The 114,014-nt window shown below is 66.8% G+C and carries 104 protein-coding genes (2 of these 104 cut by a window edge); 38 read left to right on the top strand and 66 right to left on the bottom strand.

Translation table 11 applies throughout. From position 1 onward, the window contains the following. On the bottom strand, positions 1–160 hold the 5' portion of the coding sequence (locus ACI1US_RS00985; RefSeq protein ID WP_461637410.1) for a UPF0182 family membrane protein. It extends 2,924 nt beyond the left edge of the window; 160 of the gene's 3,084 nt are visible here — the first part of the coding sequence; it begins with the start codon at positions 158–160; its stop codon lies beyond the left edge, outside the window. A 157-nt stretch (positions 161–317) separates the two neighbouring features. Between ACI1US_RS00985 and ACI1US_RS00980 the strand changes: the two genes are divergently transcribed. Next, entirely contained in the window at positions 318–1,703 is a 1,386-nt protein-coding gene (locus ACI1US_RS00980; protein ID WP_461637408.1) for a zinc-dependent metalloprotease, read from the top strand. Between the two features lie 293 nt (positions 1,704–1,996). Further along, positions 1,997–3,004, top strand: coding sequence for a hypothetical protein (locus tag ACI1US_RS00975; protein ID WP_461637406.1), 1,008 nt, complete (start codon positions 1,997–1,999; stop codon positions 3,002–3,004). On the opposite strand, the gene ACI1US_RS00970 is transcribed toward ACI1US_RS00975, so the two are convergent. After that, complete coding sequence (locus ACI1US_RS00970) at positions 2,901–4,580, bottom strand: ATP-dependent helicase (RefSeq protein WP_461637404.1); 1,680 nt, start codon at positions 4,578–4,580, stop codon at positions 2,901–2,903. The two genes, ACI1US_RS00975 and ACI1US_RS00970, sit on opposite strands and share 104 nt — an antisense overlap. Continuing rightward, positions 4,577–5,464 (bottom strand): NAD(+) diphosphatase, encoded by an 888-nt coding sequence (gene nudC / locus ACI1US_RS00965; RefSeq protein ID WP_461637402.1) that lies wholly within the window; start codon positions 5,462–5,464, stop codon positions 4,577–4,579. Before nudC ends, ACI1US_RS00970 begins: the two co-directional genes overlap by 4 nt. A 112-nt stretch (positions 5,465–5,576) precedes the next feature. Between nudC and ACI1US_RS00960 the strand changes: the two genes are divergently transcribed. Beyond that, positions 5,577–6,803, top strand: coding sequence for a phosphotransferase (locus ACI1US_RS00960; RefSeq protein WP_461637400.1), 1,227 nt, complete (start codon positions 5,577–5,579; stop codon positions 6,801–6,803). Here ACI1US_RS00960 and ACI1US_RS00955 read toward each other — a convergent pair. Both ACI1US_RS00955 and ACI1US_RS00950 read right to left on the bottom strand, forming a co-directional pair. Continuing rightward, on the bottom strand, positions 6,800–10,429 hold the full coding sequence (locus tag ACI1US_RS00955; RefSeq protein ID WP_461637398.1) for a UvrD-helicase domain-containing protein: 3,630 nt from the start codon (positions 10,427–10,429) through the stop codon (positions 6,800–6,802). The genes ACI1US_RS00960 and ACI1US_RS00955 overlap by 4 nt on opposite strands. Next, positions 10,426–13,725 carry a PD-(D/E)XK nuclease family protein gene (locus ACI1US_RS00950; RefSeq protein WP_461637397.1) on the bottom strand — a complete coding sequence of 1,100 codons (3,300 nt, stop codon included), beginning with the start codon at positions 13,723–13,725 and terminating at the stop codon, positions 10,426–10,428. The genes ACI1US_RS00955 and ACI1US_RS00950 overlap by 4 nt, the downstream gene beginning before the upstream one ends. A gap of 100 nt (positions 13,726–13,825) precedes the next feature. Here ACI1US_RS00950 and ACI1US_RS00945 point away from each other — a divergent pair, with 100 nt between their 5' ends. Next, positions 13,826–16,465: a penicillin acylase family protein gene (locus ACI1US_RS00945; RefSeq protein ID WP_461637395.1), complete on the top strand. Its 2,640-nt coding sequence runs from the start codon at positions 13,826–13,828 to the stop codon at positions 16,463–16,465. Between the two features lie 175 nt (positions 16,466–16,640). Continuing rightward, the gene (locus ACI1US_RS00940; protein ID WP_461637393.1) at positions 16,641–16,856 is read left to right on the top strand and encodes a DUF3107 domain-containing protein; all 216 of its coding nucleotides are present in this window, start codon (positions 16,641–16,643) and stop codon (positions 16,854–16,856) included. Between the two features lie 178 nt (positions 16,857–17,034). On the opposite strand, the gene ACI1US_RS00935 is transcribed toward ACI1US_RS00940, so the two are convergent. Beyond that, positions 17,035–18,474 (bottom strand): bifunctional phosphopantothenoylcysteine decarboxylase/phosphopantothenate synthase, encoded by a 1,440-nt coding sequence (locus ACI1US_RS00935; protein WP_461637391.1) that lies wholly within the window; start codon positions 18,472–18,474, stop codon positions 17,035–17,037. An 86-nt stretch (positions 18,475–18,560) separates the two neighbouring features. Here ACI1US_RS00935 and ACI1US_RS00930 point away from each other — a divergent pair, with 86 nt between their 5' ends. Then, on the top strand, positions 18,561–19,283 hold the full coding sequence (locus ACI1US_RS00930) for an NRDE family protein (protein WP_461637389.1): 723 nt from the start codon (positions 18,561–18,563) through the stop codon (positions 19,281–19,283). 378 nt (positions 19,284–19,661) lie between these two features. Here ACI1US_RS00930 and ACI1US_RS00925 read toward each other — a convergent pair whose 3' ends face one another. After that, positions 19,662–20,861, bottom strand: coding sequence for a methyltransferase domain-containing protein (locus ACI1US_RS00925; RefSeq protein ID WP_416549726.1), 1,200 nt, complete (start codon positions 20,859–20,861; stop codon positions 19,662–19,664). A gap of 2 nt (positions 20,862–20,863) precedes the next feature. Continuing rightward, a complete protein-coding gene (locus tag ACI1US_RS00920) occupies positions 20,864–21,583 on the bottom strand; it encodes a ferritin-like fold-containing protein (RefSeq protein ID WP_416549727.1) in 720 nt (239 codons plus the stop codon). Positions 21,584–21,819: 236 nt separating this feature from the next. Here ACI1US_RS00920 and ACI1US_RS00915 point away from each other — a divergent pair, with 236 nt between their 5' ends. Then, positions 21,820–23,406, top strand: a complete 1,587-nt coding sequence (locus tag ACI1US_RS00915) for a DEAD/DEAH box helicase (RefSeq protein ID WP_416549729.1) — start codon at positions 21,820–21,822, stop codon at positions 23,404–23,406. 139 nt (positions 23,407–23,545) lie between these two features. Here ACI1US_RS00915 and ACI1US_RS00910 read toward each other — a convergent pair whose 3' ends face one another. Next, positions 23,546–24,388 (bottom strand): PHP domain-containing protein, encoded by an 843-nt coding sequence (locus ACI1US_RS00910; RefSeq protein WP_461637386.1) that lies wholly within the window; start codon positions 24,386–24,388, stop codon positions 23,546–23,548. Positions 24,389–24,407: 19 nt separating this feature from the next. Further along, on the bottom strand, positions 24,408–25,160 hold the full coding sequence (locus ACI1US_RS00905; RefSeq protein ID WP_461637384.1) for an SDR family NAD(P)-dependent oxidoreductase: 753 nt from the start codon (positions 25,158–25,160) through the stop codon (positions 24,408–24,410). A 114-nt stretch (positions 25,161–25,274) separates the two neighbouring features. Between ACI1US_RS00905 and ACI1US_RS00900 the strand changes: the two genes are divergently transcribed. From ACI1US_RS00900 to ACI1US_RS00890, 3 genes are all read left to right on the top strand, one after another. Continuing rightward, positions 25,275–26,648 (top strand): aminopeptidase P family protein, encoded by a 1,374-nt coding sequence (locus ACI1US_RS00900; protein ID WP_416549730.1) that lies wholly within the window; start codon positions 25,275–25,277, stop codon positions 26,646–26,648. 456 nt (positions 26,649–27,104) lie between these two features. Beyond that, a complete protein-coding gene (locus ACI1US_RS00895; protein WP_461637382.1) occupies positions 27,105–27,272 on the top strand; it encodes a hypothetical protein in 168 nt (55 codons plus the stop codon). Positions 27,273–27,341: 69 nt separating this feature from the next. Continuing rightward, entirely contained in the window at positions 27,342–27,863 is a 522-nt protein-coding gene (locus ACI1US_RS00890; protein ID WP_461637380.1) for a TspO/MBR family protein, read from the top strand. A 35-nt stretch (positions 27,864–27,898) separates the two neighbouring features. Here ACI1US_RS00890 and ACI1US_RS00885 read toward each other — a convergent pair whose 3' ends face one another. Further along, the gene (locus ACI1US_RS00885; RefSeq protein WP_461637378.1) at positions 27,899–28,399 is read right to left on the bottom strand and encodes a YflT domain-containing protein; all 501 of its coding nucleotides are present in this window, start codon (positions 28,397–28,399) and stop codon (positions 27,899–27,901) included. Positions 28,400–28,573: 174 nt separating this feature from the next. Between ACI1US_RS00885 and ACI1US_RS00880 the strand changes: the two genes are divergently transcribed. From ACI1US_RS00880 to ACI1US_RS00870, 3 genes are read left to right on the top strand one after another with little or no spacing between them, the layout of a single operon-like run. Further along, positions 28,574–29,893 carry a magnesium transporter MgtE N-terminal domain-containing protein gene (locus tag ACI1US_RS00880; protein WP_461637376.1) on the top strand — a complete coding sequence of 440 codons (1,320 nt, stop codon included), beginning with the start codon at positions 28,574–28,576 and terminating at the stop codon, positions 29,891–29,893. Further along, positions 29,890–30,510, top strand: a complete 621-nt coding sequence (locus ACI1US_RS00875; protein WP_461637374.1) for a DUF1003 domain-containing protein — start codon at positions 29,890–29,892, stop codon at positions 30,508–30,510. The genes ACI1US_RS00880 and ACI1US_RS00875 overlap by 4 nt, the downstream gene beginning before the upstream one ends. Then, positions 30,503–31,675 carry an Mrp/NBP35 family ATP-binding protein gene (locus ACI1US_RS00870; protein WP_461637372.1) on the top strand — a complete coding sequence of 391 codons (1,173 nt, stop codon included), beginning with the start codon at positions 30,503–30,505 and terminating at the stop codon, positions 31,673–31,675. The genes ACI1US_RS00875 and ACI1US_RS00870 overlap by 8 nt, the downstream gene beginning before the upstream one ends. Before the next feature lie 322 nt (positions 31,676–31,997). Here ACI1US_RS00870 and ACI1US_RS00865 read toward each other — a convergent pair whose 3' ends face one another. Further along, positions 31,998–32,375 carry a twin-arginine translocase TatA/TatE family subunit gene (locus ACI1US_RS00865; protein WP_461637370.1) on the bottom strand — a complete coding sequence of 126 codons (378 nt, stop codon included), beginning with the start codon at positions 32,373–32,375 and terminating at the stop codon, positions 31,998–32,000. A gap of 170 nt (positions 32,376–32,545) precedes the next feature. On the opposite strand from ACI1US_RS00865, the gene ACI1US_RS00860 reads away from it, so the two are divergent. Then, positions 32,546–33,178 (top strand): O-methyltransferase, encoded by a 633-nt coding sequence (locus ACI1US_RS00860; RefSeq protein WP_461637368.1) that lies wholly within the window; start codon positions 32,546–32,548, stop codon positions 33,176–33,178. Positions 33,179–33,323: 145 nt separating this feature from the next. Here ACI1US_RS00860 and ACI1US_RS00855 read toward each other — a convergent pair whose 3' ends face one another. Further along, a complete protein-coding gene (locus ACI1US_RS00855) occupies positions 33,324–33,494 on the bottom strand; it encodes a DUF3117 domain-containing protein (RefSeq protein WP_084766644.1) in 171 nt (56 codons plus the stop codon). Between the two features lie 179 nt (positions 33,495–33,673). On the opposite strand from ACI1US_RS00855, the gene ACI1US_RS00850 reads away from it, so the two are divergent. Beyond that, positions 33,674–33,880: a hypothetical protein gene (locus ACI1US_RS00850; protein ID WP_461637366.1), complete on the top strand. Its 207-nt coding sequence runs from the start codon at positions 33,674–33,676 to the stop codon at positions 33,878–33,880. A 464-nt stretch (positions 33,881–34,344) separates the two neighbouring features. On the opposite strand, the gene ACI1US_RS00845 is transcribed toward ACI1US_RS00850, so the two are convergent. From ACI1US_RS00845 to pheS, 11 genes are all read right to left on the bottom strand, one after another. Beyond that, positions 34,345–35,637: a citrate synthase gene (locus ACI1US_RS00845; RefSeq protein WP_461637364.1), complete on the bottom strand. Its 1,293-nt coding sequence runs from the start codon at positions 35,635–35,637 to the stop codon at positions 34,345–34,347. A 214-nt stretch (positions 35,638–35,851) separates the two neighbouring features. Then, the gene (fdxA, locus tag ACI1US_RS00840; protein WP_461637362.1) at positions 35,852–36,172 is read right to left on the bottom strand and encodes a ferredoxin; all 321 of its coding nucleotides are present in this window, start codon (positions 36,170–36,172) and stop codon (positions 35,852–35,854) included. 92 nt (positions 36,173–36,264) lie between these two features. Further along, positions 36,265–37,017, bottom strand: coding sequence for an A24 family peptidase (locus tag ACI1US_RS00835; protein WP_461637361.1), 753 nt, complete (start codon positions 37,015–37,017; stop codon positions 36,265–36,267). Then, a complete protein-coding gene (argB, locus tag ACI1US_RS00830; protein ID WP_416549731.1) occupies positions 36,992–37,897 on the bottom strand; it encodes an acetylglutamate kinase in 906 nt (301 codons plus the stop codon). The genes ACI1US_RS00835 and argB overlap by 26 nt, the downstream gene beginning before the upstream one ends. 7 nt (positions 37,898–37,904) lie before the next feature. Beyond that, positions 37,905–39,104 carry a bifunctional glutamate N-acetyltransferase/amino-acid acetyltransferase ArgJ gene (argJ, locus tag ACI1US_RS00825; protein ID WP_416549732.1) on the bottom strand — a complete coding sequence of 400 codons (1,200 nt, stop codon included), beginning with the start codon at positions 39,102–39,104 and terminating at the stop codon, positions 37,905–37,907. Then, positions 39,101–40,165: an N-acetyl-gamma-glutamyl-phosphate reductase gene (argC, locus tag ACI1US_RS00820; protein ID WP_416549733.1), complete on the bottom strand. Its 1,065-nt coding sequence runs from the start codon at positions 40,163–40,165 to the stop codon at positions 39,101–39,103. The genes argJ and argC overlap by 4 nt, the downstream gene beginning before the upstream one ends. A gap of 149 nt (positions 40,166–40,314) precedes the next feature. Next, a complete protein-coding gene (locus tag ACI1US_RS00815) occupies positions 40,315–41,100 on the bottom strand; it encodes an enoyl-CoA hydratase-related protein (RefSeq protein ID WP_416549734.1) in 786 nt (261 codons plus the stop codon). A gap of 153 nt (positions 41,101–41,253) precedes the next feature. Beyond that, a complete protein-coding gene (locus tag ACI1US_RS00810; protein WP_416549736.1) occupies positions 41,254–42,183 on the bottom strand; it encodes a VOC family protein in 930 nt (309 codons plus the stop codon). A 206-nt stretch (positions 42,184–42,389) separates the two neighbouring features. Beyond that, on the bottom strand, positions 42,390–43,238 hold the full coding sequence (locus ACI1US_RS00805) for an SDR family oxidoreductase (RefSeq protein ID WP_461637357.1): 849 nt from the start codon (positions 43,236–43,238) through the stop codon (positions 42,390–42,392). A gap of 138 nt (positions 43,239–43,376) precedes the next feature. Next, positions 43,377–45,917, bottom strand: coding sequence for a phenylalanine--tRNA ligase subunit beta (gene pheT / locus ACI1US_RS00800; protein WP_416549737.1), 2,541 nt, complete (start codon positions 45,915–45,917; stop codon positions 43,377–43,379). Next, positions 45,917–46,969, bottom strand: a complete 1,053-nt coding sequence (gene pheS, locus ACI1US_RS00795) for a phenylalanine--tRNA ligase subunit alpha (protein ID WP_416549739.1) — start codon at positions 46,967–46,969, stop codon at positions 45,917–45,919. Before pheS ends, pheT begins: the two co-directional genes overlap by 1 nt. Before the next feature lie 91 nt (positions 46,970–47,060). Between pheS and ACI1US_RS00790 the strand changes: the two genes are divergently transcribed. The 4 genes from ACI1US_RS00790 to ACI1US_RS00775 are packed head-to-tail and all read left to right on the top strand — an operon-like array spanning position 47,061 to position 50,263. Then, positions 47,061–47,687, top strand: a complete 627-nt coding sequence (locus ACI1US_RS00790; protein ID WP_461637355.1) for a hypothetical protein — start codon at positions 47,061–47,063, stop codon at positions 47,685–47,687. A gap of 49 nt (positions 47,688–47,736) precedes the next feature. Then, on the top strand, positions 47,737–48,375 hold the full coding sequence (locus tag ACI1US_RS00785; protein WP_461637353.1) for a copper resistance CopC family protein: 639 nt from the start codon (positions 47,737–47,739) through the stop codon (positions 48,373–48,375). A 3-nt stretch (positions 48,376–48,378) separates the two neighbouring features. Next, complete coding sequence (locus ACI1US_RS00780; RefSeq protein WP_461637351.1) at positions 48,379–49,002, top strand: copper chaperone PCu(A)C; 624 nt, start codon at positions 48,379–48,381, stop codon at positions 49,000–49,002. Continuing rightward, positions 48,995–50,263, top strand: a complete 1,269-nt coding sequence (locus ACI1US_RS00775; RefSeq protein WP_461637349.1) for a Dyp-type peroxidase — start codon at positions 48,995–48,997, stop codon at positions 50,261–50,263. Before ACI1US_RS00780 ends, ACI1US_RS00775 begins: the two co-directional genes overlap by 8 nt. A 201-nt stretch (positions 50,264–50,464) precedes the next feature. On the opposite strand, the gene ACI1US_RS00770 is transcribed toward ACI1US_RS00775, so the two are convergent. Continuing rightward, positions 50,465–50,923, bottom strand: a complete 459-nt coding sequence (locus ACI1US_RS00770) for a winged helix-turn-helix transcriptional regulator (protein ID WP_461637347.1) — start codon at positions 50,921–50,923, stop codon at positions 50,465–50,467. 125 nt (positions 50,924–51,048) lie between these two features. On the opposite strand from ACI1US_RS00770, the gene ACI1US_RS00765 reads away from it, so the two are divergent. Together ACI1US_RS00765 and ACI1US_RS00760 are read left to right on the top strand one after the other, a co-directional pair. After that, on the top strand, positions 51,049–51,411 hold the full coding sequence (locus ACI1US_RS00765) for a DoxX family protein (protein WP_461637345.1): 363 nt from the start codon (positions 51,049–51,051) through the stop codon (positions 51,409–51,411). Between the two features lie 380 nt (positions 51,412–51,791). Further along, the gene (locus ACI1US_RS00760) at positions 51,792–53,129 is read left to right on the top strand and encodes an NAD(P)-binding domain-containing protein (RefSeq protein WP_461637432.1); all 1,338 of its coding nucleotides are present in this window, start codon (positions 51,792–51,794) and stop codon (positions 53,127–53,129) included. 229 nt (positions 53,130–53,358) lie between these two features. On the opposite strand, the gene ACI1US_RS00755 is transcribed toward ACI1US_RS00760, so the two are convergent. Continuing rightward, entirely contained in the window at positions 53,359–54,093 is a 735-nt protein-coding gene (locus tag ACI1US_RS00755; protein ID WP_461637343.1) for an NADPH-dependent F420 reductase, read from the bottom strand. After that, positions 54,090–55,259, bottom strand: a complete 1,170-nt coding sequence (locus tag ACI1US_RS00750) for an LLM class flavin-dependent oxidoreductase (protein ID WP_461637341.1) — start codon at positions 55,257–55,259, stop codon at positions 54,090–54,092. The genes ACI1US_RS00755 and ACI1US_RS00750 overlap by 4 nt, the downstream gene beginning before the upstream one ends. Before the next feature lie 95 nt (positions 55,260–55,354). Here ACI1US_RS00750 and ACI1US_RS00745 point away from each other — a divergent pair, with 95 nt between their 5' ends. Together ACI1US_RS00745 and ACI1US_RS00740 are read left to right on the top strand one after the other, a co-directional pair. Next, positions 55,355–55,756 (top strand): winged helix-turn-helix transcriptional regulator, encoded by a 402-nt coding sequence (locus ACI1US_RS00745; protein ID WP_461637339.1) that lies wholly within the window; start codon positions 55,355–55,357, stop codon positions 55,754–55,756. Positions 55,757–55,855: 99 nt separating this feature from the next. After that, the gene (locus ACI1US_RS00740; RefSeq protein ID WP_461637337.1) at positions 55,856–58,543 is read left to right on the top strand and encodes a M1 family aminopeptidase; all 2,688 of its coding nucleotides are present in this window, start codon (positions 55,856–55,858) and stop codon (positions 58,541–58,543) included. Between the two features lie 81 nt (positions 58,544–58,624). Here the strand turns inward: ACI1US_RS00740 and ACI1US_RS00735 are convergent, their stop codons facing one another. The 4 genes from ACI1US_RS00735 to infC all read right to left on the bottom strand — a co-directional run bounded on the left by ACI1US_RS00735 (position 58,625) and on the right by infC (position 60,826). Further along, the gene (locus ACI1US_RS00735) at positions 58,625–59,425 is read right to left on the bottom strand and encodes a TrmH family RNA methyltransferase (protein WP_461637335.1); all 801 of its coding nucleotides are present in this window, start codon (positions 59,423–59,425) and stop codon (positions 58,625–58,627) included. 89 nt (positions 59,426–59,514) lie between these two features. Continuing rightward, on the bottom strand, positions 59,515–59,901 hold the full coding sequence (rplT, locus tag ACI1US_RS00730; RefSeq protein WP_042542475.1) for a 50S ribosomal protein L20: 387 nt from the start codon (positions 59,899–59,901) through the stop codon (positions 59,515–59,517). A 39-nt stretch (positions 59,902–59,940) separates the two neighbouring features. Continuing rightward, entirely contained in the window at positions 59,941–60,135 is a 195-nt protein-coding gene (rpmI, locus tag ACI1US_RS00725) for a 50S ribosomal protein L35 (RefSeq protein ID WP_059058853.1), read from the bottom strand. 88 nt (positions 60,136–60,223) lie between these two features. Then, entirely contained in the window at positions 60,224–60,826 is a 603-nt protein-coding gene (infC, locus tag ACI1US_RS00720; protein ID WP_416549745.1) for a translation initiation factor IF-3, read from the bottom strand. Positions 60,827–61,074: 248 nt separating this feature from the next. On the opposite strand from infC, the gene ACI1US_RS00715 reads away from it, so the two are divergent. The 3 genes from ACI1US_RS00715 (at position 61,075) to ACI1US_RS00705 (ending at position 62,699) form a co-directional block, all read left to right on the top strand. After that, positions 61,075–61,470, top strand: coding sequence for a DUF1844 domain-containing protein (locus ACI1US_RS00715; protein WP_416549744.1), 396 nt, complete (start codon positions 61,075–61,077; stop codon positions 61,468–61,470). A gap of 132 nt (positions 61,471–61,602) precedes the next feature. Beyond that, positions 61,603–62,382 (top strand): AzlC family ABC transporter permease, encoded by a 780-nt coding sequence (locus tag ACI1US_RS00710; protein WP_461637332.1) that lies wholly within the window; start codon positions 61,603–61,605, stop codon positions 62,380–62,382. Beyond that, entirely contained in the window at positions 62,379–62,699 is a 321-nt protein-coding gene (locus ACI1US_RS00705; RefSeq protein ID WP_461637330.1) for a branched-chain amino acid transporter permease, read from the top strand. The genes ACI1US_RS00710 and ACI1US_RS00705 overlap by 4 nt, the downstream gene beginning before the upstream one ends. Positions 62,700–62,962: 263 nt before the next feature. Here ACI1US_RS00705 and ACI1US_RS00700 read toward each other — a convergent pair whose 3' ends face one another. Beyond that, entirely contained in the window at positions 62,963–63,598 is a 636-nt protein-coding gene (locus ACI1US_RS00700) for a QsdR family transcriptional regulator (RefSeq protein ID WP_461637328.1), read from the bottom strand. A gap of 191 nt (positions 63,599–63,789) precedes the next feature. Here ACI1US_RS00700 and ACI1US_RS00695 point away from each other — a divergent pair, with 191 nt between their 5' ends. From ACI1US_RS00695 to ACI1US_RS00685, 3 genes are read left to right on the top strand one after another with little or no spacing between them, the layout of a single operon-like run. Further along, positions 63,790–65,013, top strand: a complete 1,224-nt coding sequence (locus ACI1US_RS00695; RefSeq protein ID WP_461637326.1) for an acetyl-CoA C-acetyltransferase — start codon at positions 63,790–63,792, stop codon at positions 65,011–65,013. A 53-nt stretch (positions 65,014–65,066) separates the two neighbouring features. Continuing rightward, the gene (locus ACI1US_RS00690; RefSeq protein ID WP_461637324.1) at positions 65,067–65,816 is read left to right on the top strand and encodes an SDR family oxidoreductase; all 750 of its coding nucleotides are present in this window, start codon (positions 65,067–65,069) and stop codon (positions 65,814–65,816) included. Then, positions 65,813–66,268 (top strand): MaoC family dehydratase, encoded by a 456-nt coding sequence (locus ACI1US_RS00685; RefSeq protein WP_461637321.1) that lies wholly within the window; start codon positions 65,813–65,815, stop codon positions 66,266–66,268. Before ACI1US_RS00690 ends, ACI1US_RS00685 begins: the two co-directional genes overlap by 4 nt. A gap of 51 nt (positions 66,269–66,319) precedes the next feature. On the opposite strand, the gene ACI1US_RS00680 is transcribed toward ACI1US_RS00685, so the two are convergent. The 7 genes from ACI1US_RS00680 to ACI1US_RS00650 form a co-directional block, all read right to left on the bottom strand. Further along, the gene (locus ACI1US_RS00680) at positions 66,320–67,207 is read right to left on the bottom strand and encodes an SseB family protein (RefSeq protein WP_461637319.1); all 888 of its coding nucleotides are present in this window, start codon (positions 67,205–67,207) and stop codon (positions 66,320–66,322) included. A 14-nt stretch (positions 67,208–67,221) separates the two neighbouring features. Continuing rightward, a complete protein-coding gene (priA, locus tag ACI1US_RS00675; protein ID WP_461637317.1) occupies positions 67,222–67,971 on the bottom strand; it encodes a bifunctional 1-(5-phosphoribosyl)-5-((5-phosphoribosylamino)methylideneamino)imidazole-4-carboxamide isomerase/phosphoribosylanthranilate isomerase PriA in 750 nt (249 codons plus the stop codon). Beyond that, positions 67,968–68,639, bottom strand: a complete 672-nt coding sequence (gene hisH / locus ACI1US_RS00670) for an imidazole glycerol phosphate synthase subunit HisH (protein ID WP_461637315.1) — start codon at positions 68,637–68,639, stop codon at positions 67,968–67,970. The genes priA and hisH overlap by 4 nt, the downstream gene beginning before the upstream one ends. After that, positions 68,636–69,244 carry an imidazoleglycerol-phosphate dehydratase HisB gene (gene hisB, locus ACI1US_RS00665; protein ID WP_416549748.1) on the bottom strand — a complete coding sequence of 203 codons (609 nt, stop codon included), beginning with the start codon at positions 69,242–69,244 and terminating at the stop codon, positions 68,636–68,638. The genes hisH and hisB overlap by 4 nt, the downstream gene beginning before the upstream one ends. Positions 69,245–69,254: 10 nt before the next feature. Beyond that, positions 69,255–70,079 (bottom strand): cytochrome c biogenesis CcdA family protein, encoded by an 825-nt coding sequence (locus ACI1US_RS00660; protein WP_416549750.1) that lies wholly within the window; start codon positions 70,077–70,079, stop codon positions 69,255–69,257. Between the two features lie 9 nt (positions 70,080–70,088). Beyond that, positions 70,089–70,898 carry a DsbA family protein gene (locus ACI1US_RS00655; protein WP_461637313.1) on the bottom strand — a complete coding sequence of 270 codons (810 nt, stop codon included), beginning with the start codon at positions 70,896–70,898 and terminating at the stop codon, positions 70,089–70,091. A 301-nt stretch (positions 70,899–71,199) separates the two neighbouring features. Beyond that, a complete protein-coding gene (locus tag ACI1US_RS00650) occupies positions 71,200–71,658 on the bottom strand; it encodes a LysM peptidoglycan-binding domain-containing protein (RefSeq protein WP_461637311.1) in 459 nt (152 codons plus the stop codon). Positions 71,659–71,947: 289 nt separating this feature from the next. Between ACI1US_RS00650 and lexA the strand changes: the two genes are divergently transcribed. From lexA to lipA, 3 genes are all read left to right on the top strand, one after another. Then, positions 71,948–72,610: a transcriptional repressor LexA gene (gene lexA, locus ACI1US_RS00645; protein WP_461637309.1), complete on the top strand. Its 663-nt coding sequence runs from the start codon at positions 71,948–71,950 to the stop codon at positions 72,608–72,610. Between the two features lie 485 nt (positions 72,611–73,095). Continuing rightward, positions 73,096–73,809, top strand: coding sequence for a lipoyl(octanoyl) transferase LipB (lipB, locus tag ACI1US_RS00640; protein WP_461637307.1), 714 nt, complete (start codon positions 73,096–73,098; stop codon positions 73,807–73,809). Beyond that, positions 73,806–74,849, top strand: a complete 1,044-nt coding sequence (lipA, locus tag ACI1US_RS00635; RefSeq protein WP_416549956.1) for a lipoyl synthase — start codon at positions 73,806–73,808, stop codon at positions 74,847–74,849. Before lipB ends, lipA begins: the two co-directional genes overlap by 4 nt. A 215-nt stretch (positions 74,850–75,064) precedes the next feature. Here lipA and ACI1US_RS00630 read toward each other — a convergent pair whose 3' ends face one another. The 4 genes from ACI1US_RS00630 to hflX all read right to left on the bottom strand — a co-directional run bounded on the left by ACI1US_RS00630 (position 75,065) and on the right by hflX (position 81,287). Continuing rightward, positions 75,065–75,955, bottom strand: coding sequence for a methylenetetrahydrofolate reductase (locus tag ACI1US_RS00630; protein WP_416549752.1), 891 nt, complete (start codon positions 75,953–75,955; stop codon positions 75,065–75,067). After that, complete coding sequence (locus ACI1US_RS00625) at positions 75,952–77,184, bottom strand: uroporphyrinogen decarboxylase/cobalamine-independent methonine synthase family protein (protein WP_416549753.1); 1,233 nt, start codon at positions 77,182–77,184, stop codon at positions 75,952–75,954. The genes ACI1US_RS00630 and ACI1US_RS00625 overlap by 4 nt, the downstream gene beginning before the upstream one ends. Next, positions 77,184–79,508, bottom strand: a complete 2,325-nt coding sequence (metE, locus tag ACI1US_RS00620) for a 5-methyltetrahydropteroyltriglutamate--homocysteine S-methyltransferase (RefSeq protein ID WP_416549755.1) — start codon at positions 79,506–79,508, stop codon at positions 77,184–77,186. Before metE ends, ACI1US_RS00625 begins: the two co-directional genes overlap by 1 nt. Before the next feature lie 168 nt (positions 79,509–79,676). Further along, complete coding sequence (hflX, locus tag ACI1US_RS00615; protein ID WP_461637303.1) at positions 79,677–81,287, bottom strand: GTPase HflX; 1,611 nt, start codon at positions 81,285–81,287, stop codon at positions 79,677–79,679. A gap of 92 nt (positions 81,288–81,379) precedes the next feature. Between hflX and ACI1US_RS00610 the strand changes: the two genes are divergently transcribed. Further along, a complete protein-coding gene (locus ACI1US_RS00610) occupies positions 81,380–82,003 on the top strand; it encodes a class I SAM-dependent methyltransferase (RefSeq protein ID WP_461637301.1) in 624 nt (207 codons plus the stop codon). 81 nt (positions 82,004–82,084) lie between these two features. On the opposite strand, the gene dapF is transcribed toward ACI1US_RS00610, so the two are convergent. Continuing rightward, positions 82,085–82,960: a diaminopimelate epimerase gene (gene dapF / locus ACI1US_RS00605; RefSeq protein WP_461637299.1), complete on the bottom strand. Its 876-nt coding sequence runs from the start codon at positions 82,958–82,960 to the stop codon at positions 82,085–82,087. A gap of 156 nt (positions 82,961–83,116) precedes the next feature. Here dapF and ACI1US_RS00600 point away from each other — a divergent pair, with 156 nt between their 5' ends. Both ACI1US_RS00600 and ACI1US_RS00595 read left to right on the top strand, forming a co-directional pair. Further along, positions 83,117–83,449, top strand: a complete 333-nt coding sequence (locus ACI1US_RS00600; protein WP_461637297.1) for a PadR family transcriptional regulator — start codon at positions 83,117–83,119, stop codon at positions 83,447–83,449. Next, the gene (locus ACI1US_RS00595) at positions 83,446–84,573 is read left to right on the top strand and encodes a permease prefix domain 1-containing protein (RefSeq protein ID WP_461637295.1); all 1,128 of its coding nucleotides are present in this window, start codon (positions 83,446–83,448) and stop codon (positions 84,571–84,573) included. The genes ACI1US_RS00600 and ACI1US_RS00595 overlap by 4 nt, the downstream gene beginning before the upstream one ends. Before the next feature lie 60 nt (positions 84,574–84,633). Here the strand turns inward: ACI1US_RS00595 and miaA are convergent, their stop codons facing one another. From miaA to pgsA, 8 genes are all read right to left on the bottom strand, one after another. Further along, on the bottom strand, positions 84,634–85,581 hold the full coding sequence (miaA, locus tag ACI1US_RS00590) for a tRNA (adenosine(37)-N6)-dimethylallyltransferase MiaA (protein WP_461637430.1): 948 nt from the start codon (positions 85,579–85,581) through the stop codon (positions 84,634–84,636). Next, the gene (miaB, locus tag ACI1US_RS00585; RefSeq protein ID WP_461637294.1) at positions 85,578–87,122 is read right to left on the bottom strand and encodes a tRNA (N6-isopentenyl adenosine(37)-C2)-methylthiotransferase MiaB; all 1,545 of its coding nucleotides are present in this window, start codon (positions 87,120–87,122) and stop codon (positions 85,578–85,580) included. Before miaB ends, miaA begins: the two co-directional genes overlap by 4 nt. 47 nt (positions 87,123–87,169) lie before the next feature. Beyond that, positions 87,170–88,249: a regulatory protein RecX gene (locus ACI1US_RS00580; RefSeq protein ID WP_461637292.1), complete on the bottom strand. Its 1,080-nt coding sequence runs from the start codon at positions 88,247–88,249 to the stop codon at positions 87,170–87,172. A gap of 2 nt (positions 88,250–88,251) precedes the next feature. Then, positions 88,252–89,382, bottom strand: coding sequence for a recombinase RecA (gene recA / locus ACI1US_RS00575; protein ID WP_461637290.1), 1,131 nt, complete (start codon positions 89,380–89,382; stop codon positions 88,252–88,254). Between the two features lie 246 nt (positions 89,383–89,628). Continuing rightward, on the bottom strand, positions 89,629–89,853 hold the full coding sequence (locus ACI1US_RS00570) for a DUF3046 domain-containing protein (RefSeq protein WP_461637289.1): 225 nt from the start codon (positions 89,851–89,853) through the stop codon (positions 89,629–89,631). Positions 89,854–89,859: 6 nt separating this feature from the next. Next, positions 89,860–90,183 carry a helix-turn-helix domain-containing protein gene (locus ACI1US_RS00565; protein WP_461637287.1) on the bottom strand — a complete coding sequence of 108 codons (324 nt, stop codon included), beginning with the start codon at positions 90,181–90,183 and terminating at the stop codon, positions 89,860–89,862. A gap of 179 nt (positions 90,184–90,362) precedes the next feature. Next, complete coding sequence (locus ACI1US_RS00560; protein WP_461637285.1) at positions 90,363–90,941, bottom strand: CinA family protein; 579 nt, start codon at positions 90,939–90,941, stop codon at positions 90,363–90,365. After that, positions 90,934–91,539, bottom strand: a complete 606-nt coding sequence (pgsA, locus tag ACI1US_RS00555; RefSeq protein WP_461637283.1) for a CDP-diacylglycerol--glycerol-3-phosphate 3-phosphatidyltransferase — start codon at positions 91,537–91,539, stop codon at positions 90,934–90,936. The genes ACI1US_RS00560 and pgsA overlap by 8 nt, the downstream gene beginning before the upstream one ends. 417 nt (positions 91,540–91,956) lie before the next feature. Between pgsA and ACI1US_RS00550 the strand changes: the two genes are divergently transcribed. Together ACI1US_RS00550 and ACI1US_RS00545 are read left to right on the top strand one after the other, a co-directional pair. Beyond that, on the top strand, positions 91,957–92,775 hold the full coding sequence (locus tag ACI1US_RS00550; protein ID WP_461637281.1) for a glycosyltransferase: 819 nt from the start codon (positions 91,957–91,959) through the stop codon (positions 92,773–92,775). 22 nt (positions 92,776–92,797) lie between these two features. Then, a complete protein-coding gene (locus tag ACI1US_RS00545; protein WP_461637279.1) occupies positions 92,798–93,934 on the top strand; it encodes a hypothetical protein in 1,137 nt (378 codons plus the stop codon). Between the two features lie 223 nt (positions 93,935–94,157). Here the strand turns inward: ACI1US_RS00545 and ACI1US_RS00540 are convergent, their stop codons facing one another. From ACI1US_RS00540 to ACI1US_RS00480, 13 genes are all read right to left on the bottom strand, one after another. Next, entirely contained in the window at positions 94,158–97,181 is a 3,024-nt protein-coding gene (locus ACI1US_RS00540; protein ID WP_461637277.1) for an FtsK/SpoIIIE family DNA translocase, read from the bottom strand. Positions 97,182–97,282: 101 nt separating this feature from the next. Beyond that, on the bottom strand, positions 97,283–98,677 hold the full coding sequence (locus tag ACI1US_RS00535; RefSeq protein ID WP_461637275.1) for a peptidoglycan DD-metalloendopeptidase family protein: 1,395 nt from the start codon (positions 98,675–98,677) through the stop codon (positions 97,283–97,285). Between the two features lie 127 nt (positions 98,678–98,804). Next, positions 98,805–100,397, bottom strand: coding sequence for a murein biosynthesis integral membrane protein MurJ (gene murJ, locus ACI1US_RS00530; RefSeq protein WP_461637273.1), 1,593 nt, complete (start codon positions 100,395–100,397; stop codon positions 98,805–98,807). Beyond that, on the bottom strand, positions 100,397–101,467 hold the full coding sequence (locus ACI1US_RS00525; protein ID WP_461637271.1) for a lipid II:glycine glycyltransferase FemX: 1,071 nt from the start codon (positions 101,465–101,467) through the stop codon (positions 100,397–100,399). Before ACI1US_RS00525 ends, murJ begins: the two co-directional genes overlap by 1 nt. Positions 101,468–101,469: 2 nt before the next feature. Further along, on the bottom strand, positions 101,470–103,146 hold the full coding sequence (locus tag ACI1US_RS00520) for a ribonuclease J (RefSeq protein WP_416549757.1): 1,677 nt from the start codon (positions 103,144–103,146) through the stop codon (positions 101,470–101,472). 14 nt (positions 103,147–103,160) lie between these two features. Beyond that, entirely contained in the window at positions 103,161–104,138 is a 978-nt protein-coding gene (gene dapA / locus ACI1US_RS00515) for a 4-hydroxy-tetrahydrodipicolinate synthase (protein ID WP_059058737.1), read from the bottom strand. 77 nt (positions 104,139–104,215) lie between these two features. Then, entirely contained in the window at positions 104,216–104,707 is a 492-nt protein-coding gene (locus ACI1US_RS00510; RefSeq protein WP_461637428.1) for a dihydrofolate reductase, read from the bottom strand. A gap of 2 nt (positions 104,708–104,709) precedes the next feature. After that, a complete protein-coding gene (locus tag ACI1US_RS00505) occupies positions 104,710–105,519 on the bottom strand; it encodes a thymidylate synthase (protein WP_461637268.1) in 810 nt (269 codons plus the stop codon). Positions 105,520–106,076: 557 nt separating this feature from the next. Continuing rightward, positions 106,077–107,675 (bottom strand): APC family permease, encoded by a 1,599-nt coding sequence (locus tag ACI1US_RS00500; RefSeq protein WP_416549759.1) that lies wholly within the window; start codon positions 107,673–107,675, stop codon positions 106,077–106,079. A gap of 126 nt (positions 107,676–107,801) precedes the next feature. Continuing rightward, positions 107,802–108,254, bottom strand: a complete 453-nt coding sequence (locus ACI1US_RS00495) for a hypothetical protein (RefSeq protein ID WP_461637266.1) — start codon at positions 108,252–108,254, stop codon at positions 107,802–107,804. Then, the gene (dapB, locus tag ACI1US_RS00490) at positions 108,251–109,006 is read right to left on the bottom strand and encodes a 4-hydroxy-tetrahydrodipicolinate reductase (protein ID WP_461637264.1); all 756 of its coding nucleotides are present in this window, start codon (positions 109,004–109,006) and stop codon (positions 108,251–108,253) included. The genes ACI1US_RS00495 and dapB overlap by 4 nt, the downstream gene beginning before the upstream one ends. Before the next feature lie 1,538 nt (positions 109,007–110,544). After that, positions 110,545–111,900 (bottom strand): M16 family metallopeptidase, encoded by a 1,356-nt coding sequence (locus ACI1US_RS00485; RefSeq protein WP_416549760.1) that lies wholly within the window; start codon positions 111,898–111,900, stop codon positions 110,545–110,547. 80 nt (positions 111,901–111,980) lie between these two features. Continuing rightward, positions 111,981–112,487 carry a MarR family winged helix-turn-helix transcriptional regulator gene (locus ACI1US_RS00480; RefSeq protein ID WP_461637262.1) on the bottom strand — a complete coding sequence of 169 codons (507 nt, stop codon included), beginning with the start codon at positions 112,485–112,487 and terminating at the stop codon, positions 111,981–111,983. Positions 112,488–112,532: 45 nt separating this feature from the next. Between ACI1US_RS00480 and ACI1US_RS00475 the strand changes: the two genes are divergently transcribed. After that, entirely contained in the window at positions 112,533–112,787 is a 255-nt protein-coding gene (locus tag ACI1US_RS00475; protein WP_416549762.1) for a hypothetical protein, read from the top strand. 71 nt (positions 112,788–112,858) lie between these two features. Here the strand turns inward: ACI1US_RS00475 and ACI1US_RS00470 are convergent, their stop codons facing one another. Next, positions 112,859–114,014, bottom strand: partial view of a polyribonucleotide nucleotidyltransferase gene (locus ACI1US_RS00470; RefSeq protein ID WP_416549763.1) — the 3' portion only. The gene runs 1,106 nt beyond the window's last position; 1,156 of the gene's 2,262 nt are visible here — the last part of the coding sequence; its start codon lies beyond the right edge, outside the window; its stop codon occupies positions 112,859–112,861.

Genomic DNA, 114,014 nt, shown 5'->3' with positions numbered 1-114,014 from the left:
CAAACACGGGAAGATACCCGAGCTGTTTGAACCACAGGACCTCAGTCATCACTGACGAGACCGCGAGGAACGCGATGATCAGCACGACCACGAGAATGATCGTGATTGCGAGTGGGGAAAGCCGGCGCGATCGGGGGGCAGAAGTAGTCTGTTCGGTCACCCCTCGATCGTAGCGTTTACCCGCTGATATTCTTGTGAGAGCTGGAAACGAGCGCGACTGTTCGCAGTGGGCGCAATGCAATCGCGCTGCTCCAAGCAAGGTCTCACCGATGGTGCCGTAGTTTTATTGAAGAGTACTGACGCATGAGGAGAACGCCGTGAGCAGCGACGAAACACAGCCAGACGGTTCAAACGATTCGTCAGGCCCTGACTTTGAAGAGCTGCAGCGCCTGCTGCAGAACATGCTCTCCGGGCAGCCAGGTGCCGAGCTCGATCCGAGCATGCTCGCAAAGGCCGCGGGCATTTCGGGCGACCCGGCCGTGCTGGGCGCGCTGTTCTCCACGCTCCGCGGAGCAATGAGCAACCCGAGCGACAAGATCGACTGGTCGGTTGCACGCCGCACCGCCCTCGACGCCGCCGGCGGCGACAGCACGGCAGACTCGGCCCCCGCCGAGCGCGCGTTCCCCGTGGCGTCGCTGTGGCTCGATGAGGCGACAGAGCTCGGCCCAGTACCCGATGCGCCGCGCACGGTGAATCGGATCGAGTGGGTGCAGCGCTCAATCGACACCTGGATCACACTCGCAGAACCCGTCGCAGAGTCGGTGTCGCAGGCGCTCATGAACTCGATGAACACCCAGATGCCCGACGAAATGGCGGCCGCGCTGCAGCAGGCCACCCCGATGCTTCGCAGCGTCGGCGGTGCGCTCTTCGCCGTGCAGCTCGGCTCGATCGTCGGCCAGCTCTCCGGCGAGGTCGTCTCCGCCGGCGATATCGGCATCCCACTGTTCTCGGGCCCCGGATACGAGGGCGGCGCGCTGCTGCCGAGCGGCATAGCAAAGTTCGCGGAGGGACTCGACCAAGACCTTGAGGCGGTGACGCTGTACCTCGCGGTGCGCGAACTCGCTCACGCCCGCCTGTTCCGGCACACGAAGTGGCTGCGTTCACACCTGCTGACCGCGATCACCGACTACGCCCGCGGGATCCACATCGACACCGAACGCATCGAAGAGCTCACGCGCGAGCTCGACCCCACCCAGCCCGAGCAAATTCAAGAGATCCTCGCGAGCGGCGCACTCTTCCCTGAGAAGACTCCCGCGCAGGAGGCCGCGCACGAGCGACTCGAGACGATGCTCGCGCTCATCGAGGGCTGGGTCGACATCGTCACCGAGGACGCGACGCAACGCCTGCCAGGAACCGGCGGTATCGCCGAGATGGTTCGCCGCCGACGCGCCACCGGCGGGCCCGGGGAGCGCGCCTTCGCCGCGCTCGCTGGCCTTGAACTGCGCCCCCGGAGGCTGCGTGAGGCCGCCGCGATGTGGCGTGCAGTGGCAGACCGCGGCGGCCAGGCCACCCGCGACGGGCTCTGGTCGCACCCCGACATCATGCCCACCGCCGAAGAGCTTGACGCCCCGGACCTGTTGCTCACGCGCATCGGTCTGCTCGGCGACGGCGAGGCCCCTGCCGATCCCTTCGACGACGAGCTCAAGCGGCTGCTGAGTGACGAGCTCCCGCCGCACGGCTCGGAGTCGCCAGACAAGGAATAGCGGGCGGGCGGGCTGCCTGCCCGCCTTCCTTCCGGCCTGCCTCCGGCCTTCACGCGCTCCACGGCCCGGTCTCCCCGCTCCCCACCCCACCTCACTCGGCCTTTCACGCGCCCCGAGGCCGTCTCCTGGTCAGTGTGCGCCAGAATTTGCGAGAATCGCCGTTCTGGGTGGAACACACTGACCAGGAGTTCGCAGGGTGACACGTTGCCCACAGGCGGAGTCTTCGGTGCCCTGCACCTCCGCATATGTGGAAAACCCGCAATCGAGTCTCCGCCCATCGCACACTGGTGGCTATGCGCGAATCTCACACCGTCACCCAAATCGATCCCACGCTCCCAGTCATGTGGGAGTCCGAGACGACCCTGCGGGTGGGGTTTGACCGCGCCGTCGCGCGGGTGGTCGCAGCCTCACCCGCCGCGCAGCGCGTCACTGCCCGGCTCATGCGCGGAGCCACGGACGAAGAACTCTCAAGCCGTGACCCGCGGGTCTCGCGCCAGGTGCTCGCAGCCCTCGCACCGGCACTCGTCACGCGCAACGTCTCAGTGCAGGCCTCCCCGGAGCAGCCCCGCAGTCCTCCCCCGCCGCAACGCTTGCGGCGAGCGCCAGCTCCAACACAGATGACACAGCCACCGCCGCAGCCACCGCAGCCACCGCGACCGCCACCAGCACCCCTGTTCCGGCAAGCGATCCGGACGCGGATCTCAGATGACGGCCGCGAGGTGAACCGACTCCGGGCGTCGTTGTCGGCACGCCACCTGTGTTCGTTCGTCAGGGGCGCAGCGCCCGAGCTCGCGGTTGAGGTGTTGCGGTTTCTCGAGCCCCTCGGGCGGACCAGCCGCTGGCTCACCTCTCGCACGCCGCACCTGCTCATCAGGTTCACCGACGAGGCCGCGCGGGTTGGACCGCTCGTTGCGCCGAGGGGTTCGCCCTGCCACGGGTGCGAGACCCTGAACCTCATCGACAGTGATCCTGCACTGCCCGCGATCGCTGCGCAGCTCTACGGCGGTGTTCCGGGCAGCGAAAACCCTGAGGTTTCAGCGCTCGTCTCGGCCGTTGCAACGTATGTGGTGCAGGCTTGGCGTCGCCGCGAGGCGTGGGTGCACACCCACCAGCTCACCCTCCCGGTACGGCGCGGCACTCTCGCGGGGCTCCCCACGCTCACCGAGATCGCCGTGCACCCAGAGTGCAGCTGTGCAATCAGTAATGAATCCCGGCCTCCGCCACAAACCGTGACGGGCGACGAGCGACACGGGCAGCGCTCGCAAAGCCAGAAAGGAGCAACACATCGCGCGCACGGGTGAAGGCGACATAGGCGAGCCGCCGCTCTTCCTCGATGTCATGTTCGGACTGAGCATGCGAGATGGGGAAGATCCCCTCGCTCAGCCCGACCACGTGCACGACCGGCCATTCGAGGCCCTTCGCCGCGTGGACCGCGCTGAGCGTGACGGCCTCCATCTTGGGCTCGTGCTGGGAGCGTTGCCGCGCAAGCAGTTCCTCGCTGAATTGCACGATCGTAGTACCCGCAGGCATCTCGTCGGCGAGCGACAGAATGGAGTTCAGCGCTTCCCAGCGCTCACGCTCGGCGGGCCCCTCGGGCGGCTTCGCAGACCACCCCACCTCGCGGAGCATGTCGCTCACGACCTGGAACAGGGGCCTATCGTCACCAGCCTTCGCCTGACCACGGATGAGCAGAATCGCTCTGCGCACATCGGCGCGGTCGTAGAAGCGCTGCGCTGCGTTCACCCGCACCGGAATGCCCTGCGAGGCGAGCGCCTCCTCGATCCTCGCCGACTGCGCGTTCGTACGGTACAGCACAGCGATGTCAGACGCGGGCACCCCGCGCGAGCGGGCCTGCGCGATTGCCTGCGCGACAGCCCGTGCCTCGTCCTGCTCGGTTGAGAACCATTCGAACCGGGGCACGCTCTCGGCGCTGTCCCGCATGGGCGCGAGTTGCAGCGCTCCAGGCTTATCGCGCATGAGCTTGTTCGCGCTCACTACGATCTCGGGAGTGGATCGGTAGTTTCGTTCGAGCCTGAACTCGCGGGCGTTCTGGTAGTCCGCCCCGAAGCGCAGCAGGAAGGAGCTCGACGCCCCAGCGAACGAGTAAATGGTCTGGCTCGCGTCGCCGACGACGCAGACATCGTCGCGCGCCCCGAGCCAGAGCTTGAGCAGGTGCCGCTGCAGCGGCGACACGTCTTGAAACTCGTCAACAGTGAAGAAGCGATACTGCTCACGAACCTGCAGTGACGCGCGAGGTTCGACCTCGAGCATGCCCGACAGCAGCACAAGCACATCTTCGAAGTCGATCTGCCTGCGCTCTTCGAGCAGCTTCGTATAGCCCTCGTGAATGGTGATGAGCTTGTCGGGGTCAAGCCCCGCGAGGGCGGGCCTGCGATCGAGCTGCTGCGCATAGCTGTCGATGCTCAGCATCGAGACCTTTCGCCACTCGATTTCCGCCGCAATATCTCGCAGCGTCTCACCGCTGAGCCGCAGCCCAAGCGACTCAACCGTCTGCGAGATCGCCGCGACCTTTCCTGGCAATAGTTGCGGCGCGTCACCGCCGACGAATTGCGGCCAGAAGTGACTGAGTTGCGCGAGTGCGGCTCCGTGGAAGGTACGGGCGCGCACCCCGTCTGACCCGAGTTCGCGGAGTCTGCCCTGCAGCTCCCCCGCGGCCTTTCGGGTGAAGGTGACCGCGAGCACGCGCTGCGGATCATACACGCCGGTGCGGACACCGTACGCGATCCGGTGAGTAATAGCGCGGGTCTTTCCCGTGCCGGCACCGGCCAGCACGGACACCGGACCCCGAAGCGCCTGCGCAATTTCTCGCTGGTCGGGGTCGAGCGCCTCGAGGATGCTCGCTGCGTCACCGGTCACTGTGGGGTGTCCTCCGCCCAGCGCTGCAGCAGCCAGCCGGCAATCGACACCGTGCCGGGAAGTAGGAGGCCGGGCTGCGGAGAGAGCACTTCCTCGCGGGTAAACCAGCGCAGCTCAGAGATCTCGGTCGGGTCCGGTGCGAACGCGTCCGGATCCTGATCCGCCGCCAGGCTCGCGTGGAAGCCCAGCATGAGCGAGCGCGGGAACGGCCAAGGCTGGGAGGCCACGTATCGGATATCGGAGACGCGCATCCCCGACTCCTCGAACACTTCGCGCGCCACGGCGCTCTCAAGCGACTCGCCTGCCTCGACGAACCCTGCGAGCAACGAGAACCGACCCGTTTCCCAGAGCACGTTGGAGCCGAGCAGCACCCGATCCTCATGGGTGATGAGCACGATGACCGCGGGATCGGTGCGCGGGAACAGCTCGCCACCGCTCGCGGTGCGCCGCGACCATCCCCCGTCAGCAACCTCCGTGGCTTCGCCGTCGCGCGGCGAGAAGCCGGCCGACTCGTGCCAGCGAACCACCGCGAGCGCCATCGTCACGAGCTCGCGTTCGGCGGGGTCGAGCTCGAGCACCGTTCTAAACGGGTGCAGCCAGTTCACCGACTGCTCCCCGGGCGTTTCCACCGCGGCAATCGCGAACACCGGGGTGCCCTCGTGCCTGCCCAGGTAGATGCGCTCGTTCGTGGGTGCCGCAACAGCCGCCGTCGACACCAGCGCGAGCGTTCCCTCGGGGTCGCGGATCGGCACCAATTGCCCATTGACCCGCAGCACGAGCGCGCCGGCTTCTGTCCAAGCTTCTTCGAGCAGCTCTGCCGATGCACGCGTGGCGGCATCCCGATCGATCAGACCCCCAGCAAGCGGTACTCGTTCCATACTCATACAACGATCTTCTCAGACTTCCATGCGGTGCCCGCGCCGGAATCCTCAGAGACTCCCGTGCGGTGCGCGTGGCGCGATGCGCGTTGGGTAACTGATGCATACGCTAATCACCATGGCCACCCTCACCCTTACCCTCGCAGCGCTCGCGACCAGCGCGGTGCCCGGTCTCGTGGCGGTCGCCGTCCGGCCTCACGAAGGTTCGGATGACGACTATTCCGCGGCGATCCTCACCACGCCTGACGACGAGATCATCGTGAGCGTGCCCAGAACGCAGCAGGCCGAAACGATCCAGTCCGCTTCAGCGCTCGGCATGGCCGCCCTCACCGACGGCGCGCGTGCGGAGCTGCCGTTCGCGGTGCCCCGCTCGCTCGGCATGACGCGGGCAGGCGATACGCGCGCGGTCGCCACAACGTTCTTGTCGGGCGCCCGCTTTGACGCGTCGGATCTCGCAGCTGACGCGATCCTCATCGACTCACTCGCCGAGACCCTCGCCGCGATCCACGCACTCCCCCGCAGCGTCGCACAGCAGGGTGGCCTGGTGGAGCGGACCGCCCGCGATCAGCGGCTGCTTGTGACGCGCGTTGTGGATCGGGCCCAGGCAAGCCGCTACCTGCCGGAGACCGTGCACGCACGCTGGACCGAGGTACTCGAGGCCGCTGAGCTCTGGGATTTCGAGCCGCTCATGGTGCACGGAACGCTCTCGGCCGACTCCCTACTCATCGAGGACGACCGCGTGAGCGGGGTACTCGATTGGTCGGGGCTCTCGATCGGCGACCCGGCGAGCGACGTCGCCTGGTTGTGGGAGGCTGGCGAGGACGTCTTCGACGCGGTTATGGGGCGGTACGCGAAGCGGTCGGGAATTGGCGAGTCGGCGGCGTTGCGGAGCCGTTCGGCGTTTTACCACGAGCTTGAGATCGCGAAGTGGCTGCTGCACGGCGTCGACACGCACGACGCGCAGGTCATTGACGACGCGGTCGGCATGTTGGATCGGCTCGTCGATCGGCTGAGCCTGCTCGCGGAGCCGGTTCCCAGCCGCAACCCCATTGGCGAGGCGGCGGCGATGGAGTTGCTCGGCCAGACGCCCGAGGTTGCTGACCGCTTGTCCGAGACCGCGGCGTTCGAGGCGCTCGACGAGGATCGAATGTTTGGCTTCGACACCGACTTTATCGAGCCGCTTCCCGAGGAGGATGCTGTTCGGGGCGGCGACGAGGCAGCCGCGAGTGGGGTCGGCAAGGGTTCGGCTTCGGACACAGCAGACGCGCAGCTCACGGAGCCGATCGACGACCTCCTGACCGAACCGATCAGCGACGACGACCTGCCCCGCGACTCCCGTCGTTAACCTGTCGTTCTAAGCTTTTCAGCAGCTCCCAACCACACGGTCTCGAGCTCTTCGAGGGTGCGCGACTGGGTGCCGCGGATCTCGACGTCTTCCGCGACGTAGAAGAGCGAGACATCGATGCGTGCGGGGTCGATGCCCGCCCACTGGGCGTAGGCGTGCCGGTAGAGGTCGAGCTGAAAGAGCCGGCTCTCTCGCTCCGCAGCGTTGGCAGGGGCACGCCCAGATTTCCAGTCGACGACCTCGTAGCGCGGTGCGCCGCCGCCTTGCGCGGCGGTCTGGGCACCGCTGCCTCCAGATCCGTCGTCTGCAGATTCTTCAGCGATCGCAGCGTCTGCGGCTTCGACCGGGTACACCGCGTCGAGCTTGCAGACGAGCGTGCGGCCAGCAAATGGCAGCGTGACCTCGAGCTCAACGGCTATGGGTTGGCGGCCCGCCCAGCGCGAGCGCTCGAAGTTCTCGATGAGCGGCTGCAGGTCGAGCTCGGTGTCGAACTCGCCGCGGCCCGGATCCCACTCTTCTGGGTCGAGTCCGAGCAGCGGCAGCGCCGTCCCGCCCGGGGTAGTCGCGCGGCGCTCGACCCACTCGTGGAATCGGTTCCCGACCCGGGTGCGGCGATACGGGCGCTGCGGCACCGGGCGGAGCCGGAAGCGTTCGGCGGCCACGGGATCCGCAACGAATTCGTGGAACGTCGACGCGGTGACGCGCTCGGGCAGCTCCCCCTCAGCCCCTCCGGCAGCACCGGCAGCGAGCGCTTCCGCGGCGGCGCGCTCAGCGAGCAGCAGCCGCACGGTCTCGTCGACGACGCCGGCGGCACCGGGTGCGATTGCGTCGGGCAAGGTAGCCGCAGCAGCAGCAGCCTCGGCCTCGGCCTCAGCACCAGCACCATCCGGCGCAGCATCCTCCCGGTCGGCGACCGCGGTCAGCACCTCGTGCGCGGCCTGGAACACTCCGGCGGCGCGGCGCCCGAGCGGGTCGAGCGGCCAGTTCGCCGTGAGCTCCGCGATCTCGCTCGGGTCTGTTTCGTGGGAGCTCTTTTCTGGGAGCTCAGGCGCGAACGACGCTTGGAGTTCTTGGAGGTAGACCGACGGGGTGCGCGGGCGGGTCTGACCGCCCCAGAACGCCCCGGACAGCAGCAGGAGACCTGCCGAGCGCGTGATCGCGACGTAGGCGAGCCTGCGCTCCTCTTCGGCGTGACGCTCCTTCAGCTCGGCACGGTACTCGTCGAGCCGCTCGACGACTTCCTTCTGGGTCGTCGCGATCCGCCAGTTGAGCTGCGGGCGTGCTGCCCGATCCCCGCGGAGCTCGTCTGGGAGCTCACCCGTGCGGAGCCAGCCGGATCCTGAGCGGGCACTGCCCGGGAACTCGTCGGTCACGAGCCTTGGGACGGCCACGATGTCCCACTGCAGCCCCTTCGAGCCGTGGGCGGTGATGAGTTGCACGGTGCCCGGCAGCGGAGCGGCGACGTGCTCGGCGACGTCGTCGTCCTCGATCGCGCGCTCGACCCATTCGAGCAGCGAGGCGAGCGTGCCGCGGGTATCGATCGCGAGGAACCCCTCGGCGAGGTCGGTGAAGGCATCGATATTCGCGAGCGCGCCGGCACCCGCGCCCCTGGCCTCATTCGCCTCAAGCTCGATGTCGAGGCGCAGCGCCTGCGTCACCGCGCCGATGAGATCGGCGGTGTTGCCGCCCACGCCCTGCCGGAGTTCGCGGAGCAACTGCCCGGCCTCGCGGAGCCGTTCGCGCCCCACCTCGGTGATGCCCTTGAGCGCGCTGTGGTCGAGGCTGCGCATCGTCGCGATTGCGTCGAGCGCGTCGATGAGCGTGAACTCGCGGTCGGGGTCTGGCAGCACGCTGTCGGCCGCCCGGTCTTCGTCGGCGAGCGGCTGCTGCGTGATGTCGCGCTTCGCGAACCACCGTGCCGCGTCGCGCAGCCCCGCGAGGTCGGCGACGCCGATGCGGAAGCGCGGGCCGGCAAGCAGCCGGATGAGGTCGCCGCCGGCGTCGGCGTACCAGAGGCAGCGCAGGCAGCTCACGATATCGGTGATCTCGGGGGTGCTGAGGAGGCCTCCGAGACCGACGATGCGATTGGGCACGCCTGCCTCGGTGAGCGCTGCCGCGAACGCTGGCATTGCGGCGCGCTTCCGGAAGATCACCGCGGCGGTCGGCGGCTCACCGTTCTTGCCGGGCGCTTCGGCGCGGGCCCGCGCTATCCAGGCCGCGAGCAGCTCGCGTTCTTCGTGCACGGTCTCAGGGAAGACAACCTCCACGCTGCCCTGGCCTGCCCCCGGCCGGGGCCGGAGCTCGGGCACGTCGACCACGGCGTTCGCGCGGAGTTCGGCGGAGACGGCGTTTGCAGCTTCGAGCACGCGCGTCGGGTTTCGCCAGCTCACCGAGAGCGTGAGGGTGGCTGCCGCGTCTCCCCCGCGGAAGTCAGCGTGGAAGGATCGCAGCCCCTCTGCCGATGCACCTCGCCAGGCGTAGATTGACTGGTGCGGATCGCCGACTGCCATCACGGGCATGCCACCGAAGAGCTTCGCAAGCAATCTGGTCTGCCCGACGGAGGTGTCTTGCACCTCGTCGAGCAGGATTGCCTGGTAGCGGCCACGCAGCACTCCGAGCGCCTCCGGGGCGGCGTCGAGCGCCTGCGTGGCGAGCGACAGCTGATCGGAGAAGTCGATGAGGCCGCGCCGCTGCTTCTCCTCGCCGTAGGCCCGCGCGAGCCTCGTGATAAGCGGGGTTTCTTCGATCGCTTTCACGGCGTCGCGCACCTTCGCGTACACCTTGCCGCTCGGCTTCTCCGGGTCTTCCTTGTCGTTATACGGGAGCCGCGTGACGCCGCGGAACTCAGCCACGAGTTGATCAACCCGGTCAAAGCTGGTGAGGTGGTCGGCGACGGCCCGATCCATTGCGATGACGTGCCTGATGAGCGTCGGCGTACGCAGCTCGCTCGTGACGAGCTCCGGGTCTTCGCTTGCGAGCAGCGTCTCTCGGGCGACCCGCCAGGCCGTCGCCTCGTCGATCACCACCGCGCCTGGCGCGAGTCCGGCCGACGCCCCGAACTCCTGCAGTACACCGGCCGCGAATGAGTTGTAGGTGCTCACGTCGGGCAGTTCGAGCCCGTCGGCAAGCCGCTCCTGGAGATCGTGCGCGCGCGCCAGTTCGGCCTCGCTGAGCTGACCGCGTTCACCGAGGTCTGTGAGCCTGGCGACGAACGCCCCGAGACTGCCAACGATGCGTTCGCGCAGCTCGCCCGCGGCCTTGCGTGTGAAGGTGAGGCCGAGCACCGAGTCCGGCTCGGCGAGCCCGTTCGCGACGAGCCAGACGACACGATTCGCCATCGTCTCCGTTTTGCCGCTGCCTGCGCCCGCAATCACGAGGGTGCTGCCCGCGAGCGGGTGTTCGATGACCGCGCGCTGCTCGTCGGTGGGGAGGAGAGGTGCTTCGCCGGATGGCGCGAGGATCTCCGCGATGCGGGTCGCCGAGAACACTGCTGAGGCTGCCGGCGCGGCGGCTGGTGTTGCTGCCGGCGCGGAACCTGCCGGCGCGGAGGCTCCTGCCGGCGCCGCGGTCCCAGCGGACCCAGCGGGCACCGCCTCCGGCGCTCCTGCCGCGGGTGTTTCGCTCATGCGTGGCTCACCGCCTGGATGATGTGCAACCGGCAGTTGCCTGGCCGGTGCGGGTCGGAGCAGTGGTGCTCGATGCGCGCCGTGAACTCGCCGGCGGCCATCGTGTCGGCCACGTCGGAAATTCGCGCCACGAGCAGCTCGCGGGCCTCCTCGCTGAGCCCAGCCTGCTCGCGCTCGACATACCCCTTGCCTTTCGCGGCGTCTGGATGCACGTAGAGCAGCTTGGCGGCGGTGCGAATCTCCTGCTCGCCGGAGGTGTCGATGCTGCCGGTGTCAAACGCCCCAAGCGCGACACCGAGCTGGTAGGCCTGCAACTGCACGTGTTCCTCTGCCTCTGGTTTGGTCGCGGTTGACCGCCCCGTTTTCAAGTCAACGACGGTGATCTCGGCACCTTCTGGGGTGCGCTTCGCCTCCAGCCGGTCGGCGATACCGCGCAGCTCAGCGCGCCCCACCGCGAGGCTGAAGCTCGATTCCTGCCCGAGCAGCTCCCGCCCCGAGGCCTCGAACTCTCGCAAGTAGTCTGCAAGGCCCTCGGCCATCTGGGCCGCCGTGCGCCGGGCTCGTTCTGACTCCCACTCAGCGTCGAACGGCAGTTTCTTCCACTCGGCTTCGATCGCGGCGAGCATCTGTTCTGGATCGTGCCCGTCGACCGTTTCAAGCGCGTGGTGCACGAGCGTGCCGAGGCTCGCCTGCACGCTGCCTGCGCCCCCGCCGAGCGAGCCGATAACCCAGTCGAGCGCGCAGGTCTCGGCCTTGTCGAGCTGCGAGGGGCTCACCGGCACGGGTCGTGGCTCTTCGTCGTCTGCCTGCGCATAGAGCGGGGCGGTGCTTGAGGGTTCGAGCACGCCGTACCACTCGCGCGGGTGTGCCCCCGCGGCTCCCGCGGCGGCGAGCTCTGCGAGTGAGGCAACGGCGGCGGGATCGTCTCCGGCGGCCTCGACGGCTCGGCGACGCATCAAGGCGGTAATGCCGCGGAGCGTGAGCCGCGAGCTCGGGAGCCCCGTCACGAGGAATTCACTGCCGAGGCCAAAGAAGGGGCTCGGGTGGCTCTCCTCGTCGGCCACGGCGACCACGAGCAGTTCCTCGCGCGCGCGGGCGCAGGAGTGCAGGAAGAGGCGGAGCTCGTCGTGCGTCGTGTCTCGCCGCGACGGCATGAGTGCCTCGCCGCCGCGCAACCAGCGCTCGAGCGCCGCGGTGCCGAGCAGCGAGCCGCGAGCTCGGAGGTTCGGCCAGGAGCCGTCTTGCACGCCAATCACGGCGACGAGCGCAAACTCTCGCCCGATCATGCCCTGCGGCGTGGTCACGGTCACCGACTGCCGCTCGCTGCGCTGCGCGAGGGAATCTTCCGGAACGGTGCTGCGCAGAATGTCGTCCAGCAGTTCGGCGATGGGCTGCTCGCTGTCCTGTTCTTCGTGTCGCTGCAGGGTGAAGAACAGCCCGAGCACCGCGTCGAGCGAGCGGTTCGCCTCATCGGCGCGCAGGCCCCGCCCAGAGATGGCCTCCTGCTGCCAGCGTTCGGCGAGCTTCGCGCCGTCCCACAGTGCCCAGAGCACCTCGCGCGGCGTTCCCCCCGCCTCGTGCACTTTGACACCCGCTGCGGCCATGAGGCCGAGCTTGCGGATCGCTCGCCCGCCCCCACTGTCGATCGCCGGGCTTGGGCCGGGAAACGCGAAAGCCTCGAGGACGACCTCGTCGACCGCGGCTGCCTCGCGTTCTTCGTCGCGGGCGAGGCGGCGTTCGTCGAGCAGCAGCGCCCCGCGAAGCCTGCGCACCGCCACCGGGTCGAGCCCGCCGATCACACCGCCGGCAAGCCTGAGCACCCCGGCCGCGTCGAGCGGCGCGATGCCAAGCGCGTGCTGTTGCAGGGCGACGAGTTCACGCACGATCTGGTGTTCGCGAAGCACCAGCCCGCCCGCGGCCACGCCCGTGGGAACCTGGTGGCCGGCGAGCAGCCGCGCCACGCGCGCCACCTCGCCGCGCGTACGGCAGACCACCGCCATATCGTTCCAGTTGAGGCTTCGGTCGCTGTCGATGCTTTGCTCGCCGTCGAGGCCATGCTCGCTGTCGAGGCGTTGCTCACTCTCGAGGTCTCGCACGCTGTCGGAGTCTCGCTCGCCGTCGAGGCCGAGCTTGCGGGCGCGCATGCGGTGCGCGATCGCGCCGAGCTGCTCGGCCGGTGTCGAGACCCGAGCGAACTCCACGGAGCCGGCGGAACCGGTGACTCCAGCGGCATCCGCTGTCTCGGCGGCTTCAGCGGCCCCAGCCGTGCGGTGCTCGGCCACGCCCGCGGCCCCGATCCGTCCGCTGAGATCACTGAGAAAGCCCCGGATCTCCGCCCCGTGCCGGTAGACCGTGCTCAGCGTCACGACCTGCTCCACGGCCCCGGGCGCTGCCTGCCAGCCGCGCCTCGCGAGCTCCCCGCTGATTCCCGCGAGCACCCGCGTCCGCTCGCCCTGGAATGCGCCCGTTGCCAGGTCAGGATCGCCAAACATCCATACCGCACTCCCGGCAGCGGCGCACGCAGCGATGAGCGCGAGCTGCCCCTCACCGAGCTCCTGCGCGTCGTCGACAATGAGCAGCTTCGGCGAGGCGGCACGCCCCTCACGGATGGCGCTCGCTGCGAGCCTGAGCAGGCCGCTCGAGCTCACCTCCCCGGGCCGCGTAGCCGCGAGGCCCGCCTGCACGGCGTGCAACAGTTCGAGCGATTCGAGCCAGCGACCGACGAGCGCCGGGTCTGGGCCGGCCGTAAACGCCTCGCGCGCAGACTCGCTAACCACCCGGGTGAGTTCTGCCGCGAGCGTCGTAGGCTCGAGGTCGAAGTCGTCGAGTACTCGCCAGAGTTCACGCAGCTCCGCACGGAAGGGGGCGCTCAGCAGCACCTCGGGGGCGAGGCCGTCAACGGGCCGCGGCGCTGATCCCTCAACAATCGCAAGGACCGCCTCGGCAATCGCTTCGTCTTGGACCGTGCCGGTGAGCAGCCTCGGGGGCGTGTCGCCCGCGTTCGCCGCCGCGCGACCGAGCACCGCAAACGCGAGCGAGGATGCCGTACGCACGGGAGCCCCGCCCATGGCCCTGGCCACCCGCCGATGCACGAGCTCGCGCAGTCGAGCGGCGACCAGCCGGTTGGGCGCGAGTACGAGCACATCGCCCTCTTCCCAGCCGTCGCGCGCAGCAGCGCGGGCGAAACTCTCGACCACGAGAGACGTCTTCCCACTTCCCGGAGCCCCGAGCACGCGGGCGTGCGAGCTCGGATCGAGATCGAGCACTCGCTGTTGCGACGGGTCAAATGCGGTCATGCATTTAGCCTACTGAGAGCGTCCGACATCCGCGCCCGGCCGTGTGGCATACTCAAAGTTGGTTCCGTGATTTGGCACGGCCCTCAGAGTGGAGGAACAGATGACTCAGGCCACTGACGCGCTCAGCATGACTCCGGAGGCCGGACCGGCGAAGAAGAAACGCCGCGGCCTGCGCGTCGTCGGTTGGATCCTCGCGAGCCTCGTGCTCGTGACACTCGTCGCTGCCGGTCTCGGCGTGTGGACGGTGCAGCGATCCTTCCCCACCACCTCGGGAAGCGTCACCGCGGCCGGCCTCACGGGAGAGGTCACTGTGCAGCGCGACGAACGCGGAATTGCCACCATCACCGCCGACACGAGCGACGACCTGTTCTTCTCCCAGGGCTACGTGCACGCGCAGGATCGCTTCTGGGAGATGGACTTCCGCCGTCACCTCACGAGCGCTCGCCTGTCGGAGCTCTTCGGCGAATCACAGGTCGGCACCGACTCGTTCCTCAGAACACTCGGGTGGCATCGTATTGCCGAACAGGAATACGCGAACATGAGCGACGAGGCCCGCGCATACTACGAGGCGTATGCGGCCGGCGTGAACGAGTATCTGGCAGACCACACGGGCGGCAAGCTGTCGCTCGAATACGCTGTGCTCGGCCTCCAGAACCCGGGGTACGAGCCCGAGCCGTGGGATCCGGTCGACTCGATCGCCTGGCTCAAGGCAATGGCGTGGGATCTCCGCACGAACATCGAAGACGAAACGGCGCGGGCACTGCAGGCGCAGTTCCTTGACGCCGACGAGCTCGCAGAGCTCTACCCGGGCTACCCGTTCGACGAGCACCCCGTGATCCTCGCCGACGACCCCGCGGGCTACCGGGTCGTCGCGACCGGCAAGCTCGAGCAGGGTGCGGCCTTCGTCGAGGAGAGCTTCGCGCAGCTCATCGAGTCGCTGAACCTCACGCCACTCGAGGAGCTACTAGGCAAGGTCGACACGCTCGTGTCGGGCCAGGGTGAGGGGATCGGATCCAACTCGTGGGTCGTCTCCGGCGAATACACCGACACCGGCAAGCCGCTGCTCGCGAACGATCCGCACCTCGGCGCCGCGCTCCCCTCGGTCTGGACCCAGATGCAGCTGCGCTGCTCGACCGTCTCCGACGCGTGCCCCTTCGACGTCGCGGGCTTCAGCTTCTCGGGCCTTCCCGGCATCGTCATCGGCCATAACCAAGACATCGCCTGGGGCTTCACGAACCTCACCACCGACGTCGCCGACCTCTTCGTCGAGAGCGTCGAGGGCGACCGGTACTGGTACGACAACGCCTGGCACGACATGAAGACCCGTGAGGAGACCATTAAGGTCGCCGGCGGCGAGGACACGACGATCACCGTGCGCGAGACCGGGCACGGCCCCATCGTCTCCGGGCTTACCGGCGAATTCACCGAGATCGCCGAGTCACCGCGCGCTGAGACACCCGAGGGCAAGATCCTCCCCGTCGGCCCCGGCGACATGGGCGGCATCATGCCCTACTCCGAGGCGGCGCTCTCGCTGCGCTGGACGGCGCTCGACGCGGGATCCACCCCCGAGGCAATCTTCATGCTTAACCGGGCGGAGAACTTCACCGACTTCCGCGAGGCCGCGAGCAAGTTCGACGTGCCGGGGCAGAACCTCATCTACGCAGACCCCGAGGGCAACATCGGTTACCAGGCCCCGGGCAAGCTCCCGATCCGCGCGGCCGGCCAGCAGGGCTTCCTGCCGACCCCGGGCTGGAGCAGCCAGTACGACTGGAAGGGCTTCATCCCGTTCGAGGAGCAGCCGTGGTCATACAACCCGAAGGCCGGCTACATCGTCACCGCGAACAACGCGATCGTGAATGACGACTACCCCTACTTCCTCAGCCGCGACTGGGACTACGGCTACCGCGCCGACCGCATCGTCGAGCTACTTGAGGAGAAGATCGCCGCGGGTCCAGTGACCGCGGAAGACATGGCCGAGATCCACATGGATAACCAGATGCCAGCGGCGTCCGCGCTCCAGCGTGCGTACGCGTCGGTGTCAGCGGAGGATCCGCAGCTGCAGACCGCCCTCGACCTGCTCGCCTCGTGGGACGGCCAGAACGCGATGGACTCTGCTCCCGCGGCATTCGCGAACGTGCTCTGGGAGCACGTCACGGAGCGGCTCGTCTCGGGCCGCGAAGGCGAGATCCCGCGCGACGACCAGTCCCGCTTTGCCCGAATGTTCGCGCTGCAGCTCGACAACCCCGACGCCGCCTGGTGGACCGCCGGCGGCAGCGCCTCGCAGGAGGATCTGCTCATGGACGCCGCCGAGGATGCGCTCGCAGAGCTCACCGAGCTGCAGGGCAAGAACCCCGAGAAGTGGAACTGGGGGAAGCTCCACGCGATCACCCTCACGCACGGATCCTTCGGCGAGAGCGGGATCGCGCCCATCGAGGCGCTGTTCAACCGCGGCCCGTACGACACCCCGGGCGGATCAGGCGTCGTGAACGCGACAGGCTGGGCGCTCGGCGAGGGCTACGAAACCTCGACCGTGCCGTCAATGCGCATGGTCATCGACGTCGCAGACTGGGACGCGTCGACCTGGCAGAACCTCACGGGCCAGAGCGGCCACGCCTTCCACAAGAACTACACGGATCAGGTGAAGGGCTGGGCGGTCGGCGAGCAGTACCCGTGGGCGTTCACGCCCGAGGCGGTCGACGCGGTGACGAAGGACACGCTCACGCTCACGCCCGCGAAGTAGCGACGTGTGCCGGTTCCGGGCGACCCCGCGCCCGGAACCGCGCCGCTCCTGGGGCTGCGCTGACGGCGAACGTGCTCTCGTTTCAGGGCGAGCGCCACGTCAAGCCCCATACACTCGAAGCAGGAAGGGTTGCGGTGTATGCCGCGACCGAACACGAATTGTCCAGGAGGCAGCTGTGGAAGTACGGATCGGCATCAACCAGTCGGCGCGCGAACTCTCGTTTGAGACCGACGCTACGGCCGACGAGCTCAGCGCACTCATCCAGGCAGAGCCGACCGGGATCGTCTCGATCGCAGACAGCAAGGGCCGCAAGTTCCTCGTGAACCGCGAGGCGATCACCTACGTCGAGCTCGGCAGCGACACCTCGCGCCGGGTCGGCTTCGTCAACTAACGCTTCGCCGCGGCGCTCACACTTCGCCGCACCGGCAACGCTTCAAGTCCTGGTCAGTTTGCGCCAGGGGCACGCGGTACACGTGGTCCCGGTTGGCGCAAACTGACCAGGACTTCGTCGTTTGGCGAGCCGGCAGGCACAGGCCGCGGGCACTGGCCCGCAAGCACAGCCCGCAGCGCTACTCGACGAGCGCGCTCTCCATCTCCTCAAGCCCACCCGCGTCGAGTTCGTCGCTCACGGCGTCGAGCAGCGCGTCCGCGACCTCCCGCTTCGTCCCGGCGACCGCAGCGACCACGTCGCCGTCCATGTCGAGCACGCGCACCTCGTTGTCGTCAGCCTCGAAGCCGTGCGTCCAGCCGACGGCGTTCACCGCGAGCAGGTCGACCCCCTTGCGCGCGAGCTTGCGGCGTCCGCGCTCAAGCAGCTCGTCTTCGCTGTCGACGGTTTCGGCCGCAAACCCGACGATCACCTGCTCGTCGCTCCGCTCGCGCACGAGGCTCACGAGAATGTCGGGGTTCTCGATGAGGGTGAGCGTGGGGGCATCTCCCGGAGAGTCTTCCTTGCGCATCTTCTCGTCCGCGACATCGGCAACTCGGTAATCGGCGACGGCAGCCGCCATGATCACCACACGCGCGCCCTTGGCCGCCGCGTGCGCGGTCGTGTCGAGCTCAGCGGTCGTGCCGACGGGCACGATGCGGATCGCAGGATCCCCCGCCACATCCGCAAGCACCGTGCCATCGATGTTTGCCGCGAGCAGCACGACCTCGGCGCCACGATCCGCAGCGGCGGCCGCGACCGCAACACCCTGCCGCCCGCTCGATCGGTTGCCGAGATAGCGGACTGGATCGATCGGCTCCCGGGTACCGCCCGCGGTCACAAGCACCCGCACGCCCGCGAGATCCCCCTGGGCGCGCGCGTCCCGGTCAATCTCGGCTGCCGCGCTCCCCGCGGAGCCAAGCAACGGCCCGCCCGAGAGCGGCGCGGCAGCGGCGGGAACCTGCGCCGCCCACTCGCGCGCGGAATCATCGACGCCCGCGGCATCCGGATCCCCCGCCCCGTGAGCTTCGTCGCTCGGTGCGGGCGGCGATCCAACCCCCGCAAGCATGTCCTGCACCCGCGCAAAGATGTCAGCCGGCTCACTCATACGCCCGGGCCCCGAGTCGTCGCCCGTGAGCCGCCCGCTCTCGGGGCCCACGAACGCGACGCCGCGCGCGCGGAGGATCGCCACGTTGTCCTGCGTCGCCGGGTGCTGCCACATCTCAGTGTGCATCGCCGGGGCGACGAGCACGGGTGCCTTCGTCGAGAGCAGCGTCGTGCCGAGCAGGTCGTCGGCGAGGCCCGCCGTCATCCGGGCGAGGGTGTTCGCGGTCGCCGGGGCGACGATCACAAGGTCGGCGTTCTGGCCAAGGGCGACGTGCCGTACCTCGGGGACGTCGTCGTGCACCGAGGTCGTCACCGGGTGGCGGCTGATCGCTTCCCAGGTCGGCTGCCCCACGAAGCGCAGCGCGTCGGCGGTGGGCACGATGTGCACCTCGTGGCCGGCCTCGACGAGGAGGCGGGCGAGGGCGACAGCTTTATACGCGGCGATTCCGCCGCTCACTCCGAGCACAATATTCACGCCCCCATCTTCGCACTCACGACGAGTTTCGGCACCCTCCCTGCGGGCTTCCCCGGCGCTCGCCGACCGGCGATACACTCGAACCCATGTGCACGGTTGTGATTGAGGTTCCCGCTGACGAGTCCACTCCGACCCGCGTGCTCGCGGTGCGGGACGAGGATCCTTCACGCCCCTGGGATCCGCCCGGTGAGTGGTGGCCCGAGTCGCACCCGGGAACGCTCGGGGTGCGCGACCGTCGCGCGAACGGCGCGTGGCTCGCATTTGCGCCCGCGGCGGGCCGGCTCTCGGTCGTCGTGAACCGGGCCGCCGAGATGGCGGAGCCCGCCGGTGGTTTCACCTCGCGCGGCACTCTTGTACTCGAGTCGGTTGCGGGCGGCGAGCTTGCGGATCCGCCGACTTCTGCCCCGTTCTCCCTCGTCGAGGTCGTGGGATCCCGCGCCACCGTGTCCTCCTGGGACGGGATCGCGCTGCGCCGCGAGGAGCTCTCCCCCGGCGTGCACATGCTCGCCCACCACGACGTCGACGACCCGCGCTCGGAGCGGATCGCGCGCTGGCTGCCAGAGTTCCAGGCGCTCGCCGGTGCTCCTGAGGCCGAGTGGCGTGCGCAGTGGCTCGGCTTGCTCGCCCGCACGACCGAGGTCGGCACGACTGACGATCGCGCGATCGTGCGCGACAACCGGCCGCTCGGCTACCCGACGCTCTCACTGCTGAGCTGCGTTGCTGATGTGGGGTCTGACAGCGTTGACCTCGAGTGGGCGCCGTTTGAGACGCCCGGCAGCTGGGGAACGCCGGAGTTTAAGGCCGCGTAACTTCCGGATCCCGCCGGAACACCCCCTTCCTGCAGAAGCATCCCCTTTCTACGCGTAGAAATCGGGTGCTTCTGCAGGAAGGGGGTGCTTTCGTGAGCTCATCACCACGCACACAACGCCCAAGGACCTGCGACGTGGGTCCCACGGCGGGAGCTCCCGGTGGCTCCCTCCGCCGCGGCATGTGTCCGTCAGTGGGAGCTGCGGAACGCGCTCAACCCGGGCCCACCCGCCTCACGGCAAGGGTGCGAAGCGCCCGCGGCAGCACCACCCTGCTGCTACCCCACGGACCCCCGTGTAATCCATTCCGCCCCGTGTGCGGCCCACGTAAGAGTCGGACTAGATAATTCGGGGCAGGGAGGATGCCAAGGCGGCGCCCACTCAGGCGCGCTCGAGCAGCACCGCGACCTCGAGGTGCCCCGTGTGCGGGAACATGTCGAACAGTCGCGCAGACCGCACCCTGAGCGACGGCATCCGCGCGAGGTCGCGTGCGAGGCTCTCCGGGTTGCAGCTCGAGTAGATGACGTGTGGGATCGCGGATCCTTCGATCCAGTCCGCGAGCGCCTCGCCAATGCCGCGCCTGGGCGGGTTAACCACGACGAGCTCCGGGAGTTCCGCGGGCGCTGCGGCGAGCGCGAACTCGGTGGCGTCACCCGCGAGGAACCGCGCGGCGATGCCAGCCTCCTCCGCGCTGCGCTCGGCCGAGCGGATCGCCTGCTCACTGAGCTCGACGCCGAGCACGTCACGCACGACGCCGCCAGAGCCAGAGCCCACGGGCCCAGAGCGCGCCGTGAACAGCGCGAACCCGCCGACCCCGCAGTAGAGGTCCCACAGCGACGCGGGATCCACGCCGTCGACCCACGCAGCGGCCTGCTCGTAGAGCGCGAGCGCGACCCGGGTGTTCGTCTGGAAGAAGCTCTGCGGGCGCAGGTACAGCGTCACGGGCTCGAGGCCGTCGCCGAGTTCCATCGCGAGTGCGGAGCCCACGAGTGGTTCCTCGCGCTCGCCTTCGAGCACGGCCTTATGCTCGGGCAGCAGGTTCACGGAGATGACGGTGGCCTGCGGCAGCAGCTCGCGTAGCTCGTCGACGCGGCGGCGGATCGCGCCGAGCCCGCCCTCGCTGCGCACGACGAAACGCACCATGAGTTCCCCTGCGGGGCTCACGGTGACGTGAATGTACTTGAGTTCGCCTGCGCGCTTCGGCACGGAGTACGGTGCGATGCCGAGGTCGTTGGTGAAGGCGGCAAGCAGCGGGATCACGCGCTGGATCTCGGGCTCGTGGATGAGGCAGTCAGTGAGGTCGATGCCTATGCCTCCGCGGTCGAGGATCCCGAGCGTCACCGCGCCAGCGACGCCGCCCACGGCGAGCTTCGCGCGGTTGCGGAAGCCCGCGACGCCGCCTCCGACAGGCGCAAGCCAGGCATCGCTCGGCACCTGCGGCAGCAGGTCGGCGCAGCGCTGCTGCTTCTCGTCGAGCTGGGTCTGGATCGGCGTCTCGATGAACGTGCACGATCGGCACAGCCCGGCCTCGAAGTAGCGGCAGTGTGGCGGCGCGGGAAGGAGATTCACGGGCGACACCATCGTTAGGCGGTGAGGCCGAGACCGTCCATGCGGCGGATGTGGTCGGCGATGAGCTCGGTGAACACGGGTTCGACCTCGCTCTCGACGAACTCGCGCTTCTCGCTGAGGTTCAGCACGGCGCGCGACACGAGCAGCGTGTCACCGACGAGTCTGCGGCCCCAGAGGGCGAGCCAGCTGGAGAGCTTCGGATCGTCTTCGAGGGCCTGCTCGAGCAGCCCCTTCAGGGCTGCCCGGCCCTCGCCGCCCTTGAGCACGGCGATGACGTCGGTGCGGTAGGAGTCTTTGAGCCCGGTCGCGAGGCTCGCGAAGAAGTCGTCGAAGAGGCCGCCGACGAGGTAGAGCGAGAGCACGTGCTGGTGCCAGTCCTCGGTTTCGATGCGCTCCACGTAGTCGTTGATGACCTTCGTGAAGGGGCGCATGACCTCGTGTGGTTCGGCACCGCGGCGGCGGATCTCGTCTGCGAGCCGCTGCTGCTTCGAGAGAGTTTCGCCTGCGACGCGGGCGAGCGTCTCTTTCGCCTCGAGCGTTGCTGCGCCTGAGACACCGCGGGTCGCTGCTTCGTACAGTTCGAGCTGCAGGTATGCGGTGAGGCCGAGGAACGGCATGATGCCGGGGGCGAACTCGGCGAGGTCGACGCGCTCGGTCTCCGAATCACTCGCGTGGGACAGCGACGCTTTTGACGGCGCTTGTTTCTTGCGCAGTCTACGGATCCAGTCGAACACGATGCTTAGCTTACCGCCGCGAACCGGCAACGCGGGAATACCCAGCCACATAGTGGAAACACAGCCGGAATCACGCAGTTGTTGCTCTGCCCGCATAGACTGGCAGGACACGTATTTTTCTTCGTCGCCGTTGGAGCGGCGGAGGCTGCGCCCTGTACACCGCGCAGCAATGCACAATCGAACACAGAACAGGACCAGGCGTGACCACATTTGCAGAACTCGGTATCGACCAAGACATGGTTGATCAGCTCGCCGAAAAGGGCATCACCGAAGCATTCCCCATTCAGGAACAGACAATCCCCCTCGCCCTCACCGGCCAGGACATCATCGGCCAGGCAAAGACCGGCACCGGCAAGACCTTCGGTTTTGGCCTTCCGCTCTTGCAGCGCGTCGGCGCGAACCCGGAGCCAGGCGTGCAGGCGCTCGTCGTCGTACCCACGCGCGAGCTCGCAATGCAGGTCTTCGAAGACCTCGAGCTCGCCGCGAAGGGACGCGCGGCAACCGTCGTGCCGATCTACGGCGGTAAGGCGTACGAGGGCCAGATCGAGCAGCTGAAGGCAGGCGCGCAGATCGTTGTCGGCACCCCGGGACGTCTCCTCGACCTCGCCAGCCAGCGCGTCCTCAACCTCGGCAACGTCCGTGAGATGGTGCTCGACGAGGCAGACAAGATGCTCGATCTCGGCTTCCTCGCCGACATCGAGAAGCTGTTCTCGCAGACCCCCGCCGGCCGCCACACCATGCTCTTCTCGGCAACCATGCCGGGCATCATCGTGTCGCTCGCGCGTCGCTTCATGACGAACCCGATCCACATCCGCGCAACCGACCCCGACGAGGGCCAGGCGCAGGCAAACATCGAGCACATCATCTACCGCGCGCACTCGCTCGACAAGGATGAGGTCATCGGCCGCATCCTCCAGGCTGAGGGCCGCGGCAAGACCGTTATCTTCATGCGCACCAAGCGCGCGGCAGCCCGCTTGCAGGAGGAGCTCACCGACCGCGGCTACGAGGCTGCGGCGGTGCACGGCGACCTCAACCAGGATCAGCGCGAGCGCGCCATGGCGTCGTTCAAGACCGGCAAGAAGGACGTGCTCATCGCGACCGAGGTTGCCGCGCGCGGCATCGACGTCGACGATGTCACCCACGTGATCAACCACACCGTGCCCGACGATGAGAAGGCGTACCTGCACCGCGTCGGCCGCACCGGCCGCGCTGGCCGCACCGGCATCGCCGTGACCTTCGTCGACTGGGACGACATGCACAAGTGGGCGCTCATCAACAAGGCGCTCGAGTTCGGGATCCCGGAGCCGACCGAGACCTACTCGTCGTCGCCGCACCTGTTCACCGACCTGAACATCCCCGAGGGCACCAAGGGCCGTCTGAAGGCGACTCCCGTGAAAGACGCTGCTCCTCGTGGCGAGCGCTCGGGCGAACGCGGTGGCGATCGCAACCGCAGCCGCACCTCGGGTGGGCGCTCGGGATCGGGCTCGCGCGCAGAGGGTGGATCACGCACTGACGGAGGATCGCGCTCAGAGGCTGGCAGCGGCGAGGGTGGCGCGAGCCGCATCCGCCGCCGCACGCGCAGCGCAAACCCGCAGGGTCAGGGCCGGCACGAGTCGCACGGCCACGAGCAGCACGGCCACGACGCTGACGGCGGCAGCGAGCCCGGCGCACCCGCGCCGACCACCGGCCCTGACGGGGAGGCGGCTCCCCGCCGTCGCCGCCGTCGTGGCGGCCGCGGTCGCGGTGCAGCAGCTGCTGGCGCGGCCGAGGGCGGCTCGGGCGAGGCTTCGGCCGTTCCGGCAGCAGACTCTCCCGCGGCGTAGCCTCGGCGCAGTGCCGTGACCTGCGGGTCCGGCACCTGATCCACCGACTCTGGCCGATCACGCTGGCAGTTCCACACGCTGGAACCCTGCCGCGTGATCGGCCAGAGCCGTTTACGCCTGGCGCCGGCCCCGGCCCGGGCTAGCGGGGCGTCGCGACGCCCGCGCGCAGCAGCTCTACCGTTGCCTGCGGAGTGGTGTGTTCGCCGAGCCGGTTCGGCTTGCCCGCACCGTGGTAGTCGCTTGATCCCGTCACGAGCAGCCCCAGCTCTGCGGCAACGGCGCGCAGCGGCGGCAGCCAGTCTGCCCGGTTCTCCGGGTGCTCAAGCTCGATTCCGACGAGTCCCGCGCGGGCAAACTCCCGCACCGATTCGGGCGGCGTCGGCGTGCTCTGACGCTCGGCCACCGGGTGCGCGAGCACGGCGACTCCCCCGGCGGCGCGCACGAGCCCGATCGCGTCGAACGTGTCGAGCGCGTACGTCGGCGCGTAGTAGGGCGAGCGTGGGTGCAGCACTTCGGCGAAGGCCGCGCTGCGATCCGCAAAGTACCCGCCGACGACGAGCGCATCGGCGATGTGCGGCCGCCCCACCGAGATCGTCGCGGACTCTCCGACGACCGACTCCCAGGTAATGTCGTAGTCGACGGCGAGGAGATCCACCATGTGGCGTGCGCGATCGAACCTCGCCTCGCGCACGCGCACGAGCGCGGCCATCAGCTCGGAGGCTTCGGGATCGATGCCGTAGCCGAGCAAGTGGCGCGACTTCCAGTTGTGCATCGTGGTGAGCTCGATACCGGGCACAAAGTCGATGCCGTGCGCGTGCGCGGCCTCGCGTGCCTCTGCCCAACCGTCGACGGTGTCGTGGTCGGTGAGTGCGAAGCCCGCGAGACCGAGCGCGGCAGCCTCAGCGGCGATCTCGCTCGGCCTCGTGGTGCCATCCGAGTGCACGGAGTGGGTGTGAAGGTCGTAGCCCGGCAGCCCTGTCATTCCCTCAGTCTATGGCTGCTTACGGAGCCGTGTAGCCGCCGTCGACGAGGTGGTAGCTGCCGGTGACGAACGAAGCGGCGTCACTGACAAGGAACGCAATGAGCTCAGCGACCTCTTCGGCCTTCCCCAGCCGCCCCATCGGATGCTTCGCGATGAGGGCCTCGCGCGCCTCGGGGGAAGCCTGCCCGAGCAGCGGAGTGTCGATGTAGCCGGGGCCGACGGCGTTGACGCGCACACCGTGCGTTGCGGTTTCCAGTGCAGCGGTCTTCGTGAGCCCGACAACCGCGTGCTTACTCGCGACGTACGCAGGCGATCCGGCGCTTCCCACGCTGCCGAGTATCGATGCGACGTTCACAATCGCCCCGCCTCCGTTCGCGAGCATCTGCGCAGACTGCGCGCGCACGCCGCGGAATACGGCCGTGAGGTTGAGGTCGATGACGCGCTGCCAATCCTCGTCGCTGTATGCCGCCGTCGTGCCGACCGCGCCGCCGATGCCGGCGTTGTTCACCGCGATCTTCACCGGGCCGAGCGCTGCGGCCGCGCGGATCGTCTCGTCGATAATCTCCGTCGAGCTCGCGTCGCCGGCAACCGCGGCAGCTACTCCCCCGGCGGCTTCGATCTCGCTCACGACAGCCCCAGCCGCGTCGGCATTGATGTCTTGGACGATGACGCTCGCCCCGTTGCGCGCGAGCAGCAGCGCGACGGCGCGGCCGATCCCTGATCCTGCCCCGGTGACAATCGCTGAACGATCTGAGACGTCGTACTGTGCCATGGCTGAACTCCTTCGGTGACGAACCGGGCGAGGATCCCCCGCCCATAACTCCACCGTACGCCCGGTGGCTGACCACTGTCCCCGAAACTCAGCGAGCAGTGGGAGGATAGAGCAATGACGGAAAACGCGAATGCAACCCACGAGGCTGAAATCGACAACTCGAACCGGAGCACCACTCCGCAGTCGGACACCTTCCTGAAGTACATCTCATCGAGCTGGGCTGACCGGGTCGACGAGCTCCCCGCCGAGCTGGCTGTCGCGAAGTTCGCGGCGGATCGGCGCAAGGCCCTCGCCGCGCAGTTCCCGGGCAAGCGCCTGGTCGTTGCCGCTGGTGCGCTCAAGCAGCGCTCGAACGACACGTTCTACCCGTACCGCCCGCACAGCGCGTTCGCGCACCTCACCGGCTGGGGTTCGGAGTCGGAGCCCGGCGCGATCCTCGTGATCGACGCCTCCGGCGAGACGACGCTGTTCTTCCGTGAGCGCGCTGGCCGCGATTCGGACGAGTTCTTCGCGAACCCCGAGATCGGTGAGTTCTGGATCGGGCCGCGCCCGTCACTCGAGCAGGTCTCGGCGCTGCTCGGTGTCGCGACGAAGGATCTCGCAGAATTCGCCTCGCAGGACGGCGACGTCACCCTCGACGATGCAGAGTTTGCGCGCGCCGCTTCCGAGCTGCGCCTCGTGAAGGATGCGTACGAGCTCACTGAGATGCAGGACGCGGTTGACGCGACGCAGCGCGGCTTCAACGAGGTGCTTGCCGCCCTCGGCGAGGCAAGCGCGCACCCGCGCGGTGAGCGCGTCGTGGAGGGCGTCTTCAACCACCGAGCGCGCCTCGACGGTAACGAGGTCGGCTACGAGACCATCGCGGCAGCCGGCGCGCACGCGTGCACGCTGCACTGGATCCGCAACGACGGCCCCGTGAAGGATGGCGACCTGCTGCTCCTCGACGCGGGCGTCGAGCTCGACAGCCTGTACACCGCGGACATTACCCGCACGATCCCGATCTCGGGCACCTTTAGCGAGCACCAGCGGCTCGCTTACGAGGCAGTGCTTGAGGCCGCAGACGCGGCCCGCGCGATCGTGAAGCCTGGCATCCGTTTCGGCGACGTGCACGACGCGGCCATGGCCGTCATCGAGCGCGTCACCCGCGAATGGGGCTTCCTTCCCGAGGCCGACGGCACGCCGTACCACCGCCGCTACATGGTGCACGGCACGAGCCACCACCTCGGCCTCGACGTGCACGACTGCGCGCAGGCCCGGCGCGACATGTACATGGACGGCGTACTCGAGCCCGGCATGGTCTTCACGATCGAGCCCGGCCTGTACTTCCAGCCCGACGACCTCACGGTCCCCGCTGAGTTCCGCGGCATCGGCATCCGCATCGAGGACGACATTGTTGTCACCGAGGACGGCTGCGTGAACCTCTCGGCGAACATCCCGCGCACCGCGGACGATGTCGAGGCGTGGGTGCAGGGCGCGCGCAAGGCGTAGCGACTACTCGCGAGGAGGGGCGCGGGCTGGGAGTTGCACTCCTGGTCCGCGCCCCTTTTCGCTGTGCGCCGTGCGATGCGTCGAGGCGCTGCGGCCTTGCGGCACTGCCGCGCTGCGGCCTTGCGGTGCTGCCGCGCTGCGACCTTGCGGCGCTGCCGCGCTGCGACCTTGCGGCGCTGCCGCGCTGCGACCTTGCGCGGTACGCGCTCCCGCGAAGGCCCCGCCCGCACACCCTAAAACCCCCGATTAATCCATTCCGACCCGTTTTCGGCCATCGCAAGAGTCGGTCTGGATTAATAGGGGTGGTGAGGGTGCAGGGGTAGTGAGGGTGCACGGGCGGTGAGGATCCGGGGGCGGCTGCCCGCGAGCGGCTAGGCGCGCACCTTCGCTAGTAACGACGCACCTTGTCGCCGTATTCTCACCCGCTGTTCACGCTTGCGAGCTACGGTGTTTGCTATGAGCCAAAGACGCACACCCCATTGGATAACTGGGTTCTTTGTGGCGCTCATGGGTGCGATCCCGTTCGGGTTGCTCGCCCAAAACTGGATCGTAGGGGCAGTCTGCGGCATCGCGTTCGGCACGGTCGCCGCGTTCACCGAGAAGCAGCAGCGCCCCGAAGAATAGCTTGAGCGCCAGGGGTGCGGATCCTCTCCGCGTCCCCGGAGGAGTTCACAACGTACGGAGGTTTTGCCAATGACCACACAACGCCCGTCGGTGCCCCGACAGCTCTCGATCGCGGCACTGCTGCTCGTCGGAGTCGCGGCGATTTCAGTGTTCGGGGCCCTCGCGTCATCGTCAAATGTTGACGGCTGGTACTCGACAGTGACGAAGGTCCCGTGGGACCCGCCGAATACGGTCTTTGCCCCAGTCTGGACGGTGCTCTACGCCCTCATCGCGCTCGCGGGGTTCCTGATTTGGCGTGCGGGGTATCGCGGTGGATCCCCGAACGCCGCCCGTGGCACGCTCACGGTCTTCGGCGTTCAACTCGCGCTCAACGCCGCATGGACGCCGATGTTCTTCGCTGGGTATCCCATGTTCGGCGAGATCGCGTGGACGCTCGCGCTGGTGATCATCACCGCGCTCATCTTCACGGTCGTGGCGCTCGCGTGGATGTCTGCGCGCTGGTCACGAAGTGCGAGCGCAATCATGGTGCTCTACCTGCTGTGGCTCGTATTCGCTGCGACGCTGAACCTCGGCATCATCGTGCTGAACTGATCCGCGGCCCGAAGGGGCAGGCCGCAAGCCGCGGGCTACTCCTGCGGCGTGCCGCTCGTCAGCACCCGCCTGGCCTCGTGCAGCAGCTCGGGCTCCGTCACGAGGTCGTAACGGGTTGCGACCATCTGCATCACCGATGAGAAGTCGCGGCGGTTGCGGTTCATTGCGTACGAGAGCAGCCCAAAGAGCATGCCGAAACCGGCACCGATGACGATCGCCGAGAGGAAGACCCCGCCGATACCAGCGTTGTCGGGCTGGAAGATAAAGAGCAGCAGGCCCAGGAAGAGGCCGAGGTATGCGCCCGAGAGCGCCCCCATCCAGGCGATCTTGCCGTAGCTGAGCCGGCCGGTGACCCGCTCGACGCTGCGCAGATCGTTGCCGAGGATCGACACCCGCTGCACGGGGAAGCCGCTGCGCGCGAGCACGTCGACGGCGTGCTTCGCGTCTTCGTAGCGGTCGTAGGTCGAGACGACTTCGCCCTTGGGGATCTCGGGCTGGATCGGCGATCGCGAATTGGGGAAACCGGGGGTGCTCATGTGTTGATTCTTTCACAGCGACTCCAAAGATGCCCGGATTTGCACAACTTGCTCGCATCGGCCTCCCGGCCGCGAGCATCCGGCCTCCCCGGACTCGATCCCCTGGGCTCCTGTCACCGGCGCGTCGCACGCCATCTCCAGCCGCGACGCACCGGCGCGCGGTACCGTAGAGGGGTGAGCAGTTCGCGGGTCTTTGTCGGCCGCCTTGCCGGTCGAGGCGTGTTCGATCCCGTAGGAGATCAGATCGGCAAAGTTCGTGATGTCCTCGTCGTGTACCGGGCAAGCGCTGCCCCGCGCGTCGTCGGGCTCATCGTGGAGATCCCCGGCAAGCGCCGCGTCTTCGTGCCGATCAGCAGGGTGACGTCGATCGCTTCGGGCCAGGTCATCACGACCGGTCTTATCAACATCCGCCGCTTTGAGCAGCGCCGCGGCGAGACCCGCATGATCGCCGAGATGATCGGCATGCGCGTCGAGCTCCGACCCGACGGCAGGGCCCCCGCGCCGCACCCGGCGCCCCGCGCCGCTTCCGCTCTCCCCGCCGCCCCCGTCAGCGTCACCCCCGTGAGCGCCACCGTCGAGGACGCCGCGATTGAGCGCACGCGCACCGGCGAATGGGTGGTCTCCGAACTCTTCGTGCGCACCCCGAAGACCGGATCAGGTTTTGGCCGCGGCCCCGCGCGCACCGTGAAGTGGTCAGACATCGCTCGGCCCAGCGAAGACGGCGGCCCGCAGTCCGCAGAGCTGCTCGTGCAGACCCTCGTTGACCTGAAGCCCGCCGACCTCGCGACGACGCTGCTCGAGCTACCGCAGACTCGCATGGCCCCCGTGCTCGACGAGCTCGCGGATGACCGGGTCGCTGACGCGCTCGAGGAGATGAGCGAGACCGACCAGATCGCGATCCTCGCCTTCCTCCCCGCCGACCGCACCGCCGACGTCCTCGACCGCATGGAACCCGACGACGCCGCCGACCTCATCTCCGCACTCCCAGCAGCCCGCGGCGAGGAACTCCTCGACCTCATGGAGCCCGAAGAAGCCGAGGACGTCCGGCGTCTGCTCGAATACGAGCACGACACCGCCGGAGGACTGATGAGCCCGACTCCGATCGTGCTCGCCGCAGAGTCGAGCGTTGCCGAGGGGCTCGCGATGATCCGCCGCGCAGAGGTTCCGCCCGCGATGGCGAGCGCCGTCTACGTCACGCACCCGCCCTACGAGACGCCAACCGGTGAGTACCTCGGCATGGTGCACTTCCAGCGCATGCTGCGCTTCCCGCCGCACGAGCGGCTGAGCGCGCTGCTCGACACCGAGATCGAGGCGGTGCCGGTCACGGCAAGCGCCGCCGAGGTGTCGCGCAGGCTCGCAAGCTACGATCTCGTCGCGCTGCCGGTCGTCGATACGCAGCAGCGCCTCGTCGGCGTCGTTACGGTCGACGACGTGCTTGACCATCTCCTCCCAGACGACTGGCGCCACGCCGATGACGCGGAGGATCGCGCATGAACCGATTCAACCGCCGGCAAGATTTCGGAGCTCCGCTCGCGGGCCGCACCTCCCGCGGACCCGCCGGGAGCCGTGTAGACGGCAACGAGCGATTCGGGCGCTGGACAGAGGGCATCGCGCGCGGCATGGGAACCCCGTGGTTCCTGCTCGCCCTCACCCTCTTCTGCGTGCTCTGGCTGATCTGGAACACGTTCGGGCCGAAGCACCTCCGATTCGACTCCCCCGCGCTGGGATTCACAGCGCTCACGCTGATCCTCTCGCTGCAGGCGTCATATGCCGCGCCCATGATCCTCCTCGCGCAGAACCGGCAGGATGACCGCGACCGTGTGCAGATCGAGCAGGATCGCAAGCAAGCAGAACGCAACCTCGCCGACACCGAGTTCCTCGCCCGCGAGGTCGTCGCGCTCAGGCTCGCGCTGAAGGATCTGCCAGACCGCGAGTTCCTCCGGCAAGAGCTGCGGTCGCTGCTCGCAGAGCTCGACGCGCAAGACGCGCATGAGGCTCATGACGCTCATGACGCTCGTGACGCTCGTGACGCTCGTGACGCTCAACAACCGCCGCGAAACAGACCATCGAGCACAGAGCAGACGCAGGGGAAGGATCCGGATCATGACTGAGCACAGCCGAAGCGAGGCAGCCGAGCGCCTCTGGGGTGCGCTCTCGCGGGTGAACGATCCTGAGATCCACCGCCCCATCACCGAGCTCGGCATGGTGGGCGAGCTGCGGGTCGACGCCGATGGCGTCGCCGATGTGCCGCTGAAGCTCACCATCGCTGGCTGCCCCGCCGCCCAGCGCATCGAGCGCGAGGTCACCGAGGCGACCCTCGGCACCCCCGGCATCACCGAGGCGCGCGTCGATGTCAGCGTCATGAACCCTGCCGAGCGCCAGGCATTCGTCGAGACGGTGCGCGGGCCCGCCCGGCCCGTGCAGTTCGGGCCCGATTCACTCACCCGCGTTATCGCGGTCACGAGCGGCAAGGGTGGCGTCGGCAAGTCCTCGCTCACCGCGTCGCTCGCCGTCGCGCTCGCGCAGCAAGGGCTCTCAGTCGGGCTCATCGACGCGGACGTGTTCGGGTTCTCGATCCCCGGCATCCTCGGTCTCAGCAGAGACGGCGTCACCGAGCAGCCCACCAGAGTCGGCGAAATGATCATCCCGCCCGAAGCACACGGGGTGAAGGTCATCTCGATCGGTATGTTCCTGGGTGACGCCGATCCGCGATCCACCGCTGTCTCATGGCGCGGACCCATGTTGCACCGCACCATCGAACAGTTTCTGCGCGACGTCTGGTTCGGCGACCTCGACGTGCTGCTGCTCGATCTGCCACCGGGCACGGGCGACGTCGCGATCAGCGTCGGGCAGCTGCTCCCACAGGCAGAGGTGCTCGTCATCACAACTCCGCAGGAGGCGGCCGCCGACGTTGCCGTGCGCAGCGCACTCGTCGCACGCCAGACCGGGCAGCGGGTGATCGGCGTCATCGAGAACATGTCGGGGCTCGCGCAGCCCGACGGCACGGTGCTCGAGCTCTTCGGCACCGGCGGAGGCGCGGCCGTCGTCGACAGGTTGAACACGTCGGAAAGCGCTGCGGGGCAGCAGCCTGTGAAGCTGCTCGGGAGTGTTCCGCTCAGCCCGGAGTTCAGGGAGGGCGGCGATAGCGGCTCCCCCGCGGTGCTGACACGCCCTGAGGATCCGGCGGCCGCCGTGATCATCCAGGTCGCGGCCGCGATCGCGGCTGCGGGCCGCGGGCTCGCCGGGAAGTCCCTCGGTGTCACCCCACGGGCTTAGGTCGCTACGAACGCTTCGCGCGTGTTCGGGGGGCGTCGCGTCGTCCTTCGCGCCCCGAGTTTTCCTCACTGATCCTTCTGCAGCGCGCATTAGGGACGGAATAGAAAACTCGGTGCGGTTGAGCGGCGAGCGGCGAGCGGCGAGCGGCGAGCGGCGAGCGAAGCCTACGGGGAGGCGCGGAGCTGCGCCGCCCGGCACCCGCAAGCAGACCGCCCGGCTACCCGCAACCATTCCGCCCCGAATGCTCCTGCATGAGCCTTCTGCGGCCCGTACAAGGCTCGGAATAGAAAAATAGGGGCGGGAGAGCGGCGAAAACGGCGGGCTAGGTCGCCTCGTCGTCGAAGCGCACCGAAATGGTGCCGTCTTCTGCAACGCCCTGGCGGGCACGCCTTGCCGCTGCCAGCTCGTCGAGACGCTGCTGCCGCTGCGCCTGCTGGGCTTCAGCCTCGTCTTCAACGAGGGCGTCGCGAATGATCCGCCGCGGATCGTACTGCCGCGGGTCGAGCTGCTTCCAGTCGACGTCGTCGAACTCAGGGCCCATCTCGTCTTTGAGACGATCCTTCGCACCGTCGGCAGCACGCTTAATCGAGCGCACGAAATCGCTGAGCTTTTTCGTGTATTCCGGGAGCTTGCTCGGACCGATCACAAACATCGCGATCACCAAAATGATGATGATCTTCCCGAATGACAGCCCGTCCATCCATTCATCGTACCGAGTCGCAGCCGTGAATCTCGACTCGCGGCCCCCTGTGGCGGAGCCTTCGAGCGAGCTCACAGCCAGAACCCGCGCGGTCACGGCGAGCCAAGGGGCAAAACCCGGCCAACGGCTCTATCCTAAAGGCGGCGCAACGACTGAGGACAAGAGGGAACGTGAGCAAGCTCGAACGCAACTGGCAGTACACCGAACAGTACCCGACCGAGACAGACGCGCTCGTACGGGCGCGTCGAGTGTCGCTCGAGCTCGGTATCGAGCCTGTGTCGCGAGCCGTCTCCGCCGAGCTCTCTGCCCTCTCCGTGCTCTCAGGAGCGCGCGCCATCTGCGAGATCGGCACCGGAGTTGGCGTGAGCGGACTGTCGCTGCTGCGCCACCGGCCCGACGCGATCCTCACCTCGATTGAGATCGAGCCCGAGCACCTGCGCGAGGCGCGAGGCCTCTTCTCCGAGGCTGGCATCCCCGCATCGCGCGCCAGGCTCGTCGAGGGCGACGCCAGACACGTCATGCCCAGGCTCAACCTGGCCGCGTACGACATCGTGCTGCTGGACGCCGACCAGTCTCAGCTGCTCGAGTATTTCGAGCACGCACTCGGTATTGTCCGCCCGGGCGGCGCGATTGTCGTGCCAAGCGCGCTCGGGCATGGCCGAGTTCCCGATCCTGCGGCCCGCGATGAATCGACCCAGGCGCTCCGCGATCTTCTCGCGGTCGTCGCAGAGTCGACTGCGATTGCTTCGTCGCTCGCGCCGACGGGTGACGGGCTGCTCACCGTCGTTCGTCTCGACGGCTAACCGGGCTCCGACGCCCGGGGAGGGCCGCGGTGCGATGCACCGGTTAGCGGAGGATCGTGTCCGCGCCCGCTCCCCGCAGCAAGCTTTCCTCACAAACAAAAATGAGGGCCCCGAGGGGCCCTCATTTTCTCACTAGCGTTCGGCTCTAGCCTCCGAGTACACCCGCGAGCACATCTCGAAGCTCGGCGGCCTCCTCGTCATTGACTGACACCACCAGCCGGCCACCGCCTTCCAAGGGAACACGCACCACGATAACGCGGCTCTCGCGAACCGCTTCCATAGGCCCGTCTCCGGTCCTGGGTTTCATTGCCGCCATGACGCCTCCTCGCATGTTTGGTCGTTCACGTCTATTATCCCAGGTGAAGCGGGCTCACGGTAATCCTTTGAACTATATATGCAATGACGAGTCATATTTAGCCGCTTAGTCGCATAGAATGATCGATCCATCCCACCACAGCAACGATCGCTGCGGCCCCGGCGACGCGAGGAGGCCAGATGCGAACGCACCCGAGGCGGAACCCCATCAGAAGGCTCGTCCTCTCGCTCGGAATTCTCGCGCTCGTCGTTGGCGCGCTGTTTCTTCCGATTCCGATAACTGTCTCCGGCGGGCCCGCGTGCGCGCCCGAGGCTGCCGCGCAGTGCGAACAAACTACAAAGACGCAGTGGGTCCCGCTGCACCAACTCATCTGGCCTGCTGACTAGCGAAGGCCTCGACACGAGAGACTCCTCACCTGTGAGCGTGCAGGCCTGAACGCTCAGCAGTTGCCCCGTCGTGCGCCAATACAGTGAGCATCTCCTGAATGGCCCCGGTGTCCGCGGGTCCTGTCCGACCGTGGGAGCTTCGAAATATGCTCAGCCCGGGCCCACCGGGGTCAACGGCAAGGGCGCGAAGCGCCCGCGGCAGCATCGCCCGCGCGCACCAGCCGAATATGTCGCCGCACGTCAATCGCGACGCCCCGCGAAAATCTCCAAGCCCCCGTGTTATCTATTCCGACCCGTTTCCGGCCCTCGCAGGAGTCGGTCTGAATTAATCGGGGCAGAAAGGATATTGGGGGCGGGAGGCTCTCGGGGCACACCCTCGATCGCGAAGAAGCCGCAAAGAAGCGGCCCCGCGGTGCGCAGCTACGCATCACGGGGCCGAGGTTCTCTGCGTGAGCACCCAGGCGTTAGCGGTCGAGGTGGCGCTCCGGCGAGCCCAAGTAGAGCTGCTGCGGGCGGCCGATCTTGGTCTGCGGGTCGATGCGCGCCTCGCGCCACTGGGCGATCCAGCCGGGGAGCCGGCCGATCGCGAAGAGCACGGTGAACATGCGCGTGGGGAAGCCCATCGCCTTGTAAATCACCCCGGTGTAGAAGTCGACGTTCGGGTAGAGCTTGCGCTCCTTGAAGTAGTCGTCCTCAAGCGCGATCTGCTCGAGCTCCTGCGCGAGCGCGAGGAGGGGATCGTTGACGCCGAGCTCCTCGAGCACCTTCGCGGCGCTGTCCTTGACGATGCGTGCGCGGGGGTCGTAGTTCTTGTAGACGCGGTGACCGAAGCCCATGAGCTTCACGCCGTCTTCCTTCTTCTTCACCTTCTCGACGAAGGTCTCGACGCTCTGCCCGGAGTCGCGGATCTGCGCGAGCATGTCGAGCACAGCCTCGTTCGCGCCGCCGTGCAGCGGGCCAGAGAGCGCGTTGATGCCTGCCGAGATCGACGAGAACATGTTCGCGCCGGTCGAACCGACGAGGCGCACGGTCGAAGTCGACGCGTTCTGCTCGTGGTCTGCGTGGAGAATGAGCAGCTTGTCGAGCGCATCGACGAGCACCGGGTTCATCTCATACTTCTCGGCCTTATTGCCAAAGTTCAGTCGGAGGAAGTTCTCGACGAAGCTGAGGTTGTTATCGGGATACAGGAAGGCCTGGCCGATCGACTTCTTGTGCGCGTATGCCGCGAGCACGGGAAGCTTCGCGAGCAGGCGGATCGTGTTGACCTCAACGAACTCGGGCTCCGCAGTGTCGAGCGAGTCTTCGTAGTAGGTCGACATCGTCTGCAGACCGCCCGAAAGCACTGCCATGGGGTGCGCCGTGTGCGGCACGCCCTCGAAGTAGTAGCGCATGTCCTCGTGGAGCAGCGTGTGGCGGCGAATCTCGTTGTCGAAGCTCGCAAGCTCGTCAGCACTCGGCAGCACGCCGTAGATGAGCAGGTATGCGACCTCGAGGAAGGTTGAGGCCTGTGCGAGCTCGTCGATGGGATACCCGCGGTAGCGGAGGATGCCCTCTTCGCCATCGATGTAGGTAATCTCGGATTTCGTCGAGGCCGTGTTCACAAACCCGTAGTCGAGCGCGGTGTAGCCACTCTGCTTGGTCAGCGAGCTCAGGTCGATCGCGTCGGGCCCATCAACCGAAGGAATGATTGGGAACTCAGCGGATCCTCCGGGGAAGCTCAGCTTGGCGGTTGCCTGAGCCGAAGGTGTTTCAGTCACGTCATCTCCTTGTGAGGTCCGTTCGAGCACGCCCCAAGGGTGTGGGCAGCGATCATTTTCACCTTACCCGCAAACCGGGAGTTCACGAACCAATTGGCTCAATCATGCCGCTTTCTGACAGAAAGTACTTCGACATCAAACAAAATTCGGCGATTGAGGCGGGGTATGCTCTGGCGTGTCTCGCCGCACATGGTGCCCCGCGGGTCGGGGTGAGTTAGTGCTCCTGCGGCGGCAAGACAGCCACAACCGGGTGGTCGAAATCGTAGACGCCGACTTTCGCTGCCCCGCCCGGCGAACCGATCTCGTCGAAGAACTCGACATTTGCCTTGTAGTACTCAGACCACTCACCGGGGAGGTCGTCTTCGTAGTAGATGGCCTCGACCGGGCACACCGGCTCGCACGCACCACAATCGACGCATTCGTCGGGGTGGATGTAGAGCATCCGGTCGCCCTCGTAGATGCAGTCAACGGGGCACTCATCCACACAGGCGCGGTCTTTCAGGTCCACACACGGAAGAGCAATCACGTAGGTCACTGTGCCCGCCTTTCACTCGGCCAATTCAATACCTCCATCCTATCGGCGCGCGCCCCGATTTCCCTGGCACCAGGCATGCCGGAGGTTCGGCATCAGCTGTCGATAAACCGTGCAGCCGCGAGTGTCACCCAGGAGCTCGCAAGGATGAGCGGCCCCGCGGCAAACGCGCGCTGTTTTCGGGCGATGGTGAGGAGCCCGTGCGCACAGACCCCGAACAAGAACGCGCCAGCGAAGACGACTGCGCCCGCAGGCCACGCGGCGTCCCCGAGGGCGCAGACTGCCGCGTATACAGCGAGTGGCATGAGTTTCACGTCACCGCCTCCCAGCGTGCGGCCCGGAAGGGCCCACACGATGGCGGCCGCCGCAGAGAGCACCAGCGCCGCTGTAATTGGCCCCGCAGGAGACGCCGCGCTCTGCGCCGCTTGCAGGGCTGTTGCCATTGCCCACGGGGCGTCCGTGGGCAGGGCGGTCGTGGCCGGCACTTCCCCAGGCTGCGCGCGCTCTCCGCGAAGGATCCCCGCTACCGCTAGCAGCGGCACCGTGACGATCGTGGCCCAGCTCACGAGCCTATTCGGGAGCGTCTGCGTTCGCAGGTCCACCCGCGCGAGGATGAGCGAGAAGGCACCGAAGCTCGCGTGGCCGCAGAGGGCGAACAGCCAGGCCAACCCCAATTGTTCGCCGGGTGCACAAGCTGGAGAGCCCCACCAGCCAGCTCCGCCCACAGGGTAGAGGGCGGTGAACACGGCCCCGCCGGCGACGGCTCCGATCACCGCCGCGGCGAGATCCCCCGGGGCGGCTGCCCCGGGATCGACTGCGAAACTAGCCGGGCGTGACTTCCGTGCCAATGCCCTGCTCCGTGAAGATCTCGAGCAGTACGGAGTGGGGCTCTCGCCCATCAATGATTGCAGCCTTCGGCACCCCACCCTGGACGGCGTCCAGGCAGGCGCGCATCTTCGGGATCATGCCTGATTCCAGCGACGGGAGCATCGCTTCGAGCTCGGAAGAGCTGATCGAGGAGACGAGCGAGTCGCGGTTCGGCCAGTCTGAGTACAGGCCGGCGACGTCGGTGAGGATCACGAGTTTTTCAGCTCCGAGCGCTGAGGCCAACGCAGACGCGGCCGCGTCGGCGTTGATGTTCAGCGACTCCCCCGGCCGATCCACATCCGGCGCAATCGAGGACACGACTGGGATCAAGCCGGCATCGAGCGTCGCAAGCACTGACTCGGATCGCACACCAACGATGTCGCCCACCCGCCCCAGATCAACGAGTTCACCGTCGACCTCCATCGGCTCGCGCCTGCGGCCGATGAACAGCCCGGCGTCTTCGCCCGTCGTGCCCGAGGCAAGAGGGCCGTGTGCGTTGATCTCGTCGACAAGCTCCGGATTCACCTTGCCCGTGAGCACCATCCGCACGACGTCCATCGTCTCGGGTGTCGTCACCCGGTAGCCGCCCTGAAACTCGCTCTCGATGCCGAGACGCTCGAGCATCCGGTTGATTTGTGGGCCGCCACCGTGCACGATGACCGGGCGGATACCGGTGTGCCTGAGGTACACCACGTCCTCGGCGAACGCTTTCAACAGCGTGTCGTCAACCATGGCGTTGCCGCCGAACTTGATCACCATAATGGCGTCGCGGAACTTCTTCAGCCACGGAAGCGACTCAATGAGCACGGCGGCTTTCTCGGCCGCCCGCCCGCGTTCCACGGGGGTCGTGACGTTCGTCATGGGGCTCCTAGCTCGAGTACGCGGAATTCTCGTGCACGTAGTCGTGCGTGAGGTCATTGGTGCGCACGGTCGCGGCGAACGAGCCCGCAAACAGCTCGATCTCGACGTGTGTCTTGCGCGGCGTGAGGTCGCACTCTTCGACTGGGCGGTCTGGAGCTCCTGCGTGGCAGAGCCGCACCCCGTTGAAGCTCACGTCGACTGCGTACGGGTCGAAGGCTGCCTCGGTGGTGCCGATCGCGGCGAGCACGCGGCCCCAGTTCGGGTCGTTACCGAAGATTGCGGCCTTGAACAGGTTGTTGCGCGCGACCGAGCGGCCCACTTCGAGGGCATCTTCGACGCTCGCGGCACCGCGGACCTCGATGTCGATGTCGTGGCTTGCTCCCTCGGCGTCTTGCTGCAGCTGGGCGGCGAGATCGTCGCACACCCCGGCGAGGGCTGCGGCAAACTCGGTGAGCTCGGGCGCTACGCCCGAGGCTCCACTTGCCAGCACAGTCACCTGGTCGTTCGTCGACATGCAGCCGTCGGAGTCGAGCCGATCGAAGCTCACCGCGGTGGCACGCCGCAGTGCAGCGTCGAGCTCTTCGCTGTCGAGGAGCGCGTCGGTCGTGATCACCACGAGCATCGTGGCAAGCCCCGGTGCGAGCATGCCCGCGCCCTTCGCCATTGCGCCGATCGTCCAACCGTCACCGGTATGGGTCGCGGTCTTCTCCACGGAGTCGGTGGTGAGGATCGCGGCAGGAGCCGTGGTGTCATCTGCGGCGAGCGCGCCGACGAGCGCGGGCACGTTGTCCACGATCTTGTCGCGGAAAGACTGATCGCCGGTCCCGATGAGCCCGGTCGAGCAGACGAGCACACGCTCGGCCCCCTCGTCGATCATGTCGGTCGGGGTCTGCTCGGTGCCCGTTGACTGCGCCGCGAGCTCGCGGGCGACGGCCTCGGCGGTGAGCCGGGTAGTCTCGTAGCCGAAGTCGCCGGTGAAGCAGTTCGCGCCGCCTGAGTTCAGGATGACCGCGCGGGCGGGCCCGTTCTGGGCGACCTTGCGGCTCCAGAGAATCGGGTTTGCCTGGGCTCGGTTCGAGGTGAACACCACGGCGCTCGCGGGCGCGGGACCGTCGTTCACGACGAGCGCAAGGTCTGGCTTGCCCGTGCTCTTCAGGCCAACGGTGATTCCGGCGGAGCGGAACCCTACGGGGGTGGTTACGGTCACGGTGCGACTCCATTCACGCTCAGGCCGGTGGCTTCTGGGATGCCAAGGGCGATGTTTGCCGATTGGATCGCGGCGCCGGCCGTGCCCTTGGCGAGGTTGTCGACGGCAGCGACGATGACAACCCGGCCGGCGGCCTCGTCGATCGCAATGCCCATGAGGCAGGTGTTCGCTCCGACCGTGTCGGCTGTGCGCGGGAAGACACCCTCGGGGAGCACGTGTACGAAGGTCTCGTCGGCGTAGGCCTGCTCCCAGGCTGCGCGCACGTCGGCGGCGCTCGTGCCTGGCACGATGCGTGCGGTCGTCGTTGCGAGGATGCCCCGGCTCATGGGGACGAGCACCGGGGTGAAACTCAGCGTCGGGTTCTCGGCACCCGCGCCGCGCAGGGCCTGCTGGATCTCCGGGATGTGTCGGTGGGTGCCCCCAACGGCGTACGGATTCGCGGTGCCCATCAGCTCGGAGCCGAGCAGGTGTGTGTGCGCCGCCTTGCCCGCTCCCGAGGGGCCGACGGCAAGCACGGTCACAATATCGCTGGCCTCGATGACGCCGGCGGCGATGCCGGGTGCGAGTGACAGCGCGACCGTGGAGGCGTTGCAGCCGGGTGCGGCGATCTTGGTCGCGCCGACAAGGTTTGCGCGCTGGCGAGGGTGCTCGCCGGCGGATGCTCCGGTCCCCACAATGAGTTCGGGCACACCGTACGTCCACGCCTCGTTGAAGTCGCCGCCGTAGAACGCGGCCCAGTCTGCTTCGCTCGTGAGCCGGTGGTCTGCGCCACAGTCGATCGCGAGTCGCACGTTCTTCAGCTGAGCGGTGAGTGCCCCGGATGCGCCGTGCGGCAGCGCGAAAAACACAACGTCGTGTCCGTCGAGCACCTCGGGAGTGGTCTCTCGCAGGGTGAGATGCGCGAGCGATCGCAGGTGTGGTTGCGATGCGATGAGTGGTTTGCCGGCGTTTGAATGCCCGGTGACCGTTCGAATCTCAAACTCCGGGTGATCCGCAAGCAAGCGCAGCAGCTCGCCTCCTGCATACCCGCTCGCTCCGGCGACCGCCACACTGTACGTCATCAATACCCTTTCTCGCGCACCTCTATTCTGGCACCAAGCGCCGCGCCGAAAGACCGCGGCCGAATTTTGTGGAGGCACAGCACCCGATTTCGCTGGGAGGCGCGGGTGGGGGGAACGCTCCCCCACACCCAGCAGCTACCCGTCGGGGCCTAGCGGTGCTTGAAGTTCGCTTCGCGCTTCTCTGCGAACGCGCGCATCCCCTCGGTCTGATCCTCCGTCGCGAAGAGCGCTGCGAACGCGATCCGCTCGACGCGAAGTCCCTCCGCGAGCGACGACTCCTCTGCCGCCTGCAGCGCGTTCTTGGCGGCCTGGACCGCCGGCAGGGGCTTCGAGGCAATCAGCTCTGCGGTCTGCTTCGCGACGTCGAGCAGCTCGGCGGCGGGCACGACGCGAGAGACGAGGCCCGAGCGCTCGGCCTCCTCCGCGTCCATCATGCGGCCCGTGAGCACCATGTCTGCTGCCTTGTACTTTCCGATCGCGCGGGGCAGGCGCTGCGTGCCGCCGAAACCGGGGATCACACCGAGGTTAATCTCGGGCTGCCCGAACTTCGCGTTGTCACCGGCGATAATAATGTCGCACATCATCGCGAGCTCGCAGCCCCCACCGAGGGCGAAGCCAGAGACCGCCGCGATTGTCGGGGTGAGCATCTGCTCGAGGCCACCCCACGACGGGAAGACGCCGCCCGCGAGCACGTCGGAGTACTCGAGCTCGAGCATGCCCTTGATGTCGGCACCGGCCGCGAACGCACGCTCCGAGCCGGTGATGATGATCGCTCCGATGTTCGGGTCGGCGTCGAAGCCCGCGGCCGCCGAAACAAGTTCACTGATGAGCGTGTTGCTCAGCGCGTTGAGCGCCTCGGGGCGGTTCAGGGTGATGGTGGCGACGCGGCCGTGTGTCTCGGTGATGATCGCGGTGTACTCGGTCTGCTCTGACATCTCTACTCCATCTGTGGGCACGATCTGTGTGCGTGGGGTTCGTACCTCCACGCTATCGCGTGCCGCGCAAACGCGCTCACCGCGTTCCACCGGCCTCTGTCCGGGCGAGCCCCGGGGCCCCGATCCGCTCCCCGAGTTGCCCGGCGGGCGCGCTCAGAAGTCTGCGATGACGATCTTTTTCATCGCCATGAGCTTCGCGTATGAGTCCTCGCGCCCCATGAGCTCCTCCATATTCGCCGGCACGATCTGCCAGCTCACCCCGAATTCGTCTGCGAGCCAGCCGCACTGCTCGGCCTCTGGCACAGCAGATAGCCCCTCCCACAGGGCGTCAATCTCGGCTTGGTCAGTGCAGTTCACCTGCAACGAGACCCCGCAGCTGAACCCGTGATCGGTTCCCGATCCGTTGTCCGAGGCCATGAACCACTGCTCCCCGATGCGGAACTCGCCGAACGCGAGCGCCTCAGGCGTCGCATCGCCCATCGCTTGGCCGTAGGGCGACTGGAGGCCGACCGCCGCTCCCCCGGGAACGTGCGCGAAGAGTGTGACGTAGCGGGCGGCAGCATCCGCCGCGCGGTTCTGCGCCGGGCCATCGAACATGAGCGCGGGAATGATGAACGGGCGCGGATCGCCCTCGGGGCGCGTGAGCATGAGCTGCCAGCTCACCCCAAAGCGATCCTGCACCCAGCCGTAGTGTGCTGCGAACGGGTACTCACCGAGGGGCATCATCACGAAGCCGTCGGCGGCGAGCGCCTCCCAGAGCCCGTCAAGCCGGCGTCGCGCCTCAGCTGCGTCGCCGGCGAACATCATCGGGTCAAAGTTCACCATGAAGGAGATCGACGGGTTCGGGGAGAACTCGGGGCCAGCGTTGACGAGTGCGATTTGGGTGTCCTCGACGGTGACATCGACGACGAGCGCCTCCCCCGCGAAGTCCCGCTGAAAGTCGGGAAGGCCCTCGCTCGGGTAGCGAGCCGAGACCGTTGACTGAGCTTGGAACCCGGCGCCGCGGAAAGCCTCGGCGTAGAAGTCGCCAGCTTGCTCGGCCGTGCGATTGCACCAGATATTGGGGATGATCTTCTGAGTCATGGCGTCACCGAGCTTCCCTTACGCGTGAGTATTTGTGCGGGACACACTACTCCTGTGCGGGCACTGAGGAAAGAGCAGGTGTTGGCGGCGATCTCGCCCGGGGGCCTCGCTGATTCGCCCGCTCGGCGGGAGCCTCGCCGGGTCGCCCGCCCGGCAGGAGCCTCGCCGGGTCGCCCGCCCGGCAGCCTTCGGCAAGGAGCGCGACGTCAGTGGGCGCCGGCAGCTAGCCAATCCTCGTAGCTCACGCTGTCGATGTCGACGTCGGGCCCCGGGAGGGAGCCGCCCGAACGCACCGCGCGCCCGAACTTCCCTGGAAGTGGAAGCTCGATTACTGACTGGCTGAGCCCGTGGGTCTCGAACGCCATTCGTCCGAGATCGGCGAGCCAGAGTTCGTCGGGCCCGGCGAGATCCCGCGCATTCCCCTGAGCCGGACGAGTCGCGAGCTCGAGCAACCGCCGCGCTACTGATTCAGCTGCGACGGGCTGCGTGCGCATCTTCGCGATGATCGTCCAACGCCCGACTGAGACTGAGCTCTGCTCGGCGAACTCGAAGAACTGGGTGGCTCTTAGCACTGTCCACGGCAGCGGGCCTGACTCGATGAGCTGTTCCTGGAGCGCTTTCCCCGCGTAGTAGCCGAAGGGGTTGGCGGCTGCGCCGACGATCGAGAGCGCGACGTAGTGCCTCACATTGGCCGCGGTACCGGCCCGCAACAGCTTCTCGGTGACCGCGCCAAAGAACTCGCGGGAGCCAGAGAGCTTGCCGCTCGCCGAGACGTCGATCACCGCGTCGACACCCGACAGGTCGAGCGGCTCTGCGCTCGTGAGATCGGCCGCAATACGGGTGAGGGATCCCTGCCCCTCGGATGCGGGGTCTGCGGCGGGACCGCCTACGTGCGGGTTACGGGCTAGGGCGAGGACATCTGCGCCCGCGTCCAACGCCAGGCGCACAAGGTGTCTCCCAACCGTTCCGGTACTTCCTGCGATCGCGATGAGCATGCGAGCCTCCGTCGTCGGGGCAACCCGGCTGGCGGGTTCGCCCACCGGGTATACAGCCACAACGCTACCGTGTGCCTCCCCGCACGCAACTAGGGGTCAGTTTGCGCCACAAAATCGGGGATCTCCCCGAAATCATGGCGCAAACTGACCCCTAGTAGGCGGGTGCGGCCCGAAGGCGCGTGCGGCGTCGCAGCAGCGCTAGTCGCGCAGCTTCGCCCCGAACGCTGCTTCTGCAGCGGCGACGCCCGCAAGCTTCGCCTCGCTCGCTTCCTCAGCCTTCAGCGTGCGGTCGCTCGCGCGGAACCGGAGCGCAAACGTGAGCGCGCGCTGTCCCTCGTCGATGCCCTGGCCGCGGTAGTCGGCGACAATGTGTGCGTGCTCAAGCAGCTCGCCTGCGCCCGCGACGACCGTCGAGAGCACCTCCGCAGCCGGCACGTCGAGCGAGACCACGAGCGTGAGATCCTGCGTCGCCGCGGGGTACCCCGAGAGGTTCGCGGTCGCGGGCTCGCGCGGGGCGAGCTCCATGACGCGCTCGAGGTTGAGCTCGAAGGCGGCGACACGGCCAGGCAGGTGGTAGTCGGCAACCAGTTCCGGCAGCAGCTCACCGGCAACGCCAACGACCTCGCCGGCAACCACGAGCTCGGCGGTGCGGCCCGGGTGGAACGCGCGGTGCGCACCCTGGCGAACCGACAGCTCAGCAGAGACAGCGCCAGCGGTGATGCGCGCGGCATCGATTGCGTCGGCCCAGTCGTACTCGCGTCCGGGCTCCCCCGGCTGCTTTTCGATCGCATCACCGATAAGCAGTGCTGCGGCCGAGTGCGGCTGCTCCGGGATCGACGCGTTGAGCTCGGCGAGCACCTCGGCAGAGGGGCGCGCCGCGAGCGGCGGAACAGTGGCCGTGCCGAGCTCGTTTGGCGCGGCGAGCGGCACGAACACGCGCCCGAACTCGACGAGCGCGAGATCGGTGAGACCGCGTGACACGTTGCGCTGGGCAGCGGTCACGAGGCCTGGCAGCAGCGAGCGCCGCATGAACGGGGTCTCGCCGTCGAGCGCGTTCGCGAGGCGGATCGCGTCGACGTCAGCCGAGTGCTCCCCAGCAAGCTCAGCGCCAGCACCGAAGTTGTCGAGCTGTGCACGCGACACGAAGGGATAGCTCTGCACCTCATCGAAGCCAGCTGCCGTCGTGATGTTCGCGGCGCGACGGCGGAGCCGCTGCGAGCGTGTGAGGCCACGGCCAGCGGGCGCGACCGGGAGCTCCGAGGGGATCCGGTCGTAGCCGACGATGCGCGCGACTTCTTCCACAAGGTCTGCCGGACGCGTGAGGTCCGAGCGCCAGCTCGGCGCGGTGACGCTGAGCGTGCCCGCGGATGACTCAGCGACCGTACACCCGATGGTTGCGAGCGCGCCGCGCACCTCGTCGTCACTGAAATCCGTTCCGAGCAGGCCGTTCACACGCGCGATCGGCAGCAGCACCTCGGTGGGCTCCCAGGGAGCCACCAGGTCGCTGCCGAGCGCGTCGACGGTGCCCCCGGCGAGCTCGACGAGGAGATCCACCATGCGCTGCGCCGCGGCCCGGGCGACGAGCGGGTCGACGCCGCGCTCGAAGCGCTTCGAGGCCTCGCTCGGCAGCTTGTGCCGACGGTGCGTGCGCGCGATCGTGATCGGATCGAACGTCGCCGCCTCGATGAGCACGTCGGTCGTCGCGTCGTCGACCTTCGTCGACTCGCCGCCCATGACGCCCGCGAGCCCGATCGGGCCCGAGTCGTCGGTGATGAGCAGATCCTCGACATGGAGCTTGCGCTCCTGGCCGTCGAGCGTCTCGAGCGTCTCGCCGGCACGGGCGCGGCGCACTGTGATGCCCCCCTGGAGCTTACCGAGATCGTAGGAGTGCAGCGGGTTGCCGAGCTCGAGCATCACGTAGTTCGAGATGTCGACGGGCAGCGTGAGCGCGCGGATGCCCGCGAGCTGCAGCCGCGCGACCATCCAGGCCGGGGTGGGCTTGGTCGCATCGATGCCGCGCACGACGCGGGTGATGAAGCCAGTGGCCCCCTCATGCCCGCGGATCGGCGCATCGTCGGCGAGCGTCACGGGGAAGCCCGCCGCCGGGGTGACCTCGATCGCTGCGGGATCGGTGAACGCCGATCCGCTTGCGTGCGAGTACTCGCGGGCGACGCCGCGCACCGAGAACGCGTAGCCGCGGTCGGGCGTGACGTTGATCTCGACCGCGGTGTCGGCGAGGCCGAGCAGTTCGAGCGCGTCGGTGCCGATCGCGGGATCGAGGCCGAGACGCGACAGCACGATGATGCCGTCGTGATCCTCGCCGAGCGTGAGCTCGCGGGCGGAGGCGATCATGCCGTCTGACACGTGGCCGTAGGTCTTGCGCGCGGCGATCTTGAAGTCGCCGGGCAGCACGGCACCGGGCAGGGTCACAACGACCTTGTCGCCCGGGCCGAAGTTGTGCGCACCGCAGACGATGCCGCGCACGTCTTCGCCGCCGTCGGCAGCGGTCTCACTCTCGGGGGCGACGCGCACCTGGCACCAGTTGATGGTCTTGCCGTTCGACTGCGGCTCGGGCTCAACAGAGAGCACCTCACCGACGACGAGCGGGCCGGAGAGATCGAATCGGCGAACCGATTCTTCCTCGAAGCCGACGCTCACGAGCTGCGCGTGCACGTCCTCGGGGGTGGTATCTGCGGGCAGCGAGACGAACTCGCCGAGCCAGCTGAGTGGGATCCGCATTAGACGAGGCCTCCGAACTGTGCGTTGAAACGAATGTCGCCCTCAACCATGTCTCGCATGTCGTTGAGGTCGTTGCGGAACTGGAGCGTGCGCTCAATTCCCATACCGAAGGCGAAGCCCTGGTATTCGGTCGGGTCGATGCCTGCCGCGGCGAGTACGTTCGAATCGACCATGCCGCAGCCGCCCCACTCGACCCAGCGAGCCCCGCCCTTGGCGTTCGGCTGCCACACGTCCATCTCGGCGGACGGCTCAGTGAAGGGGAAGAAGTTCGGGCGCAGGCGGATCTTCGCCTCGGCACCGAACATCTGGCGCGCGAAGTGCTCGAGCGTGCCGCGCAGGTGCGCCATCGTCAGCCCGCGATCGATCGCGATGCCCTCGATCTGGTTGAACACCGGAGTGTGGGTCGCGTCGAGTTCGTCGGTGCGGAACGTGCGGCCGGGGGCCACGACGTACACGGGCAGCTCGCGGCCCAGCAGCGAGCGGATCTGCACGGGCGAGGTGTGGGTGCGCAGCAGCAGGTGCCGGTCTGCGGGGTCGATGAGGAACGTGTCCTGCATTGCACGCGCCGGGTGGTCAGGATCGAAGCCGAGGGCGTCGAAGTTGAACCACTCGTGCTCGATCTCGGGGCCCTCCGCGATCTCCCAGCCCATGCCGATGAAGATGTCACCGGCTTCCTCCTTGAGCTGCTCGAGGGGGTGGCGGGTACCGGCGCGGCGGCGCACGGGAGCCTGCGTGACGTCGACGGTCTCCGCGACGAGCCGTGCTGCAGCTTCGACGGCTGCGAGCTCGCTCTCGCGGCTCTTAAACGCACCCTCAAGCCGGCCACGGGCCTGGCCCATGATCTTGCCGGTTGCAGCCTTCTCTTCCTTGGGAACCTCGCGCATGAGCGCGTTGAGCTTGGCGATGGCTGAGTCGTCGCCGGCATGCTCGGTTCTTGCGGTTTTCAGGGCCGCGACTGAGTCGGCCGCGGTAAATGCCGCGAGCGCCTCAGCTACAGCGGCATCGACCGCTTCCTGCGAAATCGGATTGGGGTTCGTGGTGTTGTCTGACACGAGGATCAAGCCTACCGTGGATCGCCCGGAGCGGCCCCAGCTGCAAAAGGAGCACCGGAGCCGCTCAGGTTTCGCAGGTTAGGATTGCAGTATGGCTCGGCGACAGCAGCCCCTCAGTCGCGCGGCGCGTACCGCCCGCGGCGTGATTGGTGCTGCGCTCTCGACGGTCCTCGCTGCCGCCTCGCACTCGCTCGCTGGCGGAGAAGTCTCCGCGTTCGCGGTGCTCGTCACCGCGGTCATCGCGTTGCCGTTCTGCGTCGCGCTCGCGGGTAAGACCGAGTCGCTCTGGCGCGTGGGCCTCGCGGTTGGCGCGAGCCAGTTCATGTACCACTGGGCGTTCGCGGGCATCGGCGTCACGACTGCGCTTTCGGGGGCCTCGAAGTTTCCGATGGGCTCGCACGCGGCGCACCTCGCCTCACTTGAGCGATTCGTTCCCTCGGTGGTCGAGGCCGGATCAGCAGACACACTGATGTGGACGTTGCACGCCGTCGCGGCCGTGTTGTCAACGGTCTTGGTCGCGCGTGGCGAACGCGCGGTGATTGCGCTTGGCCGTTCGATCCGACGCGCGCTTCCCCAGCCCTTTAGCCTCGCGGCGTTCGAACGCCGTGAATTGCCTCCTGTGCCGCGTGCGGCACCGATCCTCCGCGACCAGCTGCTGACGTATGCGTCCTGGTCACTGCGCGGGCCACCCGTCGCATCCACGTCGCCACAGCTCTAGCACAACAGGAATATCTCTCGGTTTCTTCCGAGAAGAGACAGGATCACCTATGCATACGCATACCCAATTCCAGGCCGTCACGCGCTGGCCGCAGGTAGTCGCCGCCGCAGTATTCGCGGTACTCCTTGGCCTCGCATTCGCAGTGTTCTTGACCCCGTCAAGCCCTGCACAGGCACACGACCAACTCATCGACGTTGAAGTGCAGACCACCGACAGCGGAGAACCTTCCGCTCTCAGGCTCACCTTCAGCGACAATGTGCTTGAGGTCGGCACCGAGATTCACGTGACGGCCCCAGACGGGGGCGACGCCACCAACGGGCTTCCCACTTTCAGCGGGCGAGATGTCACGCAAGCGTTCAAGACCCCGCTCAGCGACGGCAACTACACGTCGGCATGGCGCGTGGTGTCGAGCGACGGGCACCCGATTGAGGGTGGCTTCACCTTCGACATCGAGAACGGTCAAGCTGGCGAAGTCCTCCCCTACACGGGAGAAGCCGAGGCCGAGGAAGAGCCCGCCGAGGGTGCCGCAGACGGCACCCAGGACGCAGCGGGTTCCGGCCTCTCACTCCCCCTCGCGATCGGTGCGGCGGCAATTGTCGCCGTCGCCGTCGCCATTCCCATGTTTATTCGGATGCGCAAGAGCGCATCCTCTGCGGAGGGCCAGAGCCCCCGCGATACCGAGGAGTAATCCATGTTCACCACACACCGCACCCAGCGCTCGCGCCGTGCGGCGGTTGGCCTTGCCGCCACCGCTGCCGCATTCGCACTCACCCTCACCGGCTGCTCGTCGGCGGAGCCCCCGAAGGATCCAGCCGCGAACACCGCGGAACAGGGCCAGCAGGCCGTCGTCACCGCGCAAGACACCTGGGTGAAGGCCACCGATCCCGATGTAAAGCCGGGCGAGGCAATGAGCGGCGTCTTCGGCACCATCGAAAACCACGGCGATGAAGATCTCGTGATCACCGCGCTCGAAAGCGATGTCGCGGGGGTCACCGAGCTCCACGAGGTCGTCGACGGCAAGATGCGGAAGATCCAGGGCGATGTCACTGTTCCCGCGGGCGGCTCGCTGCTGCTCGAGCCGGGAGCCAACCACATCATGCTCATGGACATCGCCGCGCCGCTGTCCCCGGGCGACGACGTGACCGTCACGCTGACGTTCTCCGACGGCAGCAAGCTCGACATCGTGGCACTTGTCAAGGACACCTCGGGCGCAAACGAGAGCTACGACGACATCGAAATGGATCACGGCGACATGGACATGGATCACGGCGACATGGACATGTCGGAGGGTTCCGACGAGATGGACCATGGCTAAAGAGCAAGCACACCGCTTGAGCCGCCGCGCCCTCCTCACGGGGGGCGCGGTTGGCGCGGGTGTCGGGGCGCTGCTCGGCGGCGCAGGCGGCGTCGCGGGCGGCTATCGCCTCGCCGAGCTGGATCGCGCGAAAGAGCCGGGCTTCGACCCGTCCGTGCAACCGACGCTTGGCGAAACCTCGGTGGCACCCGGTTTTGGCGGCGAAGCACTTCCCTGCCATGGAACCCACCAGGCGGGTATCGTCACCGTCCCCGCCACGCACGTGCGGCACATCGCGTACACGCTGCGTCCGGAGACGGGCCGTGAGGCCATCGCGCGAATGTTCCGCATCCTCACGGGCGATATCGAAGCGCTGACCGCCGGCGTCGGCCCGCTCGCCGATCCGGAGCCAGAACTCGCCGCTCGCCCAGCGCGGCTATCGATCACCGTTGGCGTGGGGCCGCAGCTCGTCGACCGCGTCGATCCTGGTAAGCGCCCGGCATGGCTCGCGCCGCTGCCGAAGTTCCAGCTCGACCAGCTCGGCAACGGCTACGACGATGGCGATCTGCTCCTGATCGTTCAGGCCGACGATCCGCTCCCCCTCGCGCATGCCGCACGCATGCTGCACCGCGACCTCGACCGGTTCGCCGAGGTCGCCTGGGTGCAGCAGGGTTTTCGCCAGTCGCGCGGCTCGGAGGCAAAGGGCACCACGATGCGCAACCTCATGGGCCAGGTCGACGGCACCGTGAATCCGGAGCCGAGCGACGCCGATTTCGACCCGCTCATCTGGATCGGCGCGGGCGACGGCCAGCCGTGGCTCGCGGGCGGATCCGCGTTCGTGCTCAGGCGGATCCGGATGGAACTCGACACGTGGGACCGCGTTGACCGGCCCGGGCGAGAGCAGACGATTGGCCGCACCCTCAGCGACGGTGCGCCGATCAACGATCCATCCGGCGGCGAGCATGCCCCGGCCGATTTCGACGCGAAAAACGCGCTTGGGCTGCCGATTATCCCCTCGGCAGCGCACATCAGGCGCGCGAAATCCGACGACCCGAAGGAGCGGATCGTGCGCCGCGCCGTGAACTACGACGACGGGCAGGAAGCCGGGCTGCTGTTCGGCTGCTACCAGCGCGATCCACTCACGCAGTTCGTGCCGATCCAGCAGCGACTCGACGAGGCCGACATGCTCAACGAGTGGGTGACGCACACCGGATCCGCCGTGTTCGCGGTGTTGCCCGGGTTCGCAAGCGGGGAAACGTTGGGGGCGGCGCTTCTCGCGTAGCGGCGTCGCCTGGATCTCAGGTAGTCCGCAAGCCCGATCACTGGTCCAGCTCCGCCGAAGCACCACCTTCCTGCAAGAGCACCCCCTTTTTACGCGTAGAAAGGGGGTGCTCTTGCAGGAAGGTGGTGCTTCGGCGGATTCTCCCACCTTCCGGTGTGCCCCGGAAGCTACGACCCCCTTGAACGATGAAGCGCCCGAACCCTATGACCGAGCCGGGCGGTCGCCCTCCTGTGCGAGGTCGTACTCGTCACGGAATGCGACGATCTCCGTCTGGTGCGTCGAAGCCCACTGCGCGAGCGCCATCACCGGGTCGATGAGCGTGCGCCCGAGCGGCGTCGCCTGGTACTCCACCCGCGGCGGGATCTCGGCGTACACCGTGCGCTGCACGAGTCCGTCGCGCTCGAGCTGTCGCAGCGTGAACGTGAGCATCCGTGCCGAAATGCCCGGCGTCATGCGCTTGAGCTCAGTGAAGCGGTACGGGCCGTGCTGGAGCATCCCGATGAGCATCATGCTCCACTTGTCGCCCACTCTGCTGAGGATCGAGCGAAACACCTCTGCTTGATCCCCCTCGACCGCGCAAATCACCTGCATGCAAACGTTGTCGGCAGACTCGTTCGGCGCTGTCTGCTGTTGCCGCATCACGGTTCCCCTGTCGCTCATTGTTGCCTCGAAACTGACCCCGGTTACACGCGGGTAACTCGGTCACGTTGCAGTGCCTGACCCCTCGTGGTCGATACTTACTCACTGTACCTCAGTTACCAATAGTTACCTTTGGAGTTCGATTCGTGCTTGTCCTTACTGTCATTACCTGGGTGCTCTCCGGAGTGCTCGCCCTCATGTTTCTCATGGCTGGCGGCATGAAACTCGCGAAGCCCCTCGCAGAAATGCCGATGGCCACGCTGCAGGCATTCACCCCGGCGCAGGTGAACCTCATCGGCGCCGCAGAGGTACTCGGCGCGGTGGCGGTCATTGCGGCACCCCTCACCGGCTTCGTGCCGGCGCTCGCCCCGATCGCCGCAATTGGCCTGGCACTGATCCAATTTCTCGCAATCTTCGCCCACAAGAAGCTCGATGAGCCGTTCGCCAAGAACGTCGTACTCATGCTGCTCGGCCTCGCCGTCGCCACACTCTGGATCATCATCCTGTAGCTCGTTCGGCTCATTCCCGGGCGCTCGCACGCACCGAGAGCACCCCGCCGCCGTCACGGGCCGCGCAATCGCATACCGCGAGAGCGCGGCCCGTTTGTGCGCAAAACCCCCAGATCACCCTGCTTTTCCTACATTCTTTCTACACAAATGCTATGGTTGGAAGGTTGCTAGCCGACGGATGGTTGAGATTGGGAAATCTCCTGTCTGCGCTTCGCAACGCGGTGCGGCCACCCGGGCCCGCCCAGTAGCACGGTTGTCAACAACCGATGCGGCGGTCAGGCGCGCCCCAACGCGCGCCTGTGCGCCACAAATGAGTGAGGAAGTGTAGTGACGTGAGCGAGAAGAAACGAGTAGCAATCATTGGGGCGGGCCCGAGCGGAATGGCCCAGCTTCGAGCATTTGAGTCAGCGGAGCGGCAGGGCATCGAGATCCCTGAGCTTGTCTGCTTCGAGAAACAGTCGGACTGGGGCGGTCAGTGGAACTACTCCTGGCGCACCGGACTCGACGAGTACGGCGAGCCCGTCCACTCGAGCATGTACCGCAACCTCTGGTCGAACGGCCCAAAGGAGGGCCTCGAGTTTGCAGATTATTCCTTCGATGACCACTTCGGGCGCCCGATCTCGTCGTACCCTCCCCGCGAGGTGCTGTGGGATTACATCGCAGGCCGGCTGAAGCAGAGCGACGTGCGCAAGTACGTTCGCTTCACGACCGTGGTGCGGTTCGTCTCGTTTGATGAGACGACCGAGCTATTCAGCGTGACGAGTGAGCATCTGCCCACCGGGGAGACAACCACCGAGACCTTCGACCACGTCGTGGTCGCGAGCGGGCACTTCTCCTTCCCGTTCACTCCCGAGGTGGACGGCATCGAAACGTTCACCGGCGTCATCACGCACGCCCACGACTTCCGCGGCGCGGAGTCGCTCGGCGGCAAGGACGTGCTCGTCGTTGGATCCAGCTACTCGGCCGAAGATATCGGCAGCCAGGCCTACAAGATGGGCGCGCGCTCGGTCACCGCGAGCTACCGCACCGCCCCCATGGGCTACGACTGGCCGAAGGGCTTTGAAGAGCGCCACAGCGTGGAGCGCTTCGAGGGGAACACCGCGTTCTTCCGCGACGGCTCATCCAAGCACGTTGACGCGGTAATCTTCTGCACCGGCTACGTCCACAAGTACCCGTTCCTGCCGCGCGAGTTCGCGGTTTCCGGACCGAACACGGTGTACCCCGAGCGGCTGTACCGCGGCGTCGTCTGGCACGACAACCCGGCACTCTTCTATGTCGGCGCGCAGGACCAGTGGTTCACGTTCAACATGTTCGACACGCAGGCTTGGTACGTGCGCGACCTGATCCTCGGCACCGCCGAGCTGCCCTCCGAGGGTGAGCGCAAGCGCTCGATGACGGTGTGGCAGAACCGCTACGCGAAGACCCCCACGAACGCACCCGACCAGATTCGTTACCAGGCGGACTACGTGCGCGACCTCATGGACGCGACCGATTACCCCACCTTCGATATCGACGAGGTCAGCGACATCTTCATTCGCTGGACGAACGACAAGCGCAAGGACATCCTGGGCTACCGCGACATCTGCTACCGCTCAGTCATGACCGGCACGATCGCGGCGACGCACCACACGCCGTGGATGGAGGAGCTCGACGACTCGCTCGAGCGATACCTCTCCCCTGGCAACCCGAGCCGAGAGCGCGCGGGGCGCAGAGGCTAGGCACCAGACTGCCCCACCCCCAACCCCCGTTTAATCGATTCTGAGTCTTGCGAGTGCCTCGCAAGACTCAGAATCGTTTAATGGGGTCGGGAAGGACGGCGCTGGGTGCGTGGGTGCCCGGGCACAGGCCCCATCGGCCCATCGGCCCGAGTCAGGTCTCTCCCCCATTCTTTCCGCCCCTATTAATTGGTTCCGGCCCCAGCTAGCCCTGTGCAAGGGTCGGAATAGATTAAACGGGGGTTGGGGCGGTGGCCGAGGTAGCCGCTAGGGCCGCGACCGCCTCGCGCAGACGGTCGGCCACATCGGCGGCACCGAACGAGCCCGCGAAAATTTCCGAGCCAGGTTCGAGTGCGCGCCCCGCGGCGAGCGGGGTCACAGGGTGCACGTCGAAGCCGAGACTACTCACGAAACCGGCGACTGCCTCGGCTGCCTCGCGGTCGTCGGAGGCCGCGGCGAGCGCCCGCCTATCAGCTACGCCCTCCTCGCGCCGATCGGACTCCATCTCGTGATACCCGATGTGGTTGAGCGCCTTCACGACCCGCGCGCCCACGAGGTGCCGCGCCACAGCCTCACTGGTGCTCGCCGCCCCAGCGAAGAGTTCCGGCAGTGCACCGTCGGTCGGCTCCCAGTGGTTCATCGCATCGATGACGATGCGCCCGCGCAGCATTTCCGGGTCAAGCGAGGCGAGCTTCGGGAGCGGGATCGATAGTACAACGAGTTCGCTTCCCTCGACCGCTTCGGCCGCGGTCGCGACGGCGACGCCGGGGGCCATGATCTCGGTGATAAACCGCACCGGCTCCGGGCCCCCGGAGCCCGCGATAGTCACCTCGTGTCCGGCGTGCAGCGCGGCTCGGGCGATTGCGGTGCCCACCTTACCAACGCCGAGGATCGCAACGCGCCTCACAGCAACACCGCTCACAGCAACACCGCTCACAGCAACACCGCCCGCAGCAATGCCGCTCACAGCGCGTCCGCCTCGGGCTGAGCGTTCATGCCGGGTTGCCCGTTCAGACTGCCCTGACCGGCACCACTCCCGATTGCGGATTCCGCCGGGGCGGCCTCACTCACAGGCCCGAGCGGGTTCGGCACGATCGCAGGTTCGGCCCCGAGCTCGGCATCGACGAGCGGCTTCACCCGCGTCCCCAGCAACTCGATTGAGCGCAGCAGGTGGCGCTGCGGGAGCCCAAGGAAGTCCATCTGCAAGAACTGGCGCGAGTGCCCCATGGCCGCGTGGAGGCGAATGATGCGCTCCGCGATCTGCTCGGGCTCGCCGACGAACAGCGCGCCGCGCTCGGCGTCGACCTCGAAGTGCTCGCGCACGGGCGGCGCGAAGCCGCGACGCTGGCCGATGTCGGCCATGGTGCGGTACCAGGTCGGCCAGAACGTATCGCGTGCCTGCTTGTTCGTCTCGCCGATGAACCCGGGGTTGCCGACCGAGATGAGCGGCTGCCGGCTCGTTGCCGGCCCTGCCTGCCAGGCCCGGCGGTAGAGCTCGGCGAGTGCCTTGAACCGCGCCGGGTCTCCCCCGAGGATGCCGTATGAGACCGGCAGCTGCAGCTGTCCTGCGCGAACTGTCGAGTTGGGGCTGCCGCCGGTGCCGAGCCAGATCGGCAGCGAGCCCCGGTCGGGTCGGGGCACGACGAGCTGCTCGTCGAGGGCGGGGCGGACGGTGCCTGACCAGCTCACGCTCGGCGACTCGTTGACCTTGAGCAGCAGCTCGAGCTTCTCGCTGTAGAGCCGGTCGTAGTCTTCGAGCTTGTAACCGAAGAGTGGATACGATTCGATTGAGGATCCGCGCCCAGCCGTAATCTCTGCCCGGCCGCCGGAGAGCGCGTCGAGCGTGGCAAACTGCTGGAACACGCGCACGGGATCGTCGGTGCTCAGCACGGTCACCGCACTTCCGAGTCGGATGCGCTTCGTTGCCGAGGCGGCTGCCCCGAGCACGACTGCGGCGGCGGAGGCAGGCATTTCTTCGGTGTGATGCTCGCCAATGCCGAAGAACTCGAGCCCGACCTGGTCTGCGAGCACGATCGCTTCGAGGAGGTCGCGCTGTGCCTGGGCGGTGCTCGCGAGCTTGCCCGTCGCGGGATCCGCTGCCTGGTTACCGAAACTGTAGACGCCCAGCTGCATGCTGTTCTCCTCCGAGGTAGTGCTGTGTAGTTACAACTCTCGGGCACTCATGCGCCGCACTCAATTCCCAGGTTAGCCACTTACCATTAGTAAGCATGAGTCCCACTGCCCTCGCCCCAGCCTCCCCCGCTCCCGCCAACCACAACAGCCCGCACGCGATCGACGACGCTGAGTGCAGACTGTTTCGAGAGGCGGCCGAGCTCGCCGGCCGCAAGTGGACGGCCGCGATCCTCCTCGCACTAGCCCGCGGGGCAGAGCGCTTTTCCGAGCTACACGCGAGCGTCGACGGCATCTCCGATCGGCTGCTCGCCGCCCGGCTGCGCGAGCTCGAGACCCAGGGACTCGTCACGCGCACCGTGATCCCGAGCACACCGGTGCAGATCCGCTACGCTCTCACAGACTCCGGTGCCGAGCTCATCGCGATCCTGCAGCCGCTCGTGCGCTGGGCGAAGCGCTCGGAGAAGCGCTCGGAGAAGCGCCAAGCACTGTCAGGCTAACCACGCACCACACCGGGCTGTTCACAAACCTCGCCTAACTCGGTAGGTTGGAGGAACCCTCCCAATTACTCGCTGCGCCCCTCAATGTTGAAGGACAATATGCCACATCTCCGCCCTGGAAGCGCGGCACGCTCGCGCCGTCCGCTTGCCACTACCCTCGCCCTCGCCCTCGCGACCGGCATGCTGACACTGCCTGCACAGGCGGCGTTTGCCACCCCCTCAGGCGCCCCACCAACCGGCGCGATCGACGGCCCGCAGACCGCGGGCGACAGCGTCTTCCCCAACGTCGGCAACGGCGGCTATGACGCGCTCAACTACGACGTCGCTCTCGCTTGGTCGCCGGATGAGACGCAGAACGAGGCACTCCTCTCGGGGAGCATCGACGCGGCGAGCACCACGATGACGGCGCGGGCGGATCAGCCGCTGCGATCCTTCTCCCTCGACTTCGAGGGCATGCAGATCGATTCCGTAACCGTCAACGGCGAGGTCGCACAGTGGGAGCGCATCGTCGACCCCGCAGCTATCAAGCACAAGCTCGTGATCACCCCCGCGGAGCCGGTCTCGGGCGAGTTCACGGCGACCGTGAACTACCACGGCGTCCCAGTCACTCACATCGACACGGACGGCTCCGCCGAGGGGTGGGGCCGCACCACGGACGGCGCGATCCTCCTCGGCCAGCCCGTCGGCATGATGGCCGGCTACCCGCACAACAACACCCCCGGCGACAAAGCCACATACACGTTCACCGTGGATATTCCCAGCGTGCTCGCCGCGGCAGACGGCTCGAACCCCGGCACCGCAGCCGCCGTGAGCAACGGTGAACTCGTCAGCCGCACCCCATCGGCCGACGGTACTCGCACCACCTGGGTGTGGCAGCAGAATCAACGGATGGCGTCTGAGCTCGCCCTCGTCGGCATCGGGCGTTACGACATCTTGGAGTCCGAGATCACACTCAGCGACGGGCGAAGAATTCCGAGCTGGTCGTTCATGGATTCGCAGTTGCCCGCAGCCGACAAGGCGGCCGTCACGAACCGGGTTGCGCAACTCGAAGAAATCACCCAAAACCTCGAGCGGGTATACGGCCCTTACCCCGGCAACAGCACCGGAGTCGTCGTCGACAGCGTGCCGAGCGAAATCAACTACGCGCTCGAAACACAGGATCGCTCGTTCTTCCCGTCCGCGGGATCCGTGGCGGGCAACACCCTCATCCACGAGCTCGCGCACCAGTGGTTCGGCAACAACGTCTCACCGAGCACGTGGACCGACATCTGGATCGCCGAGGGCATGGCGAGTTGGATGCCGACGCATTACAACAGTGAGGCTGGCTTCGGGGCACGCAATAGTACCGAGGCAGTTTACTTCGCGTCTTGGAGTGTAACCCCGGAAGGTTCAGAAGGCTGGAATATCGCTCCGGGTGTACAGACTTCCTCCGTCGACATCTACGGCTACCAGACCTACACACGCAGCGCACAGTTCTGGGAGGCCCTGAAGATCGCGATTGGCGACGAGGCATTCTTCGATCTGCTCCGCCAGTGGCAGGATCGGTTCGCCGGCCAGAGCGTGAACGGCGACGCGCTCAAGTCACTCGCTGAGGAGCTCTCTGGCCGCGACCTCACCGCGCTCTGGCAGGACTGGATCCTCACCCCCGGCAAACCCGCCTGGCCCGAAAAGCTCACCGCGAGCCTCACTGGCCCGACGAATGCAGCGCCCGCAGGCCGCGGCGACGAGTTGAGCTTCACCCTCACTGCGAGCAACACCGGCCTGGTGCCGCTCGCGACTTCCGTCGTGACGGTCGACGTCGCCTCGCTGCTCGGCAGTGCGGACCTCAGCGAGCCGCTCCCCGCTGGCCTCACCCTCTCGGACGCGACACTGAGCTGGGCGATCCCTGCCACGGATCCCGGTGCGACCGCGACCGTGAGCTTCGGGGCGCAGGTAAAAAACACCGCGTCGGGCGGCACGATCGACGCGAGCGCGCGCGTCGCAACCCTCGGCGGCACCTGCTCCGAATGTTCGGCAAGCATTGCCGTGCGTGAGGACCTGCTCTCCCCAGCTCCCGCGCCCACAATTGCGGGCAAGACGCAGGTCGGAGAAACGCTCACCGCGCACGCCGAGGGCTGGCCTGCAGACACCTCGTTCGCCTACGAGTGGGCGATCAGCGAAACCCCTGTCGCTGGCGCGACCGGGGCCACCTTCGTGCTCCCGGAGAGCGCGGTCGGGAAGGCCGTGACGGTCACTGTCACCGGAACGAAGCCAGGATTCCTGGCGACTCCCGTGACGAGCGCCCCCACAGCGAAGGTACAAGCGAAGCAGACAGACCCGAAACCTGACCCCCAGACTGATTCGGGTGAGACAGCCCCAACGCAGCCAACGCTCGCGGACCTCACTGACGCGCTCAAGGGCAAGATTACGCTGCCCGCTGTCGCGAAGCCTGGCGAACGCATCACGGTGGGGATCCACAGCGAGCGCGCAGGGGAAAAGCTCGAGGCCTGGCTCTTCTCGGTGCCCCGTCACCTCGCAACGGAGACCGTCAGCGCCCAGGGCAGCATCGGGCTGACGATCCCCGCGGATGTAGCGCTTGGCGAGCATAAACTCGTCATCGCGAACTCCGATGGCAGCGTTATCGGCTGGGCTCCGATCACGATCGAGGCAGCCAGCACAGGTGGAGCGTCGCCGCTTGCGGCATCCGGTGCCCCGCTCCCCGCGCGCGGCGGCGCGTTCGGCGCGCTCCTGCTACTCGGAGGTGCCGTCGCGTTCGCTGCACGACGCCGCTCGCACAACCGCGTCTAAGACGAGCCTGGCCTGCCCAGTTCCTGAGGGAGTTGGGCAGGCCAGGCGAGTGCGTCTGCGGGCCAGCGCCCACAGCAAGATCTAGGCGCGCTGCGCGAACGCGGTCTCGTAGAGCAGCACGCTTGCGGCGGTCGCGAGGTTCAGCGACTCTGCCGCGCCATAGATCGGCAGCTTGAGCGAGCGGCCGATGATCTCCCGCTCCGCCTCGTCGAGCCCACGGGCCTCGTTGCCGAACACCCAGGCGATCTTGCCGGTGAGCTCGCCGCGCGCCTGCTCGAGCGAGTCGCCGCGCACGTCGGCTGCGATGGTCTCGAGCCCTGCGGCGCGGGCCGCCTCCACGACCTCGGTGAGCGACGCCGCGGTGGCCACGGGCAGGTGGAAGATCGAACCGGTTGTGGATCGCACGACCTTCGGGTGCCACGGGTCAATCGACTCCCCCGCGAACACGACGGCGTCGGCGCCCGCGGCGTCCGCGGCGCGGAGCACCGTTCCCGCGTTGCCGGGATCCCGCACCTCGTGCAGCACGGCAACGAGCTTTGCGCCGGCGAGCGCCTCGGCGAGGCCGATCTGGGGAATGTGTGCGACCGCGAGCACGCCCTGCGGCTGCACGGTCTCGGCCATCGCGGCGAGCACCTGTGGGGTGACACGGTCGATCCGCACACCTGCGTCAGATGCGAGCCTGTCGATCTCCTGCTGCCATGCCTCGCTGCCGGTCGTCGCGTAGACCACCTCGGCAAGGCCGGGGCGGTACGTGAGGAGCTCGCGCACCGACTGCGGCCCCTCGACGAGGAACTGTCCGACCTCCAGGCGACCCTTCTTGCGGGCGAGCGATGCGACGCGCTTCACGCGCGGGGCCTTGGGGTTCTCGATGAGTTCAGTCACGGGTCAAGACTACCCGTGGGCTGCCACCCGAAAACCCAAAAACCCCGCCGCCGCACAAGTGCGGGGCGGGGTTTCTTGGAGAACGCTACTTACGCAGCAACCTTCGGTGCCGAGGTGTCCTCGGGAAGAGCCTTCTTGGCAACCTCAACGAGCGTCGCAAACGTCGCTGCGTCGTTGGTCGCGAGCTCCGAGAGCATGCGACGGTCAACCTCAACACCTGCGAGGCCGAGGCCCTGGATGAAGCGGTTGTAGGTCAGGCCGTTGGCGCGTGCACCAGCGTTGATGCGCTGGATCCACAGGCGACGGAAGTCACCCTTGCGCTTGCGACGGTCGTTGTACGCGTAGACCAGCGAGTGAGTGACCTGCTCCTTGGCCTTACGGTACAGGCGCGAACGCTGTCCGCGGTAGCCCGAGGCGCGCTCAAGGATTACGCGACGCTTCTTGTGGGCGTTGACGGCCCTTTTTACTCTTGCCATTTCAGTTCTTCCTTAACAGAGATAAGTTGTGGGGCCGGCTTAGAGGCCGAGGAGCTTCTTCGCCTGCTTCGCATCGCCCGGAGCGAGCACCTGGTCGGCGTTCAGGCGGCGCTTACGACGCGAGGACTTGACCTCAAGGTTGTGGCGCATGCCGGCCTGCTGCTTCATCAGCTTGCCGGAGCCAGTTACCTTAAAGCGCTTCTTGGCCCCCGAGTGGGTCTTCTGCTTTGGCATCGGTTTTCTCCTTGTTGTGGTGCACCGCCGGGGCGGCTGCGTCATGGGCGCGCGGCGGATCTTGCGATCCCCGCACAGCCACGGGTCTTTATTCGGCGGTGGTGTCTTCTGCCGGCTTCTCAGCGCGGCGACTCGCCTTCTCCTCAGCGCGGCGAGCGTTCTGCTCTGCCTTCGCTTCGGACTTGTTCTTCACTGGGGCGATGACCATCACCATGTTGCGGCCATCAATCCGAGGGTTGGACTCGACAGTGCCGTACTCGGCAATGCCTTCTGCGAACTGCTGCAGCAAACGCACACCCTGCTCCGGGCGCGACTGCTCGCGACCACGGAAGAGGATCATTGCCTTCACCTTGTCACCCTGCTCGAGGAAGCCGATGGCACGCTTGACCTTGGTCTCGTAGTCGTGCTTATCGATCTTCAGGCGGAAACGCACCTCTTTGAGGATGGTGTTCGCCTGGTTACGGCGTGCTTCCTTGGCCTTCTGAGCTGCCTCGTACTTGAACTTTCCAAAGTCCATGATCTTGGCAACGGGAGGCTTTGAGTTCGGAGCGACCTCAACGAGATCGAGATCCGCCTCCTGGGCAAGGCGCAGTGCCGTATCGATCGGCACAACGCCGACCTGCTCGCCACCGGGTCCTACCAGTCGCACCTCGGAAACGCGGATTCGGTCATTCGTACGGGGCTCGCTGATCGCCTACTCCTCTGATCTCATGTGATTAAGTCTGCTCGACGGTGTCGAGGCTCACGGAAATGAGATCGGGAACGCAGGCGTACCCACACCCTTAAGCTGTCACATCAAATGCGACGGGGTGCCAACTACCCGATAACCTTAAGAGGTGCCGGGTGGGAGAATCTCCTCTTCCGTAGCACCGGCAATAGTTTGCCGATAACCTCGAGAAGCTTAGCACACTGAGCGATAGAAAGACAGGGACGCTGTTTATGAGCGAGCAGAACGCCGACGCGGCATCGCAGACCACCGATCACGATGCAGTTTACCCGGAGGGTGACGAGGCGACGCAGGCCGTGCGCGACATCGCCGATGTCGCCGCAGTCGAGGTGATTACGACCGCGGCAGTACACCTCCTCAGCGCCGCAGCGGTGAAGGTCGGCCTCGCCGACGATCCCGACAGCCAGATCGACCTCGATGAGGCGCGCAAGCTCATCAACGCGCTCGCCGGGCTCATCACCGCAGGCGCACCCGAGATCAGCGACATGCACGCGCGGAGCCTCCGCGACGGCCTGCGCTCGGTGCAGCTCGCGTTCCGTGAGGCCTCGCCGATCCCCGACCCGATCGGCAAGGGCCCGGGCGAGAAGTACACAGGCCCTGTGAACTAACTCGCTCGTCACGACAGCGCACGCGGCATCCGCCCGCGTGCGCTGCCGTGTTTTCGGGACGCGGGGACACCGTTCCCGTCACAAACTGGCACCGAGCTTCGCCAGCGGCCAGCGATGCGACAGAATGGGCCCATGGCCACCTCCCTTCCGCCCGCGGCACGAAACGGGTGGGCCTCGCAAGCCGCCAAGGGCGTGCGAGATTCTCTCGGGGTCGGGATCGCTATCTTCCCGCTCGGAATTGCGCTCGGCATTCTGGTGGTGCAGGCAGGGCTGCCGATGTGGGTTGCGCCGGCGCTCTCGATCGTGATCTTCGCGGGTTCAGTAGAGCTCCTGCTCGTCAGCATGCTCGTCACTGCGACCCCGCTCATCACGATCGCAGTGACTGTCTTTGCCGTGAACTTCAGGCACGTGTTCTACGCGCTGTCTTTTCCGATTTCTCGGGTGCGACCTGGCGCAGCCCGCGCTTACTCTGTGTACGCACTCATCGATGAGGCCTACGCGACCTATGTGTTGATGCCCCCGGAGAAGCTCACGAGCGCGCGAATCGTGACCGGTCAGCTCATGATGCAGCTGTACTGGGTCGGCGGCGGACTGCTCGGGCTCGCGATTGCGAGCGCACTGCCCGCTCCGATTGAGGGCTTTGAGTTCGCTCTCGCAGCAACGTTTACCGTGCTCACGCTCGACGCAGTGCGGTCGAAACGCGAGGTACCGTCGGCCCTACTCGCGGGCCTCGCTGTCGCAGTCGCGCTCGCGGCTTTTCCCGGCAACAGCATGCTCGCGGCGCTCGTGTGCTTCGCGGCGCTGCTCGCGGTGCGCTACGCGGTCATCGCGCGGCGAGAGCGGGAGCAGGAGCAGGGGCGCGATCAGATTCTGGATCAGCACCGACAGCGTGAGCAGGAGGGCGAAGCATGACCTGGTATCTCATCGCGGCGATCGGCATTGCCGGGCTCATCACGCTGGCGCTGCGTGCGCTCCCGTTCGCCGTGCTCAAACCACTGCGCCGCTCGAAGTTCGTGCGCTCGCTCGGCGAGTGGATGCCCGCGGGGATCCTGCTGATCCTCGCGGTCGTCGTGCTCCGCGACGAGATCGCTGCGCGGGGATCGCAGTGGTGGATGGTGCTCGCGGCAACCGCCGTCACGGTAGCTGTGCACCTGTTCGGCGGGCGGCGTGCCCTCTTGAGCATCGCTGCCGGCACCGGCTGCTATGTCGCGCTGGTGAATCTCCTGTAGTGCGGGGGCGGGACACGCGCTACTGACGCTGCTCTTCGCGTCCGAGGGAGAACGCCGGATCCCCGAGCCACGGCCCGCGCCAGCCGTGCCCTCACGCAACCACCCAGCAGGCCGCCGCACCTGCCTCCCAAACCCCCCGTTTAATCCATTACGACCCCTTTTCGGCCTGGGCAGGGGCCGGTCTAGATTAATCGGGTCGGGGAGGATGCACGGGGCGGGAGCACGCGCGCGGCGTAGCGGCACGAGCCCGCGGCGGGCTGGACCTAACTATCGACGCGCAGCAGCAGCCGGAACGCCGCGTGGGCCCGGTCGACGCTCGGCTCGTCGCCTGAGATGAGGTCTGCGTACGAGAAGGACTCGGACACCCGCGCCAGCAGGTAAGCAAGGCCAGCGGGGTCGATCGCGCCCCCGAGGGGCGCCTCGCCGAGCTCTCGCCGCACGAGCCACTCCACCGTCGCGGTGTAGCGGCGCTGGATCGGGCTCTCCTTCGTGGTGAGCAGCCGCAGCGCCCGCGCCGGTTCTCTCCGGAGGAAGGTGCGGAAGTAGGTCGCGGTGATCAGGCCATCGACGAAGTCGGTGAGGATCGCCACTACCCGGGGCGCCCCGGCGAGGTCTGCCGAGGCCTGTTCTGCCTGCACGAAGGTCGGCACCGCAAGCGACCACAGCACCTCACTGAGAAGCGCGTCGCGGTTTCCGACCCAGCGAAACAGGGAGGTGCGGTCGACGCCGAGATCGGCTGCGAGCTCCCCCATGCTGATGCGGTCTCCGGCGATGAACGCTTCGCGGGCACCGTGAAACGCTCGCATCGCGTCGTCGCGAGTATCGAGCCGGTCTGAGAGGAGAGAGGGCGCCGCAGCGAGGCCAACCTGAGCGATTGGAGCGCCCACTGTGCTGTTCATCCGATTACTCTATCCGGCCGCTGTGGCCTTGATGCAACATTCCAGAAAACAGTGTGCACATTCTCAAAAATGATGCATACTGGTGTCGATCGCCGGAGATCATGCGGCCGATCGGAAGAGCAGCTGATCCCGTCGGCAGCATCGAAGCTGCACGACATGCTCATCCCAACGCCCACTCACTGAGGAGCACCATGTCAGAGGCCTACATCGTTTCCACCGCGCGCTCACCGATCGGCCGGGCCCGCAAGGGCTCACTCGCCTCACTCCGCGGCGATGACCTCGCCGCCCGCATGGTGCAGGCCGCGCTCGACCAGGTGCCCGGGCTCGATCCCACCCGGGTCGAGGACATCCTGCTCGGAACCGGCTCGCCCGCCGGTGAGCAGGGCTTTAACATCGCGCGGATCGTGTCGGTGCTGCTCGGGCTCGACACTGTCCCCGGCACCACAGTGAACCGCTACTGCTCATCATCGCTGCAGACCACGCGCATGGCGTTCCACGCGATCAAGGCCGGTGAGGGCGACATCTTCGTCTCCGGTGGCGTAGAGATGGTGAGCCGGTACACACAGGGCAGGGCCGACGCGACCCCCGACGTTGCGATCGAGAATCCGGTATTCGCCGAGGCGAGAGCACGGGGCCAGGCACGCACCGAGGCGGGCTCGCCAATTTGGGCAGACCCACGCGAGTCAGGAGACCTCCCCGACCCGTACATCGCGATGGGCCAGACTGCCGAGAACGTTGCCCAGCTCCACGGGATCACCCGCGACGAGCAAGATGCCTTCGCTGTTCGCTCGCAGCAGCGCGCCGAAGCCGCGATCGCTTCCGGCTTCTGGGAGCTCGACATCACGCCCGTCACGCTCGCCGACGGCACTGTCGTCTCCGCTGACGACGGGCCCCGCCCTGGCACGACCCTCGAGGCACTCGCGGGCCTCGATCCCGTGTTCCGGCCGGACGGCACCGTCACCGCCGGCAACTGCTGCCCGCTCAACGACGGCGCCGCGGCGCTCGTTGTGGTGTCGGGGCGGATCGTCGACGAGCTCGGCCTGCAGCCACTCGCCCGGATCGTCTCGACCGGCGTGAGCGGCCTCTCCCCCGAGATCATGGGCCTCGGCCCAGTTGAGTCGTCACGACGCGCCCTCGCGCAGGCGGGCCTCGCGATCGACGACATCGACCTCGTCGAGATTAACGAGGCCTTTGCTGCGCAGGTCATCCCGTCGGCACGCCAGCTCGGCATCGACGAGGACCGCCTGAACGTTCACGGCGGCGCGATCGCAGTCGGACACCCCTTTGGAATGACCGGTGCCAGGATCACCTCGACGCTCATCAATGGGCTCAAGGCAACCGGCGGCCGCTACGGCCTCGAGACGATGTGCGTTGGCGGCGGCCAGGGCATGGCGATGGTGCTCGAGCGCCTGTAGCCTCTCGCACGATCCCGCGCATCTCATCCACCCGACGAAAGGACACCCACCATATGACTCGCATCGCTATCGTGACCGGAGCCGCCCGCGGCATCGGCGCCGCGACCGCCCTCCGCCTCGCACGCGACGGTCACGCAGTCGCCGTGCTCGATCTCGATGAGGCCTCCTGCTCCGACACCGTCGCCGCGATCACCCAGGCCGGCGGCCGCGCGATGGCTGTCGGCGCGAACGTCGCCGACAGCGGCGCGGTTCAGGCCGCTGTCGCCCGTGTCACCGAGGAGCTTGGTGCGCCCACGATCCTCGTGAACAATGCGGGGATCATCCGCGATAACCTGCTGTTCAAAATGACCGAGGACGACTGGGACTCGGTGCTCGGCGTGCATCTGCGCGGCGCATTTCTCATGAGCCGCGCCGTGCAGCAGCACCAGGTCGAGGCCGGCTGGGGGCGGATCGTCAACCTCTCAAGCACCTCCGCCCTCGGCAACCGCGGCCAGGCAAACTACGCCGCCGCGAAGGCCGGGATGCAGGGCTTCACGAAGACCCTCGCGATCGAGCTCGGGCGCTACGGCGTCACCGCCAACGCGATCGCTCCGGGGTTCATCGTGACCGACATGACCCGCTCGACGGCCGAGCGCGTCGGCGTCCCGTTCGACGACTTCGTGGCCCACTCGGTGGCTGATATTCCGGTCGCACGCGCGGGCGCGCCAGAGGACATCGCGAACGCGGCGGCGTTCTTCTGCTCGGAGGAGGCGGGCTTCGTCTCAGGTCAGGTGCTCTACGTCGCCGGCGGGCCGAGGGCATGAGCGTGAGGATCCCCCACCCCTCGGCGCTTCCCGAGGCCGTCGGGCAGTCCGCGACCGGTGAGTGGCTCCGCATCGATCAGGATCGGATCACAGCGTTCGCGGAGGCCACCGGCGACCACCAGTGGATCCACCTCGACGCGGCGCGAGCCGCGGCCGGGCCGTTCGGCGCGACAATCGCCCACGGTTACCTCACGCTCTCACTGATCCCGCACCTCGCGGCGGGCCTCATCGCGGTTGAGCAGGTCGCGATGGCGGTCAACTACGGCCTCGACCGGGTGCGGTTTCTCACGCCGGTCATCGTGGGTTCCCGACTGCGCGCGCGGGTCGAAGTGGTCTCAGCTGAGGAGAGCCGCCAGGGCTGGCGGATGAAGACGAGCACGACAATTGAGATCGAGGGTTCCGAGCAGCCCGCGCTCGTCTCCGAGAACATCGCGCTCTACGTAGCCGAGTAGTGTCGCTGGCGCCCCGCCGGCCCCGGGTGCCCGGCCGCGGGGCCAGCGGCACTACTCAGCGAGGCGAGGCACGAAGCGCATCGAGTCGACGCGCTCCGCGATGATCGCGTCGCTCGCCCAGCGCTGCTGCAGCCGCGTCAGCATTTCGGTGAGGCCGTCGCGGTCGAGGCCTTCCTCGATGAGCAGGTGCACCTCGGTTTCGGGTGCGGTGAGATCCCCCGCTGGGTCTCCCGGGAGCAGCGCGAGGGCGCGCAGAGACTGCTCGCCGGCAGCGGCGAGGAGAAACGCGGATCGCACCTCTGGATCAGCCCACGCAGGTGCACGCGATTCACCGAGAGCGACGGCCTCAAGCTCAGGCCTTCGCACCCCGAACTGGGTGTCGGGCGAGCCCGGGTCGATGATGATGAGGTCAGTGCCCTCTTGCGCCGCGGCAACCGCTGCCTGCGGCCCGGGAACCGGGATGGGCCGTGACCCTGGGTTCCACCGCTGCATCGCCTCCACCGAAGAAAACACGGGCATCACGCGCCGCCCGTCGGGGCTCGCGACCGTCACGATCGACAGCTCCTGAGACTTCTCGACGATGCGGCCGTCTGGCGTCTCGCCGAGCTCACCGGCTTCGGCAAGCAGCGGCACGAGCAGCCGCGAACGCGACAGCTCTCCGAGCACCGTCCGTCGGAGCCCCGCGAGTGCCTCGATCGATGCGGGATCCGCGCCGCCGGCCCGATAGGCCTCCCCCGCGGTGCGCAGCGCAGCAATTGCCGCACCGAGCGCCTCGGGCGTCGCCCCGTCGTCGTCGGCAAACGCCGTCTCGTGGTGGTCGAACGTGCGACCGGCCCACGGGAAACCAGCCGAGTCTGCGTCGCCGCCGGCCACGAGGCTCTCGGGCACACCCGTCGACCGCGGGGTGTCCCCCGTCGACGGAAGCTTCTTGATCGCCATCTTGGCCCTCGACGCTACCTTCCCGCGACGTCGAGTGCGGCGGGCAGCGTGAACGCGCCGTCGTACAGCGCCTTACCGATGATTGCGCCCTCGACGCCGTGCGACACGGCCTCGCGGAGCGCTGCGATGTCGTCAAGGCTCGAGATGCCGCCCGAGGCGATCACGGGCCGGTCGGTGCGGGTGCACACCTTCTTCAGGAGCTCGACGTTCGGTCCGCCCATCATGCCGTCCTTCGTGACGTCGGTGACGACGTAGCGCGGGCAGCCGGCCTCTTCGAGACGCTCGAGCACGTCCCAGAGGTTGCCGCCCTCTTCGGTCCAGCCACGCGCTGCGAGGGTCTCGCCGCGCACATCGAGGCCGACGGCGATCTGCTCGCCGTAGTGAGCGATGACCGCGCGGGTCCACTCGGGGTTCTCGAGAGCGGCCGTGCCGAGGTTCACGCGGGCCGCGCCCATCTCGAGTGCGGCTTCGAGGCTCTTGTCGTCACGGATCCCGCCCGAGAACTCGATCTTCACGCGGTTTCCCGCGCGCGCGATGATCTTGCGTGCAATGCCGACGTTCGAGCCGCGGCCGAAGGCAGCGTCGAGGTCGACGAGGTGGATCCACTCCGCGCCCTGCTCGATCCAGTCCATTGCCGCGTCGACGGGGCTGCCGTAGTTCGTTTCGGTTCCGGCCTCACCCTGGGTGAGCCGCACAGCCTTGCCGTCGACCATGTCGATCGCGGGAAGCAGCTGCAGTTTCGGGCTCGTCGCAAGCTCGGTCATCGGTTCTCCTTGGTGGTACGTGTGGGGGTAAGCGAGGCAATCCAGTTGCGCAGCAACGCGATGCCGGCCTCGCCTGATTTTTCGGGGTGAAACTGTGTTGCGGTGAGCGGACCGTTCTCGACGGCGGCGACGAACGGCTCGCCGTATGCCGACCAGGTCACCTTGGGTGCGAGCGCCGGGGTGCGGCCCTCGAGGGTCCACTCCGTGGCAGCGTTCGAGTGCACAAAGTAGAAGCGTTCGCTCTCAATGCCGCGGAAGAGCACCGAATCTGCGGGTGCGGTGACCGTGTTCCAGCCCATGTGCGGAAGCATCGGCGCGTTCAGCTCACGCACCGTACCAGGCCACTCGCCGAGCCCCTCGGTGGTGATGCCCCGCTCGATGCCCTCGTCGAACATCACCTGCAGGCCGACACAGACGCCGAGCACGGGGCGGCCGCCCGCGAGCCTGCGCCCGATGAGTTCGTGGCCCTGGATCGCGCGCAGCTGCGCCATCACCGCGTCAAAAGCGCCGACGCCCGGCACGAACAGCCCGTCGGCGTCGAGCACACGCTGCGGGTCGCGCGTGAGTTCGACCTCGGCTCCGGCGCGCACGAGTGCCTTTACTGCTGAGTGAACGTTGCCCGAACCGTAGTCGAGCACAGCGACGCGCGGAGCATCGCTTCCGGTCACAGTGCTCCCTTAGTGGAGGGAATGCCGGTCACGAGCGGATCCTTCGCCTTCGCCGTGCGGAATGCGCGCGCGAACGCCTTGAACTCAGCCTCCGCGATGTGGTGTGGATCGCGGCCCTCGATGAGCTTGAGGTGCACCGACAGGCGGGCGTTCAGCGTGAGCGCCTCGAAGAAGTGCCGCACCATCGATCCGGTGTAGTGGCCGCCGATGAGGTGGAACTCGAAGCCCGCGGGCTCGCCGGAGTGCACGAGGTAGGGGCGGCCCGAGATATCGATGACCGCTTGCGCGAGCGCCTCGTCGAGCGGCACGAAGGCGTCTCCGTAGCGCGAGATGCCGCGCTTGTCGCCGAGCGCCTCGAGGATCGCCTGTCCGAGGAGGATCCCAGTGTCTTCAACCGTGTGGTGCACGTCGATATGCACGTCACCCTCCGCGCGGATCGTGAGATCGGTGAGCGAGTGGCGGGCGAACGCCGTCAGCATGTGATCGAAGAAGGGGACACCGGTGTCGATGTCGGCCTCACCGGTTCCGTCGAGGTTCAGGCTCAGGCGAATGGAGGACTCACTGGTGGCGCGCTCAAGTGTCGCGATCCGTGCAACTTCGGTCATGTCCTCGATCCTACCGCGCCGCGTCGGGGGCGTGCTGCCTGCGGCGCAGGCGCACGACAAGCCACACCACAAGACCGACCGCTGCGGCAACGCCGAGCACCACGAGGTTCGAGACGCCCGCGGTGGCACGCATCACGCCGGCCTCGAGTTCGGCTTGGGCGCTCGCATCGAGCACGCCGCTGAACTTCTGTGCCCCGTCGGTGGCGAGCATGAACACGCCCACGGCGATCGTGATGATCCCGGCGATGACGTTGGACCAGGCGTTCCGCCAACGGCCGATCACGAGCTCGCGGGGGCGGAGCAGCTTCTTCACCCCGGGGATCCGGTTCCACACCAGCGCGAGCAGTGCGAGCGGCACCGTCATGCCCGCGGCGTATAGCAGCATCGTGAGCCCACCCATGAGGGCGTTCCCCCCGAATGCGGCCATGGCGAGCACCGCCCCAAAAACGGGACCAGCGCACCCACCGGCGAGGCCGTAGACCGCGCCGAGGCCGTACACGGATGCGACTGAGGTGCCCTTCGCGCTCTGCTGTTTGGTGAGCGTCGGGATGGGAATGCCAAGCAGCATCACGACGCCGAGCACGATGACGAATACGAGCACGACCGTCATGAGGCCGCTGCGGTGCGACGCCACCCAGGCTCCGAGGGTGCCGGCGAGCAGCCCGAGCGGCACGAGTGAGGTCGCGAGCCCGAGGAAGAACGCGCCCGTGCGGGAGAACAGCTCCGCCGGGCTATGAAAGGCGTAGGCGAAGAAAGCAGGCAGCACCATCACCGAGCATGGGCTCAGCAGGGCGAGTGTGCCGCCGAGGAACGCCCCGAGCAGGCTGAGATCCATGTGGGCGGGTTACTTCTGCTCTGCTGCGGCAACGGCGGCGTCGAGCTGCTCGCGGAAGGTATCGACGGGTTGCGCGCCGCTCATCACCTGGCCGCAGCCGGTGGTCGCGAAGAATGGTACGCCCGTGACGCCGATGCTCTGCGCTTCGGCGGTCTCCGCACGGACGTCAGCCTCGAACTTGCCACTTTCGACCGCCTCGGTGAACTTCTCGATGTCTGAAACACCCGCTTTCTTGGCGAACGCGACAAGCGTCGGGAGGTTGAACTCGCCGTTTGCGTCTTTTGCCGTTTCGGGGGCGTGGTACACCTCGTCGTAGAACTCGAAGTACTTGCCCTGCTCGCCCGCTGCACGTGAGGCGGAGGCGATGAGGATCGAGTTTTCGCCGCCGACGAGGGCAGCGTCGTGGATTTCGAGGCGAACCTTGCCGGTCTCGACGTACTCTTCGATGAGCACGGGGAGGGTGTCGCGCGAGAAGGAGGCGCAGTAGGGGCAGCGGAAGTCGGTCCACTCGTGGAGCACGACAGGGGCGTCGATGTCTCCAAGCGCGCGCGGGTCGCCTTCTTCGAGCCGGTCGACGACGGGGCAGCTCTGTGCGGCGGTGTCTGCGTCGGTGCCGCTGCCTGCGCCTGCGTTCCCGTTATTTTCGCCCTGCGAGGCGCTCGAGTCGGGCTTCGCGGCCCCGCGTCCCTGCAGCCCCTGGCTGCCGAGCGCTGCTACGAGCAGCAGCGAGACACCGGCAAGTATCACGGTCGCGAGACGCATCCGCCGGTATCGGCGTTCGAGGGACGGTCGGTCGAGAGCTTCAATCGGCTTCGGCATACCTTCGAGCCTAACGATCTTTGCTGACTGTGCTGACCAGCGTCACTCACCCCGAGAGACCGCCGAACATCGGGCGGGCGGAGCGCCTGCTGAGACAGAGCCTCCGGGGGTCCAGAGCCTCCGAGGGTCCAAAGCGGCAGGGGCGTCCAAAGTCTTCGGGGGGGGGCAGAGCGGCAGGGACAGCCAGATCGGCCGGGGCCGCAAGACCAGCCGGGGCCGCGAGGCTAACCGGTCAGCTCGCCCGCATCCCAACACCGCGCACAGGGTCACCGACCGCGCGCTATCGCCCGGAGGGACGGCGCTATCGCCCGGAGGGGACGAAGGTGAGGTCATTGCCTTCAAACCGCATGGGCACAGCGATCGAATCGCCTGCCTGCAGGTCGGACGCCTGCATCTGGTTGAGGCGGACGATCTCAGAGACCACCTCACGGGGGTCGCCCGTCGGCTCAAGCTCGGAGGCGATGCTCCATACCGAGTCGCCGGCCTGCACGAAGACATAGGGGAAGGCCTGCGTGCTCTCCGCGCTGTTGGCAATTGCCCCTGGGGCTGCGAACGCAGCAGCTACGCCGAGTGCAGCAGCAACCAAGACGGTTGCGAGAGAGCCAAAGACCACCCGGCCACGACGCGTGAGCCGAAGCCGGGGCTGCCCCGAACTGACCTGAGCAGTGGGTTCGCCCTGCGGGCGTGATCCCGACGCGGCAATGCGCGGGCTCACCGGGGCGTTCAAACGGAATGGGACGACATTCGCTGTAGCAGTCATGAGGAGTTCCTCTCTCGAGAGTATTCGAACCAACTCGAACACTCGAACATCTCTTTCGAATATATCTTCGAATGAAAGAAACCGCAACCGCAGTATTCGAATGAATATCGCGAGATTTGCTGCGACACTCGAACGAATGTTTGCCTCGCCTCGAATATCCGGGCTAGGGTTTCGAACAGTGAGTTCACCCAATCAGTGACCTCTGACATTCACGGCAACTCGCGGAAACATGCGGATCCACTCCGCTCACCACCCGCCGAGATTGACCGCACTACTGAGAGGACAAGCGATGAGCGACCTGAGCGCAGCACCGCGGAAGCCACTGACTGAGAAGCAGCAGGCGATCCTCGAATTCATTGCCCGCTCCGTAGAGTCTCGCGGCTACCCACCGAGCATGCGCGAGATCGGCGACGCTGTGGGCCTCTCCTCACTCTCGAGCGTTACCCACCAGCTCAGCCGGCTCGAGCTCGGCGGATACATTCGCCGCGACCCGAACCGCCCGCGTGCTCTCGAGATCCTCGTCGAGCTCGCGGTCACGAGCAGCGCGCTTGCGGACTCACCCACGACCCAGGCCCAGGAGACGGCTTACGTGCCACTCGTCGGCCAGATCGCGGCGGGCGTCCCGATCACCGCCGACCAGCAGGTTGAGGAGATCGTCCCGCTCCCCCGGCAGCTCGTCGGCGATGGGCAGCTCTTCATGCTGAAGGTGGTAGGCGACTCGATGATCGATGCGGCCATCTGCGACGGCGACTTTGTTGTCGTGCGCCAGCAGCGCGAGGCGGCAAATGGCGACATCGTCGCGGCCATGCTCGACGGCGAAGCGACCGTCAAGGTCTTCCGCCGCCGCGACGGCCACACCTGGCTGCTGCCGCGCAACAGCGCGTTCGAGCCGATCCTCGGCGACCACGCAGAGGTGCTCGGCAAGGTCGTCGCGGTCTTCCGCTCGGTCTAGCCCAGCGGCTTTCCTGCACGCTCCAGCCCGGATTCAGATCGGGGCTGGAGCGTTTTGCTGTGTCACGCGGCCGCGATCCGCCAGCGGCGCTCGACGATTGCGGCGCTCGACGATTGCGGCGCTCGACGGTTGCAGCGCTCAACGATCGCGGGCATTGAGCTCAGCGATCAACATGCAGCGCGACGCACGCACGCGCAGCAGGCACTTCCAGAAACGCGCCGCGCGCACCCTGCAGCCCCCGTTTAATCCACTCCGACCCGCGTTTGGCCCTCGCAAGAGTCGGTCTGAATTAATCGGGGCGGAAAGGACGCCAGGCGCGATGAGGGCGCCGGGCAGAGGGTACGCCCGGGCATCCCACCTCGAGACTTTGGGCTTACACCCTGCTTGCCACCAGCCCCGAGCCCCCGGGCACCGGGCACCGGGCACCGGGCACCCCAACCGCACCCGCATTGCTTTATTGAACTGAGTCCAACTAACATGGCCGCATGCTTCCCATCGCCGAAGTTCCGCCGCCTCCCCTAAGCGACACGCCCCCAAAACCCACCCCACGGTTCGAGACTGTCGGGCTCTCCCCAAGCCTCGTCTCCTACGAGCGTGGGCTCATACTCCAGCGGGAGGCTGCCGCAAGACTGGCAGCCGACCTTGATCACGGCACCGTGCTCCTCCTCGAGCACGAGCCGGTCTACACCGCTGGCCGACGGGCGGAGCCACATGAGTACCCGAGTGACGGCACTCCCGTCGTCCCGGTGAACCGCGGCGGAAAGGTCACCTGGCACGGCCCCGGCCAGCTCGTGGCATACCCCGTGATCCGGCTCGCTGACGGGCTCGGCGGAGTCAACCTCGTTCACGCGCTCGAAGATGCGCTGATTGCCACGATCCAGAATCTTGGCGTCGTCGGCTACCGCGTTCCCGGGCGCACCGGGGTCTGGACAGACCCGCCAGCAGGATCCCCGCAGGGAAGCCCCGCGGCAAAGCTCGCGCAAATCGGGATCCACGTGAGCCGGCGCATCGTCACCCACGGTATCTCGCTGAACTGCAGCAACGATCTCGCCCCCTTTCACAGCTTCGTGCCCTGCGGCATCAGCGACGCCGGCGTCACCACGCTCAGCGCCAAGACGGGCGAGACCATCACCCCGGCCGACGCAGCGCCCGCACTGCGCACCCACCTCGTTCCCGTGCTCGAAAGGCTCTCAGTATGACCGTCCAGATTCTGCCCTCGACCGGCACGCGCCCGGAGCCAGAGGAGCGCCGGCTGCTTCGGGTCGAGGCGAAGAACGCCGAGACCCCCATCGAGCGCAAGCCTGAGTGGATCAAGACGCGCGCCCGCTCCGGCCCGGATTACCAAGCGGTCCAAGCGCTCGTACAAAGCGAGGGCCTGCACACCGTGTGCAAGGAGGCCGGCTGCCCGAACATCTACGAGTGTTGGGAGGATCGCGAGGCGACCTTCCTCATCGGCGGATCCATCTGCACCCGCCGCTGCGACTTCTGCATGATCACCTCGGGCAAGCCGCTCCCCCTCGACCTCGATGAGCCGCGACGGGTCGCGGAGTCCGTGCGCACCATGGGCCTCCGGTACGCCACCATCACGGGGGTCACGCGCGATGACCTCCCCGACACCGGGGCCTGGCTCTACGCCGAGACCATCCGGCAGATCCACGCGCTCAACCCTGGGTCAGGGGTCGAGGTGCTCGCCGATGATCTCGGCGGAAGACCGGAGGATCTCGCGCAGGTGTTCGAGGCAGCGCCCGAGGTATTCGCGCACAATCTCGAGACAGTGCCGCGCATCTTCAAGCGGATCCGCCCCGGGTTCCGCTACGCACGCTCGCTCGAGGTACTGACGGAGGCGCGCGATGCCGGGATGATCACGAAGTCGAACCTCATCCTTGGGATGGGCGAGACGCGGGCCGAGATTTCCGAGACCATGGCTGAACTACGCGATGCGGGCTGCGACATTCTCACGCTCACGCAGTACCTCAGGCCGTCGAAGCTGCACCACCCGATCGACCGCTGGGTTCGGCCCGAGGAATTCGTGGAGTTGAAGGCTGAGGCCGACGCGCTCGGCTTCGACGGGGTGCTCGCCGGCCCCCTCGTGCGGTCCTCCTACCGCGCTGGCCGCCTGTGGGCGCACACGATGGCGCGCAAGGGTATCGAGGTGCCCGAACACCTCAGACACCTCGCTGAACAGGCCGCGAGCGCGGAGGCTGGCGCGGACTTCCCGCAGGCGGTCGCGGCGGTCTAACTGCCCGCGCCACACCGCCATCCCGCAACCGTCACCACCACCACCCAGCCCCTCGGCGCTCAAAGGACATGCTTTCAGCGAGGTCATGCCTCTTCCGCGGTTAAAGAGGCATGACCTCGCTCAACACCCATGACCTGAGCGCCGAGAGCGGGCGGGTGGGTAGGACAGCAGAGCAGCAGAGCAGCAGAGGGCAAGGGCAGAGCACCACAGCCCCACTACCCCAGCAGGTCGAGCTCCTCGAGCACCGCGAGCACCTGCTCGTGCCGGTTGAACGTGTAGAGGTGGATCGACGGGGCGCCGCCCGCGAGCAGCTCCCGCGCGAGAGAAATGGTGTGCTCCACCCCGAGCTCGGGCGCATACCCGCCAGCCGCAAGAAGCGATCGTTCAAGCAGCACTGGCGCAGGCCGCCCGGCGAGCGAGGCGACCTTCCGCAGCTGCCCGCTCGTCGACACCGGCATGAGCCCGGGCAGCAGCGGCATCCTCAGCCCCGCCGTGCGGGCAGCGTCGGCGAACGACAGGTATTCCTCAGCACGGAAGAACAGCTGGGTGATCGCAAACTGCGCGCCAGCGGCCTCCTTCGCGAGCAGCCAGTCAATGTCGGCCGATTGCCCGCGCGACAGCGGGTGCCCGTTCGGGTACGCGGCGACCGCGGTGCGGCCCACGCTCGTGAACGCCGGCCGCTCGGCTCGCGCCTCCGAAATGAGCTCGGTGAGTTCGAGCGCGCTCAGCGACCCCGCAACGAGCGGACTCGCCTCGTCTGAGCCGCGCGGCGGGTCTCCTCGGAGCGCGAGGAAGTCGTGAATCCCCGCGTCGAGGATGCGGTGGATCGTCTCGCGGATCACCTCCCGCGACTCGCCAACGGTCGTGAGGTGCGCGAGCGGGAGGGCGTCTGTGTGGTCGCGGAGGTAGGCGAGCAGGTCGAGCGATGCGTCACGGTGCGAACCGTTTGCCCCGTAGGTCACGGAGATGAAATCGGGGCCCGCGGCTGACAGGTGCTGCACCGAGTTCCCGAGGGCGAGCGCCGCCGCTCCCGACCGCGCGGGGAACACCTCGAACGAGAAGCGGGCGCGCGTCGGCGCGCTCCCGGTCAGCAGGGTGGCGTTCACGCGAGCACCTCCGACGCGAGCTGGGTCCCGCGCACGCGGGCTGCGATCTTCGCGAAGGCGACATCGCGCGCGTGGTCTGGGGAGCCGTGCCTGGGTTTCTCGTCAATGAGGTAGGGCGAGAAGCCGCAGTCATCGGTGGATCCGAGCAGCTCCGGCGGCACGAACCGCGCCGCGCGCACGAGCTGGTCGCGCACCTGTTCAGCGGTCTCAAGCTTCGGGTTCGTCGGGTTGGTCACGCCGAGCAGCACGCGCGGGGCGTCCCGGCCCGCCGCGCGCAGCGCAGCGATCTCCCGACCGATGAGCCGGGCGACCCGATCCTGGTCGGGCTCCCCCGCAGCCTGCACGAGGAAGTATCCCGCTTCGATCTGGAACAGTTCGGGCAGCAGCTCCGCATAATCGACGTCGGCGCTGTGCGCGGAGTCGTTGTCGTTGCCCGGGCACGTGTGCACGCCCACGGCCTGGCGCTCGGAATCGGTGAGCTGGCCAAGTACCCGGTTGATGAGGTCGATGAAACCGCCGAGCGCGCGCGGGCCCGCCCAGGGTGCCGGCACGTCGCGCCGCAGCGCAAGCCGCCCCTCGGTGAAGTCGATCGAGACGCGGCTCGCGCCGGCAGCGAACGACCGTCTGATGTCCTCGACGCAGCCCGCGACCACGTCATCCAGAAACTCCGAGCGCGTGTACCCGCCGAGCCCCTCCGCTGGCACGGTGAGCGACAGCATCGACGGCGAGATCACGGCCTGCTTGAGCGGCAGGGACGTGTGGGCTCGGGCGAGCGTCACGTCGGACGCCGCCCACGAGCTGAAGCGAAACGGTGCCGCAGCAAGCCGGGGCACGACCCGGTGGTGCCCGTCGGCGAACACCGCAAACACGGGCCCCGCCGTCACGTCTCCGCCCGCGAGCGGATAGCTCGCGAAGCTCTGCCTGCGCTGCTCGCCGTCACTCACGATCGGCGAGCCGGTCTCGGCGAGGCGGTCGAGCGTCGCGCGCACCGCGAGATCCTGCTCGCTCGCGAGCTCTGTCTCGGAGATCGCGCCGATCTCCGCGTCGAGCACCGCCCGCTGCAGCCGCCCGGGCCGCGGGAGCGACCCGACCTGCTCGGTGGGCAGCTCGCCCACCGGCCAGGCGAGGCCGCTCCCCGCGGTGCCACTCCCCGCGACGCCGCTCCCCGCGGTGTCACTCCCCGCGACGCCGCTCCCCGCGACGCCATTCCCCACTGCGTCGGCGGACACTATGCGCCCGCGCGAACGGCCTTCGCGGCCAGCACAAGATTCGTGAGGCTCGCGACAGTCTCGTCGTAGCCGCGCGTCTTCAGCCCGCAGTCGGGGTTCACCCAGAGCTGCTCTCCGGGAATGCGCGCGGCGGCGATGCGGATGAGCTCGGTCTGCTCGTCGACGCCGGGAACGCGAGGAGAGTGAATGTCGTAGACGCCCGGGCCGATGCCGCGCGAGTAGCCGTGATCGCCGAGGGGCGCCACGACGTCCATGCGGCTGCGCGCTGCCTCGATCGAAGTCACGTCAGCGTCGAGCCCGTCGACCGCGTCGATGATCTCGCCGAACTCCGAATAACAGAGGTGGGTGTGGATCTGCACCTCGGGCGCTGCCCCGCCGGTCGCGAGGCGGAAGGATCCGACCGACCAGTCGAGGTAGTCCGCCTGGCGCTCGCGGTCGAGCGGCAGCAGCTCACGCAGCGCCGGCTCGTCGACCTGCACGATCGTGATGCCCGCGTCGACGAGGTCAGCGATCTCGTCGCGGAGCGCGAGCGCCACCTGCGAGGCGGTCTCGCCGAGCGGCTGGTCGTCGCGCACGAACGACCAGGCGAGGATCGTGACCGGGCCCGTGAGCATGCCCTTCACGGGCCGGTCGGTGAGGGACTGCGCGAACGCCGACCAGCGCACCGTCATCGGCGCGGGGCGCGAGACATCGCCCCAGAGGATCGACGGCCTCGTCGCCCGGCTCCCGTAGGACTGCACCCAGCCGTGCTCGGTGACCGCGAAGCCGCCCAGCAGCTCGGCGAAGTACTGCACCATGTCGTTGCGCTCGGCCTCGCCGTGTACGAGCACGTCGAGCCCGATCTCCTCCTGCAGGCGGATCACCCGCTCGATCTCCTCGCGCAGGAAACCTTCGTACGCTGCCTCGTCAATCTCGCCCTTCACAAAGGCCGAGCGCGCCTTGCGGATCTCGCCGGTCTGCGGGAACGAGCCGATCGTCGTCGTTGCCAACTGCGGGATGTTCAGGCCACGCTGCGCGCTGCGGCGATCCTCTTCGGCAGCTCGGTTGCGGTCGGCCTCGCCCGCGGCCGTAGCCCTGTCGCGGATCGCAGAGACGTGGACGCCGGGAGCTTCATCGCGGTCTGCGAGCACCCGATCCACCTCGGCGAGCTCGGCCTCGATCGCGGCGGCACCCCCTGAGAGGCCGCGGGCGAGCAGTGCGACCTGTTCGACCTTCTGGTCGGCAAACGCCAGCCACGACTTCAGGCGCGCGTCGAGCTGCTGCTCGTCCGCAACGTCGTGCGGCACGTGCTGCAGGCTGTTCGAGGTGCCGACAGCGACATCGATGCCCGCCTCTGCGAGCGAGCGAAGCGTCGCGAACGCTGCCCGGAGGTCGGTGCGCCAGATGTTGCGGCCGTCAACGACGCCCGCAACGAGCTGGGTGTCGGCGAAGGACTGCGCGAGGGAGCCGTCGGCGAGGGCAGCCGTGGGAAGGGTGCCGCGCACGAGGTCCGTCTGCACGGCCTCCACTGGGAGCGCGCCGAGCCGCACGAGGGCGCGGGATGCGTCGCCGTATGGGGCGGTGAGCAGGATCCGCGGGCGGGCGGTGCCGCCCTGCGCGGCTCCAAGCACGCCGTACGCGCGCTCAACGAGGGCGAGGGTTTCGTCGCGCGTGGTGCGGAGCGAGTCCGACACGAGCGCGGGCTCGTCGAGCTGCACCCAGGTCGCGCCCGCTGCGGCGAGCGCCTGCAGCAGCTCAGCGTAGATCGCGGTGACCTCATCGAGCCTGTCGATGGGGTCGAAGCCCGCAGGCGCGCCGTCTGCCGCCTTCGCGAGCAGCAGGTAGGTGACGGGGCCGACGAGCACGGGGCGGGATTCGATCCCCTGCGCTGCCGCCTCCGCGACCTGGGCGACGAGCTGCGCTGGGTTCGCGGCGAACGGGGTGCGCTCGTCGATCTCGGGCACGCTGTAGTGGTAGTTCGTGTCGAACCACTTAGTCATCTCGAGCGGCTGATGTTCGGCGTTGCCGCGGGCGAGCGTGAAGTACGTGTCGAGGTCTGAGCCGCTCGCGTCGAAGCGCTCGGGGATCGCGCCGAGCGCGAGCGTCGCGTCGAGCACCTGGTCGTAGAAGCTGAAGCTCTCGGGCACCGCGCCGCCTGCTGCCGGCAGGCCGAGCTCAACGAGTCGGGCACGCGTGTCGGCGCGCAGCTGGCTCGCGGTCTCGACGAGCTCGGTCTCGCCGATGCGCCCCGCCCAGAACGATTCGACGGCACGCTTGAGTTCGCGGCGGCGGCCGATCCGCGGGTAGCCGAGGATCGTGGCGTTGGGAAGTGGTGCTGCGGTCATGGTGGGCCCTCCGTCAGGTGCAGTGCGGTGCGTGAGACGGGCGGTTCAGTGTGCCCGTGTGCAGCAAAAGTACCTGGAAGGCGGGGGCTCGCGGGCCCGAGTTGCGCCCTGTTACCGCGTGCGACGAAGTGTTACGCGGGAACAGGGCGGGAAGCGGGCGACAGTGCGCTAGACGAGGAAGTCGTCGAGCTTCGAGAACATCTCAGGGGTGACGAGCGCGCGCACACGCGTGCCCTCCTCGGCGTAGTCGAGTTCGAGGATGCGGTTGCGCTCGTGCAGCTCGGCGACGAGGTCTCCCCTGTCGTACGGCACCACGACGGTGACTTCGCGGTCGGGCGTCGGGAGTGCGGCGTCGATCCGAGCCTTGAGCTCCTCGATGCCCTCTCCCGTGCGGGCTGACACGAAGACCCCGTCGGGCGCGAGCCCGTGGAGCAGCATCCGTCGCGAATCGTCGATGAGGTCGGCCTTGTTGAACACGACGACCTCGGGGATCGCCTGCGCGTCAACCTCTGCGATGACCTCGCGCACGGTCGCGAGCTGCGCCTCCGGATCCGGGTGCGAGCCGTCGACGACGTGGAGGATCACATCTGCGTCGCCCACCTCTTCAAACGTCGAGCGGAAGGCCTCGACGAGCTGGTGCGGGAGGTTGCGAACGAAGCCGACGGTGTCCACGTAGGTGAACGTGCGCCCGTCGGTGGTCTCCGCGTGCCGCACAGCGGTGTCGAGCGTCGCGAACAGCTGGTTCTGTACGAGCTCCTGCGTGCCGGTGAGCCGGTTGAGCAGGCTCGACTTGCCCGCGTTCGTGTACCCGGCGATCGCGACCGACGGCACCTCGCCGCGCTTGCGGTTGGCGCGCTTCGCCTCGCGGGCGGGAGCGAACTCAGCGATCTGCTTGCGCAGCCTGGCCATCCGGGTGTTGATGCGCCGGCGGTCGAGCTCGATCTTCGTCTCACCGGGGCCGCGCGAGCCCATGCCCGCGCCGGCAGCGCCCACCTGGCCACCCGCCTGACGCGACATCGACTCGCCCCAGCCGCGGAGCCTGGGCAGCAGGTATTCGAGCTGCGCGAGCTCGACCTGCGCCTTGCCCTCGCGGCTCTTCGCGTGCTGGCTGAAGATGTCGAGGATCACGGTGGTGCGGTCGATGACCTTCGCGTTCACGACGTCCTCGAGCACGCGCCGCTGGCTGGGCCCGAGCTCGTCGTCGGCAATCACCGTGTCCGCGCCGAGCGCTTGCACGAGCTCGGCGAGCTCCTGCGCCTTGCCCTTGCCGAGGTAGGTCGCGGGGTCCGGGGTTGCGCGGCGCTGGAGCACGCCGTCGAGCACGGTCGCCCCGGCGGTCTCAGCGAGGGCCGCGAGCTCGCGGAGCGAGTTCTCTGCCTCTTCGAGCGCATCCTGCGCGGACTGCGAGCGGCCCGAGTTGTAGATACCGATGAGCACGACGTTTTCGAGTCGCAGCTGGCGGTACTCGACGTCGGTGACGTCTTCGAGTTCGGTGGACAGGCCGGCGACGCGGGTGAGCGACGCACGATCTTCACGGTCCATTTGGATCCCGTGATCGCCGGCGTCGAGGTTGTCGTGCGCCGAGCTGCCGAGGGCCTGCGCCTCAGAGAGGTCGCGGATCACGGCGGCGCCGCTGCCGGAGGCGCGGCGAAGCACCCGCTCGAGCGGGTCGGTGGTCGCGTCAGCAGCACCCGATTCGGGAGCTGGCGCGGTAGTGTTCGACTCGGCGGCGTCGCCGGTCACGGTCTCATCAGTCTGGTCTTCAATGAAATCACTCATGTGCTTACCAAGTGTACGGTGCGCGGGCGATTCCGGCACTGATGTTCGCTTCGGGCACGCCCGAGCCGCCCGGCCCTGCGATACTTGACCACGTGAATCAGCACTACTTCTCCGAGTCACCCGCGGGCGACTTCACCCCGCGCGAGATCGAGATCGAACTTCAGGGCGTCACCCGCCGCGTCAGGACCGCGGGCGGCGTCTTCAGCCCGGAGCACCTCGACCAGGGCACCGCGATCCTACTCACGGCGCTCGGCGGCCTCTCTGCGCTGGTGCCGGATCCTGCGAGCCGCCCGATCCTCGACATCGGCTCGGGCTGGGGCCCGATCGCGCTCGACGCCGCGCTCGCGCACCCGGAACGCGAAGTCTGGGCCGTCGACGTGAACGAACGCTCCCGCGAACTCACCCGCCAGAACGCCGAACTGCTCGGCCTCACGAACGTGCACATTGCGTCGCCTGACGAGGTGCCCGCCGACCTTGTCTTCGCTGAGATTCGCTCGAACCCGCCGATCCGCGTCGGCAAGGAGGTGCTGCACGGCATCCTCGAGACCTGGCTGCCCCGGCTCGCTCCCGGCGCGAGCGCATACCTTGTCGTCGCGAAGCACCTCGGGGCCGACTCGCTGCAGCGGTGGATCGGCGACACCTTCCCTGATCTTGCCGTCGACCGCGCGGCCCGCAAGAAGGGCTTTCACGTGATTCGGGCGTCCCGCAGGGACTAGGCCTTGCAGGGGCTCAGCCCGCAGGAGTTCAGCCCCCAGAGCTAGGCCCGCATGACCTCAGCTGCAGGTGCTGGGCCCGAGTTACGGCAGCTCGATCTCGCCACGGTAGACGAGCTCGGCGGGCCCCGAAAGCGAGACGTGCTCCCCCTCCTCGGTCGCAAACATTCGCACCCCGAGGCGGCCTCCGGGCACGGTGACGCTCCAGCTATTCGGCATCTGGTCGCCGCCCCAGTGTCTGAACGCGAGGGCAGCGGCCGCGGCTCCGGTGCCACACGATTGTGTCTCGCCGACGCCGCGCTCGAAGACACGCATTCGAATGTGGGCGACGCCGTTCTTCAGGAAGGGATCCGCGGGAACGACAAACTCCGCGTTCGCCCCGGCCTCGGGCTCGGGTTCGAAGCTTGGGGCGGTCTCGAGCTGCAGCCCGTCGAGCTCGGCCTCGTCAGCAAGCACCGTCACCACGTGCGGGTTCCCGACCTCGATCCCGAGCCCGGGCCGCGCGACCTCGAGTCCCGCTGCGGCGACGAGCCGCTCCTTGCCGAGTCGCCAGCGGCCGAGATCCACTGTGTAGCCGGCGGCACCCACCAGCACGTCGCGCACGCCCGCGCGAGTTCCCAGCGGCAGCGTATCGCTGCGTTCGGGGGCGACGAGGCCCTCGGTGATGAGGTAGTGGGCGAACACCCTGATCCCGTTGCCGCACATCTCTGCGACCGAGCCGTCGGCGTTGCGGTAGTCCATGAACCACACGGCGTCTGGCTCCTCGGCGAGGATCGCGGCTCCCTCGGCGATCGCATTCGAGCGCACTGCCCGGATCACGCCGTCGGCCCCCACGCCGAAGCGGCGATCGCAGAGGAATCGCACACGCTCGGGAGTGAGATCGAGTGCGCCATCGGGATCGGTGATGAGCACAAAGTCGTTGCCCGTGCCGTGGCCCTTGGTGAACGTGAGTGTGGTCATTGACGGCTCCTTCGAAGGGGGTTCGGCGCGGTGCTGTCAATTACGCTACCGTACGCCGGCCTGGGATTCGCTTGACGTACTACGTCTAGCGTAGTACGTTGGACGCAGTGAGTGCGGCGACCGCACCCACATTTCGCTGCGAAGAGAGAGAATCACGTGATCGGTGCCGATGCCATACGGGGGTACGTCGACCTCATGGTGCTGTCCCTGCTGCGAAGGCGCCCCTCGTACGCCTACGACCTCGCGCAACAGATCAGCGCGGTGGCGGGCAACGAGTACGCAATCAAGCAGACCACCCTGTACTCGGCCGTGAAACGGCTCGAGACATCGGCGCTGGTCACCTCGTTCCCCGGAGCCTCCGACTCTGGCAAGCCGCGAACCTACTACCAAATCACCGCCCTGGGGCTTTCCCACCTCGACGAGAAACTCGCCGAGTGGGAAATCACCAAGTCTGTCGTCGACCGCTTTGTCGAAGGAGCATCCTCGTGAACGCCATCATCGCCTACCTCGAAACCATGTTCGGAGCCTACCCGGCCAGTCCGCGCATGAGCGAGGCGCGCGCGGAGCTCCAGGCCATGATGGAGGATGCCTACGCCGCGGCCATCGCCGACGGTCTCTCTGAAAACGAGGCAGTCGGCAAAGTCATCACGGAGTTCGGCAATCTCGACGAGCTCGCCCCCGTGCTCGGGATCTCCCGCGAGATCCACCCGCAGGATCAGGCTACGGGCCAGGTCGCGCCGCCTACGGCGAGGGCCACAGGGCTGCCAGGATCGGCGACGCCAGGCGCGGCCGGCGCGCGACCCTCCGAGTACTCGCAGCCGCCTGCGCAGCCGCTGCCCGCTCCGCCGCCCCCGGTGTACCCGCCGCTTCCCCTTGCGGAGGCGAAGGCCTACGCCCAGCTGCGCCAAGAGACCGCCCCGAGGCTCGGCAGCGCGGTCGCACTGTTCGTGTGCGGCCCCGCCCTGCTGGTCGCGCTCACGACACTCTGGCCGAGCGGCGAGCAGCGCATCGGGAGCTTCGTCGGGATACTCGCGCTGCTCCTCTGCGTCGCGGTCGGCGTGCTGCTACTCGTCGGCCGGTCGCAGCAGCTCAAGGCCTTCGCTCGGATTGAGCACGGCCAGTTCAGCGTCTCACCCGAGGTCACGAGCTGGGCCAACGCCCTCTCCCAGCAGTTCGCGCGCCGCCGCAACGGGTGCCTGCAGGCCGCGATCGGGCTCTGGATTCTCGCCATCATCCCCGTCATGTCAACGATCGTTCTCCCGAGCGGTTGGAGCGGTGCCGCAGTCACGATGTCACTCCTCATCGTAGCAGCCGGGCTGCTCGTGTTCCTCCCCGCGAACTGGGCCGAGGAGACCGCCGGCATACTCACGCAGCGTGCAGGCGCGGCGGCGACCGGAGGCTTCGGGGCCGCAGACGGCGATGACGAGCACAGCGTGGTGGGCGTGATCGCGAGCTTCTACTGGCCGATCGTGACCCTCGGCTACCTCGCGTGGAGCTTCCTCTGGGACGCCTGGGGCGACTCGTGGATCATCTGGCCGATCGCCGGCGTGCTGTTCGGCGTCATCGCGGCCGGGTTCGGCTCGCTGGAGTCGTACCGCAAGGCGCGGCGCTAGGGTTCGACGGCTTCACAGTCTCACGGCGTCACGGCGTCACGGCGTCACGGGCGAGCGTCGTTACGCGCCTGCTGTCGCGCTCGCAATCTCGAGCGCGGCAAGATCCCGCCCCGCGGTCTGGTCGATCCACTGCACGCCTGGGTACCGCTTGAACCAGCTCACCTGCCTGCGGGCGTAGCGTCGCGTGAGCGCCTGCGTCTCAGCGATGGCTTCGGCCTCGCTCATGTCACCGCGGAGCTCGGCAAGAGCCTGCGCGTAGCCGATCGCGCGGCTCGCGGTCTTACCCTGCTCCAGCCCATACGGAATCAGGCCGCGAACCTCGTCGAGCATGCCGTCAGCCCACATCCGCTCGACCCTGCGATCGAGGCGCTCCGTGAGCACCTCGCGCTCGCAAGAGACCCCGATGATGCGGGTCGCATCGTGCGACTCCCCCGCGTTCCAGTATTCGGGCTCGCTCGGGAGGGTCACCCGCGCGTCGCCGCCGAGCAGCGCGACCTCGAGCGCCCGCACCACGCGCCGCGGGTTGCGCCGGTCGACGGCCGCAGCGACGTCTGGCGCGAGTGCTCGGAGCCGTTCGACGAGGGGCGCTACGCCGCGCGATTCAAGGTCAGCCTCGAGGCCCGCCCGCACGGCGTCGTCGCGCGGCGGAAACTGGAAGTCGAAGATGACGCTCGAGACGTAGAGCCCTGATCCACCGACGAGGATCGCGTCAGCGCCGCCCGCGAGAATCTCGGAGATGCGCTCTCGCGCGGCAGGCTGGTACGCCGCCACGGTCGCTTCTTCCCGCGGGTCGAATGCGTCGAAGAGGTGGTGTGGGATCCCCCGCCGCTCCCCCACCGGGAGCTTCGCGGTGCCGATGCTCATTCCACGGTAGAGCTGCATGGCGTCGGCGTTCACGATCTCGGGCTGTGCGCCCGTGATCGCCGCGCGGCGCTCGGCAAGGTCGAGTGAGGCCTCGGATTTGCCGGTGCCGGTCGCGCCGACGATCGCCCAGAGCGTCGCCACTATTCGCCGATGCGGAGCGTGGGGAGCCCGAGGTTGACCGCGCGGCCTGCGCCGGTAGCGCCGGCGCTCGCCGGTGCTGGCACGCCGCAGCTCTCGGCCTGGCGGCGATCCCACGCGTCACCCGCGCGCGTGCGGCGCACCGCATACGTCGAGGTGTCGTCGGCGACCACGAAGAACGAGCCAGCACTGGTGATCGTGGCTGTGGCCATGTCGCCGGGCCGAGGCGTCTCGGCCCCCTCAGGAACTGTGAAGTGCACGAGCCGGTTGTCGGGCGCACGGCCTGAAAGCCGGTGCGTCTCGCCGTCTTTGCGGCCCTCGCTCGCGGCGACGAGGATCTCGACGGTGTTGCCGATGAGCGCCTCGTTCTCGGCGAGCGACATCCGGTCTTGGAGGGCTGCGAGCCGCTCGAAGCGCTCCTGCACGACCTCCTTCGGGATCTGGTCTTCCATCGTTGCCGCAGGTGTGCCTGGGCGGATCGAATACTGGAACGTGAATGCGCTCGCGAAGCGTGACTCTTCGACGACCCGCATGGTCTCGGCGAAGTCTTCTTCGGTTTCGCCTGGGAATCCGACGATGATGTCGGTCGTGATCGCGGCGCCGGGGATGCGTGCGCGCACGTCGTCGAGGATCCCGAGGAACTTCTTGGAGCGGTACGAGCGGCGCATCGCCTTGAGAATCGTGTCCGAGCCCGACTGCAGCGGCATGTGCAGGGAGGGCATCACGTTCGGTGTCTCGGCCATCGCCGCGATGACGTCGTCGGTGAAGGCTGCGGGGTGCGGGCTGGTGAAGCGCACCCGCTCCAGCCCCTCGATCTCGCCCATGGCGCGCAGCAGCTTGCCGAACGCCTGCCGGTCGCCGAATTCGACGCCGTAAGTGTTGACGTTTTGCCCGAGCAGTGTGACCTCGATCGCGCCGTCGTCGACGAGTGCCTGCACCTCGGCGAGGATGTCGCCGGGACGGCGATCCTTTTCCTTGCCCCGCAGCGAGGGCACGATGCAGAATGTGCAGGTGTTGTTGCACCCGACGGAAATCGACACCCAGCCGCTTGACGCGGAGTCGCGTTTGGTCGGGAGCGTCGACGGGAACACCTCGAGAGACTCGAGGATCTCGACCTGCGCCTCTTCGTTGTGGCGGGCGCGCTCAAGCAGCGTCGGCAGTGACCCCATGTTGTGGGTACCGAAGACGACGTCGACCCAGGGGGCCTTCTCGACGATATCGCCCTGGTCTTTCTGGGCGAGGCAGCCGCCAACGGCGATCTGCATGCCCGCGCGCTCCCGCTTCACCTGCGCGAGCATGCCGAGGTTGCCGTAGAGCTTGTTCGCGGCGTTCTCGCGCACGGCGCAGGTGTTGATGACGTAGACGTCGGCGTTGTCTGCGCTCTCTGCTGGGACGTAGCCTGCGGCCTCGAGCGAGCCCGACATCCGTTCGGAGTCGTGCACGTTCATCTGGCACCCGAGCGTGCGCACCGTATAGCTGCGGGGCGTCCCGTCTGCACGGATCGCTGCTGGCGACGATTCAATCTTCACTGCTTCGACGGTAGGCATAGCGTCGATTCTACCGGCGCAGCGGTGAGGTCAAGAATCGTGCCCGGTTAACGGAAGCGCACCGTGCCGCGGCCCCCTCCCGAGCTGCCGGCACCGTCGAGGGCCTCCTTCGCGGCACGCGTCGCCCGCTCGCCTGACCAGCCTCGCCGCGCGAGGAAGCCAAGCAGGCGCCGTTCGGCTGTCTGCCGGTCGAGCCCAGTCATTCGCCTCGCCCGGTCTACCGCGGTCTGTTTCAACAGCTCCAGCTCCGCGTCGTCGTCGAGCCCCTCGAGGGCCGCCTCAATAGCGGCATCAGGGAGGTAGCGTTCCCGCAGCTTCTGCCGGATCCGTGCCTTGCTCTCGCCCTTAGAGTCACGCAACTTCGTTGCCACTGAGTTCGCGAGGTCGACATCGTCGAGGTACAGCGAGTCTTCACACTTTGCCACGGCCTCTTCAGCATCGATCTCGGGGTGCCCTGCGGCGACGAGGGCGCGCTGCAGCTCGCCGCTCGAGAGCGGCTTGCGGGCCAGCAGCTTCACTGCGGTCTCGTAGGCGGTCGGCCCGTCTTCGAGGTCTTCGGGCTCTTCGGGAAGCTCCTGGGCGAATCCGGGATCCTGAGCGAACCCCGGTTCCACGGCGGGCCCCAACCTTGACCAGGTATCTGTCCCCGACTCGGTGTCGGTCTCAGCATCAGTCTCCACGGACCCATCGAGCCCAGCCCCAGAGACGCCGTGCGTTCCAGCGTTCCGAGAACGCCCAAACGGTGCCTCGATGAGGCGCGCCCAACTGTGCGTGGCAGGCGCTCCCCCGTCATCACCGGCAGCCGCAGCGGCATCTGCGTCTGCGTCTGTATCGGCGTCTGCGTCAGTGCCAGTACCGGAAGCGAGAGGCGCACCAGCACCAGCAGGCGCTGCCTCCGCGGAGCGCGGGGCCTGGGCCCACCCGGAGGTGGAGCCCGGCCCGTCGCTGCGCTCAGGGGTCGAGGCCCACGCCGAGGGCGGAGCCGATGCTGGCTCGGCCTCCGCGTCGGCTACGGGCTCGGGTCGCCTCAATTTGCTGCGGAACTCGATGACCTCAGCGAGATTCCCCGTGTCCTCCCGATGCGGCGTGGGCCGTTCCTCGGGAGGCGGCAGAAACCGCACAGCCATCGTTATGCGCTCGCTGCGAGGTCTTCGCCCTTCGCGGCGGCGGTTGCGGCTGCCTTCGCAGCGGCCTGTGCCTTTGCGGGCGCTTCAGCCTTCGCGGGAGTCGCCGCTTCGGCTTCGGCCGGCACCTCTTCGGTGCGACCGTTCACGCTGAGCTTCGTGAGGATCTTCTCTTCGATCTCGAGCGCGGTGTCGGGGTTCGCGATGAGGTAGCGGCGTGCGTTCTCCATGCCCTGGCCCAGCTGATCGCCGTCGTAGGTGTACCACGCTCCGCTCTTCTTCACGAGGCCCTGCTCAACACCGTAGTCAATGAGCGAGCCCTCGCGGGAGATGCCGACGCCGTACAGGATGTCGAACTCGGCCTGCTTGAAGGGCGGGGCCATCTTGTTCTTGACGACCTTTACGCGCGTGCGGTTACCCACCGCGTCTTGGCCGTCCTTCAGCGTCTGAATGCGGCGAATATCGAGGCGCACCGACGCATAGAACTTCAGCGCCTTACCACCGGAGGTGGTCTCCGGGCTGCCGAAGAAGACACCGATCTTCTCGCGGAGCTGGTTAATGAAGATTGCAGTCGTCTTCGTCGAGCTCAGACTGCCCGTGATCTTGCGGAGCGCCTGCGACATGAGTCGCGCTTGGAGGCCGACGTGACTGTCGCCCATATCGCCATCGATTTCAGCCTTCGGCACAAGCGCCGCTACCGAGTCGATAACCACAAGGTCGACCGAACCCGATCGGATGAGCATGTCAGCGATCTCAAGCGCCTGCTCACCGGTGTCCGGCTGCGCTACGAGCAGCGCGTCGATGTCAACGCCAAGCTTCTTCGCGTACTCCGGATCGAGCGCGTGCTCCGCATCGATAAATGCTGCGATGCCTCCGGCGCGCTGCGCATTCGCAATTGCGTGCAGGGTGAGCGTCGTCTTACCTGACGACTCAGGCCCATAGATCTCGACAATGCGGCCACGGGGAAGCCCGCCTATGCCGAGCGCAACGTCGAGTGCGACCGAACCAGTCGGAATCACCTCGACAGCCTGCCGCTCCTGGCTACCCATGCGCATCACTGCGCCCTTGCCGAACTGGCGGTCAATGAGGGCGAGTGCCGATTCGAGTGCCTTCTCGCGGTCCTTTGGTGCTGCCATGATGACTTCCTTCGTATTCGCGCGGATCTTCCGCTGATTGCTGCCTACCGACTGTCACGGCACCGCTTCTCGGTGCTGACAAGGCTGGGTATCTCCCTGTCTGTAAAACCTAGACGGGACCCCCGACATTGAGCGTCGGAGGCACCAGACTGTGAATCATTCAGAGCAGTTTGCTACCTGTGGACGAAGATAACACTCTTCGAACACATCTTCGAATACGGCGCGACGGCGTGTCGCGCAATAGGGTCATTTCTCCTGTGGATCACTGAGGCCACGCCCGTGTCGGCGCGCCTCAGGAACCTCAAATTCTGCGCAGAGCGCCTCCCACACCTCTCGTGGGGGGACGCCCCGCGCCAGCGCATCATCGGGTGTTGTCCCGAGGGATGCGAGCCAATAGTCGCGCAACAGCACACCTGAGTGCGCCTCACCAAACTCCTCGGCTACCGCAATGCGGAACGCGCGATGACGCATCGCCCGCTAGCGGGAAATCAGCTCGGACCCGTACCCGGATACGAGATCGACAGGCACCGTGTCCGGAACGCGGCTTGGCATCGGGAGCGAAAGCCCCTCGACGATAGCGAGTCGCTCGCTGACCTCGCCGTAGATGACTGAGAGTGGGGTGTCCAACGCGTCTGCGACGGCAGCAAGAATCTCGCTCGAAGCTTCCTTCTGCCCGCGCTCTACCTCGCTGAGGTATCCGAGTGCGACACTGGCATCGCCAGCGACCTGTCGGAGCGTGCGCCCCTTCTGCAGACGGAAGTCGCGAAGCACATCACCGATTTCTTGACGTACTAGCAGCATGTGCAACCTCCTTGAATCTGCACAACCAGTTGATGGTTGTGCATGTTACTTTACCCGGCAAACACCGATTCGGCACTCGCCGTCACTTGTGGTGACACTGGGAACAACCAAGAGACTACCCGGTCTATTCCCGATTCCCCCTGAACCTGAGTCCAGTGCGCTCAGGTTTTAGTGAATTCTCAGCGATTTCCAGGAAATGACTGTGTTTGAGTGGCCTCGAGCGCTTTCAGCTCAGCGAGCACGAGCTCAAGCGCAGCCCGCACGGACTCCATGCGGATCGCTTCCCGATCCTCACCCGCACACGCGAGCGCGACCGCCCGCGAGCCGAGGATCGAACTGATTCCCAGCCACACCGTCCCCGCGGGCTGGCCCGATTGCGGGTCCGGGGCAGGCCCGGCGACCCCCGTTGTTGCGACGCCAATATCGGCGGGAACATGCCTCGAGGCTCCGGGATCCCCCGCGCTCCCGCGACCCGCAACGGCGCAGGCCTCCCGCGCACCGTCGGCCATCTGCCGCGCGACCGCCCCGTCAACCGGTCCGCGATCCAGCAGAAGCTGAGCGTCCACACCCAGCAGCGAGGCCTTCAGCTCCGTGTCGTAGGCAACAACGGCACCGCTGAAGACCCGGGAAGCGCCGGGGACGGAAACAATTGCAGCGGCCAACAGTCCCCCGGTGAGCGACTCTGCAGCGGCGATGCGCACCCCGAGCGTGGAGGCGCGCGCGACGACCTCAGCAGCTACCGCCCCCGGGTCATGCATTGCGCGCAGCAGCCCCTCGCCCGCGCACGAACGCAACGATGTAGTCGATCCCGCTTGCGAGCGTCAGCAGCACCGCGATGGTCATCGTGACAATATTCACCCAGGTAAACACCGTGCCCGCCGCGCCGGCGAGGTGCGCGAGCGGCGTGAGCGCGAGGGAGATCGCGACCGCCTGGGCAACGGTCTTCAGCTTGCCCATCCAGTCGGCGGCGACAACGACGTCACTCACGATCATCAGGCGGTGGATCGTAATCCCCACCTCGCGAATCAGCACGAGCACGACGATCCACCACGGCAGCTCGCCGATGATTGCGAGCCCAACGAGCGCAGCGCCCGTGAGCGCTTTGTCTGCGATGGGGTCGAGCAGCTTACCCAGGTCGGTAATCAGGCCGCGGGAGCGCGCGAGGTAACCGTCGAGGGCATCGGTGGCGATCGCGATCACGAAGAATGCGGCGGCTCCCCACCGCATGGCGACACTGTCGCCCGCGGCCAGCAGCAGCCAGAGGAAGAACGGCGTCGCGACAATCCGCGTCATCGTGATGATATTCGGCGCGTTCCAATTGCTTGGCTTTGCGCCGCTAACCGCCTGAGTGCTCATGCGTCAACTCTACTCGCACCGGTTGCGGGAGGGTCTGGGGTGCGGCGGTGTTGCGGCTGGCGGGCGGTGTGTTCGCCGGCGTGGTCGCCGGCGTGGTCGCCGGCGTGCGGCATGCTCGCATCCGCCGTGCGGCATGTTCGCAGCCAACTCGTGGTCAGTGAGCGCCACACGGCTCGGGGGTTTCGGGGTCTCAGTGGCGCAAACTGACCAGGACTTGCCGGCTGGAATTCGCCGGCAACTCCTGCGCCTTCGAGCTCTGAGGAAAACTCGGACGCCAGAAACTACTGCACGTGTGCTCGCACCGGCTGCCCCTGAGAAAGGTCTATCAAGTTCGGTCCTCGTGCCAGATTTGACCTTGAAAACCCCTGCCCTCCTGTAGGATTCCCGCGAGAACACACACTCGACGGAAGCAGAGACATGAAGAGTTTTTGTTGTTATTGGGAGGGAGCAGAACCTCCCTCCTACCTCGCCTGGTGCGTAAGCTCTTGGGCCGAGTATGTAGATCTTGACGAGATCCTCTTTCTCAACCATTCGAACGTCTCGCGCTACCTCGGGGACCTCATCGACCTCCAAAGCCTCCGCCGGTTCAGCTTTCCGAAGCAGTCTGACATCGTTTCGGCCGCGTTTCTCTATAAGTACGGTGGCTTGTTCCTAGATATCGATTCCGTACTTGTGAACGAAGCTGCCAGCCCATTCTTCAACACCCCCGACAACGAGGATGTGTTCAGATTCTTCGGGAATGAGGCTGAGCTCGGAGTCCATATCGGTGTCATTGGCTCGCCAAGAGGGGGGACTGTGGTGTCGAGGTGGCAAAACGCACTCTTCCAGCGAGTAACCAACTGGGATGATGACGACTCATGGTCATACGTGGGAAACTCGATTCTTCAACCAATGATCAATGACCCATCGAACGCTAAGCTCTCCAAGCGCCTGGACGTGGTGACGTCACTCGCCACGCCAGAGCTAGCCTACGCTGACCTTACTGACGGAACTGCTCGTGAGAAGTACGAGAGATTCTGGTTCACGCAGCCCGTGGATGGACAGACCTTAGCGAGAGTCGCGCAAGCTCCCGGTGGCATCATCTCTCTCCACAACTCTTGGACCCCAGCTAGCTATGCGCGACTTTCTCTCCTCGGGCTTCAGGAATCTGACTCGATGCTCTCATCACTTCTGAAGCGCGTCGGAAACGCCTCACTTATCCCTGGCATTCAAGAGCGGATTTACTATGGCAGCTAACAGTTCTTTCGACCCTAGCTTCATGGATTGCGATATCTCTGGCCAGCGCTTCGCAAATGAAGAGTGGCTGTCCATAGATGAAGTGCGCGTTCGAACCCCGAGATTCGCGCTCTCCTCTGCTCTGGTGGTGGTCGGACTCCCAATGGCAACGAGCACGGAGCTGTTCGACGCCACGATGGGGTGGATCGTAGCCATCGACCACGTTCTCGAGCCGGCCCAGGCTGGACATCTCAACAGTGTCATCGGGAGGCTCGGAGTAGCTGCAGACCAGACCCTTATCATAGGGATGCCAGGCAGCTGGGAGCTTGCGTCCGCACTCTGGAAGAGGTTCCCCGGGAGTTCGGCAGTCTTTGTGGCAGGTCCAAAAGAATTCTCAGCAGTTCCATTCCCGGGGACCTTAAGCACCGAAAACATTGCGGCTCGCTTGCTCCTCGAGGTCAGCAATAGACAAGAACTGCGCAACCACGCCACATTCCTTCTCTCCGATGCAGCAGTTGTTGAGCCGACTGCGGCTGCCGTCGTTCGCTACAAGACGCACTATGTTTCATCGAACGTCGCTGGCGGCTATCGCAAGCTCTTCCTCGCTTTTGCTGGCGCACTCGCAGCACTCGCCGGAGGGGGCACCCCAAGGAGGTATTTCGAGGCGACATTGACGGGGGGACACAATCCGCCTTATCCAGGTTGGCTGTCAAGCTTGGCGCAATCCGGTGAAGACATTGAACGCATGAGTGCGATCAGAGTCGCCATCGACGGCGATGAACTATCGCTCTTCGGGTACGACGTCCGTGAGACACGTCCGGCACTCGGCTGGGGCGCTCGGAAACACTCGCTGGTGCTGCGCGGTCAGTCATCCGGGTATGAGCTTTCTGTCAAACTTGGAGCCCTCCGCAGAGAAGCTCTCGACACGCTCGGAGCAGATTTCTCCGGAGCAACGCAGGCTTTCGCAGCTTTCACTCTTCCGGGTGGAGAATCTCTAGACCTTGGGCAGCTGCCGGTAGACCGCTTCTCCATCGAGGTGTTAGATGAGGCCTCCGGAAACCTTGCCACCGCAGCGCGTGTCACGGTGGCGGCTGCTGCTTCCAACAGCGAAACCCACGAGTTCCGCTTGGAGTTGGCCGAGGATACACTCTGGCTGGTGAAGTCCCACATCGATCGCTGAACCCGCCTTTCGCCGCGGGAGGATTCGGCGTGCGTGCGGTGTGGTTGGCTGGCAGCGCGCGGACGGTCTGCACTGCTGCGGCAGCAGAGCCGCGGCGGCGAAGCAGAAATCCGGCAGCCAACTCGTGGTCAGTGAGCGCCACACGGCTCGGGGGTTTCGGGGTCTCAGTGGCGCAAACTGACCAGGACTTGCCGGCGGGGTGGCGGGGTGGCGCAGCCAGGCGCTAGTCGCGGCCCGTGAGCTGCCAGGCGTCCTCAGAGCCCTCGTCGTCGTCGCTGTCGCCGTAGTCGTAGGCCTCGGGGGCAGCCGCCTCGCGGCGCGCGAGCGGGTCGTCGTAGCGGTCGTCAGCTCCGAAACCAGCACCCGCACCAGCACCGAATCCGTGCTCGCCGCCAGCAGGCAGCAAGACGTCGGTGTGGGCCTCGGAGGCCGACTGCGAGGGGCCGCCCTGCGCAGGGGCGGACTGGTGCGGGACACCCTGCGCGGCAGCCTGATAGGACGGCTCGACGGTCGCGACCGGCGCAGCGGGCGCACCGGGTGCAGCGGACGGAGCCTGCGTGGGCTGACCGCCTCCCGGTTGCTGCCCGAACGCGGCTGGGGATCCCCCGCCGCCCTGGATGCGGTTCAGCACCTCAGCCAGCTGTTCGGGGGCGACGAGCACGTCGCGCGCCTTCGAGCCTTCTGAGGGCCCGACGATGTCGCGTGACTCCATCAGGTCCATGAGCCTGCCAGCCTTCGCGAAGCCGACGCGGAGCTTGCGCTGCAGCATCGACGTCGAGCCGAACTGCGACGTGACGACGAGCTCGATGGCCGCAACGAGCACCTCGAGGTCGTCACCGATGTCGGCGTCGATCTCTTTCTTCTCCGCGACCTGGGCAACGTCGGGGCGGTACTCGGGTGTCGCCTGCTCCTTGACGTGCTTCACGACTCGAGCGATCTCTCCTTCGTCTACCCAGGCACCTTGAACGCGGATGGGGCTCGACTCACCGTTCAGCAGCAGCAGACCGTCGCCCTGCCCGATGAGGCGTTCAGCACCCACCTCGTCGAGGATGACTCTTGAGTCGGTTCCCGAGGCGACGGCGAAGGCGTAGCGGCTCGGCACGTTGGACTTGATCACGCCGGTCACCACGTTCACCGAGGGCCGCTGCGTCGCGAGCACCAGGTGAATACCCGCGGCGCGCGCGAGCTGAGTGATGCGCTGGATCGAGTCCTCGACGTCGCGCGGCGCAACGAGCATGAGGTCGGCGAGCTCGTCGACGACGACAAGCAGGTACGGGTACGGCTTCAGCTGGCGCTGGCTCCCCTCGGGAAGCACGATCGATCCGTCGCGGACAGCCGCGTTGAAGTCGTCGATGTGGCGGTAGCCAAACGACGCGAGGTCGTCGTAGCGCATGTCCATCTCTTTGACGACCCACTGCAGCGCCTCCGCCGCCTTCTTCGGGGCGGTGATGATGGGCGTGATGAGGTGCGGGACGCCCTGGTAGACCGTGAGCTCTACGCGCTTCGGGTCGACCAGCACCATGCGCACCTCGGCCGGCGTTGCGCGCATGAGCAGGCTCGTGATCATCGAGTTAATAAAGCTCGACTTACCCGAACCCGTCGCGCCCGCCACGAGCAGGTGGGGCATCTTCGCGAGGTTGGCGAGCACAAACTCGCCCTTGACGTCTTTTCCGACACCGATGGTCATCGGGTGCGTGTTGCGCTGCGCCTTCGCCGAGCGCAGCACATCGCCGAGCGCCACATTCTCACGGTCCTTGTTCGGGATCTCAATACCGATCGCACTTTTGCCTGGGATCGGCGAAAGAATACGAACCTCGTTCGAGGCGACGGCGTACGAGAGGTTACGCGAAAGCGCGGTGACCTTCTCGACCTTCACACCCGGGCCGAGCTCTACCTCGTACTGGGTGACCGTCGGCCCGCGCGAGAACCCGGTGACAACCGCATCGACCTTGAACTCTTCAAAGACGCGGGCAACCGCGGCCATGATCTGCTCGTTGGCCTCACTGTGGGTCTTCGGTGCGGGCCCAGCCGAGAGCAGCATCTGCTCGGGCAGCGCGTAATCTGCCTGCGCCACGGGCATATGCGGCGGGGCAACACTAAATTCGCGGTCTTGGGATGCGGGCGCGGCATCTTCAGCAGGCTCGTCGGCGAAGCTGTCGAAGGAGTCGTCGCCGAGACCGGAGCCGCGGCGAGCACCGGCAGCGGCCTGCTCAACCCCCTCGAGGCCGTCAAGGCCTGCGAAGAGGTCCGAGTCGAAGACGTCCGTGGGCTCCTCAGCCGCGAGCGCGGTCTCGAATGCCCCTGCCTTGGCTTCTTCGCCCTGCGACAGCACCTCTTCGATAGCCGAGGGGTCAGGTAGGTAGTCGGGATCTTCTTCACGCCCGGTCGCGTTTCGCCGCCACCACGGCAGCGAGCCGCTCGCCTCGTCGGAGTGGTCGAAGAGCTCGCCGGGCTTCTCAGAGGCCGCAGGCTTCTCCACCGGCTGCGCCTTTTCACGCGGCTCCGGCGCGGGAGCCCCGAACAGGTACGCGTAGCCCTCGCGCATGCGGTGCGCGATCTTGCTCGGGGGCGTCTTCGTGATGATGAGCAGCGAGAACGCGAGCAGGATGCTGAGCACGGGCACTGCGACCCAGACGGTCGCGAGGTTCAGGGGTGCACCGATAAGCCAACCGAGCAGACCGCCGGCCTCGGCGAGGCCAGGCATGCCGTCGCGGGGCTTCGGTGCCCCTCCGAGTACGTGCGAAAGCCCCGAGGCGCTGGCAAGGGCAATGAACAGCCCGATGGCAATTCTGCGATTGTCGTTTACCGTCGACGGGTTGTTAAACAGCCAGAGCGCGAAGCCTGCCATGATGATGGGCAGCCCGAAGGCAATGCGGCCAAAGAGCGCTCCGAATGTCCAGGTGTCGAGCTGCGCCGCAACCGAGTTGCCGATGAGGAACCACTCGATAATCGCGCCAATGAGCGCGAGCAGCAGGAGCAGCATCGGAAAACCGTCACGCCGCGCCTCGGGCTCAAGCGGCTCAGAGCGGAAGGCCCGTGCACCAGCGCCGACGGCATGCGAGAGGCCCTGCCATGCGCGCACGATGAACCCCTCGCGCTCGTCTTCCACCATCAGCACCTTGGTCGTTGCAGACGTACGAGTCGTCGCCTTGCCCGAGGTGCCGCGCGTTTGGGCACCCTTCGCACCGGTGCCCTGCGATTTGGAGGATCGAGCAGAGCCCGCGCGCGAAGAAGCGTTCTTGGCCATGTGAATACGGTACAAGGCACCGCTGACAATGGGCGCACGGGCGGCGGCGTGGCCTCAGACTCGCTGATGCCAGGCCGCTCGCCGTGGTGCCTCAGCGGCTGCTAGAACCAGACGCCTCGAGCACCCATAAACGGCGTGGGATCCTGCGGGACTCCCCCAACGAGAGTCTCGAAGTGCAGGTGCGGACCGGTCGAGTTTCCGGTGCTGCCGACATAACCGATCGTCGCGCCGGCTCCCACCCACTGGCCAGCCGCGACCGAGGGGGTGTACTGCATGTGCGCGTAGAGGGTCGACTCACCGTTACCGTGGTCGATGCTCGCCATGTTGCCGTATCCCCAGCCGCCGGCCCAACCCGAGAACGAGACGGTTCCGGCGGCAGCCGCGTAGATCGGGGTGCCCTGGCTGACTGCGAGGTCAATGCCAGTGTGGCCGTAGTAGCCCCACCAGAGGGTGGAGATCCAGTAACCTCCGGAGAGCGGGCGCGTCCAGCCGGAGGTCGTGCCGCCCCCGGTCCCGGGGCCTGTGCCGGGGCCCGGTCCAGGACCAGGACCGCCCCCGGTCCCGGGGCCCGGGTTCGGGCCTGGGCTGCCGCCACCGCCATTGGCGGCTTCCTCGGCAGCCCTGCGCTCAGCCTCGAGACGCGCTTGCTCCGCTTCAAGCCACTTGCGCTCTGCTTCAAGGCGCTCGGCTTCGATACGCTTGCGCTCTTCTTCCTCGAGGACCAGGCGCTCCTGGTACCCCTTGGTCGTGTTGGTGGTCTTGTCTTCCAGCGCTTCAAGCTGCTGCTGCAGCTGCTTCTGCTGCGCTTCCTGCTCAAGCTGCTTCTCACGGACGCCATTGGCGATCTCCGCTGCGCGCGCCCGGTTCTCGTCGGCTTCCTGCGCAAGCTGATCGCGCTCAGCGCGCGCGGAATCCGCCTGCTCGCTGAGGGTCTTCGCGGAGTTCATCGCGCGCTCTGCGTTCTGCCAGATCGTCGTGTTGCGCTCGGTCGCCTTCTCAGTTTGGGCGAGGCGATCGAGCAGCGCGTCTGCCGTGCTGCCGTCGGACTCGAGGAACAGGCTGAGGTTGCGATCCACCCCGCCCGAACGATAGATCTGAGACACAAGCGCCGCGGCCTGCTCTGATGCTTGCGTGGCCTCGGCCTCACTCGCCTCGGCCTGCGTGTCGAGAGTCTCCATGCGCGCTTGCGCGTCACGAAGCTGGCTCGCGGCCTGGTCGAACTTCATGGCGGCGGCTTCTGATTCCGCGCGGGTCCGGTCGACCTCCTGCTGCACCTTGACCAGGAGTTCCTTGATCTCCTTGACCTTGCCTGCAGCTGCGGCCTCGTTCTGCTTCGCTTTCTCGACGTCCTGCCACGTGGGCAGATCGGAGACGATCGCAGAGGCTGGCGACACCGGCCCGAGCCCAACGCCGCTCACGAGCATGACGGCAACTGCCGCTATCCCGAGTGTGAGCCCCGCCTTCCGGCGCAGTCGTGACTGTGGCTTACTCGTCATCGTGAAGTCTCGCTCCCTTTTCGCGTCGGTGCTGCAACCGGTCTGGCGGAAACAACCATGCCCCGTAACTTACCAGTAGTACTTGAAAGGTTTCTAGCCGAAATCTGGCCGGCAGGCGTCGCACCCGTTACCGACGCACAACCCGACGAACAATGCCCTGGACCTCAGGGACGCGCAGCAGCGCGAGCATCGCGAGATAGACGAGCGCCATCACCAGCGAAATCGCGAGCGCGAACACCACGGCAAGCACGATCCCATAGTCAGGAGCCCAGCTCGTAGCGAGCCCGTAGAGCAGCATGCCAACGATCAGGGTGGGGATCGCGGCGAGCACGTAGCGCACCACCCCGGCGAGCAGTCCGCGCCCGCCGATCCGGCCGAGCCGCCGCCTGAGCATCCAGAGCGCGAGCAAGGACTGCCCGATCGTCGACGCCGTCCAGATTGCGGCGTAGGTGACGCCGATGTGCGCGGCCTCGACGAAGTTCACCGCGATGAGCAGCCCGCCGATCAGGGCAATGAGCTGTGCGGTGATGAAGAGGAAGGGGGTGCGCGCATCCGAGAGCGCGAAGAATGCGCGCTGGGTCGTGAACATCAGACTGTACGAGGCCAGGCCGATCGAGTACACGCGCATCACGAGGGCCATCGCCTCGATTCCTTCGTCGGTCCCCGTCGGCCACAGCACACGCGTGACAAACGGCGCGGCCATAAACATCAGCGTCGCGGCAAACAGCATGAGCATCGTCACCTGTTTCGCGGCCGACACATAGGCCTCGCGGAACTCCGGCATGTTGCCTGTCTGGCCGAGCTCGGACAGGCGAGTGAAATACGCGGTGACGAGGGAGACCGCGATCACCGAGTGCGGCAGCATGAACACCAACCAGATGTTCTGCAGCGCCGCGGTTGCTGGCCCTGCCCCCGAGGCCATATTCATAATCGGGGTCGCGACGAGCCCGCCGATCGTCATGAGCGTTGCGGTGAGCAGCGCCCAGAACGCGGTCTTGCCGGTCTGCTTGAGCCCCACTCCCCGCCACTTGAAGTCCGGTCGGAACGACAGCCCAGCCTTGCGCCACGGCACGATGAGGATCAGGGCCTGCGCCGCGATCCCGAGCGTCGCGCTGCCGCCGAGAATGCCGATCGACAGCGGGGTCCAGTTCTCGATGGGCGGGTTATTGCTCGTTCCAAAGAGCACAATGTAGACGACGATGCCGGCAATCGCGACGACGTTCGCTATCGCCGGAGCCCAGGTGAACGGCCCGAAGACGTTCTTGGCGTTGAGCGCCTCGCCCAGCACTGTGTACCAGCCGTAGAACATGATCTGCGGGATGCACCAGTACGCGAACGCGATCGCGAGAACCCGCTGCGACTCTGGCCAACCGGGCGTCAGCCACTGCAGAATCCAGGGGGCACCCAGCATCGCGAGCGCCGTGACCGCGAACAGCGCGACCGACACCAGCGTGAGCACCTTGTTGAGGTACGCCTTGCCCCCGTCGGCGTGCTGCACCGATTTCACGATCTGCGGAACGAGGATCGCGTTGAGCATGCCGCCCGCAAGCAGCATGTACAGCGTGTTGGGGAGGATATTCCCGTTCGCGAACGCGTCGGCCGAGCGCGACAGCTGGCCGATCGCAATGCCCAGCAGCGCGGTCTTCACGAATCCGAGGATCCGCGACACCATGGTGCCCGACGCCATGATCGCGCTCGCACGCTGGAGGGCTGAAGCCATTAGTAGAACACGTCCTTGCGTATGGCGAGCGTATGGCGACGGGCGATCCGATCTCCCACCGTGTTCCACAGCATCACTTTTCGCGGTCGCAACGCGAGATCGAGGGTACCCACAAAATCGGTCACGTCTTTTGAGAGCCGCAGCTTATACTGCCCGACTCCGAACAGCCTGTGTGATTTGTCGTCGAGCTTGTTGCTCGGCGGCGTGCCGATGAGGTCATGGCGGGTCGCGCCCTGCTCCTTGCCCCAGCGGATAAGTTCGAGCTGCATGCGATACATCGCGCCCGTCGGGAGCTTCGCCTTCGCACTCGCGCCGTCCTTGTAGCCGCTCGTCAGCCCGAGATGCGTCGCGAACATGCCGGCGACGGGCACGTCGCCGTCGTAGCCGAGCACGAGCTGGCCGTGGCCGGCCGCCTGGAACTGCTGCCAGAAGTCACGGAAGTACTCGTACGGCCGCAGTTCGAACTTCTCCTCGGCGGTGCCGGAGAGCAGTTCGAACATGATCTGGCAGTTCTCCTCAGTCGCCTCGACGCGGCGCACGTCGAAGCCCTCACGATCCGCTTTCCGGATCTTCGTGCGAGTGCTCGCCGAGAACCCGGCCATAATCGCGTCCTCGTCACCCGAAATATCGAGCACGATCGTCGAGACATGCGGCAGCACATGTGCTCCCGGCTTGTAGCCGGCGGTCGCGAGCGTCGCAAAGGCCTCGTCGCTCGCGAGCAAGCGCGGCTCAACCTTCAGCAGGAAGACACCCTCAGCACTCGCGAAGTCGGCGAGCAGCTTGCCCCGGGCAACATACTCCGTTGCGCTCATGGGCGTGCCCTGCGCGTCCACCGACACGTCAGGTCCGCCTGGCACATACCAAAACTTACCGAGCAGCGGAATGCGCTTCTCGAGCACGAGCGTGGCAGGGAATCCCTCGCCGACGATAAAGCGTGGCGTGTAGCGCTGGTGGCGCTTCACCTCCGCGTAGACGCTGCTCTGCCAGATCTCGCCACCGCCGGGAGCGAGCTCAACGAGCTCGTCCCAGCGGCCAATCTCTTCTGCTGTTGCGAAGCGAAGCTGCGCCAAGGTTAAACCACGACCACGACAGGAACGATCATCGCCTTGCGGCGCAGCTTCGTTCCAACCCACCGACCGACCGTGCGGCGGACGACCTGCTGAAGTGCGTGCGAATCGGTCACGCCCTCCTTCATCGCCTTCTCGATCGCGTCGGCGACCTGTGGCTTGATCTTCTCGAAGACGTGATCGGCCTCAGCGACGCCCTTCGCGTGAATCTCGGGGCCAGAGACGATCTGGCCGAGCGTGGTCTCCACGACAGTAATGACCGAGATGAATCCCTCTTCAGCGAGCGTGCGGCGGTCGCGGAGATCGTCGTCCGTCACCTTGCCAACGCTCTTGCCGTCGACATAGATGAAGTCGATCTTCAGCTGGCCGACCTCGCGGGCGACGCCGTCGCGGAGATCCACAACCGTGCCGTTCTCGGCGATGATCGTGCGGTTCTGCGGCACACCGGTCTCGATCGCAACGCTTGCGTTCGCGATGAGGTGGCGGTACTCGCCGTGGATCGGCATGACGTTCTTCGGACGGACGATGTTGTAGCAGTACATGAGCTCGCCTGCCGAGGCGTGCCCGGAGACGTGGACGTTCGCGTTGCCCTTGTGCACGACGTTTGCGCCAAGCTTCATGAGGCCGTTGATGATGCGGTACACCGAGTTCTCGTTGCCGGGAATCAGGCTCGACGCGAGGATGACGGTGTCGCCCTCCCCCACCTCGACCTGGTGCTCCTTGTTCACCATGCGGCTGAGCACCGCCATCGGCTCACCCTGCGAACCGGTCGACATGTACACGATCCGGTTGTCGGGGATATCGCCGCTCTTCTTGAGGTCAACGATCACGCCTTCTGGCACGTTCAAGAACCCGAGGTCGGAGGCAATCTTCATGTTGCGGACCATCGAGCGGCCGAGCAGCACGACTCGGCGACCATTCTTCGAGGCAGCGTCAAGCACCTGCTGGACGCGGTGCACGTGGCTCGAGAAGCTCGCGACGACGACCTTGCCGGTCGACTTCTCGATGACGCGCTCTAGCACGGGACCGATGTCCTTCTCGAGTGCGGTGAAGCCGGGGACCTCGGCGTTCGTCGAGTCAGTCATGAAGAGGTCAACGCCCTCTTCGCCGAGCCTGGCGAATGCGCGCAGGTCGGTGATGCGGCCATCGAGCGGAAGCTGGTCCATCTTGAAGTCGCCCGTGCCGATCACCATGCCGGCGTCGGTGCGGATCGCAACCGCAAGCGCGTCGGGGATCGAGTGGTTCACCGCGATGAACTCGAGGTCGAACGGCCCAAACTTCACGCGGTCGTCTTCGGCGACCAGGTGAGTCTTCGGCTTGATCCGGTGCTCCTTCAGCTTCGCCTCGATGAACGCGAGGGTGAGCTTTGAGCCGACGAGAGGGATATCCTCGCGGCGCTTGAGCAGGTACGGAACGCCACCGATGTGATCCTCGTGGCCGTGCGTGAGCACGACGGCGACGATGTCCTGGAGACGATCCTCAATCAGCGTGATGTCGGGAAGAATCAGGTCGACACCGGGCTGGTGCTCCTCCGGGAAAAGCACACCACAATCAACCACAAGCAACTTGCCGTCGATCTCGTAGACGGTCATGTTGCGGCCGACCTCTCCGAGGCCGCCGAGTGGCGTAATGCGAAGCGTGCCCTTTTGAAGCTTGGGCGGAGCGTATGGAGCGTTGGGCACTGGGCCTCCTGTTATTAGCGGGTGGTGCCTGCAATCTTGGGCAGGGCACCGCCGGCAGCCGCGTTGCGGTCCGGCCTGAAGTTTGAAAGGTCGACGCCTGGCAGGTCGCGAACGAGCGCGAGGTCGTCTTCAATGAGCGCTGCTTCCCACTCTTCGGGCCCGACGAGCGGGAGCCGAACGCGGGGGCTCGAGATACGGCCGAGGCCGTGCAGGATGTACTTTACCGCGACAGTGCCGGGAACGTGAGTCATTGCTGCGCGAACGAGCGGCTCAAGCTGCTGGTGTGCGGCGCGTGCGGTCTGCAGATCGCCGGCGTTCACCGCGTCGATCATCGCGCGGTACGGGGCCGCTGCGATGTTCGCGGTCACGCCGATGAGCCCTGTCGCCCCGATGGAGAGGTGCGGCAGCACGTTCGGGTCGTCGCCCGAGAAGTACATGAGGTCGGTCTGGTTGAGCACACGGCTGACCTCGCTGAAGTCGCCCTTGGCGTCCTTCACGGCGAGGATGTTCGGGTGCTTCGCGAGGCGGAGGATCGTCTCGTACTTGATCGGCACTCCGGCGCGGCCGGGAATGTCGTAGAGGATCACGGGGAGATCGGTCGCGTCAGCAACCATCCGGAAGTGCGTGAGGAGGCCAGCCTGGGTCGGCTTGTTGTAGTACGGCGTGACGATCATCACACCGTCTGCTCCGGCCTTCTCGCTGGCCTTGTACATCTCGATGGCGTGCGCGGTCTCGTTGGAGCCGCCGCCCGTGATGATCTTTGCGCGGCCGCTGCTGACAGACTTGGCGACCTCGACAAGTTTGAGCTTTTCGGGGTCGGTGAGGGTCGACGTCTCGCCAGTGGTGCCGGTGACGACTATGCCGTCGGCCCCACTCACAATGCAGTCTTCGATGTGCTGTTCAGTCGCAGCCCAATCAACCTCGCCTTCGGAGTCGAAGGGGGTGATGAGAGCGACGAGCACCTGCCCGAAAGGATTCTCTACGTTTGCCACCTCACTAGCGTATCTGATGCGGGGCGTTCCTCGCGCTGCCTCCCCGCGTACGCTCAACCCGGCGAGGTTCCGACGACCTAGGAATCGGTGCGTTCGTAACGCTCAAAGCGGTAGCCGGTGCCGTTCGCGGCGACGAGCGGTTCGCCCGGGTCGCTCAGTCTCCACTCGGGTCCGATCTCCGGAGCGAAGGTGTCGGCACCCGCGACATCGAGGTCGATACGGGTGACATACAGCACGTCGGCACGCTGCATTGCAGCGCGGTACAGCTCTCCCCCACCCATGACCCACCCGGTGCTATCGCCCAGCTGCAGCAGAGCGGCTTCGAGCGAATCCACCAGCGTTGCGCCCGTCGCAACGTAGGCGGGGTCTCGCGTCACGACGAAGTTCTCCCGGCCCGGAAGCGGCCGGAAGCGCTCTGGAAGGGACTCCCACGTGCGCCGACCCATGATGACCGGAGCCCCCAGGGTGACCTGCTTGAAGTACGCGAGGTCTTCCGGGAGATGCCACGGCATCTGCCCGTCGCGACCGATCGCGCCATCACGGGCCTGCGCCCAGATCATACCGATCATCGTCACACCGCCACCGGGGCCTTGATGCCCGGGTGGTGTTCGTAGCCTACGACCTCGAAGTCTTCGTACTCGTACTCGAGAATCGAGTCGCGTTCGGCGAGCTTCAGCTGCGGGTACGGGAACGGTTCGCGCCCGAGCTGGGTCGTCACCTGCTCAACGTGGTTGTCGTAGATATGGCAGTCGCCGCCGGTCCACACGAACTCGCCGGGCTCCAGGCCTGTCTGCTTCGCGATCATCAGCGTGAGGAGCGCGTAAGACGCAATGTTGAAGGGCACCCCGAGGAACATGTCAGCCGAGCGCTGATAGAGCTGGCACGAGAGCTTCCCGTCTGCAACATAGAACTGGAAGAAGGCGTGGCACGGCGCGAGCGCCATGTCGGGGATGTCTGCGACGTTCCACGCGGAGACGATGAGGCGACGTGAGTCTGGGTTCGTGCGGATCTGCTCGATGACCTCTGAAATCTGGTCGATGCTCGTACCATCGGGCGTTGGCCAGGAGCGCCACTGCACGCCGTAGACGGGGCCGAGATCCCCCGACTCGTCGGCCCACTCGTCCCAGATGCTCACGCCGTTGTCTGTGAGGAAGCCGATGTTGCTCTCGCCTCGGAGAAACCACAGCAGCTCGATCGCCACTGATTTGAAGTGGACTCGCTTCGTGGTGATCAGCGGAAACGACTCCGAGAGGTCAAAGCGAAGCTGCTTGCCAAACAGGCTGCGGGTGCCCGTGCCTGTCCTGTCAGATTTCGGGGTGCCGTGCTCGAGGACTTCCCTGAGCAGATCTTCGTAGGGTGTCGGAATCGCTGCTGCAGTCATGACGCAATCGTACCTCGGCAGCGGCTCAAAGGAGGCGAATCAGCACCGTTCGGGGCGTGCCCCCGTTCGGTGCCGCAGGGAAACCGTGTTCCGTCGCGGAGGGGATCGAGGCGTCCGCCACGCTCACCCGGAACACCATCAATACGCTGACCGAGATCTCGACGGGTCGCCTCCAGGGCCTGGGCCAGCAGCTCTGAACGGCAAGCGCGCGAAGCGCACGCGGCAGCCCTTCTCGGACAGGCACTCGAGATACCAACGCTCCGACAGGGTGATCCCACACCCGCACCCTGATGCCCCCGAGTTTTCTATTCCGACCCGTTTTCAGCCCACGCAAGAGTCGGACCGAATTAATCGGGGCAGTGAGGATGGCGGAGGCGGACCGCTTGCGCAGGCACGGCACGGTGCGGTGCGGTGCGGTGCGGTGCGGTGAGGTGCGGTGTGGCACGGCTTAGGATCGCGAGGCCCCGAACCGACAGTCCCCCACACGCGCTGAGCCCGCCCGAGAACTCTCGGGCGGGCTCAGTGACGCACACTCTCGTGCGCGATCGGAAGGAACGCTATCCGTTCAGCCCGTCGTCGAAAAGTTCGAGGGCGGAGGTGTCCTGCGTCGCGTCAGTAGTGCCGAGCACCTGGCCCTTGAAGAAGCGCGGTGAGAAGCGCGACTGCACGAGCATGAGCACCACGCCGAGGCCGAGCACCACGAGGCCGATCAGCCCGACGAGTCCGATGCCGGCGATGCTGCTGCCGGATCCGGCTGCGGGGTCGAGGCTGTCAATTGTCGTCTGGATGAAGACGACGAGCAGGAGCAGTCCGCCGAGCCCTGGCAGGATCACCTTGGTGATCACCGATCCAATGCCCTCGCGCGGTGCCTGCTTGCGGAAGTACCAGGTGCTCGCAAGCGCCGTGATGCCGTAGTAGAAGCAGACCATCATGCCGAGCGCGGTGATGGTGTCCCAGAGCACGTCCTCGCTGATGAAACGCATGATCGCGTAGAACACCGAGGCAACGATCGAGGAGAGGAAGAGTGCCACGTAGGGCGACTTGTACTTCGGGTGGATCTTCTTGATCGAGGCGGGGATCGCACCGTAGTGCGACATTGCGAGGAGCGTACGAGCTGGTGAGATCGCGGTCGAGTTGATCGAGGCCATCGCCGAGACGAGGATCGCGAACGACAGGAAGATTGCGAAGGGGCCCATCACCGGGTGCGCCAGCGCAGCGAAGACGTTCTCGGCGATATCCGAGTTGCCGAGCCCCGTGGGCCCGTCGCCGATTCCGGCGTAGGCGACGGTCGCGGCAGCGGTGCCGACGTACATGACGACGAGGAACAGCACGAGGATCATCGCAGCCTTGCCCTCGGTCGAGACGCGGCCCTTCGACTTCTTCGTCTCTTCGCCCATGGTGAGCACGGTGTCCCAGCCCCAGTACACGAAGATCGAGACGGCGATGCCTGCGGCGAATGCGCTAAAGCTTGAGACCTCGAGCGGGTTGAACCACGAGAGCTCGGGCATGCGGCCCTCGGTGTTCGCGGGATCGGCTGCGCCAACGAACATTGCGATGGCGAACCAGAGCATGACCGCGACCTGGAAGAAGACGGTGATGTACTGGAAGATCTTGGTCGACGTCATTCCACGGTACGAAATGAAGGTCGCGATCGCCATGAACCCCAGGCACACCAGAATGTTGATGAACTTGTTGTCAGAGAGCAGGGCGATCTCGGGGTTGTCCGCCAGGATCGCAATCGACTGGAACAAGAATTCCACTGCGATGCCTGCGAGGTTGGACAGCACGAGCACCGTTGCGGCGATGAGGCCCCAGCCGGCCATCCAACCGACCCACGGACCGAAGGCGCGGGTTGCCCACGTGAACGAGGTGCCGGAGTCTGGCATCGCGGCGTTGAGCGCGCGGTAACCGATTGCGACGAGCAGCATCGGCAGGAAGCCCATGAGGAAGATCGCGGGCGTCTGGTACCCGACCTCGCTCGCTGCGGGGCCAATGGCCGAGGTGAGCGTGTACGCGGGAGCACAGACCGACAGTCCAATGACGAGCGCACCCATCACTCCAACGGTGCCGGACTCGAGGCCCTTCTTACTGATTCCTGATACGGAATCAAGCGTTCGGGTTGCCGGATCGGCGTCGCCGAGGTCGTATTTACTCATCGCGTTGTATCGTCCTCCATCGGATGTCAGCAGTTCCTACCTTCGTGGGGCGGTGACTGTGGTCTGCGAAGAATTCTAAGCCGACACAAACGATATGCCCTAATTTTTCACGAAACCGACACGATTTTAGTTGTGTTTTAGAGAAATCGCTTGCCGAATCGCACTTCTGGCGCGCTTCCTGTCGTTTGCGGCGTCGTAGACCAACCCCAGACGCAGAAAGGCTTCCCAACTCTGCGGTTCCGCTTCAGCGGCTGCTTTGTACTGCGGAAATATGGCGTCTGCTGCTTCGCGAAGCTCGCTCCGGTCGGTCACGTCGAGGGCGACGAGTTCTTCGGGATGGAGTCCACGCTCTCCCAGTTCATCAACAAGCTGGGTGGATCGCAACCCAAACATGATTTCCCGGATGAGGGCCCACACGCCGAGCAGCGGCAACACGATGAGGGCGACACCCATCACGATTGCGATGGGCTCACTCGAGCGCAGCAGCGCGAAGGCCCGCATCCCGGCGAAGACGAAGTAGAGCACGAGCAACAGGCTCATGAGGGTGACGCCAATGATGGCTCGCACGCGCGCGCTCATGCCTGCACCCCTACTCCGAGCACCCGGTCAAGCCCGACGGTGAGCCCTTCGGCCTCCCGAAGCGCCTGCAGCGCCGCGCGGATCCCCGCGACATACGCCTCGTTTGAAAAGGTGTCGTGGTGGATACTGAGCAGCTCACCTGGCCCGCCGAGGCGAACCTCCTGCAGCGCGACGGGCCCACTCATGCGGAGGCTGTGCACGGGAATACCCGCAACGAGTTCGCCCCGCGCCGGCTGCTCGGCGAACGGCGAGTCGACGGGCGGCTTCCCCGCGGCCGCGCGAGCAGCCGCCATGAGCTCTGCGGTGCGCACCGCAGTGCCGGAAGGCGAGTCAATCTTCGCCGCGTGGTGGGTCTCGATCACTTCGATCGACGAGAAATACGGAGCGGCAAGCTGGGCAAGCGCGGTTCCCAGCACCGATCCGAGTGAAAAGTTCGGCACGACGATCGCAGCGGCCCCCGGGGTGGCCTCGACGAGGCGCTCGAGCGCCTCAAGTCGATCCGCTGACCAGCCACTCGTGCCGATAAGCACGCGTTGACCGCGGCCGATCGCTCGCTCGACGATCGCTGGCGACGCCTCGGGAGTGGTCACGTCGACGAAGATATCTGCGTCCGCCCCCGCGTCGGACGCGCTCCGGCTGCCCACTCGCTCAGAGAGCTCAAACAGCGGGTGCGCCCCGACCACCTCGCAGATTAGCCCGCCCAGTCGTCCGGATGCCCCGGCCACCGCAACACTCGCAACACTCGCACTCATGTTTCGAGTCTAGCGAGGCACGCCTGCGGTACCCTCGAATTATGACTGCTGCCCAGCCGCCGACGGCGACGCTCCGCACGCTCGATGAGGTCAAGAAGTACCTTGCCGAGTCCCCGCAACCGATCTTCTACATCAGTCGCAGCGCGACGAACCTGCTCGGTGTCGATCGGGCAGTGGGCGGCTTCCGCTACATCACGCTGAGTGACAGTTGGGACGGGCGAAACCCGCGTTCCTTCGCGCCGAGCAACGTCCCGAAGCTCGAGCCACGCGGCAACGTCAACGTCGTGAATTGGCTCCTCGGGAACGAGCAGGTGCAGGCCTATATTCGCAAGAACACGCCCGCAGGCTACACTCCGCAGGTCGTCATTGCGATGTTTGACGAGGCCACGCAGCGGCTGTGTCAGGACCTCGGATACGAGCTCATCATGCCGCAGGTGAAACTTCGGGAGCACCTCGACTCTAAGATCGTCACGACACAGATCGGCAACGATGCCGGGGCGCAGAGCGTGCCGAACGTGCTCACGACGGCGAGCGGCTGGGAAGATCTGCGCGCGCAGGCGCAGGCCGCGCAACTGGGTGAGGATCTGGTGGTCCAGCTCCCCTACGGCGACTCCGGCCGCACGACCTTCTTCATCTCCTCACAGGCAGACTTCGACCGCGTGGCGGGCGAGATCTCGGGATCGGGCTCCGCGGCACCGACGATCAAGATCATGCGGCGCATCAACCACCTGTCGTTCGCAGCTGACGCGGTGATTACCCGCTCCGGCACAATTGTGGGCCCGGTGCTACGCGAGATCACGGGGCATCCCGAGCTCACCCAGTACAAGGGTGGCTGGGCGGGAAGCGAGTTGTATCCGTCGCTCATTTCAGAGGAGACGAGGCAACGGGCCATCAGTCTCGTGCAGCGCTTCAGCGATCGGCTCGCGCAGGAGGGCTACCGCGGCACGCTCGGGATCGACCTGCTCGTCGACACCGACACCGGCGAGGTCTACCTTGGTGAGCTGAACCCGCGCATCACGGGCTCGTCTTCCCACTCGAACCTGCAGGGCTTCTCCTCGGCACCCGGCGGCGGGGATCCGGCGTCGACGCTGCCGCTGTTCGCGTACCACGTGCTCGAGTACTCGGGAGCTGATTTCACGCTCGACATCGCCGAGATCCAGGCAGAGCGGGCGCGCGCGCTCGAAGGCCAGACGTGGAGCACGCTGGTGATCCAGCACGCGCGGCCGCAGACGGAGCGCACGGTCGTGGCCCCGCGTACGGGCCGCTACCGGGTCGGCGCGGGTGGATCCCTCGAGTTCGTCTCCCCCGACATCGATTGGCAAGAGATCTCCGAGCCGGGCGACGCATTCTGGTTCCGCAGCTCGGGCCCCGGTGAGATCGTCGCGAAGGGTGTCGACGTCGGCATGCTCATCACGCGTCGTCGCTCGCAGGAGGAGCACTACGCGCTCACCGACGACACGAAGCAGCTCATCACCGCGATTCAGTCGAAGTACGAGGGCCGCAGGATCCCGACGATTCAGCTGTACTGGCGCGCCGGGCTAGAGCCCGGACTTGCTGGTGTCGCCGACGGCGACGATGGTGAGTGGCGCGTTCGCGAAGTGGGTTGCGACGGCCTTGATCTCGTCTGCGGTCACGGCCGCGAAGCGGTCGAGCGAGGTATCGAGGTCGTAGAGTTCTCCCGAGCCGAGCTCGGCGCGGGCGAGCCGGCCCATGCGGGTCTCGGTGTCTTCGAGTGCGAGCGCCGAGGAGCCCGCGATCTGCCCGAGTGAGCGCTCGAACTCTTCTTCGGTGATGCCGTCTGCAGCGATCCGCGCGAGCTCTTGCTTGCTCAGCTCGATGACCTGGGCCGTCTTCTCAGGCGCACTCCCGGCGTAGATGCCGAACAGGCCTGCGTCTGAATAGCTCGCGCCGAAGGAGTAGGTCGTGTACGCGAGTCCGCGCTTCTCACGGATCTCCTGGAAGAGCCTGCTCGACATCCCGCCGCCGAGCACCGAGTTCATCATGCCGAAGGCGAAGCGGCGCGGGTCGCCTGCGACAAAGCCACGGGTTCCGAGCAGCAGGTTGATCTGTTCGCTCGGGCGCTCGACCTTCACGAGCTTCGGTGCCTCCTCCGGCACCGCAGCTGCCGCGGTCGCGCGGCCACGGCGCTCGGGGGCACGGGAGGTGCCCGTGTGCCACCGCTCCTCGTGTGAGGCGTTGAGCGCCTCCAACACGAGCTCCACGAGGCGGTCGTGATCCACCGCTCCCGCGGCCGTGATGACGAGCGTCGAGGGGTCGTAGCGGTCGCGGTAGTGGTGATCCACGTCGTCGCGGTTCGCTGCCCGGATTGTGTCGGGCGTGCCACCGATGGGGCGCCCCAGCGGGTGGTCGTGCAGTACCTCTTCAAAGAACCGTTCGCTGGCAACGTCACCGAGGTCGTCGGCGGCCATCGCGAGTTCTTCGAGGATCACGCCGCGCTCGTTCTCAAACTCCGCGGGGTCGAGCAGCGAGTTCGTCACCATATCGGCGAGGGATCCCACCGCGTGCTCGAAGTCGGCGTCGCGCACCTTTGCGTAGTAGCAGGTGTATTCCTTCGCGGTGAGCGCGTTGTGCTCGGCCCCGATGCGATCGAAGCTCGTGGCGATCTCATAGGCGTCGTTGGAGGGCGTGCCCTTGAACAGCAGGTGCTCGAGGAAGTGAGTGGATCCGAGGCTCCCCGGGGCATCATTGCGCTCGGCCTGTTCGTCGCGCGATCCAACACCGATCCAGAATCCGATGGTGACCGAGCGCGCCGCCGGCATGTGCTCGGTGAGGATTCGCAGCCCACTGGGGTGCACCGTGCGGCGGATAGTCCCGCCTCCCAATTCAACGGAAAGCTCGGGCAGATCCAATGGAAACAAAATGGGTTCGCGCATCCCACCAGACTAGCCCGCGAAGCCGTGAAGCACGCTCGGGGCTCGGCCCGGCGCGGCAACAGCTGCCGGTCGCGTCCTCGCTACTCGACCCCGGGCTGCTCTGCGTCGCCCGCGCGCTTGGCGGCGTCGACGAGCCGCAGCATTGACTCGTGGATCGATGTGAGCTCAGCCAGACTCATGCCGAGTCGCCGGGCCATCTCCCCCGGAACCTCGATCGCGCTCTCGCGCAGCGCCTCGCCGGCCTCGGTGAGCGTGATTTCGAGCCTGCGCTCGTCGCTCGCGCTGCGAACCCGGGCGACGAGCCCTTCGCGCTCGAGGCGCTTCACCAGTGGCGACAGCGTCGACGGCTCCTGGCTGAGCAGCTGGGCGAGCTCGTTGAGCGAGAGCTGGTGATGCTCCCAGAGCGCAAGCATCACCAGATATTGCGGGTGGGTGATGCCCAGCGGGTCGAGTACGGGCTTATATGCACCAATCACACTTCGCGAAGCAACAGAGAGCGCGAAGCACACTTGGCGCTCGAGCAGCAGCGGATCCACGTCATTCACACTCTCATTCTCGCGCATCTTGCGCGCTTCGCCTATACTCATTTTGTACAGCATTCATTCGTGCACCAATCATTAGCGAGGTAAGTTATGTCTCTCGGCGAATCCACCACCGAGACTCCCGCCCCCAAGCCGCTGTTCGAGCCGAGCCCGACTCCGCGTATGCCGGCCTCTGAGATCTTCCTCATCATCCTCGCGATGGTGCTCGTCTTCGGCGGCTTCTACATGATGGGCCTCGCCTTCAGCGTGCCCGAGTGGGCATTCTGGCTCTTCGGCGGCGGCATCATTGTCGACGCCATCGGCTTCTGGGTTGCCTTCGGAATCATCCCCAGCCGCGAAAAGTAACGCGCCCACAGAAATAACAGCGCCCGCCGCATCCCTTTCGGGAAGCGGCGGGCGCTGTTATTTTCGAGTGACTACTCGGCGTCAGCCTCAGCAGCGGCCTCGGCCGGAGCCTCAGCAGCAGCGTCCTCGAGTACGGGCTCGAGCGAGAGCTTGCCGCGATCCTCAACCTTGTTGATGCGCACGAGGATCTTCTGACCAACCGAGAGAACGTCGTCGACCGAGTCAACGCGCTTCTTGCCGGCGATCTTTGCGACCTCCGAGATGTGCAGCAGGCCGTCCTTGCCGGGCAGCAGCGACACAAATGCGCCGAACGCAACGGTCTTCACAACAGTACCGAGGTACTGCTCGCCGACCTCGGGGGTCTGCGGGTTCGCGATCGCGTTGACCTGCAGGCGGGCAGCCTCAGCCGAGGGGCCGTCAACCGCGCCGATGTAGACGGTGCCGTCGTCATCGATCGAGATGTCAGCGCCGGTCTCGTCCTGGATACCGTTGATCGTCTTGCCCTTGGGCCCGATGAGCTCACCGATCTTGTCGACCGGGATCTGCACGCTGATGACGCGGGGCGCGGTAGGCGCCATCTCGTCGGGCGTGTCGATTGCCTGATCCATGACGTCGAGGATCGCGGTGCGAGCTTCCTTCGCCTGCGCAAGCGCGCCAACGAGGACGTCGGTGGGGATGCCATCGAGCTTGGTGTCGAGCTGCAGCGCGGTGATGAAGTCCGAGGTACCTGCGACCTTGAAGTCCATATCGCCGAGCGCGTCCTCAGCACCGAGGATGTCGGTGAGGGTCGCGTACTGCGTCTCGCCGTTCACGGTGTCGGAGACGAGGCCCATTGCGATGCCAGCGACGGCTGCGCGGAGCGGCACGCCTGCGTTGAGCAGCGACAGCGTCGAAGCGCAGACCGAGCCCATCGAGGTCGAACCGTTCGAACTGAGCGCCTCCGAGACCTGGCGGATCGCGTAGGGGAACTCGTCACGAGCGGGGAGCACCGGCACGAGTGCGCGCTCGGCAAGGAAGCCGTGCCCGATCTCGCGACGCTTCGGGCTGCCAACGCGGCCGGTCTCACCGGTCGAGTAGGGCGGGAAGTTGTAGTGGTGCATGTAGCGCTTGCTGGTCACGGGTGACAGCGAGTCGATCTGCTGCTCCATCTTCAGCATGTTCAGCGTGGTGACGCCCATGATCTGGGTCTCGCCGCGCTGGAAGATTGCCGAACCGTGGACGCGCGGG

Source organism: Leucobacter sp. BZR 635 (assembly GCF_048061935.2).
GTDB lineage: Bacteria > Actinomycetota > Actinomycetes > Actinomycetales > Microbacteriaceae > Leucobacter.
Note: the sequence above shows the minus strand (reverse complement) of the source record. Positions and strands in the feature narration are given on the sequence as shown.

Bases quoted from the DNA above. Each gene is read 5' to 3' on its own strand.
- ACI1US_RS00480 (WP_461637262.1), bottom strand. From the start codon at position 112,487: ATGAGTATAGGCGAAGCGCGCAAGATGCGCGAGAATGAGAGTGTGAAT.
- argB (WP_416549731.1), bottom strand. From the start codon at position 37,897: ATGACGAACGTCACGACCCCCGTGGAACGCGGGCGGGCGGCCGAGAAA.
- ACI1US_RS00810 (WP_416549736.1), bottom strand. From the start codon at position 42,183: ATGACTCAGAAGATCATCCCCAATATCTGGTGCAATCGCACGGCCGAG.
- ACI1US_RS00770 (WP_461637347.1), bottom strand. From the start codon at position 50,923: ATGAGCGACAGGGGAACCGTGATGCGGCAACAGCAGACAGCGCCGAAC.
- ACI1US_RS00745 (WP_461637339.1), top strand. From the start codon at position 55,355: ATGAGTCCCACTGCCCTCGCCCCAGCCTCCCCCGCTCCCGCCAACCAC.
- ACI1US_RS00495 (WP_461637266.1), bottom strand. From the start codon at position 108,254: ATGAGCGCGCGCGTGCGAGCCATCATTGGCGTCACCCTCATGAGCCTG.
- dapB (WP_461637264.1), bottom strand. From the start codon at position 109,006: ATGAGTGCGAGTGTTGCGAGTGTTGCGGTGGCCGGGGCATCCGGACGA.
- ACI1US_RS00760 (WP_461637432.1), top strand. From the start codon at position 51,792: ATGGCCCAGCTTCGAGCATTTGAGTCAGCGGAGCGGCAGGGCATCGAG.
- miaB (WP_461637294.1), bottom strand. From the start codon at position 87,122: ATGCCTACCGTCGAAGCAGTGAAGATTGAATCGTCGCCAGCAGCGATC.
- ACI1US_RS00505 (WP_461637268.1), bottom strand. From the start codon at position 105,519: ATGACTGCAGCAGCGATTCCGACACCCTACGAAGATCTGCTCAGGGAA.
- rplT (WP_042542475.1), bottom strand. From the start codon at position 59,901: ATGGCAAGAGTAAAAAGGGCCGTCAACGCCCACAAGAAGCGTCGCGTA.
- ACI1US_RS00535 (WP_461637275.1), bottom strand. From the start codon at position 98,677: ATGACGAGTAAGCCACAGTCACGACTGCGCCGGAAGGCGGGGCTCACA.
- ACI1US_RS00945 (WP_461637395.1), top strand. From the start codon at position 13,826: ATGACTCAGGCCACTGACGCGCTCAGCATGACTCCGGAGGCCGGACCG.
- ACI1US_RS00790 (WP_461637355.1), top strand. From the start codon at position 47,061: ATGGCTCGGCGACAGCAGCCCCTCAGTCGCGCGGCGCGTACCGCCCGC.
- ACI1US_RS00930 (WP_461637389.1), top strand. From the start codon at position 18,561: ATGTGCACGGTTGTGATTGAGGTTCCCGCTGACGAGTCCACTCCGACC.
- metE (WP_416549755.1), bottom strand. From the start codon at position 79,508: ATGACCGCAGCACCACTTCCCAACGCCACGATCCTCGGCTACCCGCGG.
- ACI1US_RS00690 (WP_461637324.1), top strand. From the start codon at position 65,067: ATGACTCGCATCGCTATCGTGACCGGAGCCGCCCGCGGCATCGGCGCC.
- ACI1US_RS00650 (WP_461637311.1), bottom strand. From the start codon at position 71,658: ATGACTGCTACAGCGAATGTCGTCCCATTCCGTTTGAACGCCCCGGTG.
- ACI1US_RS00875 (WP_461637374.1), top strand. From the start codon at position 29,890: ATGAACCGATTCAACCGCCGGCAAGATTTCGGAGCTCCGCTCGCGGGC.
- ACI1US_RS00655 (WP_461637313.1), bottom strand. From the start codon at position 70,898: ATGCCGAAGCCGATTGAAGCTCTCGACCGACCGTCCCTCGAACGCCGA.
- ACI1US_RS00710 (WP_461637332.1), top strand. From the start codon at position 61,603: ATGGCCACCTCCCTTCCGCCCGCGGCACGAAACGGGTGGGCCTCGCAA.
- ACI1US_RS00550 (WP_461637281.1), top strand. From the start codon at position 91,957: ATGAAGAGTTTTTGTTGTTATTGGGAGGGAGCAGAACCTCCCTCCTAC.
- recA (WP_461637290.1), bottom strand. From the start codon at position 89,382: ATGGCAGCACCAAAGGACCGCGAGAAGGCACTCGAATCGGCACTCGCC.
- ACI1US_RS00785 (WP_461637353.1), top strand. From the start codon at position 47,737: ATGCATACGCATACCCAATTCCAGGCCGTCACGCGCTGGCCGCAGGTA.
- ACI1US_RS00870 (WP_461637372.1), top strand. From the start codon at position 30,503: ATGACTGAGCACAGCCGAAGCGAGGCAGCCGAGCGCCTCTGGGGTGCG.
- ACI1US_RS00740 (WP_461637337.1), top strand. From the start codon at position 55,856: ATGCCACATCTCCGCCCTGGAAGCGCGGCACGCTCGCGCCGTCCGCTT.
- ACI1US_RS00950 (WP_461637397.1), bottom strand. From the start codon at position 13,725: ATGACCGCATTTGACCCGTCGCAACAGCGAGTGCTCGATCTCGATCCG.
- ACI1US_RS00890 (WP_461637380.1), top strand. From the start codon at position 27,342: ATGACCACACAACGCCCGTCGGTGCCCCGACAGCTCTCGATCGCGGCA.
- ACI1US_RS00685 (WP_461637321.1), top strand. From the start codon at position 65,813: ATGAGCGTGAGGATCCCCCACCCCTCGGCGCTTCCCGAGGCCGTCGGG.
- ACI1US_RS00715 (WP_416549744.1), top strand. From the start codon at position 61,075: ATGAGCGAGCAGAACGCCGACGCGGCATCGCAGACCACCGATCACGAT.
- hisB (WP_416549748.1), bottom strand. From the start codon at position 69,244: ATGACCGAAGTTGCACGGATCGCGACACTTGAGCGCGCCACCAGTGAG.
- priA (WP_461637317.1), bottom strand. From the start codon at position 67,971: ATGACCGAGCTTGCGACGAGCCCGAAACTGCAGCTGCTTCCCGCGATC.
- ACI1US_RS00560 (WP_461637285.1), bottom strand. From the start codon at position 90,941: ATGCATGACCCGGGGGCGGTAGCTGCTGAGGTCGTCGCGCGCGCCTCC.
- pgsA (WP_461637283.1), bottom strand. From the start codon at position 91,539: ATGAGCACTCAGGCGGTTAGCGGCGCAAAGCCAAGCAATTGGAACGCG.
- rpmI (WP_059058853.1), bottom strand. From the start codon at position 60,135: ATGCCAAAGCAGAAGACCCACTCGGGGGCCAAGAAGCGCTTTAAGGTA.
- ACI1US_RS00925 (WP_416549726.1), bottom strand. From the start codon at position 20,861: ATGGTGTCGCCCGTGAATCTCCTTCCCGCGCCGCCACACTGCCGCTAC.
- ACI1US_RS00855 (WP_084766644.1), bottom strand. From the start codon at position 33,494: ATGGCGGCAATGAAACCCAGGACCGGAGACGGGCCTATGGAAGCGGTT.
- ACI1US_RS00660 (WP_416549750.1), bottom strand. From the start codon at position 70,079: ATGGATCTCAGCCTGCTCGGGGCGTTCCTCGGCGGCACACTCGCCCTG.
- ACI1US_RS00865 (WP_461637370.1), bottom strand. From the start codon at position 32,375: ATGGACGGGCTGTCATTCGGGAAGATCATCATCATTTTGGTGATCGCG.
- nudC (WP_461637402.1), bottom strand. From the start codon at position 5,464: ATGAGTATGGAACGAGTACCGCTTGCTGGGGGTCTGATCGATCGGGAT.
- ACI1US_RS00580 (WP_461637292.1), bottom strand. From the start codon at position 88,249: ATGGCTGTGCGGTTTCTGCCGCCTCCCGAGGAACGGCCCACGCCGCAT.
- ACI1US_RS00955 (WP_461637398.1), bottom strand. From the start codon at position 10,429: ATGAGCGAAACACCCGCGGCAGGAGCGCCGGAGGCGGTGCCCGCTGGG.
- ACI1US_RS00695 (WP_461637326.1), top strand. From the start codon at position 63,790: ATGTCAGAGGCCTACATCGTTTCCACCGCGCGCTCACCGATCGGCCGG.
- ACI1US_RS00500 (WP_416549759.1), bottom strand. From the start codon at position 107,675: ATGAGTAAATACGACCTCGGCGACGCCGATCCGGCAACCCGAACGCTT.
- murJ (WP_461637273.1), bottom strand. From the start codon at position 100,397: ATGGCTTCAGCCCTCCAGCGTGCGAGCGCGATCATGGCGTCGGGCACC.
- ACI1US_RS00510 (WP_461637428.1), bottom strand. From the start codon at position 104,707: ATGATCGGTATGATCTGGGCGCAGGCCCGTGATGGCGCGATCGGTCGC.
- ACI1US_RS00680 (WP_461637319.1), bottom strand. From the start codon at position 67,207: ATGGCGATCAAGAAGCTTCCGTCGACGGGGGACACCCCGCGGTCGACG.
- pheT (WP_416549737.1), bottom strand. From the start codon at position 45,917: ATGCGGATCCCACTCAGCTGGCTCGGCGAGTTCGTCTCGCTGCCCGCA.
- ACI1US_RS00775 (WP_461637349.1), top strand. From the start codon at position 48,995: ATGGCTAAAGAGCAAGCACACCGCTTGAGCCGCCGCGCCCTCCTCACG.
- ACI1US_RS00700 (WP_461637328.1), bottom strand. From the start codon at position 63,598: ATGAACAGCACAGTGGGCGCTCCAATCGCTCAGGTTGGCCTCGCTGCG.
- ACI1US_RS00485 (WP_416549760.1), bottom strand. From the start codon at position 111,900: ATGCGCGAACCCATTTTGTTTCCATTGGATCTGCCCGAGCTTTCCGTT.
- ACI1US_RS00750 (WP_461637341.1), bottom strand. From the start codon at position 55,259: ATGCAGCTGGGCGTCTACAGTTTCGGTAACCAGGCAGCGGATCCCGCG.
- ACI1US_RS00975 (WP_461637406.1), top strand. From the start codon at position 1,997: ATGCGCGAATCTCACACCGTCACCCAAATCGATCCCACGCTCCCAGTC.
- ACI1US_RS00915 (WP_416549729.1), top strand. From the start codon at position 21,820: ATGGTTGATCAGCTCGCCGAAAAGGGCATCACCGAAGCATTCCCCATT.
- ACI1US_RS00910 (WP_461637386.1), bottom strand. From the start codon at position 24,388: ATGACAGGGCTGCCGGGCTACGACCTTCACACCCACTCCGTGCACTCG.
- ACI1US_RS00900 (WP_416549730.1), top strand. From the start codon at position 25,275: ATGACGGAAAACGCGAATGCAACCCACGAGGCTGAAATCGACAACTCG.
- ACI1US_RS00850 (WP_461637366.1), top strand. From the start codon at position 33,674: ATGCGAACGCACCCGAGGCGGAACCCCATCAGAAGGCTCGTCCTCTCG.
- lipB (WP_461637307.1), top strand. From the start codon at position 73,096: ATGCTTCCCATCGCCGAAGTTCCGCCGCCTCCCCTAAGCGACACGCCC.
- lexA (WP_461637309.1), top strand. From the start codon at position 71,948: ATGAGCGACCTGAGCGCAGCACCGCGGAAGCCACTGACTGAGAAGCAG.
- lipA (WP_416549956.1), top strand. From the start codon at position 73,806: ATGACCGTCCAGATTCTGCCCTCGACCGGCACGCGCCCGGAGCCAGAG.
- dapF (WP_461637299.1), bottom strand. From the start codon at position 82,960: ATGACCACACTCACGTTCACCAAGGGCCACGGCACGGGCAACGACTTT.
- ACI1US_RS00570 (WP_461637289.1), bottom strand. From the start codon at position 89,853: ATGCGTCATCGCGCGTTCCGCATTGCGGTAGCCGAGGAGTTTGGTGAG.
- ACI1US_RS00475 (WP_416549762.1), top strand. From the start codon at position 112,533: ATGTCTCTCGGCGAATCCACCACCGAGACTCCCGCCCCCAAGCCGCTG.
- ACI1US_RS00540 (WP_461637277.1), bottom strand. From the start codon at position 97,181: ATGGCCAAGAACGCTTCTTCGCGCGCGGGCTCTGCTCGATCCTCCAAA.
- ACI1US_RS00815 (WP_416549734.1), bottom strand. From the start codon at position 41,100: ATGTCAGAGCAGACCGAGTACACCGCGATCATCACCGAGACACACGGC.
- ACI1US_RS00780 (WP_461637351.1), top strand. From the start codon at position 48,379: ATGTTCACCACACACCGCACCCAGCGCTCGCGCCGTGCGGCGGTTGGC.
- ACI1US_RS00895 (WP_461637382.1), top strand. From the start codon at position 27,105: ATGAGCCAAAGACGCACACCCCATTGGATAACTGGGTTCTTTGTGGCG.
- ACI1US_RS00905 (WP_461637384.1), bottom strand. From the start codon at position 25,160: ATGGCACAGTACGACGTCTCAGATCGTTCAGCGATTGTCACCGGGGCA.
- argC (WP_416549733.1), bottom strand. From the start codon at position 40,165: ATGACGTACAGTGTGGCGGTCGCCGGAGCGAGCGGGTATGCAGGAGGC.
- ACI1US_RS00960 (WP_461637400.1), top strand. From the start codon at position 5,577: ATGGCCACCCTCACCCTTACCCTCGCAGCGCTCGCGACCAGCGCGGTG.
- ACI1US_RS00705 (WP_461637330.1), top strand. From the start codon at position 62,379: ATGACCTGGTATCTCATCGCGGCGATCGGCATTGCCGGGCTCATCACG.
- ACI1US_RS00885 (WP_461637378.1), bottom strand. From the start codon at position 28,399: ATGAGCACCCCCGGTTTCCCCAATTCGCGATCGCCGATCCAGCCCGAG.
- ACI1US_RS00565 (WP_461637287.1), bottom strand. From the start codon at position 90,183: ATGCTGCTAGTACGTCAAGAAATCGGTGATGTGCTTCGCGACTTCCGT.
- hflX (WP_461637303.1), bottom strand. From the start codon at position 81,287: ATGAGTGATTTCATTGAAGACCAGACTGATGAGACCGTGACCGGCGAC.
- ACI1US_RS00545 (WP_461637279.1), top strand. From the start codon at position 92,798: ATGGATTGCGATATCTCTGGCCAGCGCTTCGCAAATGAAGAGTGGCTG.